The sequence below is a fragment of the Vreelandella sp. 2A-K22 genome, assembly GCF_054065485.1.
This window is the reverse complement of record NZ_JBSUGC010000009.1, coordinates 172,088-262,880: the sequence shown is the minus strand read 5'-3', so window position 1 is coordinate 262,880 and position 90,793 is coordinate 172,088. Positions and strand designations below refer to the sequence as shown.

General features: G+C 54.9%; 69 protein-coding genes (1 of these 69 only partly in view). 42 read left to right on the top strand and 27 right to left on the bottom strand.

Annotation, left to right across the window (positions count from 1 at the left end; all coding sequences use genetic code 11):
• On the bottom strand, positions 1-1,750 hold a 1,750-nt coding region (locus ACW17M_RS14280), incomplete at its 3' end, for a DUF4347 domain-containing protein (RefSeq protein ID WP_457547675.1).
• A 948-nt stretch (positions 1,751-2,698) separates the two neighbouring features.
• Here ACW17M_RS14280 and ACW17M_RS14275 point away from each other — a divergent pair.
• Positions 2,699-3,244, top strand: a complete 546-nt coding sequence (locus tag ACW17M_RS14275; protein ID WP_233974377.1) for a phage tail protein — start codon at positions 2,699-2,701, stop codon at positions 3,242-3,244.
• A gap of 55 nt (positions 3,245-3,299) precedes the next feature.
• Positions 3,300-3,623: a DUF6916 family protein gene (locus tag ACW17M_RS14270; protein ID WP_457547674.1), complete on the top strand. Its 324-nt coding sequence runs from the start codon at positions 3,300-3,302 to the stop codon at positions 3,621-3,623.
• 23 nt (positions 3,624-3,646) lie between these two features.
• Here ACW17M_RS14270 and ACW17M_RS14265 read toward each other — a convergent pair whose 3' ends face one another.
• On the bottom strand, positions 3,647-4,147 hold the full coding sequence (locus ACW17M_RS14265) for a GNAT family N-acetyltransferase (RefSeq protein ID WP_039857261.1): 501 nt from the start codon (positions 4,145-4,147) through the stop codon (positions 3,647-3,649).
• Between the two features lie 462 nt (positions 4,148-4,609).
• Between ACW17M_RS14265 and ACW17M_RS14260 the strand changes: the two genes are divergently transcribed.
• From ACW17M_RS14260 to ACW17M_RS14240, 5 genes are all read left to right on the top strand, one after another.
• Positions 4,610-4,978, top strand: coding sequence for a hypothetical protein (locus ACW17M_RS14260; protein WP_039857262.1), 369 nt, complete (start codon positions 4,610-4,612; stop codon positions 4,976-4,978).
• Between the two features lie 118 nt (positions 4,979-5,096).
• Positions 5,097-5,867 (top strand): hypothetical protein, encoded by a 771-nt coding sequence (locus ACW17M_RS14255; RefSeq protein WP_039857263.1) that lies wholly within the window; start codon positions 5,097-5,099, stop codon positions 5,865-5,867.
• Positions 5,860-9,456 carry a hypothetical protein gene (locus ACW17M_RS14250; RefSeq protein ID WP_009285858.1) on the top strand — a complete coding sequence of 1,199 codons (3,597 nt, stop codon included), beginning with the start codon at positions 5,860-5,862 and terminating at the stop codon, positions 9,454-9,456. Before ACW17M_RS14255 ends, ACW17M_RS14250 begins: the two co-directional genes overlap by 8 nt.
• Complete coding sequence (locus tag ACW17M_RS14245; RefSeq protein WP_039857268.1) at positions 9,453-10,871, top strand: hypothetical protein; 1,419 nt, start codon at positions 9,453-9,455, stop codon at positions 10,869-10,871. The genes ACW17M_RS14250 and ACW17M_RS14245 overlap by 4 nt, the downstream gene beginning before the upstream one ends.
• A 10-nt stretch (positions 10,872-10,881) precedes the next feature.
• A complete protein-coding gene (locus ACW17M_RS14240) occupies positions 10,882-21,642 on the top strand; it encodes a LysM peptidoglycan-binding domain-containing protein (protein ID WP_457547673.1) in 10,761 nt (3,586 codons plus the stop codon).
• Positions 21,643-21,720: 78 nt separating this feature from the next.
• Here the strand turns inward: ACW17M_RS14240 and ACW17M_RS14235 are convergent, their stop codons facing one another.
• The gene (locus ACW17M_RS14235) at positions 21,721-22,404 is read right to left on the bottom strand and encodes a GntR family transcriptional regulator (RefSeq protein ID WP_022521859.1); all 684 of its coding nucleotides are present in this window, start codon (positions 22,402-22,404) and stop codon (positions 21,721-21,723) included.
• A gap of 156 nt (positions 22,405-22,560) precedes the next feature.
• On the opposite strand from ACW17M_RS14235, the gene dctP (ACW17M_RS14230) reads away from it, so the two are divergent.
• The 19 genes from dctP (ACW17M_RS14230) (at position 22,561) to ACW17M_RS14140 (ending at position 42,926) form a co-directional block, all read left to right on the top strand.
• The gene (gene dctP, locus ACW17M_RS14230; protein WP_009285859.1) at positions 22,561-23,556 is read left to right on the top strand and encodes a TRAP transporter substrate-binding protein DctP; all 996 of its coding nucleotides are present in this window, start codon (positions 22,561-22,563) and stop codon (positions 23,554-23,556) included.
• A gap of 100 nt (positions 23,557-23,656) precedes the next feature.
• Complete coding sequence (locus tag ACW17M_RS14225) at positions 23,657-24,178, top strand: TRAP transporter small permease subunit (protein ID WP_027957005.1); 522 nt, start codon at positions 23,657-23,659, stop codon at positions 24,176-24,178.
• Between the two features lie 2 nt (positions 24,179-24,180).
• Complete coding sequence (locus tag ACW17M_RS14220) at positions 24,181-25,515, top strand: TRAP transporter large permease (RefSeq protein WP_009285860.1); 1,335 nt, start codon at positions 24,181-24,183, stop codon at positions 25,513-25,515.
• Positions 25,516-25,526: 11 nt separating this feature from the next.
• Entirely contained in the window at positions 25,527-26,930 is a 1,404-nt protein-coding gene (locus ACW17M_RS14215; RefSeq protein WP_457547672.1) for a malonyl-CoA decarboxylase, read from the top strand.
• Positions 26,927-28,465, top strand: a complete 1,539-nt coding sequence (locus tag ACW17M_RS14210) for a malonate--CoA ligase (protein ID WP_009285862.1) — start codon at positions 26,927-26,929, stop codon at positions 28,463-28,465. Before ACW17M_RS14215 ends, ACW17M_RS14210 begins: the two co-directional genes overlap by 4 nt.
• A gap of 158 nt (positions 28,466-28,623) precedes the next feature.
• Positions 28,624-29,082, top strand: a complete 459-nt coding sequence (locus ACW17M_RS14205) for a DUF2170 family protein (RefSeq protein ID WP_230803468.1) — start codon at positions 28,624-28,626, stop codon at positions 29,080-29,082.
• Positions 29,083-29,189: 107 nt separating this feature from the next.
• Positions 29,190-29,885 carry a PspA/IM30 family protein gene (locus ACW17M_RS14200; protein WP_009285863.1) on the top strand — a complete coding sequence of 232 codons (696 nt, stop codon included), beginning with the start codon at positions 29,190-29,192 and terminating at the stop codon, positions 29,883-29,885.
• A 45-nt stretch (positions 29,886-29,930) separates the two neighbouring features.
• A complete protein-coding gene (locus ACW17M_RS14195) occupies positions 29,931-30,653 on the top strand; it encodes a DUF2491 family protein (RefSeq protein ID WP_141440608.1) in 723 nt (240 codons plus the stop codon).
• Positions 30,654-30,696: 43 nt separating this feature from the next.
• On the top strand, positions 30,697-31,110 hold the full coding sequence (locus tag ACW17M_RS14190; protein ID WP_022521852.1) for a DUF350 domain-containing protein: 414 nt from the start codon (positions 30,697-30,699) through the stop codon (positions 31,108-31,110).
• A gap of 26 nt (positions 31,111-31,136) precedes the next feature.
• The gene (locus ACW17M_RS14185) at positions 31,137-31,760 is read left to right on the top strand and encodes a DUF1190 domain-containing protein (RefSeq protein ID WP_027957008.1); all 624 of its coding nucleotides are present in this window, start codon (positions 31,137-31,139) and stop codon (positions 31,758-31,760) included.
• Between the two features lie 19 nt (positions 31,761-31,779).
• Positions 31,780-32,946 (top strand): glutathionylspermidine synthase family protein, encoded by a 1,167-nt coding sequence (locus ACW17M_RS14180; protein ID WP_039857276.1) that lies wholly within the window; start codon positions 31,780-31,782, stop codon positions 32,944-32,946.
• A 167-nt stretch (positions 32,947-33,113) separates the two neighbouring features.
• The gene (locus tag ACW17M_RS14175; RefSeq protein WP_039857278.1) at positions 33,114-35,156 is read left to right on the top strand and encodes a methyl-accepting chemotaxis protein; all 2,043 of its coding nucleotides are present in this window, start codon (positions 33,114-33,116) and stop codon (positions 35,154-35,156) included.
• A gap of 12 nt (positions 35,157-35,168) precedes the next feature.
• Complete coding sequence (cheB, locus tag ACW17M_RS14170; RefSeq protein ID WP_009285866.1) at positions 35,169-36,236, top strand: chemotaxis-specific protein-glutamate methyltransferase CheB; 1,068 nt, start codon at positions 35,169-35,171, stop codon at positions 36,234-36,236.
• A complete protein-coding gene (locus ACW17M_RS14165) occupies positions 36,233-37,660 on the top strand; it encodes a CheR family methyltransferase (protein WP_027957012.1) in 1,428 nt (475 codons plus the stop codon). Before cheB ends, ACW17M_RS14165 begins: the two co-directional genes overlap by 4 nt.
• A 2-nt stretch (positions 37,661-37,662) precedes the next feature.
• Entirely contained in the window at positions 37,663-39,792 is a 2,130-nt protein-coding gene (locus ACW17M_RS14160; protein WP_457547671.1) for a hybrid sensor histidine kinase/response regulator, read from the top strand.
• A 69-nt stretch (positions 39,793-39,861) separates the two neighbouring features.
• Complete coding sequence (locus ACW17M_RS14155) at positions 39,862-40,218, top strand: response regulator (protein WP_457547670.1); 357 nt, start codon at positions 39,862-39,864, stop codon at positions 40,216-40,218.
• A gap of 69 nt (positions 40,219-40,287) precedes the next feature.
• Complete coding sequence (locus tag ACW17M_RS14150) at positions 40,288-41,967, top strand: diguanylate cyclase (RefSeq protein WP_457547669.1); 1,680 nt, start codon at positions 40,288-40,290, stop codon at positions 41,965-41,967.
• Positions 41,957-42,517: a chemotaxis protein CheW gene (locus ACW17M_RS14145; RefSeq protein ID WP_041159342.1), complete on the top strand. Its 561-nt coding sequence runs from the start codon at positions 41,957-41,959 to the stop codon at positions 42,515-42,517. The genes ACW17M_RS14150 and ACW17M_RS14145 overlap by 11 nt, the downstream gene beginning before the upstream one ends.
• A 1-nt stretch (position 42,518) precedes the next feature.
• Positions 42,519-42,926: a hypothetical protein gene (locus ACW17M_RS14140; protein WP_027957015.1), complete on the top strand. Its 408-nt coding sequence runs from the start codon at positions 42,519-42,521 to the stop codon at positions 42,924-42,926.
• Positions 42,927-42,944: 18 nt separating this feature from the next.
• Here the strand turns inward: ACW17M_RS14140 and ACW17M_RS14135 are convergent, their stop codons facing one another.
• The 5 genes from ACW17M_RS14135 to dctP (ACW17M_RS14115) all read right to left on the bottom strand — a co-directional run bounded on the left by ACW17M_RS14135 (position 42,945) and on the right by dctP (ACW17M_RS14115) (position 48,611).
• The gene (locus ACW17M_RS14135) at positions 42,945-44,150 is read right to left on the bottom strand and encodes a molybdopterin molybdotransferase MoeA (RefSeq protein ID WP_039857282.1); all 1,206 of its coding nucleotides are present in this window, start codon (positions 44,148-44,150) and stop codon (positions 42,945-42,947) included.
• 215 nt (positions 44,151-44,365) lie between these two features.
• Positions 44,366-45,643 carry a hydroxymethylglutaryl-CoA reductase, degradative gene (locus ACW17M_RS14130; RefSeq protein ID WP_258955994.1) on the bottom strand — a complete coding sequence of 426 codons (1,278 nt, stop codon included), beginning with the start codon at positions 45,641-45,643 and terminating at the stop codon, positions 44,366-44,368.
• An 8-nt stretch (positions 45,644-45,651) separates the two neighbouring features.
• Positions 45,652-46,974, bottom strand: coding sequence for a TRAP transporter large permease (locus ACW17M_RS14125; RefSeq protein WP_457547668.1), 1,323 nt, complete (start codon positions 46,972-46,974; stop codon positions 45,652-45,654).
• On the bottom strand, positions 46,971-47,483 hold the full coding sequence (locus ACW17M_RS14120) for a TRAP transporter small permease subunit (RefSeq protein ID WP_027957017.1): 513 nt from the start codon (positions 47,481-47,483) through the stop codon (positions 46,971-46,973). The genes ACW17M_RS14125 and ACW17M_RS14120 overlap by 4 nt, the downstream gene beginning before the upstream one ends.
• Before the next feature lie 72 nt (positions 47,484-47,555).
• Positions 47,556-48,611, bottom strand: a complete 1,056-nt coding sequence (dctP, locus tag ACW17M_RS14115) for a TRAP transporter substrate-binding protein DctP (RefSeq protein ID WP_342584101.1) — start codon at positions 48,609-48,611, stop codon at positions 47,556-47,558.
• A gap of 187 nt (positions 48,612-48,798) precedes the next feature.
• On the opposite strand from dctP (ACW17M_RS14115), the gene ACW17M_RS14110 reads away from it, so the two are divergent.
• On the top strand, positions 48,799-50,181 hold the full coding sequence (locus ACW17M_RS14110; protein ID WP_457547667.1) for an aminotransferase-like domain-containing protein: 1,383 nt from the start codon (positions 48,799-48,801) through the stop codon (positions 50,179-50,181).
• Positions 50,182-50,312: 131 nt separating this feature from the next.
• Here the strand turns inward: ACW17M_RS14110 and moaB are convergent, their stop codons facing one another.
• The 10 genes from moaB to ACW17M_RS14060 all read right to left on the bottom strand — a co-directional run bounded on the left by moaB (position 50,313) and on the right by ACW17M_RS14060 (position 59,826).
• Positions 50,313-50,834, bottom strand: a complete 522-nt coding sequence (gene moaB / locus ACW17M_RS14105; RefSeq protein ID WP_022521835.1) for a molybdenum cofactor biosynthesis protein B — start codon at positions 50,832-50,834, stop codon at positions 50,313-50,315.
• A gap of 5 nt (positions 50,835-50,839) precedes the next feature.
• Complete coding sequence (locus ACW17M_RS14100) at positions 50,840-51,172, bottom strand: DUF1244 domain-containing protein (protein WP_457547666.1); 333 nt, start codon at positions 51,170-51,172, stop codon at positions 50,840-50,842.
• Positions 51,173-51,275: 103 nt separating this feature from the next.
• Positions 51,276-52,376, bottom strand: a complete 1,101-nt coding sequence (locus ACW17M_RS14095) for a formate dehydrogenase subunit gamma (protein WP_009285875.1) — start codon at positions 52,374-52,376, stop codon at positions 51,276-51,278.
• Between the two features lie 11 nt (positions 52,377-52,387).
• Complete coding sequence (fdh3B, locus tag ACW17M_RS14090; RefSeq protein WP_022521832.1) at positions 52,388-53,002, bottom strand: formate dehydrogenase FDH3 subunit beta; 615 nt, start codon at positions 53,000-53,002, stop codon at positions 52,388-52,390.
• Positions 53,003-53,066: 64 nt separating this feature from the next.
• Positions 53,067-55,919 (bottom strand): molybdopterin-dependent oxidoreductase, encoded by a 2,853-nt coding sequence (locus ACW17M_RS14085; protein ID WP_009285876.1) that lies wholly within the window; start codon positions 55,917-55,919, stop codon positions 53,067-53,069.
• Between the two features lie 24 nt (positions 55,920-55,943).
• Entirely contained in the window at positions 55,944-56,144 is a 201-nt protein-coding gene (locus ACW17M_RS14080; protein WP_022521831.1) for a twin-arginine translocation signal domain-containing protein, read from the bottom strand.
• A 66-nt stretch (positions 56,145-56,210) separates the two neighbouring features.
• Positions 56,211-56,825: a TorD/DmsD family molecular chaperone gene (locus tag ACW17M_RS14075; RefSeq protein ID WP_041159346.1), complete on the bottom strand. Its 615-nt coding sequence runs from the start codon at positions 56,823-56,825 to the stop codon at positions 56,211-56,213.
• A 4-nt stretch (positions 56,826-56,829) separates the two neighbouring features.
• Complete coding sequence (locus tag ACW17M_RS14070; protein WP_041159347.1) at positions 56,830-58,557, bottom strand: 4Fe-4S dicluster domain-containing protein; 1,728 nt, start codon at positions 58,555-58,557, stop codon at positions 56,830-56,832.
• Between the two features lie 199 nt (positions 58,558-58,756).
• Complete coding sequence (locus ACW17M_RS14065; protein ID WP_041159348.1) at positions 58,757-59,389, bottom strand: DUF3306 domain-containing protein; 633 nt, start codon at positions 59,387-59,389, stop codon at positions 58,757-58,759.
• Positions 59,386-59,826: a DUF3305 domain-containing protein gene (locus tag ACW17M_RS14060; RefSeq protein WP_022521827.1), complete on the bottom strand. Its 441-nt coding sequence runs from the start codon at positions 59,824-59,826 to the stop codon at positions 59,386-59,388. The genes ACW17M_RS14065 and ACW17M_RS14060 overlap by 4 nt, the downstream gene beginning before the upstream one ends.
• Positions 59,827-60,024: 198 nt before the next feature.
• Between ACW17M_RS14060 and ACW17M_RS14055 the strand changes: the two genes are divergently transcribed.
• The 5 genes from ACW17M_RS14055 to ACW17M_RS14035 are packed head-to-tail and all read left to right on the top strand — an operon-like array spanning position 60,025 to position 64,860.
• Positions 60,025-60,900, top strand: coding sequence for a formate dehydrogenase accessory sulfurtransferase FdhD (locus tag ACW17M_RS14055; RefSeq protein WP_022521826.1), 876 nt, complete (start codon positions 60,025-60,027; stop codon positions 60,898-60,900).
• The gene (gene mobA, locus ACW17M_RS14050; RefSeq protein ID WP_009285880.1) at positions 60,897-61,523 is read left to right on the top strand and encodes a molybdenum cofactor guanylyltransferase MobA; all 627 of its coding nucleotides are present in this window, start codon (positions 60,897-60,899) and stop codon (positions 61,521-61,523) included. Before ACW17M_RS14055 ends, mobA begins: the two co-directional genes overlap by 4 nt.
• Positions 61,520-62,791, top strand: coding sequence for a molybdopterin molybdotransferase MoeA (moeA, locus tag ACW17M_RS14045; protein WP_027957022.1), 1,272 nt, complete (start codon positions 61,520-61,522; stop codon positions 62,789-62,791). Before mobA ends, moeA begins: the two co-directional genes overlap by 4 nt.
• On the top strand, positions 62,788-63,840 hold the full coding sequence (moaA, locus tag ACW17M_RS14040; RefSeq protein ID WP_022521823.1) for a GTP 3',8-cyclase MoaA: 1,053 nt from the start codon (positions 62,788-62,790) through the stop codon (positions 63,838-63,840). Before moeA ends, moaA begins: the two co-directional genes overlap by 4 nt.
• Positions 63,841-63,843: 3 nt before the next feature.
• Positions 63,844-64,860 (top strand): CobW family GTP-binding protein, encoded by a 1,017-nt coding sequence (locus ACW17M_RS14035; protein WP_027957024.1) that lies wholly within the window; start codon positions 63,844-63,846, stop codon positions 64,858-64,860.
• On the opposite strand, the gene ACW17M_RS14030 is transcribed toward ACW17M_RS14035, so the two are convergent.
• Positions 64,857-67,565 (bottom strand): bifunctional diguanylate cyclase/phosphodiesterase, encoded by a 2,709-nt coding sequence (locus ACW17M_RS14030; protein ID WP_027957025.1) that lies wholly within the window; start codon positions 67,563-67,565, stop codon positions 64,857-64,859. The two genes, ACW17M_RS14035 and ACW17M_RS14030, sit on opposite strands and share 4 nt — an antisense overlap.
• 204 nt (positions 67,566-67,769) lie before the next feature.
• Here ACW17M_RS14030 and ACW17M_RS14025 point away from each other — a divergent pair, with 204 nt between their 5' ends.
• Positions 67,770-68,672, top strand: coding sequence for a LysR family transcriptional regulator (locus ACW17M_RS14025; protein WP_022521820.1), 903 nt, complete (start codon positions 67,770-67,772; stop codon positions 68,670-68,672).
• Between the two features lie 14 nt (positions 68,673-68,686).
• Here ACW17M_RS14025 and ACW17M_RS14020 read toward each other — a convergent pair whose 3' ends face one another.
• Positions 68,687-70,204 carry an NCS1 family nucleobase:cation symporter-1 gene (locus ACW17M_RS14020; protein WP_457547665.1) on the bottom strand — a complete coding sequence of 506 codons (1,518 nt, stop codon included), beginning with the start codon at positions 70,202-70,204 and terminating at the stop codon, positions 68,687-68,689.
• 617 nt (positions 70,205-70,821) lie between these two features.
• On the opposite strand from ACW17M_RS14020, the gene ACW17M_RS14015 reads away from it, so the two are divergent.
• From ACW17M_RS14015 to ACW17M_RS13995, 5 genes are all read left to right on the top strand, one after another.
• Entirely contained in the window at positions 70,822-71,688 is an 867-nt protein-coding gene (locus ACW17M_RS14015) for a nitrilase-related carbon-nitrogen hydrolase (protein ID WP_457547664.1), read from the top strand.
• Positions 71,689-71,750: 62 nt separating this feature from the next.
• A complete protein-coding gene (gene hydA / locus ACW17M_RS14010) occupies positions 71,751-73,190 on the top strand; it encodes a dihydropyrimidinase (RefSeq protein WP_009285886.1) in 1,440 nt (479 codons plus the stop codon).
• Positions 73,191-73,224: 34 nt separating this feature from the next.
• The gene (locus ACW17M_RS14005) at positions 73,225-74,604 is read left to right on the top strand and encodes an NAD(P)-dependent oxidoreductase (RefSeq protein WP_039857298.1); all 1,380 of its coding nucleotides are present in this window, start codon (positions 73,225-73,227) and stop codon (positions 74,602-74,604) included.
• Positions 74,601-75,935: an NAD-dependent dihydropyrimidine dehydrogenase subunit PreA gene (gene preA, locus ACW17M_RS14000; RefSeq protein ID WP_035538758.1), complete on the top strand. Its 1,335-nt coding sequence runs from the start codon at positions 74,601-74,603 to the stop codon at positions 75,933-75,935. The genes ACW17M_RS14005 and preA overlap by 4 nt, the downstream gene beginning before the upstream one ends.
• 177 nt (positions 75,936-76,112) lie before the next feature.
• Complete coding sequence (locus ACW17M_RS13995; RefSeq protein ID WP_141440601.1) at positions 76,113-76,976, top strand: ABC transporter substrate-binding protein; 864 nt, start codon at positions 76,113-76,115, stop codon at positions 76,974-76,976.
• 70 nt (positions 76,977-77,046) lie between these two features.
• Here ACW17M_RS13995 and ACW17M_RS13990 read toward each other — a convergent pair whose 3' ends face one another.
• The 3 genes from ACW17M_RS13990 to ACW17M_RS13980 form a co-directional block, all read right to left on the bottom strand.
• A complete protein-coding gene (locus tag ACW17M_RS13990) occupies positions 77,047-78,750 on the bottom strand; it encodes a methyl-accepting chemotaxis protein (RefSeq protein WP_141440600.1) in 1,704 nt (567 codons plus the stop codon).
• Positions 78,751-79,046: 296 nt separating this feature from the next.
• Positions 79,047-82,094, bottom strand: a complete 3,048-nt coding sequence (locus tag ACW17M_RS13985) for an efflux RND transporter permease subunit (RefSeq protein WP_457547663.1) — start codon at positions 82,092-82,094, stop codon at positions 79,047-79,049.
• A 1-nt stretch (position 82,095) separates the two neighbouring features.
• Positions 82,096-83,190, bottom strand: coding sequence for an efflux RND transporter periplasmic adaptor subunit (locus ACW17M_RS13980; protein WP_457547662.1), 1,095 nt, complete (start codon positions 83,188-83,190; stop codon positions 82,096-82,098).
• 180 nt (positions 83,191-83,370) lie between these two features.
• Here ACW17M_RS13980 and ACW17M_RS13975 point away from each other — a divergent pair, with 180 nt between their 5' ends.
• Positions 83,371-83,994, top strand: coding sequence for a TetR family transcriptional regulator (locus ACW17M_RS13975; protein WP_457547661.1), 624 nt, complete (start codon positions 83,371-83,373; stop codon positions 83,992-83,994).
• A gap of 112 nt (positions 83,995-84,106) precedes the next feature.
• On the opposite strand, the gene ACW17M_RS13970 is transcribed toward ACW17M_RS13975, so the two are convergent.
• Genes ACW17M_RS13970 through ACW17M_RS13960 form a run of 3 tightly spaced genes read right to left on the bottom strand, consistent with a single transcriptional unit; the run spans position 84,107 to position 87,356 of the window.
• On the bottom strand, positions 84,107-84,997 hold the full coding sequence (locus ACW17M_RS13970; RefSeq protein ID WP_457547660.1) for an amino acid ABC transporter substrate-binding protein: 891 nt from the start codon (positions 84,995-84,997) through the stop codon (positions 84,107-84,109).
• Between the two features lie 12 nt (positions 84,998-85,009).
• Positions 85,010-85,903 carry an amino acid ABC transporter substrate-binding protein gene (locus ACW17M_RS13965; RefSeq protein ID WP_457547659.1) on the bottom strand — a complete coding sequence of 298 codons (894 nt, stop codon included), beginning with the start codon at positions 85,901-85,903 and terminating at the stop codon, positions 85,010-85,012.
• 4 nt (positions 85,904-85,907) lie between these two features.
• Positions 85,908-87,356, bottom strand: coding sequence for a diguanylate cyclase domain-containing protein (locus ACW17M_RS13960; protein ID WP_457547658.1), 1,449 nt, complete (start codon positions 87,354-87,356; stop codon positions 85,908-85,910).
• Between the two features lie 271 nt (positions 87,357-87,627).
• On the opposite strand from ACW17M_RS13960, the gene codB reads away from it, so the two are divergent.
• From codB to ACW17M_RS13945, 3 genes are all read left to right on the top strand, one after another.
• Complete coding sequence (gene codB, locus ACW17M_RS13955; protein ID WP_457547657.1) at positions 87,628-88,893, top strand: cytosine permease; 1,266 nt, start codon at positions 87,628-87,630, stop codon at positions 88,891-88,893.
• Between the two features lie 16 nt (positions 88,894-88,909).
• Positions 88,910-90,163: a cytosine deaminase gene (gene codA / locus ACW17M_RS13950; protein ID WP_457547656.1), complete on the top strand. Its 1,254-nt coding sequence runs from the start codon at positions 88,910-88,912 to the stop codon at positions 90,161-90,163.
• A gap of 77 nt (positions 90,164-90,240) precedes the next feature.
• Positions 90,241-90,717, top strand: coding sequence for a YbaK/EbsC family protein (locus tag ACW17M_RS13945; protein ID WP_027957037.1), 477 nt, complete (start codon positions 90,241-90,243; stop codon positions 90,715-90,717).
• 21 nt (positions 90,718-90,738) lie between these two features.
• On the opposite strand, the gene ACW17M_RS13940 is transcribed toward ACW17M_RS13945, so the two are convergent.
• Positions 90,739-90,793, bottom strand: the end of a protein-coding gene (locus ACW17M_RS13940) for a GNAT family N-acetyltransferase (protein ID WP_041158680.1). It continues 395 nt past the right edge of the window; the window shows 55 of its 450 coding nt (coding positions 396-450); its start codon lies beyond the right edge, outside the window; its stop codon occupies positions 90,739-90,741.

The window sequence follows — 90,793 nt, the reverse complement described above, 5'->3', positions numbered from 1 at the left end:
AATCATCGGCAGAGACATTGCTGACGCTTTCGCTAAAGGTAACGGTGTAATCGACGGATGCAGCATTGGCATCGGGTGAACCGCTGGGGGCAATACTGGTAACGCTGGGAGCCACATCGTCGGTGACGTTGATGGTGACATCTTGCGTTGATGCGGTATTGCCATCGGTGGCTTGTACGCTGAGCGTATAGCTGCCGGTCGCACTGGCATCGAGCTGGCTGGTATCGCTCAGGGTGATTTCGCCCGTGGCGCCATCGATAGTGAAGGCATTGCCAGTGTTGCCGGACTTGATGGAGTAGCTCACCGAGTTATCGTCACCGGTAGTGGCGACAGTGCCCAGGGAAGTGCTGTTGGTATCGCTCTCGTTAACGCTAAAGGATTGGCCGGTGGTGATGGCCGGGGCGATATCGTTAACTGCTATGGTAACGGTTTCATCGGTAGAACTATTACCATCATTAGCACGTAGAGTGAGGGTGTAACTCTGGTTGTTTTCAAAGTCGAGGGCTGCTTCACCTCCTGCATTTAACGTGACTTCGCCGTTGGAAGCATTGATATCAAAGTAGTCTTCCCCTGTACCACCGACAATCGAATAAGTGACCGAATCAATTCCGCCACCATCGCCATCGTTCGCTTCTACATCGCTATCCGCCAGCACCACTAAGCCACTGATGGAGGTTTCATCGATATTGCCTCCATTAACAGTGGTGAATACTGGCGGATTGTCTGCCACCGCGGTAGTAAAGCTAATCTCGTCGAAGTAAAACTGTACCGGATCAGCTGACGTCATAGTAAAAGAGGTTATGTTGGTAAAGCTATCAAGCCCGACCTTTATAGCATTATCGCCAGCAATAGCGCTGGGGATATCAGCGTTAATATCTTGACCGTTTGCAGTAAAAGTAACTACTGTGGGAGGGGGATAGGCGCTTCCTGTTGTAGTAGTCGTTACAAGCTCAATCTCCCCCATATTGATGGCTTGATCGAAAGTGAACGTATAAACGATATCATTGACAGTACCGTACTCCGTGGAACTTACTACTTGACCGTTTAGGTTGAACCCATCGACGTTATCAAACTCCATGTAGGCAACGCCAGACGCCGAGATCGTCATGGTAACGCCATCAACAGTTTCTCTTACTGCTCGGTCGCTGCCAGTTCCAACTTGGCTGGTGTCGCCTGAATCCCAATTAAATACAGATTCTGCCGCCAGCAGCCCCTGCCAAGTGCTCTGTTGCTCAATACCTATTAAGCTGCTGGTTTCCACTTGACCATACTGCTGCTCTAACACCCAGTTGCCGCCAAGGCTGTTCGCACCGGTTAAGTCATCGGAAGCGGCCACATCCGCCCCAGTTACCCGTGCTAGCGCCTCCACATACCGCAGTCCCTGCTCGCCCGCGCCAACATCACAGCCGTAAATAAGGATGTCGCCGTTTGGCCCCAATGCTTCGCCCCATTGTTCCAGGAAGCTGGCATAACCCGGCAGAGTCTCGCTATCAAGCGTGCTGTTACCAAGCGCTAGGCGCCCTTCACTGCCGTGGGAAACCAGGTGGATGGCGTCAAATTCGCCGCGCTGTGCTAACGCCTGGGCGATTTGTTCAACGCCGCTGGTGTTAGAGTTTAAGAGTATGACCTCGGTATCGTAGGCCACGCCGTTAAGCAGTGTTTGGTAATCGTCAACTCGGGGGTCGACGAAGATGACTTCGTTACGACCAGTCGATTGGCTTGGGGGCGTTTGGCGGGTGGGAGTATTCATAAAGAGCACACTCTTTAAGTTGTGTAGAGATTTGGTTGTATGTTTGTGTATATTTTATCTGTAAGCATTTGTTTATATGTATTTTTTATATGGCTTTTCTTATACGGCATCGACCCGGCAATAGGCAAGTGACAGGCTGGAGCTGTCGCCGTCAAAGATAGCAACCCGAAGCGCTGTAATGTCCATTTTAATGCTCCTAGTGCAGTTCTTTTCTCCAGGATCTTTCGAGAGCACGTCGCTGACAAGGGGTTGTGAGAAGCTGATACTGAAGTGATCCGTTGTGCTGTGGGTGACCGTTCTAGTAATTTCAGTGATACCCAACTGATACTGTGATTCTGCGGCATTTAAGCTGAAATGCTGAGTATGACAGCCGTCACAGAGTAAGCGACACTGTCTGTGATTAATATAAAGACGCTCACAGGGTGAAAGATGCATACATTGGATTTCCCTATTTCAACACTGCTGGATGATCTGGTCGCTCTATTAGGCCCATCTTTCCACGTTCAGAAACACGTGATCGCGCTCTTCGCTACATCAAAGGGCCCCGCTGCTTTGTGAAGTGTCCTGAATCTTTATTTGATTTTTATTGTTTAGATTTTCTTACCACTTACCACTTACCACTTACCACTTACCACTTACCACTTACCACTTACCACTTACCACTTACCACTTATACAATTTTGGGTTTCTTGAACGAAAAACAGTCATTGAAGTTTATTGAGAAAATTGCCAAATAAGTATTAATATTATGGTCGTTGGCCTAAGTGTGTGCAAGATTTTACTGCTAGGTTCAATGAGGCTATGGTGCTAGAGCGCGCAGCAGGGTTGACCACTACTAACGCAAAGCGGTTAGTGGCCTATAGCGAGTGGACAATGTTAGCCAGCGTAAGCATTAAAGTGATGCCTTATTAAAGGCATTTTTATTACAACATTAACAAGGAGTGCTTTATGGATCCATTTGTTGGGGAAATCAAAATGCTAGGTTTTGCATGGGCACCGGTGGACTGGGCTCTGTGCAATGGTGCCCAGCTATCTATTGCACAGTATCAGGCTCTCTTCTCTTTGCTCGGCACCGTTTATGGCGGCAATGGCCAAACCGTTTTTAACCTGCCAGATCTGAGAGGGCGAATGCCCAGAGGGCAAGGTCAGGGAGCGGGCATGCCAAATGTCACTATCGGTGAGCAGGCTGGAGCGGAAAACCGCACACTGACTATCAATCAAATGCCTCAACATACCCATGCCGCAGGGGCAATGACCACACCTGATGCCGCCAATCAAGCCACGCCTGCCACAGGGGATTATCTAGCCAGCGGTAAAGTGGGCCTAAGTGACTCTGTACGTAATTACTTCCGTGGCACCCCCTCTGGCACGGTTGAGTTAGGCAATGGCCAAACGGGCATTACCGGAGGGAGCCAACCGTTTAACGTTATGAACCCTTATCTCGCCCTGAGCTTCAGTATTGCGTTACAGGGTATCTATCCATCCCGTCCATAGGGCAAGTGGCGGTGGCCGAACGCGCGAGGGTTCGGCCTCTTATTGAGGAGTCATGATGTTAGGCACCATTACGGCGGCAGACTTTCAGCCGCTACAAGGAGAAGTGTGTATCTTTGAGACGACGACCCCAACGCTTTCGGTGAGATTAACGGTCGAGCAAGTCACCAGCCGCCCCGACTGCCAAGTGCCGGGGGTAGGCGAGGCGCGGGAGCCTTTTGGTGTTCTTCTATCGGGGCAACAAGACGAGGTTGATTTTACCAGCGCCACCGGGGTCTTGCGCTTAGGCGACGGGGCAACGCTGGAAGGCGTTTACATTAACCGTGTGTTACCCCCAATGGGTGGCGACCCACGGCCCTGGTATCAACTGGTTTTTAACTAATATTTTTACTAACTAATAGTTGACTAGGGCGTTTGCGGATACCAGACCCAGCGCTCTACCGCCCCCATTAGCCTTTCAAAGCGGAAGCCTAGCTGCTGGTAAAGCTGTTTGGCATACACATTAAATGGATCGACGGAGAGGGAAACGGGGCTCATAACTTGAGCCCCTGCTGACTGGACTGCCTTAAGAACGACAGCACCATAGCCTTTATTACGTGCCCCCTTGATCAGAGCGAGGTCGAGAATATGTACTTCATTAGCACCGAAATCCACGGTGACACGGCCGATCCGCTCACCCTGTTTCTCGATGATATAATACAAGGCATTGGGGTAGGCGGTTCCATAACCGATTGCTTGGGCCTTAACCTGCATCTCAAGCAGCGCCTCAATCATATCTTGATCAGCCAGCGCCAGTTGCAGGTCTTGCCGGATATCTCGATAAAGCGCTTCAAGAAAAAGATTATCCGAATCTCTGGAGGGTCGAAGTTGCAACCCATCGTTTAAGTGTCCGCCAATACCTGACATTCCGCTTCACCTTTTTCAGTTTTTGGACGATTGAACTGCCTACTGCAAGTTTGTGTCAAGTTTTTACTGCGCAGCCAAGGGATCTATTCAATAACCCCAACGCTTTAACCAGACGATTACCTAACACGCTAACCACTTATCAGCCTAAAAAGCCTAAGCCATAAAATCAATAACTTAACATTATATACAAAACCTACACAGAAAAATTAAGCCAATAGCTGTAATAACTATAGATTACCAGCATGCTTTATTCACCACACAAAAAACAAGTGCAATCAAAAAGATAACTTCAATTTACAAAAAGAACATTAAAAACTCATACTTTTTAATCAAATTGTCGTTGACACTTGCAACTCCATGAGCCAATACTTACTTAGGTATACTACAAATAAAGTAGTACGCCGCTCTGCATATTAATGCTCTTTAATTTAAGAATTTAAGCCTATCTAGGGAGAATACATTATGAGCGATACTCTTACAGCTGAATTAATGGCAAGCGCGCCGCTTAAATTCAGCTATCCCATCACCCCAGAAGTTTCAATCGACACCACTGTGAGCGGCGATTCCCGCCAGAATGCAACAGTATCGATTATTTATGGATCAATGACGCTATGGTCGGGCACCATGACTCAGTTTGCTCCAGAGATTACAACCCCTTTCGAAATTAAGGCAGGCTCTATCACCATCGAAGAAGGTGGCACCTTTACACTGACAATACCGACATCAATGCAGAACGGATCGGTGGCGGCCGACCTAACGATCACGACGGCCACGAGCAAGGTGCCTTTCAACGCCCTTGTCGCCACTTGGCCACTCTCCTCAGCGAATTAATCCTGACCACAACGCCTACGCTTTGGTTCAAATGCCAGAGCGTAGTCTTTGTGTAGCACCGTCGTCATTCTGGCGCACGGGCTGGGTTTATCATCGACCTATGATCGGATCTGCAGTCATGACGCAAGCCGAACAACTGCTCAATGGACGTCCTCGTGCACTCAGCACAGATGAGGTGATTGAATTTTTCAACGCCCTGCCCCCGCATCAAGCCACCGCGGGGCCTCTCACCATTGAGGCAAAAGTCTCCCCTGGCATGGGCCAGGTCGTTGTTAAGTTAGCACTGGCTGGCAGAGAAATAGGCAGGCATCTGCTCGGTTATACAGAGCAGGTGCTCATTCTGAATCTCGCCAACAATGGAGCCACTGCTACGGGAAAAATCAAGCTTGAGCTTAGAGCCGCGCCACATTTCTCCTCACTGGGAGCCGACGTCAGTGCCAAACAGTCAGGGCAAACTTTTTGCTTCAAGGGTGATATCGCCTCTTGGCAAGCTAACGGTTTGCCGGTAGTCGGCCACTATGTTACCCAGCTCGACGCCACTCTCACCGCCAGTACCACTGTGCGTGGAGTTTCCGCTAATACGGCCAATTTCGAATTCCGCTCTCTAGGGGACGCGGTTGCCGCCATGACAGCAACCCAATTAGCCCCAGTGCAAGTCTACCCAGATGAGATCAGCGTCGGCGACCTGCACATATGCAAGGGTGCGAAGATCACCCTGGCTGTGCCAACCGAGATAGGGCCCGGGATGCTGTTCCTACAATGTTTCTTTAAGACCGCCACCACCCCAGAAACACAGGTCTCAGCCTCGGTAGCTAACATCGCCTGGCCTCAGGTCGCTACCCCAAAAATGGTGTCCGACGAAGCGCGCGAAGGAGATCCGCATGACTGATGAACCACTGTTTACCCAGGACTTCAATAGCGCACTCTATACGCTGAAACCGACTAAAGCGACAGCTGGGTGGGTAGGCTTTATCTACCGCTGTGACAGCAACCCGCCTGCGACATTGAATTTTTCACAAGCCTTCAACGCGGGTTATTTTCTGTTTTCTCCCACCTCGCCAAAGCTAACAAACAACGCTGAAGCCGAGACCTTTATCTCTGCTGTTCAGGACTGGCTGAACGACAAGTTCGGCATCGGTAATCCGCAACGCTTTACCGGATCAGCGGTGTTGTGGATGCCCGACACGGCAATGCCGACATTTGGAGCGCCAGACGAGACCACAATCACATTTTTCCAGGGCCTCAGCACCACTTCCACAGCCAGCAATTACAATTTACATTTCGGCCAACTTACCCTATCGATCCCTCGCCAAGTCACGCTAACGATGCGAGACGAAGGGCTGCTATTCCGGCAATCCGGAGCACAGCAGATTGCTTTCAACACAGACGACGGCATCGGTGCACCGGAGGCCGAAAGCGACCTGGTCATTCCGTTTCAGGGGGATCTCGCTGGCTGCTTAACCGTTCAGGGGTTAATGACGCGCACGAGCAAGTTGAGCCCAATCAGCTATTTCGAGACGGGCTTTCACTATCTCTACACGGATGACAAGGACACGGAACAGCGGCAAATATACCCATTATTTGAGGTAACCAATGGACTGCCTACACTCAGCTTTACAGCTGCGCTAGACCCCCTGGATAAGCTAAATAATGGCGCACTCTCTGCCCCCGGCATTGGCCTTTACCGTAGCCTGTTTGGCTTTGCCGACGGTGCCGATATCGCCAGTCACTTTCGTGATAAGCACGGTAATCCGGTCGGGCTGGTGGCACAAGGTGGCTACGGAGAAGATGGCTTACCCGTGAGAAACTGCGGGGCGCTGGTATTTCAATCTCGGGATAGAGCTGATGGCCCACTTGCGCAGGTCTATTTCGCGCCAGCTGGCGACTACGCCTTCAGTACTGGCGGTACCGGTCTGGTGCTGCCTGGGCTGTTCGGCTCGGAACTGTTTCAAATTGCCCCTTACAAGGCTAACGCCTCCTACGAACGGGTACAATTCCAACCCAATTGCTCAGCTTACGCGCCGGTTTTCCCCTTCCCCAGTGCCAGTCTCGACGATCCAGGTGCGGCCGTTCCCAAGCAGCGGCTCACCACAGACTATACCACCAGCCATGGCGCTATTATCAATGGTCCGAGAGGTGCAGCAGCCTATCTAGCGCAGCCACAAGGCAGCCCGCTATATGCTCCGGGCGTAGGTGCTAAAACGAACGACCTTGCGGTACTTCCACCGCTGCCGACCCCGTCACCAATCGCTCAGCCAGCGAATAAAAAGTTACTGCTGCCCTTCGTACCTTATGCCGGACTATCCAGGGTCGACGACGGTTTTCCTCACGATTTGGTCGGTACTTTCGAAAGCCAAATTCTCAGCGCGGAGCGTAAAGCCCTACTAGGAGTGTCCAGTATCCGCGCCGTGGCCGAGCTTAGAGCGGCGAAGGAAAACAGCGCGATACCTAAAACCCACGATGTGACACATCAATCGACTACCCCCCAGGGGCTTTACGCCGAGATCGCCACAGCTTCAACGGGAGGGGCCGAGGCGCTCTACCAGAAGATATTTTTGGCCAAGTCGAACGCGAAGAAGCCGACAACCGGCGAAGTGGATTTTGGCTTTATCGAGCCCGATGCCGATTTACAGAATCTCTTCCAAACCAACCAACTGCTGGCCGTGATCGTCAATCCAAAGCACCTTGGTGAACCTTCTCCAGCCGATGCCACCGCTATCTTTGAGCGTGAGGTGGTCATCGCAGACTGGGGCATGACAGCAGCGGTTGGCGATAGCCTCAACACCACCGCCTACAGCAATATTCTGATTCTAAAATACTGCGATGGGGCATTGACCGAAAGGGTCAAAAATCCTAATCAGTGGGTCGGAGTGGATGACTTCTCGCTAACTGGCCAGGGGGATGCCGCTACTGCACTGGCTGGGCTTTCGTCCTATCTGCAAACCTATCTAAACGAAGGAATCAAAGAGGCAGAAGAAAGGGGCAACACGCTTTACGCTAACTTCGCCCGGATTGTGCAGGATCCAAACTGGCAAGGCTTTATCGTCCTCAAGGCAAAGGTAGACCCATCAGGCTTTCCCGACCAAATCAAGGGACTAACGGCAGGCATCGATTTTTCTCGCTTCGAAGCGCATCACTTCGGCGCTACTGCCAGCCGGGTGAGCGTCGACGGCACCCAGGTGACCATGCAGGTGCCAAGCAGCCTGTTCGGCCTGATCGATTATCAACTGCCCCAGTACCAAGCTTATGTTGCTGCGGGTGGCAATCCGGAGATGCCCCAGGCGCTGGCTACCCAAGGTGACTTTGGCTTCACCGTGCTGCAGTTACAGACGCTGTTCGAGAATGCCGCGCAGACTGACTTTCGTAGCCGTATTCAGATCACCATGAATCAGTTGTTTATGTCGCCGGTTACCAAAGGTTACGGCTCAATTGGTAAACTGCCTGCGACGGCGGTGGTGCTACGTGGCAGCTACCAGCGCCAAGGGGCAACTCCCGTCTATGTGTTCGAACAAAACAACACCAATGTGTTCGAGCTGAACAACAGCGCATTGCCAAGCCTGGCGCTACAGCGGGTGGTATTCAATACCTTATCGACGGATAAAAGCGGCACTATCCGCAGCCGCTTTATAATGAACGGTATTTTCGAGTTCGCCCAGCTTTCAGTGGCCGACAACGATACCACTCGTCACGTCGACCTCCTCTCCTTCGGCCTGCCTGAGGGTGCCAAGGTCAACGACCCACCGAGCGGCCTCGCCTTCTCGGGCCTGGAAATCGCTATGAGCTCGCCGCTTGATGCGCCCAATGCGGTGACCTTTACCTTTGAGACCGAACGGCTCGGGTTGGATGCGGGTGCTAGCAAGGCGCGCGACCATAGCCTGTTCAAGGATCTTGCCCTCAGCGTCTCAGGCTTTATCGCCGGTGCGGAAGACAAGCGACCAATCGACTTTGGCTACCTTCCCGTGGGCATCGAGCCGAAAGTTCAGGCAATCTCCGGCCCCTGGTACGGCATCAGCTATACGGTGAGCATGGGTACGCCGGGAGCTCTAGTCTCCGCTGCCGGTTTCTCCTCAAAGATGCTACTGGCCTGGGCGCCGAGCTCGGGCAAAGGTGCGGCGGCCCCTGCGGTCTTCGTCGGTCTGCAACTGCCGGGCGCAGCGCCCGGTGCCAAGCTTCTCTCCATTCAGGGAGTCATGAAGCTTTCCATCGATAGCTTACTGCTGCGTCAGGAGGCCATAACCGCTGACCAACGGGCTTTCGTATTGCGGCTCAACAATATCGCACTCTCCTTCCTCGGGTTGGCGAAGTTGCCCTCCAGCCCAATTAACTTCTTCCTATTCGGTGACCCAACAGGCAGCGGTGCCTTGGGGTGGTACGCCGCCTATATCGACAAGGATGCGGCTCAGAAAAAATTGTTGGCTCCAGCAAAGCAAATAGGTCACGCACCTGATCAGCCGCAGGACAAGGAGACATCGTCATGACCCGGGTAATGGTCTGGAATATCGACAAGTTTGATATTCACAAAATCAACCAGTTAAGCTTAAGTGCAAACCCGGCGTTCGGGCTGAGCGAGTGGGAAGTTTCCACGGGGATATTCGGCTACATTATCGACAACCTGTCGCTGACACTTCCCGATGGAAGCCGCATCTTTCCCGACATCTTCGTTGTCATTGAAGTGTCGACTGAGTTCAACGCAAACAACCTGACACCAGGCCTTCTCGACACTGGGCTCGGTGGCGAAGGTTGCCTCTATTTACTGGAGGGCCTGCGCGAAGCCAGTGGCAATCCGAACTGGATGTTGGTACCTCCCCTCCAGACTGGTGCCTTCGATTCCGTCGCTGTGTTCTACGACAGCAGTAATCTCGTCTTCACAGGCCCTAGGGTCTGGCCCGGAGCTCAGGGCCCTGCCGCAGATCCAAACCAAGTGCCGGCTCCAGCCACTGCAGCCTACCCAGGTATGTTTGCTGGTGTGCTACCCAACCGGCAAGTCCCCGCAGGATTGCCAAACGCAGGTACTCAGGAAGACATCTGTGCTGCGAACACTGTCTTTCACATGAAGGTTGGAGCTCCCTATGCAGGGCACGAAATGGATTTCGACAGTCAGCGAACACCCTATCAAGTGACCTTTGGCGAGATAGATGGCAGTGGCGCGGTAGTGCGCATGCTTAACTTCTTCATCGTGCATTCTCCAGCCAATACGAACGATGCCATTCAGTTCATGAGGACTATGGCTGGAACTGAGGAAATTTCTTCCGCTCCCGCTATAAACGAAGTCAAAGCGGTGCTGGGGGACTTCAACCTGAATCTGACCGATTATGATCAGACCAGGGATCCTGCTGTGCTGGTGCAAACCGGCGCCTATGAGCCGTTGACTGATCTAGGCTACGACATGGCGCTCACCTCGCCAACTCCGGTTCCGTTTGGCTCTCTTAATCCGGCAACATTTAACGGCTATACCGGTTATCTGGCGACACACCTCAAACCGGTGAGAAGAGCCACCTATCGCTATGCGGGAACAATCGCTGATTACTACCCCTGCTTCGGTATAACCGGGTCCTCCCAGTCCTCGGTCAAGAACTACAGTCTCGACAATATCCTGGCTCGCTATGGCACCGCTGCTAATGGTCCAATGGCCGAAATCAGCATCATGAACGGTACAGTTCCCCAGCCCTATGATGTGGTTCCGGCACCACCGTACAATCCGCCCAAAGGTTTCTACACCTGGCCGATGCAGATGGCAGCGCCAGAATATCAGGCACCACCGCCGCAAATCACGAATACCAATCGAAATGGAAACGATGCTCCACTGCCAGCATTGGATGTGTTTCGCCAGTGGAACAACTACGGCCGCATCTTCACCACCTCCGACCACATGGCGCTGATCGCGACGATTTAGGAGCTCCCCCATGGCTGACCCAACTCCGATCCAAAAGCTGCGCGACGCCTTCGCCAATGCGCCAGACGGCCCAGTGATTCTCAACGACACCTTCTGGATCAACGCCGGGTTGGTGCCACCGGAGAACTTTACGGCTGACATAAAAGCTGCCTTCCGACTTAGCGACGATACCAACGGGTTGGAGATCACCTACAGCCGCGCCTCGGTCAGCGAAGTAACCAGCGGGAGCTTCTCTATCCCGGAGGTCTCCCTGACCTTCCTTAACGCGCCGACCAGTCAGACTTATATCATAGGCAAGGATAACGACAGCGATACACCGATTCTCGGTATCGATGTCGCGCCACAAGAATGGCAGTTGAAGGATTTCTTCACCGCTATGAGTGGCTACCCCTACAGCGTATTGGAGCAGATCGAACAACGGTTTTTCTATACCACGGCGGAACAGCCCTTAGACTTCAATGGGGCATCTATACCCATGGCCACGGGCCAGAACCTGTATGGCAACTTTGTGGTACCCAGCACGGTCAAGCTTATCCTCGACCTGATCCAGGGCCTGCCGAACCCGTCCGATCTAGTGCTATCGGGACCAATCAGGCTTAGTTCGGCTGATCTTAAAAACACCTTCGTTCCAGAAATGGATGTCTCAGCTGGCATTCCTTCGGCAGGCGACCTCAAGCTGTTTTTCATTGATGTGTCACTGCCCCGCATCGGCTTTGTCGTCAAAACAGTGGAAGGCGAGCTGCCGGCAGAAGAAGGGGAAGCTGCCGAAAAGACCTACAACCAGAATCCGCAATATTTTGTCGAAGCCGTCGTCACGCTGCAGTCCGTCGACGAGGGGACAGAGATTCCGGTGCTGCTGCGTAGCCTGATTCCCAAAGCCGCCGAATCACCGTCAGGAACCAGCGCCCGTTACAGTTACGCCTTCTCGATTGCGGCTGCCGACAGTGACAAGCCGATTACACCGAGCGCAGTTATCGCGCTGATGGCTGGCCAGAGCTATTTCCGCTCGGTGCCGCCGGTACTGCAGGAGTATCTTGCCAGCGTACAGATGCAGGGCTTTCAGATTGCCGGACCAGCCAGCCCGACAATGAGAGTGACAAGCCTCGCCGCCCAGCTTGGCTCGGTGCAGGGCAAACCGATTCCGCTGTTTATTGATCCCACATCCGGCGAGCAGTTCGAGATCCAAGCATTCTCGTTCAACTGGCGTATGCAGATGGCGAATGACAAACCCAGTAAGACCTTCGCCAATTTCTCCGCCAGCTTTACGTTATTTCCCGACATTTTCCGCCAGAAGGATGGCTCGCCGGGTGGTGAATTCCGCATTCAGATCGACCAGGATCTTAATTTTAACGGCAACTTCGATGGCAAGGCGTCCATGAATGACGTCCTGATGGGTGTCACCGGTGGCGCCATCGGTATGCCTCAAGGCGTAGAAGTAGAATTTTCCGACATTATTATCGCCGTACAGACCAGTGAAAAAGCCTACCAGTTGGGCTTTACCGTCGATGCCTCGCTGGACGTGCCTTTTATCCAAACACCGGATGGGCAGAAGCTGATCGAAATCAGCAACATGGCCTTTAAACTCGGCGCCAGCACACCAAGCCGCACGGAGAATCAAAAGGGAGCAACTGTCTACACCGGCGCTATCGACGGCCAAGTCCGGGTTGGGCCGCTCTCTGCTGCTATGCGCGTCGACTACGACGGTACTGCACAACCGCCGGTCTGGAGTCTCGACACTGCTCTTTTGGAGCCGGTCTCAATCAGCGATTTGCTGAGGCAATTTTTTGATGCCTACCAACTGCCAGATTTTATCCCCGGTGATCTGACCGTCGAGGCATTTGCACTGAATGCAGAAATCCCAGTGGTCTCTTCCAAGCCCAAAGACAACAAGGCTAGCACTGCGCTTATTCGTCCCGCCAGGCATGTGGCGGGCCGCCACCTGGGCGCTGGCTGGACAAGCCACGTGCGCCCGGTCGGGGCACTGACCAATGCCCAGTATCGTGCAGCGCTTCCCATACTTGCCGAAAAGCAGCAGCAATCGTCTTACAAAATCTCTGGCAAACTTAGCTGGAACTTCCAACTGACCCCAGACTTCCCGGTGGCAACGCTGGCAGACATCGGCTTGCAATATGACGGCAACCGCCAGGCGGGAGCACAGTTTTCCGGCCAGATTATTGGCACCATCACTCTCGACACCATTGGAGCCACAGTCGAGATCGGCTACCGTTTCGGCCCAGCCAAAAATGATGTCCAGAGCCTTGTGATGCCAATGACGCAGACGATGCGTGCCGCCGTCGCGGCCGAACAGTACAGTCAAGTACTGTGGATGGCTTGGAAGGGCTTTCGCGCCGAGTATTCCTTCACGGAAGAGACCATCACCTTTTCGATGAACGGCTGGACTGTTGGCGGTCTGGTGACAGCGCTGATGGAGATGTTGGGCGACCCCTATTTCACCCTGTCGAGCCCCTGGGATATGCTCAATACGATCTCACTCGATGGGCTATCGATCAGCTTTGATCTGAAGAGTGGCGTCAAGAACCGGATTAGCGCTCATTATAAGCTACCATCATCGATCAACCTGGGCTTCCTTACTGTCCATGGTCTCGTCTTCCGCCAGGTCGACGGCAAGACCACACTGGTGATCGATGGTAAGACGCAGATCCCCGGTCTTGAGAATGAACCGCTGTTTAACAAAGAGAGCGAAGGACAGGACGTCAAGAACATGCCGGATGTTCCCGGGCGCGGCAACAGCTACTTCCATCTTTATATGATGGCACTCGGCCAGCGGGTGGCTATCTATGATCCAGGGGCTTTCGATTCCACCAAAGCCGTGATTGAAGCACTGGCGGATATTCCACCCTCCGACGGCCCTGGAATGCCTTTCGATCCAAGCCAGCAAAAGAGCGGACAGCCCTACTACAATCCCTCTTCCAACTGGTTGGCGGCGCTCCACTTCGGTGTGCTCAAGATTCCGGCCACTAGCATCTATTCGGTTGATATGCAGATCGTCTTTAACGATCCCAATCTTTACGGCCTGCGCATTGCTCTCAACGGGGAAAAGGTCAAGGTCTTAGATGGTCTTGAGATCGACGTTCTCTACAAACGTATCACCGACGATATCGGGCTTTATCAAATTGAGTTCACGCTGCCAGGGGTTCTGCGTAACCTCGATTTTGGCGCCTTTAAGGTCACCCTGCCAGTTATCGGCATCCAGATCTACACCAATGGTGATTTCCTAATCGACTTCGGTTTCCCGAAGAATATGGACTTCAGCCGATCTTTCAGAGTTGAAGCAATCATCTATGGTGTTCCGGTGTTGGGTTCTGCTGGCTTTTATTTCGGCAAGCTGTCCAACGCTACCGCACCGAACCTACCGGTAACGACGAGAGGTACCTTCCACCCGGTCATCGTCTTCGGCTTCGGTGCAGAAATTGGTCTCGGGCGCTCGGTTGAGTACGGCATTCTGAAGGCCGGTTTCTCAATCACTATCTTCGGCATCATTGAGGGCACGCTTGCGGCCTGGCACCCCTATCAACTAACCCAACCCTATCAACTAACCCGCTCCAGCAGCTCAAACGAGGTGCAGGGTGACTATTATTTCAAGCTGACAGGCACCTTCGGATTAATCGGCCGACTCTATGGATCGATCAACTTTGCAATTATCAAGGCTGATTTGGATATCACGGTGAAGGTGTATATCCAGATCACCTACGAAAGCTTCCGTAAGATCCCCTTGATGTTGGCCGCCGAGGTTAACGTCTCGGTCAAAGTTAAAATCGACCTCGGGCTCTTCTCTATCTCTATCAGCCTGTCATTTGCGGCTACGATTCGCGAAGAGCTGACAATTGGCAGTGATAGCCAGGCGCCATGGGACGATCCATCACGCCAACTGCCCGAGGCAGTGTTTATTGGCGTGACTGCAGATGGCGCTTATCAGCGCCAGCGTCGTTTGCCTGTGCCCCGCACGCTATTCGACTACGGCATTTATCACCGAGCTTTCCGCCTCGATGCCACGCAAGGGTTGGCGCGTCTGAAGCGCAAGCAAAGCCTCACCGCGCGCCCGGACACTCTGGAGATCACCCTAGCGACCCAGATGACGGTTCTCGGTGCGGAAAATGCTGGCTACGCTCAGCAAGAAGGTGCCCTTGTTGTACTGTTCTCAATGGATGCACCAGAGCAACCCACTGAGGGTACATCCCCAGCGGGAGATGGCGCCGACACCTCCTTTGGTAAGCTCTGTGCCCAACTATTGCCATGGATCCTGCATAGCGTAACGCATGAGACCGGACTGCCACTGCCGAGCACGGCCACCGGCACCCTGTCACGTGCGGCGGTTGAGGGTATCCTGCAAACCCTGTCGGATCCTGACATTGAACCCTTCACCCCTGCACAGATTGAGGCTTTTCTGGCAGAAAACTTCACCGTGAAGATCAACTTGCCCGACGCCAATCTGAGCGAGGAGCGACGAGCGGCACTCAATGCTGGCGCTACGCTGTTCCCGGCGTTGCCATTTTTGCGCCTCAGCGTGCCGGATCCTACCCAGGACACTGGCGAAGTAACGATCGACCTAAGTGCCTATGTTAGCGCTGACACCGACTATCAGATGTTAGTACGTCAGATTTTTGCCGAAACAGCCGCCAATGTTGATAGCGAGACCGATGGCGATGGCACACAAACACTCGACCAGAGCGCTAGCCCTTCAGTGCCGATGGCAGCCACGATACTCACCGACTACATTGTCTTGCTGGCCAGGCAGCTGGTTCAGCGGGCACTCGACGTCTTCGATGATTACCCCTATCCGCTGACTGACAAGACTTCGATCAATACGATTGTGGACTGGGCGAATGGCCTGCTGGCTGATCAACTCAATGCCGCAGACTTGATCGCGTCCAATATGACCTATCCACTGACGGCGGGGCTGACACTTAAGCTGGCGAGTATCCACTATATGGTGCAGTCGGGTGACACGCTGCAAGCCATTGCTGACCGTTATGGCATTGAGCCGGCGAGCCTGATCACTGAGAACCGGAGCCAAAATAACCTGATCGCCTCCAGAATCACTGTCGAGCTCAACGATAAGGTCTATAGCACTCAGCCCGGCGACGACTTCAATGCTATCGCCGCAGGTGTGGGCCTAACGCTCAAGGCGCTTGCTCAGGAGACGCAGCTTTACACCCAAGCAGGACTGCTCGCCGCAGCCGTACAGACTTGTGTTCCCGATGTTGCCTATACGACCAGGGATGAAGATACCATCGCGACGATCCTGGCACGCTACCATGTGCCGAAGGAAAGCTTCTTGACCGCCAGTACCATGGCCAAAGCGAATCTGTTCCGAACCGACACGGATCTAGCCTTCGCCGTACCGCGGCTCTCTGTGCTCCCCGAGGACAGCCTTTGGCCGTCCATCGTCGCCACCGGCTCACTCGGCCAAACCGCCGGCATGGCTGCGCGCTATATGTTGCACGGTATGCGGCTTCCGGTGGCACCAGAACTCACGTTACCAAAAGATTTTCTCTACGGCGCACCCTATTGGGATACTCAAACCGCTTACAGCCTCTATCAGTTGACCGGCCAGCAGGTACCACTGGCGAACCGCAGTGACGACTATACGATCACCCTTAGCCGCCCCGATACGCCAGATTACGATTGGATCAGTATTGGCAGCAGCACGTCAGCAAGTTTCGATAACATTTCCCAAGCCGGTTTGCTAACCCAGGTAGTCGATACCGCCCGCACCAATGGCTACAAGCCACGCGTCGAGGCGCTGATGATAACACCGGAGACAGAACTGGAACCGCGCAGCTATGGTATGGCGACCTATGTACCATGGAAGACCGCCGATAGCGCGGGGCTTGCAGCGGTTTGTGCGCCTCCGGCGGGACAAAGCAAAGTCGCCGACCAAGCCAGTGCGCCCCAGGCAAGCCCGATCCTTTTCGAACTGTCACCAGCGCTACAACAGATCATTGAGGCAAACCAGGCCGCGCTCGCAGCCCAGGGCTTGTCCTTCAGCGAGATGCAGCCTTATCTGCCGCCGCTGATTCCGGAAGTCGGCACCACAGACCCGGCCACGCAGAAGACCGCCTTCCAACCGATTGATGACTACAGTTTCGCGACACGGATCGACTTCCGCATCAAGGCATTAGCACAAACAGCTGATCAGGCACCGCAGCGGCCTGACGCCAATGACATCGTACCGCCGGGGCCGGGGAATAGCGGCTCGCCAGCACAGGACTTCGCGCCTTATGCCTATGAGATTATTGGCCCCAACCCAGGGGAGTCGGTACTGTTGGAGCGATTGCTGACCTCCATGGCAAGCATCGGCGAAGACCTTGTCAGTGGCTTGTTCCTGACCTATGCCGACATCAACAACGGCGTACCGGGGCTAACCAGCCAGGCGCCGTCTGACTTCCTGTCCTACATCGTACAGTCGAACCTTTCGACCGAGACCAATCCACCGGCAGGAGCATTCCGGGCCAATGCCCTGTTGGCCGAAGAACCACCGACGGGGATCGCTATGGCCCCAGCGGAGTTCATCAAGCTGCTGTGGGAACTAAGTACCGTCAATTCAGGTGGTAGTTTCCTGTTCTATCAAAACCTCGTCACCGGCTCTGGCCTGCCAACGGGCTTATTCGATAACGACGGTACAGCGACGCTGACACTGGTGATCACCTTACGCCGTGATGCTGCGTTGCAATCGGCGACAAGGGTCTTCAACGCAGTGAACGCCCTGGTGACCTCGGCGCCGATCGATCCAAAATCCTCGGTGGTGCAGCTAACCGGTACTTCGGCACCAGCCCCCAGCGGCGATGTCTCCGGCCAGACTCCCGCCGAAATTACTGCAGCCTATGGGCTCGACTTGGCGGGTCTGGCCAAGGCCAACCCCGGCGCGACGCTTACCGCTGGCGCCCATATCCCCGTCTCCGGTCTTATTGCCCAATTGACACCACAACAGGCGGCCACTGCCGACCCGCTACAGACGCTTGCCGACTATTACTCTGCTGGCTGCGTTCCAGGCCAAGGCGTGTCCAAGGCCGACATTATGGCTTGGAATCCAGGCGTTTCGGTGGCTCCCCTGTCGATTTTCCGCCTTCCACCTTTCACTTACCAGATTGGTGGTGCCCCAGGCTCGACGCTCACCGACATAGCACGCTATTTCAACACTTCATTGGTCTCATTGATTTACGGCGCGCGCAATACGGCGGGGCTCTTTGGAGATGTGGTTAACATCGACCCTCTAGCCTTAGCGGCCAAACCCAACCTTGGTCTCGGTAATGCTGGCTTCAGTCTACAACGCGAGCGCGGTGCGATACCGCAGCTCCCGGAAAACCCGACAACAGCAGACCTGAAAACCTATACCCAAGACACGTTACTGCAACTTTATCAGTTGCTCAGTGCACAGATCGTCGCTACGCCCTATTTCGATGCCAGTCAGATGGGCGCCTCCTTCGGTCCGAAGGATCCACCGGCCGAACCGAGTTCTACGCCACGCTCGCGGATTCTAAAGCGACAAGTGTTGGCAGAGGATACGCCTTATCACTACAGCCAGACCCTCGGCTTCACCGGTAAGGCATTGACCAATGCCGTACCGGGCGATACCAGCCTGCTTGATCCTTCTGGCAATCCTTACCTTGGTATCGGAACGCCGCTAACGCTGGCGCTAGACTGGCTAGACCTGTTCGGCAATCGGATCCCCAACCCCTTTAACACGGTTGAGCAGGAAACAACCCCGCCTTATGGCACCCTGGGGACAATGCTAACCTGTTCCGATGCGCTGATTCCTATCGATGCCTGGCCCTCGACTACCCGGGCCTATATGTACTCCGGCGATGCTGGAGCGCCCCAGCTTAGCGTCGAACTGGTGTTCGACCCGACACCCTACGAGCCTGATACCCAACTCAGCCGCGCCAGTGACCTGCATATAGTCCGTGCTGGTGACACACTACCGATATGGCAACGCACCGCGCGTAGTGATCTATCCCAACTGACGCGGGTCTACTTCCAACTCATTCAGGACTATACATCGCTCGGGATGATGGGGCTGGACGGCCCAGTGGTCACCATGGCCTTCGAAAACTCGCTGATGGCCGAGAAGACCCAACCGCTGACGACAGCCGAACGTGAACAGATCCTAACCTATCTGAGCACGGCGATTACCTATCTCAGCGCACGGGCGGATGGCCACACGGCAACGCCACCCAACAAAACGACGATTACCCGCAGCATAGACCTCAATGAGCTCGACACCACGGCAGACATCCATCAGCTTGAGCTCGGCCTCAGCTTTACCCGTCAGGCCGAATGGGTGGCACCTAACCTGCGCGCCGTGCGTGGAGGATTGCGAGCGATCTCCAACATTCCCGCCAATGGGCTCATCGAACTGCCGCAGCCAAACCTCCAGGCAAAGGACGAGACGCAAACCTATCCAGTGGCACTGACCGAGTTCGCGCTGCGTTTTGAAAAGACCTTCCAGACTGAGAACTGGCAGATGCGAGTCGGTATCGGTTCACCTGACCCAAGTGCGTCCAGCACTAGCCGCGGCTCGACCGTCTGGGCGGTGCGCATGGCTAAGCCTGATGCAGCAACGCCGGCAGGTATCGGCTACAAGATTGGTAACACGGCAAGCTATTTTGCACCGTTACCTATCGCGTCGAACTTGGTCACCATCGAGGTCGACTTGCGCCCTTACGAAACAGGCACGCCCTATTCGGCTTCCGATTCTGGTACGCTCACTACTTTCACCAGCGTAGATCCAAATGTTTGGCTGGAAGAGGCGTTAACAGCGGTCGATGATGTACTGGCAGCGTCCTTTTCAACCCCGCTCTATCAACTGGACCGACTGCTCGGGTTGACCGACGCCCCCGAAACTACGCAGGATGGCTTGCCCATCGAGCCCGAAAAAACAGGATATCTGTGGCGCCTGCTTGAGCATAAGAAAACCCTCGCGCATGCCATTTCATCAACCGCCACCTCGGTACTTGTTGGCGGTGACGACAGCTTGCAACCGGCTGCAATTGAGAAACTAAAACAGGCTCTTTTGAACCGGCTCAGCAGCGCAAACTCGCTGACGGCAGTGGCGGTTCTACCAGTAACGGGTACTTCATACGCCCCTCCTCTGGGACGCGCCGATGTGCCACCGCGCTTGTTCGGCCAACCCAGTGCAACACTGACAGGAGCCAGCACAGAGCTACCTAACGACAACTTCTCCCTAACCACCGGCAAGATCCCGCTGACCCAGGGTGAAGACACCAGCACTCTGGCCTTTCTTGCCACCTCCCGGTCGGCCGACTCAGAGAGCTATGTAGAGTTGAAACTCGATTACACGCTCACCCACATTGAGTATGACATCCGTGGTGTACAAGGGATCGAGAACTATGAACAGTCGAGCTGGATCTCTCTGCTTACCGGGCCGATCACCACACCCATTAAACCTGCCAAGGGGGATAGCTTCTCCATTCCGGTAGCGTTACGTGCCTTGCCACAACCCGCTACGGTTGAAGCGCAGACCGGCATTCCAAGTATGGCTACACCGCAGAGCCCAGCCGAACTTAAATCCTGGCGCTACGACTTCACGTATCTGCTACAGCAGGCGGCCCAGGATTCAGTCATGGCCGATGTCATCTTTAACCAAGATGCCAGCATCTCCGGCGATGACCTGGTCAGTGCAAGCAAGGATAAGGCACTTTTCGATGCCCTGGCCCAGTTTGTAGCGATTTATCCAGCGGTAGCGCGCGATCTGGAGTCCTACCTGCGACCAATCAGCGGTGAGACGTCTTCCTCGGATCCATCGGTCACTTTAGCCAAGGACGCCATTGCAGCCTTCGAAGCCGTGACGTCGAATGTCGCCACGGCCTACGATGAGTGGGCCAGGGGCAAACTGACCGCCCAGTTCGCCAAGGCCGCACCGCGCGTTGAATACACCTTCGAGATACTGCTGACACCTTCCGACGAAGGCCACGCCCAGGTCGAGATCATTCCGCAGCGTTTTGAGATCAGCCAGGAGAGCAAAGACAATTTCCTCTCCCTGGCCCAAGTACTTATCAACTCGCAGAGCTACGAGCCACACGAAATCCGCAGCACGCCCGAAACAGGCGCCGTGGTGTGGCAGTACAAGCGACGCGAAGGGGCAAGCCAGGACCTGCCCGAATGGCTTGCTTACGAGACCGCCCGCACCAACTCCGAACGTCAGGTCGGCTTCAGCGACCTCGATCTGTTCGCATTGCAAAGCGGGTGGGCTTCCATTCAGGTTATGCGTAACCGGCATCTGTCACCAGACCTTGGTGTAAAAACCACGCCAGCGTTTGAATTCACCACGGCACCAGCGAAATTCGCCAACCCTCTGGTACCGCTGATCAGTATTCCGAACTACACCCTGGACGGGGATACTCCGCGCACAGTGACCCAATGGCTTGAGCCTTTTTTCAATCAACTGCTCGCGCCGCTACCCCAAGTACCTATTCAGGAGCCGTTACTGGTACGGATTGAGACCACCTACCGCTACAATCTGGTTGGCGAACAACATATCCCAGACACGGTCTTGCCGCTGTCGCTTTTGGCGCCAACCTCGACCGAAGGAAAGACCGACCCGAGTTTCATCGCTACGGTCGGAGACTATGCTCAAAGCTGGTTCAACGACACAAAGCCACTAGTCAACGCAAGCGCTGGTTTCAGCTTCGATATTACCGTTTTCTCAGCGGCCAGCAGCGCTAGCCTGCCATTGTTGAGAATTTCTAACCTATCGCTGGCAGCAAGCCTCGTGAAACCCGACAAATGATTAACGGCACACAGATAAAAGTTGGCTAGCCCTTCCGCAAGCAGGAGAGCTACTGCCGAGGCTGGTTAGCAACCCAAATCAGCCCGTTCTCTCTAACGGTGACTCCATCCTGCGTACACTGGAAACGAAATCGCTAAAGCGCTCGCCTTGAATCAATACATGGTCGCTCAGTGCTTGCTGGGCCGCCACAGAGTCACCCCGCTCAATAGCCTCGACGATGGTTTGGTGCTCGCTGAGGGAATTATTGACCCGCTGGCGCACTTGGAGCTGCAAGCGCCGGTAAGGCTTTAAACGTTGTTTAAGTTGGCGCGCTTCGCTGGCCAAAAAAGTGTTGTGGCTAGCGGTGTAGATACAGTCGTGAAAGCCTTCGTTTTCGTAGTAATACTCGTCGCTGTCGCCGGCCAGGGCCGCTGCTTCGCAGCGCTGATGCGCTTCGCGTAACGCGGCCAGCTCTGATTCGGTAATCCGGCGCGCCGCCAAGCGGCCGCACATGCCTTCAAGCTCCGCCATCACCTCGAACATCTCGATCAGTTGATCAATCCCCACTTTCGCAACGAAGGTGCCCTTCTTCGGGGAAACGGTGACCAAGCCGCTGGCGACCAACTGTTGAAAGGCTTCGCGCACAGGCGTTCGCGAAACCTGAAACTCGCGCCCCAAGGCCTCTGGATCCAGGCGCTCTCCCGGTAAACGGCGGCCATTGATGATGTCATCCTCAAGAGAATCTCTTAATCTCTGAGCATTGGATCGCTTGGTGCCGGTCATCTTTTACCTCCTTGGATCGCGGCTCGTCTTAGCCGTTTTAATGCTGTCATACAGTTGACATTAGCATACATAGCGCCTATTGATATATATATCAGCTCGACTGATAGATACATACAGCCCATCCAAATACACAACAACAACTGTTGGAGACGCCTCATGCAACGCTATTTGATCTCAACTGCTGCCGCCCTCGGCCTCGCCATTGCCGCTTCCCACGCCTCTGCCGATACCGTGCTACGCGCGTCGCATCAATTCCCCGGGGGGCAGGGAGATGTTCGCGACGAAATGGTGCAAATGATGGCCCGCAAAGTAGCCGATGCGGATGTAGGGCTGACCATAGAAGTTTATCCGGGCCAATCGCTGTTCAAAGCGCGTGAACAGTGGGGCGCTATCGCTCGTGGTCGCCTCGATATCACCTCTCTACCGCTGGACTACGCTAGTGGTCGGCATCCAGAGTTTTCGGCTACGCTGATGCCGGGCTTAGTGCGTAATCAGGCCCATGCTCAACGCCTGAATGACTCTGAATATATGGACATGATTAAAGAAGTCATTCGCGAAGGCGGCGCTCGAGTACTTGCAGATGCCTGGTTATCCGGTGGCTTTGCATCTAGCGAACAGTGCGTTACCTCCCCGGATACCGTCGAGGGCCAAAATTTCCGTGCTGCCGGACCTGCATTTGAACAAATGCTTGAGGCCGCTGGCGCCTCCATTGCCTCCATGCCCTCTTCCGAGGTGTATACCGCCATGCAAACAGGTGTGCTGGATGCCGCCAATACCTCGTCGATGTCGTTTATCTCTTTCCGGCTTTATGAACAGGTTGAATGCTTGACCGAGCCGGGTGACTTCGCGCTCTGGTACATGTACGAACCCATTCTTATTTCTGAGCAGGTATGGCAAGAGCTTAACGAGGAACAGCAAGCAGCGCTGATAGAAGCCGGTGAAGCCGCAGAAGCCTTCTTTGCTGAAGAGGCCGCCGCCATTGATCAGGAAATGGTCGATCTTTACGAGGAGAACGGCGTTGAGGTGGTCAGCATGAGCGAAGACGACTACAACGCCTGGCTCGATATCGCCAAGGAAACCTCCTACAAAAACTTTGCCGACAATGTTCCCAATGGCCAGGCCATTATCGATGCAGCGCTGGCCGTCGAGTAAGCAACCCATAAACGCCTAACGGCTCGGCTGCCCTTCGGGGTGGCCGTTTTCAACTGATGCTTGCTTAGCTTGGCGAAATAACCAGCTTGACGAGGGAAATATGGCACCTGCAACGACTCACAATGCCCTGGCGCGTGGGGGCATCATCGGCGGCTACATTCGCGTCATGGATAAGCTTTCGCGGCTTTCCGCCTATTTAGCCTGCGCCATGTTTATCGCTGGCGTATTAGTGATTTGCCAGATGGTATTTATTCGTTACTTGCTTGGAATGAGCACCAGTTGGCAGACCGAATTCACCATCTTTTCAGTAACGGCAGCGATGTTGATGGGTAGCCCTTATGTACTGATGACCGGCGGGCACGTGGCTATCACTATTGTGCCCGATGCGCTGGGTGGTATTACCCGCACCATCATGCGTTTGATCGCTTCGCTGTTTGGATTAGGTTTCTGTGCCGCCCTAGCGTATGCCAGCTGGGTCTATGTTTTTGAGGCACTTCACGGTGAGTGGACGACGGGTTCCGTCTGGAATCCACCGCTGTGGCCCGCCCTGCTGCCCATGGCCGTCGGCGCCACCCTGCTGTCGCTGCAATATGTAGCTGAAATTCTGCGTGGGGAGAGCTAAGCATGGATCCCATTACCTTAGGCATTATTGTCGCCATCGCGCTGATTGCGCTGATGGCCATTGGCACCCCTATCGCTTTCGCCCTGGGCGGTGTATCACTGCTGGCGCTGATCTACGACCGTGGTCTTGCTGAGCTCACCTACTTCGGGGAAACCTTTTTTGACCGCATCGCCGAGTTTGGTTTTGTCGCCATTCCGATGTTTATTCTGATGGGCGCCGCGGTGGCCTCCTCCCCCACCGGGCGCGATCTGTATCGCTCGCTGGATCTATGGATGGGCAAGCTGCCCGGCGGCTTGGCGGTTTCCAATATCGGCGCCTGCTCTATCTTTGCTGCGCTCTCGGGATCGTCACCAGCCACCTGTGCGGCAATTGGTAAAATGGGCATTCCCGAAATGCGCATGCGCGGCTACCCGGATGGCGTGGCGGCGGGCTGTATTGCCGCGGGTGGCACCCTGGGCATCCTGATTCCGCCGTCGGTCACCATGATTATCTACGGCATCTCCACCGAAACCTCTATTGGTCGACTGTTTATTGCCGGGGTGGTGCCAGGCTTTATGCTTGCAGGCCTGTTTATGATCTGGACGATGATCGCCTGTAAGATGGCCGGTGGCTATAACAACCCGATGGCGGAGTCCGTCGAACGGCTAAAGCAGAACGTTAAGCAGAATGTTGATACCAACCTGAAAGCGCTAGTGCGTGTTCTGCCTTTCCTGGGCGTGGTCGCGGGTATCCTGTTTGCCTTGTACGGCGGGGTGGCAACACCGTCAGAGGCGGCGGGAGTGGGTGCATTTCTGTGTTTGGCGCTGGCTATTTTGATCTACCGCATGTGGCAGTTGGGCCCAATAAAACTGATTATGCGCGACTCGCTGCGCGAAAGCGTGATGATCATGCTGGTGATCGCCACCGCCGAAGTGTTCGCCTATGCGCTCTCCTCGATGTTTATCACCCAAACCGTCGCCGCCGCGATTGCTGATCTGGAGATCAACCGCTGGGCGCTGATGGGGGTGATTAACCTCTTCCTGCTGGTGGCCGGTTTCTTCCTACCCCCCGTGGCCGTGATCGTGATGACCGCGCCCATTCTGTTACCTATCATCCTGGCGGCTAATTTCGACCCCTACTGGTTTGCGGTGATTTTGACCATCAACCTGGAGATCGGTCTGATCACACCGCCAGTGGGTCTCAATTTGTTCATTATTAAAGGTATCGCACCGGATATTTCGCTGCGCGACATTCTGATGGGAAGCTTGCCCTACGCGCTATGTATGGTGCTGGGTATCTTGCTGCTGTGTCTCTTCCCAGGCATCGCGCTTTGGCTACCTAACTTGATCATGGGTTAAGGAGTTCGACCATGAACATGCTGTTTTTGCAGGAGCTGTTCAACAACATCACCCAGCGTGATGCGCTGTTGCGGCGGCGCCATCCCGAGACTTTAACGCCCGACCATGGGCAGTTGGTTAACGCCTGCCACAAGCTGTTGGAAAGCGATGGCGAAGCCTCCAGCATCGCGCTGGCAAGCCGCGCCTTGGCGATTTATCAGCGCCTTTCGGCAGCTGAAAAAAGCAGCTTTTTTGCCCGTCTAACGGCTGACTTTGCGGCCGAGCCCGGCCCCATTGACGCGGCCTATCTGGCGTATCAAGAGGTGCGCGACAACCAATCGCTACAGCGCCTGTTTGAAGCCTGCGAGCCCCGGCGCCAAGAGCTTTTTCGGCGTTTAAACCTGGCCAGCGACGGCACCTATGAGCTGGTTAAAATGCGTGAAGACCTGCTGGGGCTACTACGCGAACAGCCGGAATTAGCGCCCATCGACGACGATTTCGCCCATCTGTTCGGCTCCTGGTTCAACCGCGGTTTTTTGATGCTCAAGCGCATTGACTGGAACACTCCCGCTTCGATTCTAGAGAAGATCATCCGCTACGAAGCGGTACACGAAATACAGGATTGGGATGATCTGCGCCGGCGCCTGGATGCCCGCGATCGCCGCTGTTTCGCCTTCTTCCACCCCGCCATTGGCGACGAGCCGCTGATCTTTGTGGAAGTGGCCCTCCACAAGGGCTTGCCAAGCCGTATACAGCCCATCTTGTCGGGGGAAAGTTCTGGAGAGGGTTCTGGAGAGGGTTCTGGAGAGAGTCGTCATACTAAAAAAGCCATCGATGAGCCCGAGGATGCCGATACTGCGGCATTCTTTGGTATCAGCAACTGCCAGACCGGCCTGCGCGGCATCTCCTTCGGTAATTTTTTGATCAAGCAGGTGGTGCAAGAGCTCTCCCAGGAGCTGCCGCAGCTTAAATACTTCGTCACCCTCTCGCCGGTGCCTGGCTTCGCCCAGTGGCTGCAGGAGCAGCGTGAGGATGAGCAGCTTCCCTCGTCGCTGCGTAAATCACTCAAAGGGCTTGAAACCCCAGGATGGCATCAGGACAAAGCGTTTGAAGAGCAGCTTAAAGCCGCGATTCGCCCACTGGCCGCCCGTTACTTGGTCGAAGAGAAGAACCGCCACGGCCTGCCGCTCAACCCGGTGGCCCGCTTTCACCTCGGCAACGGCGCTGAACTCCACCGTATTAATTGGTTGGGCGATATCTCCGAGAAGGGCTTTAAACAAGCCGCAGGACTGATGGTTAACTATCTGTATGTGCTGGACGATATCGAGCGCAATCACGAAAACTATACCGCCAAGGCGACCGTTGCTTGCTCGAATGAGGTGCGCGACCTCGCCAAACGCGCTCGCAAGCTGGCCAAAGGAGAGACCACCAAATGAGCCACAACCTATTTGAAACCTTTGCTGCCAAAATGCGCGAGCGCGCAGAGGCCGATTTTATTACTACCCGCGATGGCCGCCGCTATCGCTACGCCGATGCGCTGACCATCAGTGCGCAGCTTGCCGGCGCACTAACCGAGCTAGGCGTTAAGCAAGGCGACCGCGTTGCCGTGCAGGTGGATAAAAGTCCTGAGGCGATACTGCTTTACCTGGCCTGCCTGCGCATCGGCGGCGTCTATTTGCCCCTCAATACGGGCTATACCGGCGATGAGATTCGCTACTTTTTAAATGACGCCGAGCCCGCGCTGTTCGTTTGTCGCCCCAAGATAGAAGAGCAAGCACTGTCGCTTGCTGCTGAAACCGGCTGTCCGGCGGTGGTCACCCTGGGCGGCGCCGCCGATGGTAGCCTGATGGAAACCGCCCAAGCGGCAGTACCAAGAGAAGACATCGTGGCACTTGGCGAACGCGACCTGGCCGCGATTCTCTATACCTCAGGCACCACTGGGCGCTCCAAAGGCGCCATGCTAACGCACAAAAACCTCGCCTCTAACGCCAAGACCCTGGCCAAAGCGTGGCACTTCAGCGCTGATGACCGGCTGATTCATGCGCTGCCGATCTTCCACACCCACGGCTTATTCGTCGCCTGCAACGTCACTTTGATGGCGGGCGCCAGCATGCTCTTCCTGCCTAAGTTCGATGCCGATGTCATTTTTGAAGAGTTGCCCCGTGGCACTGTGATGATGGGCGTTCCTACCTTCTATACGCGCTTGGTTCAGGACGAACGACTGACCCCAGAAGCTACCGCCAACATGCGGCTGTTCGTTTCCGGCTCCGCTCCGCTCACCGCCGAGACCCACGAGGCATTTGAAGCCAAAACGGGGCATGCGATTCTTGAGCGCTACGGCATGACTGAAACCAATATGAACCTCTCCAACCCCTATGACGGTGCCCGCCGAGCAGGCACTGTGGGCATGCCACTACCCGGTGTGGAGATGCGCATTACCAACCGAGAAACTGGCGCGGAGGTGCCGTTTGGTGAGATTGGCATGCTGCAGATTCGCGGCCCGAATGTCTTTATCGGCTACTGGCGAATGCCCGAAAAGACCCGCGAAGAGCTGTTAGACGACGGCTTTTTTATTACCGGCGATCTCGCCATGGTCGACGAGCAGGGCTATGTGCATATTGTTGGCCGTGACAAGGATCTGGTGATTTCCGGCGGCTACAACGTTTACCCCAAAGAGGTGGAGCAGGTGATCGACGAGCTTGATCAAGTCGCCGAATCCGCAGTGATCGGTCTACCGCACCCTGACTTTGGCGAGGGCGTTACCGCAGTGGTGGTTCGCCAGCAAGGCGCTGATCTTGGAGAAAACCAGCTTGAAGAGGAGAAAGTAATCACCCATTTAGATGGACGGCTCGCTAAGTATAAGCAGCCCAAGCGGGTCTTCTTTGTCGATGAACTGCCGCGCAATACGATGGGCAAAGTACAGAAAAATGAACTGCGCAAACGGTTCAACGACACCTACCAAACGCCTTAGTCGCCATTCCTAAGCGTTACCCACCCCTAAATATTTGCCCCAACTCTTTCACCTGACACGATAAGGGAAAGAGGCGGGGCGTTTTTTTGCGAAAAGGAACCATTTGCTCTACTAAATGTTAAGGTAAGGTCACTTAACGAACGATGGAGCAGATCGCCTTGACTACGCCTACCGTTACCAACGGCATCACCGCCAGCGAGCTATATAAATTAGTCCGCCAGCCGGCATCCAACAACGCTACAGAGGCCCCCCTTGAGTGGCCCGAGGGCACGATCAGCCTGGATGAGACGAATCAGACCCTGATCTGGGAGCTTAACGACTACGGCAACTTGCCGATTACCCTCTCGCGCAGCGAAAATGAGTGGGTCGCCATGGCGCCCATTGTGGCCGTTGATAGCGTCAACAATACCGCTGAACTCAACGAAGTGCTGTTGCGCCAGGGCATTTCGTTACCGCTGGCTTCCGTGGGCATTGTCGAAATCGACGGTCACGACTTTTATGTGGCTTACGGACAGCTGTTTGGCGACTCAAAGCTTGAATCGATTTGTGCCGAGCTACACGCCACGGCCAGCGCGGCCATGGACGTCGCCGAACTGATTCAAACGCACTTTGCCTAAGCCTAACAGGGGTTATCGAAAACAGAGTTAATCGGTCATCGCCACTGACATGCACACTGAAACAGTGGCGCTTTATTTAAAGATATTCTTAAAGAAGAGACACTTATATGTTAAGCAAAATTATGACTGCCCTGCGTGGCAAAGCGAATGAAACCGGTCAAGCCGTGGTGGATTCCCAAGCACTGCGCATTTTAGACCAGGAAATCCGCGACTCGGAAAATCACCTGAGCCAATCTAAAACCGAACTCACCCGCCTGATGGGCCAGCGCCAGCTAAACAGCAATAAAGCTGACGCCCTGGAAAGCAAAATCGCCGAACTGGAAAAAAGCGCTGAGGCCGCGCTGGATAAAGGTGAAGAAGCGCTAGCCGTGGAAGTGGCTGAACGCATGGTGGCGCTGCAGGATGACCTGGAAGCGGAGCGCGCTATTGTCAGCGAGTACGACGCCAGCATCGAAAAACTACGCGGCGCGATTCGCGGCACCGACAATCAGCTTCGCCAACTCAAGCAGCAGGTGAGCGTCGTTAAGGCGACTGAGTCAGCACAAAAAGCCCAATCTGCCGTCGCGGCTCGCCACTCAGGCCAGAACAGCGCCATGAGCAGCGCCATGGAGTCACTGGAGCGCATCAAAGAGCGCCAGCAGCTTAATTCAGCGCAAATGCAAGCCGCTGACGACATGGCCGCAGAAGAGAGCGGCAGCTCGCTTGAAGCACGCCTGAAAGCAGCCGGGGTGGGTGGCCAGAATCGCAAAGCAGACGACGTGTTAGCGCGCCTGAAAGCGAAGAAAAACGCCGCACAGGAATAAGCGTTAAGAGCAAATCAGCGTTTAAATTTATTAGGGAGCCAGGCCATGTTTAACACCCTCAAGGCACTTTTTCGCGCTACTACGGAGAAGCCACCCGAGCCTAACGAAGGCCGCCCGGTGGCCGCTGGCCTGCCTATGAGTATCAGCCAGGAAGACCTTGAGGGCCTACGCCTGGATGGGCGCGTCAATATTAAGCTGATCGGCCTGCGCGCCCACCCCGATGCACTGTTTCGCTGGAACGACGATGCCTACCATCATATAGCTGCCGTGGGGCACGTCGATCTTGGCCAAGGAGCGTACCTGGTGCGCTTCTATCTGGATAACGACACCTGGCTGCAGGCCAATATTGAGAACGGTCAGGTGCTTGAATATAAGCTGTTCGACTTTTACCGTGTTGCCCATCTCTCGGATGTCGAATTTGATCATTTGATAAACGGTGAAGATAAACAGCCCGACAGCATCGGCGCCCAAACCATCGCGCTCACCTCAACCACTGAGGAGGCGCGCAGTTGCACCTATCAGCGAGTGTGGGGGAATGGTGACAGCCTGTGGTCGCCGCCGGTGGTTTTCGAAGAGCAGGTAATGACCACCGAGAGCGTGTCGGCGCGCCATGTGACCCACCATGCCATGCTCTATGAGCGTACCATCGAAGGCGCTGAGCGTATGGAGTACTTACTGCTGAGCGCAGAAAGCGATGGCGAAGGCAGCTTTATGGCGGTGCACAACGTGGGGGTAGATGTGGCCTCCGTCGATATCGACGCTGTTTGACCCGCAAGTCTATTTTTAAGCTACTGAAAAGGAAGCAACCACCATGGTGAATTACCTCTACGGCCTGCCATCATTTATCGCCTATCTAGTCACGGCGATTATCCTGCTCGCCGCCTTTATGTACTGCTACAGCCGGATTACCCCGCACCACGAGTGGACGCTGATTCGCGAAGGTAATGCGGCCGCTGCTTCTGCCTATGGCGGCTCCATTTTAGGCTTCACCATTCCGCTGTACAGTGCGATGGCAAACTCCATTAGCTTCATCGATTTTGTGCTCTGGGGCATTGTCGCCTTTATCGTTCAACTGGCCACCTTCTTTGGCGTTAAGTTGTTTCTGCGCAAGCAGGGTGAAAGCCTGTCCCAGCACATTACCGAAGGCCACCAGGCCTACGGCATTTTGATGGCCAGCGTGGCCGTGGCAGTCGGCTTACTCAACGCCGCTTCGATGACTTGGTAACGACGACGTGGTAAAGGAGAGCCTGCATGTCAAAACACGATAGTACCCCTCATTTGCCGCGCCGCAAGCGCAGCGGGCGCTTGTCACTGGCGATGATGGGCGCCAGCGCCTTTGGTCTTACCGCCTGTGGTCAACCGCCCCAGGAAGAGCAAATCACCGATATAGAATTCGACCAGCCGCGCAGCTTTCAAAGCGTTGAAGATTGCGTTGCGGAGAATGTCTATACCCGTAGCGCCTGCGAAGATGCTTACGAAGCCTCATTAAAAGAGGTGCCGCGCTATAGCACCCTGGAGGAGTGCGAAGCGGAGAATGGTGAAGGCGCTTGTACCGCGCCGACCGAAGAGCAGTCTCAAGCGGCTACGGGTAGCACCGGCGGCAGCTGGTTCATGCCTGCCATGATGGGTTATATGGTCGGCAGCATGATGTCCAACACCAATCGTGGACGCTCCTTCGAGCGGGTGTATCAGGAGCCGGTGTACCGCAATCGCCAGAACCAGGGCAACTGGAACACGGCCTCTAGCCAGGCGACTCAGCGCGTCACTCAGCGTAACGATGCCATGCGTAGCTCAGTGGCTCAGAACCGCCAAGCCGCGTCTCAGCGCCGAGGCTTTGGCTCACGCTCTTCTGCCCGCGGCGGCTGGGGCTCATAACCCCCAGGCAAACATTACTATGCTGCGAATCGATATCCCTGAAAGGAAAGAGTGGAAAGCCCTGGCCCACGAGCTGGGCTTTCATTTTCATACCATCGACGGGGAGCCTTACTGGAAAGAGGATGCCTACTACCAGTTCAGCCTAGAGCAGGTAGAGCGAGATATCGAAGCGCCTACCGAGGAAGTGCATGAGATGTGCATGGAGCTGGTGGACAAGGTTTGCCACTCCAATGCGCTTATGCAGCGTCTGGCGTTGCCTGAACACATGTGGGACAGCATCCATAATTCCTGGAAGTCGGGCCAACCGCACCTCTACGGACGAATGGATTTTGCCTATTCAGGCGATGGCCCGGCGAAACTGCTGGAGCTCAACTACGACACCCCTACCTCGCTCTACGAAGCGGGCTTTTTTCAGTGGGTGTGGCTTGAGCAAGCCATCCAGCAAGGCATCCTGCCGCGCCATGCGGATCAGTACAACTCTATTCAAGAGCGCCTGATCAATGCCATGGCGCACCTTGGCGATCGCATTGAAGCGCGTACACTCTATTTCTCCTGCATCAAAGATAATGCTGAAGAGCGCGCCACCGTGCACTACCTGCAGGATGTGGCGGTGCAGGCGGGGCTCAAGGCGCCTTTTATCTACACCGAGGATATTGGCCTACAAACCGGGGCAGAGCACTTTGTTGACCTTGATGACCAGCCTATCCACGCCCTGTTCAAACTCTACCCCTGGGAAGAGATGGCCGACGATGCGTTTGGCGAATATATCCCACAGCTAAACACCCACTGGTTTGAGCCGCCCTGGAAAGCCATTCTCTCCAACAAGGGGATTCTGCCCCTTTTATGGGAACACTTTAAAGGCCACCCCAATCTACTACCGGCGTTTTTTGAGGATGCCAATAGCCCACCACTGCCTGCGGGCTGGGTGCGTAAACCGTTCTTCTCCCGGGAAGGCAGCAATGTGGAGCTAATCACTCCAACTGGCCAGCGGGAGGCCGTGGACGGCCCCTATACCGACAGCCCATGGATTCGGCAGGCTTACCACCCGATGCCGCGCTTTGGTAATAACCACGCCTTAATTGGCAGTTGGGTAGTGGGCGACCGCGCCTGCGGCATGGGCATTCGTGAAGACGTTGGTCGCATCACCAAAGACTCCTCCTGCTTTGTGCCCCACGCGATCGTGTAAGCGCAAGTACCAAAATACACTTATTACAGGCTAGCCAGTCCTCACAAAAAAAGCTGAAATCGTTGCCACTACCCTAAGTAGAGTGGTAAGTATCACTCTACTTCTAACCCTGAGCGCTATTGAGCAGCGTCGTTAGGGCCACCGTCTACTTTGGAGCAACGGCGAACATGATGGCGCGCTGGAAATCCCTACCTTTACGGCTTCGTCTATTTCTCTCTTTTGGGACAGTCTTAGCATTCGCGATGCTTTTGGCGCTCTATCTTCAAGCGCGTTCACACAGCCAAGCGCGGCTGGATAACCTGCTTAATCAAGAGCTACCGGCACAGGTCAAAGGGCTGGCAGCGCATATAAACCTCAGCCTTAGCCAGGATCTTGCCATTTCCGAAAGCTTGGCCAATAGCTACTTTATTGAGCAGTGGGTTCGCGAAGGCCTACCGGAAGAGCGACAAAACGACATTGCGGCGTATCTAGCGCGTCTTATGGAGCAGTTAGACACCGAGCTGCTGTTTATCGCCGCTCAACACCAGGGTCGGGGCTACTATTTCCAGCTGCGCAACGGTGAATTTCTGCAGCGCATTATCCAGCCCCCCGGCAGCGAAGATGACTGGTACTACCACTTTACTGACAGCGACAACGCTTACGAGCTAAATTTAGATAGCGACACCTTCTCACCCGACGATGCCTTTGTGTACGTCAATTATCGCAGCACGGTAAATGCCGCCAACGGTCGACCGCTGGTCGTGGCCGGTGCGGGGCTTGATCTCTCCCAAATGGCCAGTTTGATTGATGACTTTCGCTTAGGCGGTAGCGGACACGCTTCGCTGCTCAGCGCCGAGGGTGAGCTGCTTGTTCGCAGCGGCGAAGCCAATCGTAGTGATGAATCAGCTCCTACTGTCGCAACAGCCACCGAGGCCTTACCAGAGCAAGCGTCGCAGCGTTTGCTGCAAAACGAGCAGCTACAGGTGCATGAAGCGACCCGTGACGGTCAAGAAGTGTTGGTCAGCACGATCTGGCTCCCCGAGCTGCAGCGCTACCTAATGGTGGAAGTCGATAAAAAGGCGTACCTGGCGTCCACCCACGAGCGCTTCCTGGAGTCCAGCGGTATAGGGCTGCTCATTCTGCTCGTTGGGCTGCTGGTACTCTACCCGCTGACTGGCAGCCTCATCCGCCCGCTGATTGATTTCCAGCGCCAGTTGAAAGACATCACCTACAGCCTGGATCTTTCGCGGCGGGTCAGCACCGATGACAAAGCCGAACTTGGCGACTTAGCCAACCAAACCAACGAGCTCCTTGAGCGCCTCTCCCGCGCTATTGCGGCAGTGGCCAAAAACGCTCAGGCACTAACGCAAGTCGCTGACCGGCTGGCGAAAACCGCCGGGCTTTCCGGTGTGCACGGTAGCGATATCGATCATGAAGCAAGCCAAACCATGGCCGCAGCGGTCGAGGAAATGGCCTCTTCGGTAGCGGAAATAACTTCCACCATGGAAGAACTCTCTACCTCATCAACCCAAATTGCCGATCACTCTCAGTCGGTGGTCGACGTTGCCAATCAGACGCTGGAGCGCAGCCGGAAAGGCAGTTCGGCCATGCAGCTGCTACAGTCAAAAATGCAGGATATCCGTAGCGACAGCGAACAGAGCCTGACAGAGATCATGACACTGGGGGCGAAATCCAAACAGATCAACAAGGTTATGGAGCTGATCAACACCCTGGCCGCTCAGACCAAGCTGATCGCTTTTAATGCCGCCTTGGAAGCTTCAAGCGCAGGGGAATCGGGCCGCCGCTTTTCGGTTGTCGCCAGTGAGATACGCCGCTTGGCTGACAGCGTGACCGACTCAACCCAAGAGATTGAAGCGCATACCGATGATATTCAGACGGCGATTAATCGCTTGGTGGTGGCCTCTGAAAAAGGTGCCTCCTCAATCGAGCAGGGCGTTGAGGCAAGCATGAGTACCGCCCAGGATCTGGAGGCGCTGCTCAAGGCAGCGAGTCAAACCAGCAGCGCGGCCCAGCAGATATCGCTCTCCACACAGCAGCAAAAAACCGCCAGCAGCCAGGTGGTGATGGCCCTACGCGATATCGATACGGCCAGTTCTCGCAACGCACACTCAGTGCGCAGTATTACCGATATTAGCCAGGACATGATCCATATGTCGGCTGAGCTTAACGCGCTGGTGCAGGAGTTCACCCTAACAAATAAAAATCGCTGATAAGGATACCGGATGAGTGTAATTCGGGTAGTCATTGCCGACGACAGCCAAGTAGCCCGCGACGTGCTACGCGATATCCTCAGCCGGGACGATGATATTGAGATCGTGGGGGAAGCCGCGAATGGCCGCGAAGCGGTGGAGCTGGCCAAGCGCCTTGCGCCGCATCTGATCACCATGGATCTCAACATGCCGGTGATGGACGGCTTGACCGCGATCGAAGAGATCATGTACAGCAAAGGGGTGCCCATTCTGGTAGTTAGTGACCGCTCCGATGCGCAAACCGCCTATCAAGCCCTTGAGGTAGGCGCGTTGGAGGTCATGCCTAAACCCACTCTGGAAGGAGCCGATGCCGAACGCTTGCTGGAGCGTGTACGCCTGCTTTCCGGTGTGGCGGTCATCACTCGTCTACGTCGACGCGGCTTAGCACCCACCCCCTCTCCTCCAATAGCGACATTTGCTGTAACGCCACGGGGGGTGCCGCGTAACTTCCAGCACGTGGTCGCGATCGCCTGCTCAACCGGTGGCCCGCAAGCTTTAGTGCGGGTGCTGCGGAGGCTACCCAGCGGGTTTCCAGCCCCCATTGTGATCGCCCAGCACATCAGTCATGGATTTATTGATGGCATGGCACAATGGCTGGCATCCCTTTGCACTATGCCGGTTAGCGTGGGCCAAGAGGGCGAACGGCTACGCCCTGGGCATATTTACCTCTCACCTTCCGAGCGTGACTTATGCGTATCCTCCCGCCACCGCTTCCAGCTTCAACCCAGTCCTGAATGCTCCCTGTACCACCCCTGTTGCGATGTGCTGCTGCACAGTGTCGCGGAGGTCTACGGCAGCGATGCGATTGGTATTATTTTGACCGGCATGGGCCGCGATGGAGTGAATGGTATGCGGGCGATACATCGCGCAGGCGGAACCACCTTCGCGCAAGATGAAGCCAGCTCGGTGATTTATGGCATGAATCAGGAAGCCGTCAAAGCAGGCGTCATACAGTATGAATTACCGCTCGATAGCCTTCCGGATCGGCTGCTACGCGATGTCCATGGCTGCATGGATAGCCGACCGGAGCCTCTGGCATGAGTGCGTTTGCTCCCTTCAAAGCTCTGGTGCATCAACGCTGCGGTTTACACCTAGATGGCTTGGCCGAAGCCCGGCTATTCCGAGCAGTAGCCAGCTTACAGGCCTCCACGGGGCTAACCGACATCACTCAGCTCCTCAAGCAATTAAGCCACGACCCGGCGCTATTCGATCAATTTGTCAGCCAGTTAACGGTCAACGAAACCTATTTTTTTCGCGAACCTGACGCCCTGGACTGGCTGGTCAACACCTATTTACCGCAACGCCTAACGACAGAGCAGCCGCCGCTCTCTATCTTCAGCGCGGGCTGCTCTTCCGGTGAGGAGCCCTATAGCGTAGCGATGATGCTGTTTGAGCGCTTTGGCGAGCGGGCCAAAGCGCTGTTTACTCTTACCGGCGGCGACCTGGATCACCAAGTTCTCGCCAAGGCACGCCAGGCAGTTTATGGCGGCATGGCGTTTCGCGCCCTCTCCCCCGCCTTCAAAAAGCGTTACTTCAGCCCCCACAAGGGGCGCTACAAGCTTCACGAACCGCTGCGCCAATGGGTAACCTTTCGGCCGTTTAACCTGTTAAACGCCAACGAAGACAGCCCCGTCGGCCCCTTTGATGTAATTCTGTTTCGCAATGTCTCGATCTACTTTGACCAGCAGACGCGGCGCCATATCCATCAGCAACTTAGCCAGTTGCTGGCCCCCAATGGCATTTTACTCTGCGGCGTCACCGAAACCCTGGGTAACGATCTCGGCGTGTTTGAATTGACCGAAGCTCAGGGCGTATTTTACTTTCGCCATGCAGAGCAACCCGCGATAGTGCCAGAGACGCCCCTTCAGCCCTCATTACTTGCGATGGACAACATGGCTGAAGACAGTATTAGCGTTGCTGAGAGCGCAAATAAACAGCTAGCGTTAGACAACTGCACTGATGTGACACCCCAGGCGCCACGTCAGCATGCAACGGAAAAAGAGCCAACGGACAGCATTAGCCACCAACTGCACACCGCCCATCGGTTGCTTAACCAAAATGCGTTTGACGACGCCGCTACGCTGCTTGAGGTGCTGCTTAAGCAACAGCCGTGGTCGATCGATGCGCTGGTGCTGGCCGGGTTGGTCGCCCGCTGGCAGCAGCGGCCCCAGCTCGCCTACGAGCATTTTAAGCGGGCCATTTACGTCGCCCCGGAGTGTTGGCCGGCCCATTTCTACTTAGCTGAACTTTATCGCCAAGGCGAACTGGCCGACAAGCCATTACAGCGCAAGCAGCGCTATGCTGCGGTGGTTCGTTTGCTGACCACTGCGCCCACCTCTGATGGAGGGCTAGACACCATCACCCCACCACTACCGCCAGGCGATGCGCGCTTTCTAGCCGAACGTTATTTAGACGCGGTGAACCTAACACTGGCATCAACCAGTACCACCCAGGGAGTGGGTTAATTATGGCGCTGGATATTCGCCGCTTTATACAACGCTTTGTGGAAGAGGCAGCCGACCACCTGCCCCGCTTGCGAGAAGGAATTAGCGCACTGGAGCAGGGCCATGCTGATCGCGAACAGATCAACGACCTGTTCCGCGCAGCGCATACGCTGAAAGGCTCGTCGCGAATGCTTAAACTGGTGCCAATTACGGCGCTGGCACATAGCACTGAAGAGCTGCTCAGCGCTCTGCGCGACGGCACCCTAACCGCAACGCCAACGGTGACCAGCCTGCTCAGCCAGGCGGTTGACGGTCTTGCTGACTTAGTCAGTCGACTCGCCGAAGGAGCGACAGGTGACGACCTACCCGCGGCTGATGAGGCGCTATGTAGCGCCCTGGAAGCGGCTGCCCTCGGTCAGGCCCCACCCCCGCCCATTACTCCCGCTGAGGCGGCGCCATCCTCTGTGCCTGCGCTACCGTCCTCCTCAACACCGCCTTCCTCCGCTGCGCTGGTGGCGGAGAGCGAACTGCGGCTCAGCGATACTGTGCGGGTTCGCCTGGATCGACTGGACGATGTTATTCGTTTGATGGGCGAAGTGCTTTCCGGCCATCATCATTTACATACCCTGGTTGATCAAGCCCGTGAGCTAAGCATCACACCTCCTGCCGAACAGCAGGGGCCTTTTCACGCCTTTCACCGTGAGCTGAAAGATAGCGTGTTAAGCCACGATTCGCTGATGAGCGACCTACACGACCGCGCACTGCAAATGCGCATGCTGCCGTTAAGCGTGGTGTTTGATCCACTCGCGCATATGTCCCGGGAATTGGCCCAGTCACTCGGCAAACAGGTCGACTGCCGGGTGCGAGGCAGCGAAATCGAACTTGATCGCCAGATGATTGATCGCCTGTCGGATCCGCTTATTCACCTGCTGCGCAATGCCTTGGATCACGGCTTAGAGCTGCCTGCCGAGCGCCAGGTAGCGGGTAAACCTCCCCGTGGGCAGTTGGTTATCGAAGCCTGGCAGGATGCTGGCTGGGTGGTGGTAGAGATGCGTGACGACGGCGCGGGTATTTCGCTTGAAGCGGTACGTCAAAAAGCGCTCGCCAAGCAGTTGGTGAGCGAAGAGCAGCTCCATGCACTGAGCGAACAGGAAACGCTAGAGCTTATATTCCTGCCGGGCTTCTCTACCAAGAGCATGATTACCGACTTTTCTGGCCGCGGTGTGGGCATGGATGTGGTCAAGCGCACCGTGGTGGATGAGCTTAACGGCGACCTGCAGCTTGCCAGCGAACGCGGTAACGGCACCCGCTTTACTCTGCGCCTGCCACTCTCGTTGGCGATGATGCAGGTACTGCTGGTCAGCGTCGGCGGCGTCAACCTAGGGGTAACGGCGCCTTACGTATCAGAGTTGGTAGAGTGCTCATCACAATCATTTATTGATGCTGCGGGTCAGCGCACGCTGATTTTACGCAATGAATTTGTGCCGGTGGTATCGCTAGCCCAACTGCTTGAGCTACCAGAGACGGCGTCCGGTACTGATACCACCCTACTGCTGGTCGTCCACCAGCGGCACCAGAAGCTTGCTCTGATTATTGACTCCCTGATTGATGAACGCGATATGATCATCAAGCCACTGCCCGTGCATCTGCGTTATTTACCACTGGTCTCGGGCATGGTTTCCATGGGACGCAATGCGCTGGTAAGCCTACTCCACGTACCCGCTTTACTGGAAGCCACCCGACACGGTGCCCAACGTGCTAACGAAGAGCGTGCATCCTCCGCTCTCGCGAAACGCATTTTGGTGGTCGACGACTCACTGAATACCCGCGAAATAGAGAAAGATGTACTCGAAGCGTGGGGCTACCACGTTACCCTGGCCGAAAATGGTCGCGACGGATTAGCCAAAGCACTGGCAGAGCCGTTTGATGCCGTACTTACCGACGTTGAGATGCCGGTAATGGATGGCTTTGCGCTGACTGCCCGACTGCGCGAAAATGAGGTTTATCGTTATCGGCCAATTATTATTATCACCTCGCGGGAAAAGGAGGCTGATCGGCGACGCGGTATTGAAGTCGGTGCTGACGCTTATATCGTCAAAGGTAGCTTTGACCAAAACAATTTAGTTGAGACACTCCAGGCCCTACTGGGTTAATCACGAGTGATACTGACACGACGGTTAATGACATAGCCATTAAAGACACAACTACCATGAGGTCATGGAATGCCTATCCTGGTCGTAGACGACGATCCGCTTGCCGGGGAAATGACGGCGGCACTGCTTGAGCATCAGGGCCATGAGACGCTGCTGGCCATTGACGCGATGGAAGCCGTTGAGCAGCTAGATAATCGCAGCGATATCAAGCTGATTGTCAGCGATATGCACATGCCCCTCATCAGTGGGGTAGCACTGCTGGCGATGCTGCGCGAGCAGGCTAATCACCTACCGTTTATTTTACTCACCGGAGACACGCCGGACATAACGCTTCAGCAAACACCAGGCCTGGATGCCTGTTTGCGTAAAGATGCCGAGCTGGCATCCAACCTGGAAGCCGCAGTAAAACAGGCGCTTGATGAGTAACCATCGCTAGTGGGAATGGATCACTGATGGAATGGATCGCCGCTTTCGTTCACTTACGTAGGTAGTTTGATGTCTAAGCCCGCCCCTTCGCTGCACGATAAGCTGAACCAGCTGCGTGAGCGTTTTATTGAGCAGCTTCCGTCCCGCTTAGCGCAAACCGCCGAGCTGTGGCAGCAGAGTCGCACGACGAGCGAAGAACAGGCGCGACTCGCGCCAGAGCTGCACCGTTTCTTTCATAGTTTGAAAGGAACCGGGAGGTCGCTGGGATTTGAGCGGCTTGCCCAGCTGGCGGATCAGGCGCAAGAGGCGCTTACTACCTCCCCCGCCCGCGCCGATATCGATACGTTTATCAGTCAATTGCTTCTCCAGATGGGTCACGAGCAGCAGCACCTGCGTTCCCACCACGGTCAACAGCAAGCGCTGGCGGCCGTAAACAGCTTCGAGCTTTCCAGCCAAGTTGAGCCACTGCGCAATAAGCGCCAGCGGTTAATTTATCTGTGCGACGATGAGCCCGAGCAGGTCGATCAATTAATCCATCACCTACGCTGCTTTGGTCACGAAGTCGTTCAGTTTATCGATACAGACACATTCTTTAACGCCGTGCTCACTCGTCGCCCTGACGCAGTCATCATGGATGTGCAGTTCCCCCAAGGGCAGACGGCAGGCACTGAAACCCTGACCAGCTTAAACAAACTGACAGGCCAACCGCTTCCTGCCATCGTTTTGTCGGCCCACAGCGACTTTCATTCGCGCCTGAGTGCCGTTCGTGCAGGCTGCGGCGGCTACTTTACCAAACCGGTAAAACCGCTGGATCTGATGCTGGCAGTGGATGAACTGACCGCTCCGGCGGCAGAAGAGCCACTCAAGGTGCTAGTGGTGGATGATGAGCCCGAAGCAGCCGCTTACCACGCTCTGTTGCTTGAAGAGAGCGGAATGCTGACTCATCAGGTTCACCATCCCGCCGATGCGCTCACGGTAATGGAGCGCTTTAGCCCCGATTTACTGTTGGTCGATGTGTATATGCCGGTGTGTTCTGGGGAAGAGCTGGCATCGATTATTCGCCAGCAGCCGGAACACCTGGGTCTACCGATTATCTATCTCTCCAGTGAAACCGACAGCCAAAAGCAGATATCCGCTATGTCTGCGGGGGTTGAAGCCTTTCTCACCAAACCCGTTCAGCCCGAAGAGCTGGTCTCTGCCGTGCAACTGCGCGCCGAACGCCTGCGTCTGCTGCGCTCATTAATGACCCGCGACAGCATGACCGGGCTGTATAACCACAGCACCACCACTGAACTGATCAATAAAAACCTCGCTCAGGCGCACCGTGATAATAGCCAGCACGCCATGGCGATGATCGACATTGATCACTTCAAGCATGTCAACGACACCCACGGTCATTTGGCGGGTGACCAGGTAATTATCACCCTGGCAAGACTATTAAAGAGTCGCCTGCGTCTCTCCGATATTATCGGCCGCTACGGCGGAGAAGAGTTTGTTGTGCTGCTAAAGGGCATTAATGCCGAGAAAGCCGCCACATTGATCGATAGCCTGCGCGAGGATTTTGCACTGATTGATTTTCACACCGGTGAGGTTCGCTTTCGCTGCACCTTCAGTGCAGGCATTAGCAGCTTCCCCGCACAACCTTCTACCGAGCCGCTGCGTTTAAGCGCCGACCAAGCGCTCTACCGCGCCAAACACCAAGGTCGCAATCAGGTAGTGATATCGCCGGAGCTGGCCGATGACCGCTGAATTTCCCCGCAACGGCGAGGCAAATGACCAGCCGCCCGCTACCCAAACCCTTGACGAGGCATTAGCAGCACACGGCGATGCTGAGGCGGTGGTAGATATTGATGAGCCTACCCAACAGCTAGTGCTCTTCCGGCTCAACGGCCAGCCTTTTGCACTACCCGGCAGCGCGGTGAGTGAAATTCTATCCAGCGACCAACCCGTCTATTACGTGCCGGGACTGCCTTCCTCTACCGAAGGTGTGCTGCACCTGCGGGGCACAATCGAGTCCGTCATTAGCCTGCATCGACTACTCGGTTTACCTGCACCGGAAGGTAACAGTAAGGGGATGATTCTGTTAGTGAGCGCGGCAGGGATTACTAGCGGTGTGCGTATTGAACAGCTTGATGATGTGTGCGAGGTCACTCAAAGTATGCTGCAAGCGCCGCCAGAGACGCTTTCCGGCACGTTGCGCCCTTATGTCAGCGCGCTATGGCAGATAGATGAGCAAGAAGCGCTTGCCCTGCTTGACCCAGAGGCGCTCTTCGACGCCTACCAGCAGGGGCTCGGTTAAAGTGCCCTTGCATCGCGGCCATCATGAACAGGCCCAGGTTGCCTTGGTGCTGTTTTGCGTAGGGCCTTACCGTACCGCCTTGGAAGCGCGCCATGTGCTGGCCATGACCGATCACCCCACGGCACCGCGCACTGCCAATGCTCAAACGTTGCTTTATGAAGGTGGTGACCATGGCTCCCCACCTAACCGCTGGCTTACCCTACGCGACGCTCAAGCAGCCAGCGACAACAACAGCACTTGGCAACTGGGCGTGAGCGGTGACATAACGCTTCAGCAACTGCCGGCCAACACCCTCTACCCGCTGCCTAAACTGCTGCTTTCCCGCCGATTTTCCACGGCGCTATGCGGGTTAACCTTCGTCCAGCAACAGCTAGTACTGCTACTGGATGCCCGCAAGCTTAATCCTTAGCTTTCTCAGCCCCTGCTCTTAGCCAGCCAACCACAAACAGCTAATGGCATCGCCCTCGGCTATGTCGCTATTGGCCGGAATCACTGCAAAAGCATCGGCGTTAATACAGGATGAAAGCACCCCGGAATTCTGATCCTCAAAGGCCGTCGCCGTCACCCCGCTTGGCGTGAACTCAAGCGTTACACGCATATAGTGCTCACGTGGGCCGGTGGAGGTAGCAAACCCCGCTTTCGCGGTCACCGCTGGCAGCGATGTTAGCGCTGGACAACCAAGCATTGCGCCCAGTAAGGGACGCAAAAACAACCAGGCACCAACAAACCCCGAGACCGGATTGCCTGGCAAACCGACAAACCGCACCTGGCTGCCGTCATCGCGAGGCAAACGACCCAGTGCCAGCGGCTTACCGGGGCGGATCGCCAGCTTCCACATATCGAGCTGGCCAATCGCTTCCAGCGCAGCTTTGACATGATCCTCTTCGCCGACGCTGACGCCGCCAGTGGTGACCACCAGGTCTGCCTCAGCAGCGGCGGCCGTTAACAGTGCCACAGTGCGGGCATAGTCATCCGGAACACTAACGGTACTCACCACCTCGGCGCCAAAGTTCTCTAACAGGCGCCTAAGCATCGGCCGGTTTGAGTTGTAAAGCTGCCCCGGCTTTAGTGGCGTACCCGGATCAATAATCTCATCGCCCGTCGAAAGCAGCGCCACACAGGGGCGCCGGCGCACGCTGACCTGAGTAATCCCCTGACCTGCCAAGTGGCCAAGGGCCGCTGCTTCGAGCCGCTCACCAGCGTCTAACAGTACGCTGCCCTGGCGCACGTCACGCCCTTGGCGGCGGACATTATCACCTGCGGGAATATCCGCAGGCATCAGCGCACGATCACCGTCAACTTGTACGCGCTCCTGCATCACCACGCAGTCGGCACCGGGAGGAATCTCACCGCCGGTAAAAATACGTGCGCAGCTTCCTGGCGCAAGCGCTTTCGCCTGTGTGCCGGCGGCAATGCGTTGACTCACCGGCAGCCACTGCCCCGCATCAGCAGCGCGCAAGGCGTAGCCATCCATCGCGCTATTATCGAAGGGTGGTACATCCAGCTGTGCGGTGACGGCTTGGGCCAACACACGCCCGGCAGCGGCTTCCAGCGGAACACTCTCGACGCCTATTACGCTGACGTCTGCCAGTAGCGCCTCAAGCGCGGCTGATATTGGCTGCAAGTCACTCATGCTGACCTCGGCCAGGGATGACCAGGTTGGCGAGCATGAACTGGGTATTATGAAGTGATGGCATAGTCGTCTCTAAAACAGAAAAACCGGAGTCGTTAACCTTAAAGAGTAGATTAGCGCTGTAGATAGAATGCCACGATCAACGTTCAGAAACAGCCCGTAGTGGTTACATCTAGCTAGACGACTAGTCAGTTCTATATAAGCTGGCTAAGGCGTTACTGTCGCACCTCGTTGAGAATTTCTTCTGCTACATCGACCCTTACCTTACCAAGCTTCACCAACGCGTCGGCTACTTTCTCAATCTCGTCACCAACCGCACCTGCCATGACCGCAATATTTTTCGCATGGAGTGCCATATGACCCTTTTGGATGCCCGTCGTCGCTAGTGCTTTGAGTGCAGCGAAGTTCTGAGCCAAACCGACTGCAGCAATAGTGCAGGCAAGCCGTTCGGCAGTCGTTATGTTCATTATATCCAGCGCAATACGCGCTGTAGGGTGAGAGCGCGTGGCTCCACCAATTAAGCCTACCGCCAAAGGCATTTCAATAGTGCCGGTCAGGTTTCCGTCAGCATCGGCTTCCCATCGTGTTAATGAGCTGTACTGCCCTGTACGGGCAGCATAAGCATGGGCTCCCGCCTCTACGGCCCGACAATCATTTCCAGTTGCCAGTACCACAGCACTTACCCCATTCATGATGCCTTTGTTATGCGTGGCTGCGCGATAAGGGTCAATATCGGCGAAGTCATAGGCGGCCAATATGCCATCACGAACCTCTGCACCACCAATTTCGTCCAAAGCCCAAGTAGCCCGTGCTCTCGCTAACCGACGATCCGCCAAGTTGGACAAAATACGCAGATAGGTCTTCCCTCCCGTCCATTTTGCAATATGGGGGGCTACGGCTTCCGCCATGGAATTCACTGCGTTAGCGCCCATTGCATCACGAGTATCGACAATCAGATGGGTGACCACCATTGGCCCAGTGCGTCCTTTCAGAACACGCACCTCCATATCACGGAACCCGCCGCCGTGTTTAAGCAAGACCGGATCTGTTTCATCACATATCAACTGAACGTGCGACTTATGCTCTAGTATCTGCAAACGAGCGAATTCAGGATTCGGAACACCCAGCAACTGAACCTGGGCAATCATGTGAGAATTCGACATGTCTGTCTTAAAACCGCCGGTTGAACGGCACTGACGGGCTGCGTTACAGACAGCAGCTACCACCGAAGACTCCTCTGTCGCCATGGGCACTAGGACATCATGCCCATCTACCAGCATATTGGTCGCCACACCCAAAGGAATGTTCATGGTGCCAATGACATTCTCGATCATGGAGTCGGCTGTGGCTGAATCCAGGTTGCCCGTGTTACCCAGGTGCCTGACAACATCCTCGCTCAACCCAGTGACTTCCACTACCTTTTGTAGCCGCTCTTCAGGTGACATTTTGTGCAACCCTGGAATACGAGAAGTCGTTGTAGTCATTGTTTTTATCTCCTTTTTTAAGAGCGTACTTTCTGTGAAAGTTGTTCAGGCAGCCAAGTAACGATTTCGGGAAAAAGCATAAATAAAATTAATGCAATGAGCTGCAAAATTAAGAAGGGTACGATGGCCCGGTATACAGTTCCCATACCAATATCAGGTGGCAGTGCTCCCTTTATGTAAAAAAGCGTGTAGCCAAAAGGCGGGGTGATATAACCCATCTGAGCAGTAATAAGGAAAAGCACTCCGAACCAGACCGGATCAAATTGAAAGGCGTTTATGATAGGTAAGAAGACAGGCACACATAAAAGGATGATGCCAATTTCATCCAGGAATAACCCAAGGAAGACTAAAACCAGCATCATGGAAAGCAGTACTAACCAGCGATTCATTTCAAGGTCTTGAATGAATTGTAGAAGCGAGTCCGCCCCGCCAGTGCCGGTGAAGATGGATACAAATATCTTCGCCCCAATCGTGATCCACATAATCATAGTGGTCACACGCAAGGTATCCATAGATGCAGCAGATAAGTTTTTAAATGTCAGCTGCTTCTGAAAGGCCGCTGAAATCAACGCCCCAACAACACCCACTGCTGCTGCCTCGGTGGGCGTGGCAATACCTGCATAGATACTACCCAGCACGGATAAAACAATCAGTACTGGTAGTATCAGAGCTTTAAGAGAACTCAACATCTCCCCTAGGTTTGTCTGCTCTCCAGACTGCCGAGGAGCTAGGTTTGGCTGGATAATTGCTCTCAGAATAATATAAAAAATATACAGTCCTGCCAGTATTATTCCTGGAACAATACCGGCAGCAAACATTTTGCCAACTGATATCTGGGCAGTAGAAGCATATACAATCGTAATAATTGAGGGAGGAATCAGAATGCCTAATGTACCTCCTGCACAGATTGTGCCCAGTGCTAATCGCTGGTCATAACCGCGCTGTAGCATAGATGGCAATGCGAGGATGCCCATTGCCGCAACAGCCGCCCCAACAATGCCGGTCATCGCCGCCATCACCGTACAGATCGCCACGGTACCGACGGCCAATCCTCCCGGCAAACGTCGGAACCAGAGCTCCATTGCACGATATAACGCTTCAATAATACCTGAGCGCTGAAGCACGCTTGCCATCAGCACATAGAGTGGGATAGCCAGCAAGATGTCTGATGTCATTGCATCAAAGGTTTGGAGAACGGTCAGCACTAGTGCATCAGCTCCCCACAGTATGACTGTGAATAAAATTGCCAAAAATGCCAGTACAAATGCTAAAGGCATCCCGCTGAGCAACAATACCAACAGTGAGACAAACATCATTGAAAGGACAAGAGTAGAACTCATGCTTTCACCTCTTGACCTTGAATACGCTTAACTGCCCAAATAATTTCAGCCAGCGCTTGCATGAGAAGCAATAAAAAAGCGATCGGAATAAGCGCTTTCACCGGCCAGACGGGGGGATTCCAAGAGGTAAATGAAGTTTCACCACTTGCGTAGGCATTCAGCGCTATAGGTAGGCTCTGATCTATAAAAATCACCGTTACTACAACAATCAGCGCATATGTTAGACAGTCTACTAAGCCTGCCAACTTAAACGGCAGTTTACGGTAAAGTATGTCAACGTTGACGTGTCCAGCAGTATGTAGAATATAAGGGCCAGCCAGTAAGAAGTAAGGGCCAAATAATAGTGTCGCAAGCTCCATAGCCCAGGTAGTGGGTGCATTGAAAAAATAGCGGGACACTACTTCGTAGCTGATGACGGCCACCATAATGAAGACAAAAGCCGATACAACCGTGGCCACCCAACGGTTAAGAGCCGTTATAAGGCGGCAGTAGCCAAGAAGAACAGCCATAATTGAACCTCGATGGGAAGGCAATCCGGCCTATTACCGGATTGCCAGCGCGCGGAACCGTAAGGTAGGAACTCAGTCAATCAAGCCAAGTTCTTGCATGAATTCGATTTGGCTATTGAGAATTTCGTTAGCCAATTCGTCATCTCCAGCCGCTCTCCTCCATGCATTCATCGCGGTCGGGCGCCCTTCTGCAATGAGATCGGGGCTCAAATGGGTGATCTGTACGCCTTGCGCTTCGAACTCTTCGAGAGCAACAGTATCCTGGGCAAGGATGTGCTGCCGTAAAGAAGACGAAATCTCACGGGCAGCCACTTCCAAGGCCGCTTTGTAAGAGTCAGGTAAACTATCGTAAGCCGCTTGGTTCGCTACATAACTGGTAGCTGTCGTGGGTTGGTGAAAGCCAGGTACAGCTATATATCCGGCCACTTCTCCCAAGCCTGCTTCAAAATTAGCGGTCAGGTCGCCGCGATCGGCAAGATCAATGACCCCTTTTTCAAGTGCTTGATACACCTCTGCCGTAGGCAACCCTGTCGTAGACACACCAAATTCGCTCATCACCGTGCTGGCCAAGCCAACGAAACGGCCTTTTTTGCCATCCAGATCATCCAGAGATTCGATAGGAAATTTAGAATGGATGGGTTCTTGCCCATAAACCGTAGGTGCAATGTAGTAGAGACCTGCTGACGCATAGGCCTGACGAGCCAGCTCAATTCCCCCTTTCTCATAGAACCAAGCTTCGTACTGGTCAGACTCAGGAAAACCAAACGGTACTGTGCTGGTGAACGCGAAAGCAGGTATAGAACCTGCTTCATAGCCGTCAAATGTCTTCATCATCTGGAAGGCACCTGCACGTACAGCTTCAAATGCTTGGGCCGATGGCGCTAATTGTCCACCGGCGAACAATCGAATTTCAAATTTCCCATCAGTTAATTCGGATACCCGCTCTACAAATTTTTCTTCGTATTCATAGGGCGTTGTCCCCGCATCCCAAAGCGCCTGCATTCGCCAGTTTACGCTGGGCAGATCCTCGGCAATAGCAACAGAAGGAGCCACACAGGCTGTCACAGTGGACACAGCTGCGATCGTTTTTAAAAAGAACCAGCTTTTATTTATAGTTGTTAAGTTCACGATGCTCTCCATGGTGAATGGCAGTGCTATTAGCGCTAACTAGAGACTGCTGCATCACCGATTATTGTTAGAAATAAAACATACTCTTATCTTAAGTTAGGGTGATAGAGAAAACTGGACAAGGTACAATATTCAAAATTGACCCATGTACTGTACCCTTTCATTAATGGGTACAATTGAGCATTTTATGAAGCAAAAAACACCTCGAGCGCAACAAGTTGCCAATACAGTTATTGAGCGCATTGAGCAGGGGCAGCTAACGGCGGGGACAAGGTTACCCTCCATTCGCAATGCAACCCTGAGCTTTGGGGTTTCAAAAAATACTATAATTGATGCTTACGACCGCTTAGTCGCGACCGGATATATCAGCCCTCGGCGCGGTTCTGGCTTTTATGTGGAAGCAACCAGACCAGCTCACCCAGCTATCAAGCCTGAACATTTTACTGAAGCGGTCGACTTGGTTTCTCTATTAAGAGAACAATTGAATCAGCATTATGAAGTCAGAGCCGGAGATGGACGCCTGCCGGCAAGTTGGATGGAAAGCTCGGACATACGCCGCTATTTCAAACGCAGCAATCAGGATAATGACGCCAGAGATGAGTTCGAATACGGCAACCCTCAGGGATTGATCGGCCTGCGAGAAGATATCGCCAGAACGCTAAACGATCGTGCAATTAGCGTTCATCCAAATCAAATCTTGATGACGTTCGGCGCCAACCATGCACTCGACCTGATTGTTAGGCATTTTGTAGAGCCCGGTGAAGTGGTGCTAGTTGAAAGCCCTGGTTATTACCCAATGTTTGGTAAATTACGCCTACAGCGTGCCAAAACCATCGGCATCACTAGAGGGCCTCAAGGGCTGGATCTCGATATGCTGGAACAGAGTATCCGGGAATACCGGCCAAGGCTTTTGTTTGTTCAGCCTATGGCTCACAACCCTACCGGCACATCCATGTCTCTCCAGAATATGCATGCCTTATTACGTATCGCTGAACAGCATGATTTAACCATCATTGAAGACGACCCTTTTGGTGATATTCTCCCCCGATCAACGCCCCACCTTGCTTCGCTCGATGGCCTTAACCGAGTCATATACGTTGGCACTTTTTCCAAAACGCTATCTGCCAGTATGCGTTGTGGCTACATTGCAGCTAATCAGACGCTGGTTCGGTCACTGATTGATATTAAAATGCTCACGGTGGTTACCAGTTCAAGCATTATTGAAAGGATGATCCATGAAATGATCATTCATGGTCGCTATCGTCGCCAAATGACTCGTTTACGCGAGAGAGTGGCCAAGGCTAGCGCAGCAGCGATCTCCTCGTTGAAAAATATTGGTTTCAAGCAAATTCAGCCACCCACCGGGAGTTACTACATTTGGTGCCCTTTACCAAAAAGCGTAGACGGCCTTGAGCTAGCAAAAAAAGCCTCTGCACAGGGGATTTTCCTAGCACCTGGAAACTTGTTTACTTTAGGCAATGACGAGTCAGGGTCAGCTCTTCGAATCAATATTGCTCTAGCGAATCACCCTTTATTACTAAACTTTCTAAAGGAAGAAGCACTGAGCTAGCCGGTTAAAACCAATGCAGCTATTGCATTGACACTAACTTTCAAGAGCGCGACGACAGCGCAACCCCAATACAAGTCGCCACGCAAACTTGTTGCTACAGCAAGCGGCAGCCTGGAAAATATGCCACTCATTCAACCATGCTGGCCTCGACCTGGGATGACCAGATTAGCGAAGTTGCAGGGTTTGTGGCGGCTATCCAATTGCTCTGCCAGAATGCCGTCCCAGCCGGTGCGGCAGGCGCCGGTTGAGCCAGGCAGGCAGAACACTACCGTGGCGTTGGCTAAGCCGCCGAGGCAGCGGCTCTGGATGGTGGAACTGCCAATTTCCTCACCACTTAGCTGACGAAAGCGTTCTCCAAAGCCTTCGATGCGCTTATCCAGCAGCACCGAGATGGCTTCAGGGGTAGAGTCACGCCCAGTGAAGCCAGTGCCTCCGGTGGTGATGACTACCTGCACATCCGCCTCGGCGATCCAGTTCGCGACCACCGCACGAATACGATAGACATCGTCAGGCACTATGCGCTTTTCAACGAGAGTATGACCGGCGTTGGTTAGCCGCTCGACCAAGGCTTGACCGCTCCGATCCGTCTCTTCCGTGCGGGTATCCGAGACCGTGAGTACGGCTATGTTGAGGGGCACCATTGGCTCACTCATTGACGTCACCCTTGTTTGGCTGCTTTCTTTTTGGCGTGGTGAGCTTCCCAGGCCGCCATTTGCTCAGGCGTAGCGGGCGGCTGGTAAAGCTCCTTCCACTCGCTGTAAGGCATACCGTAAACGTACTCGCGGGCCTCTTCGTAGTTGAGGCTTTCATCCCGCGCTTCAGCAGCGCTAACCAGCCATTTCGATAAGCAGTTGCGGCAAAAGTCCGCCAGAATCATCAGATCGATATTCTGGACATCTTTGTTATCGTCCAGATGCTGTAGCAAACGCCGAAACGCGGCGGCTTCAAGCTCGGTGCGCGTGGTTGGATCTAACTCATCAAACGTTGACATAACCGTTCCTCTCATACATGGCTTGGGTTATTTAATAACTTAAGGTGAAGCATAACAAAAGACACCGCCGAAAGGCGGTGTCTTAGCGACCATTAAATGCTTATTAACTGGTTCGCGTTGCCGACGGTTCACTGCTGCCGCCAGATGACTTGCGGGCCGCCACCTCTTGTTCCGATAGCGTTTGGTCTTTGACCTCTTCGTACCAAAGATTATGGTGCTCTTTGGCCCAGGTCTCATCCACATAGCCCGTGGTCATACCTTCTAGCGCGCCTTCGGTACCCAACGTGCCGATATAGATATGGCCGAGGGAAACCGCCGTAAGCCCCAATGCGCCCACTGCGTGGATAATATTGGCCCACTGCATGGTGTCACGGCCCTGGTCGAAGTTGGGGAAGTCGAGCACGAAGCCACTGGCAACCACTAAGATTCCCACCGTCGCTAACAGCCAGTACCAGGCTTTTTCACCACCGTTGGCAAAACCAGCATCCACATGCTTTTTGCCAATCATACCGCCGCCTTTCTTGAACCATACCCAGTCGTGCTTTTTGGGAATATTGTCTTTGATCAAGCTGACCAGCAGGATCACCAGCAGAATGCCAAAGATCGGCCCCAGGTAGTTATGCAGCACTTTTGTCGCCGCAATCATCCAGGCCCAAATCCCATCGCCAAACAGTGGGCGGAACACGAATTTACCGAACAGCAGCGTCATCCCGGTCAGCGCCAGAATGATAAACAGCGTTGCTACCGTCCAGTGCAGCGCGCGTTTCATCAGCGTCCAACGCAAAAGTAGACGCCCCGTGCGCGGCGCCTCAAGCTCTTTACGCCCGACAATGAAGTAGAACAGCGCGATCAGCGCCGCCATGCCAAATACCGCAATCAAACCAAACGGCGACACCCAGCGGTTGCGAATCTGCCGCCAGGTTTCACCGCTTGCATTGATCAAGCTGTAGTCGCTTTCATAACGCGAGTCACGGTAGTTAGGCCCGGTCTCTCCACTGCGTACCTGACGCCACTGGTCGGCGGTAATGCCGGGGGCAGCGGTGTTCATTTCACGGTCAGGATCCGCTTGAGCCAACGCCACTTGCGTGAAGCCGAGGCTAAGCACCAGAGCAAACGCCACCAACATAAAGCGCCAAATACCCAGGGCGAGCCCTTTACCTGAGCGTGGCACCCCACCGGATGCCTGTGCAGTCAACAGGTTCATGACACGCCTCCTTACCCTTTATGGGCAGCATCATAGGCTAGGTTGTCGGCACTGGCCTGAGGGTTATTAGACCAGGCGCCATCTTTGTGCCCGCGATGGACAACACGCTGACGGAAGATATCGGCCACGTCTTGGGCATCACCGGCAAGCAGCGCTTTGGTGGAGCACATCTCAGCACACAGCGGCAGTTTACCTTCGGCAATACGGTTGGAACCGTACTTCTCGTACTCCTCTTCTTTGCTTTCGGCCGGGCCGCCCGCGCAGAAGGTACATTTGTCCATCTTGCCGCGCTCACCAAAGGCATCCTGCTGGGGAAACTGCGGGGCGCCAAACGGGCAGGCGTAAAGGCAGTAACCACAGCCGATGCAGAGGTCTTTGTCGTGCAGCACGATGCCGTCATCGGTTTTGTAGAAGCAGTCGGTGGGGCACACCGCCATGCAAGGGGCGTCGTCACAGTGCATGCAGGCGACGGAGATGGACATTTCATCCGCTTCACCGTCGTTGAGCGTGACCACGCGACGGCGCTGAATGCCCCACTCGACATCGTTGGCATTTTTACAGGCGGTGACGCAGCCGTTGCACTCAATGCAGCGTTCGGCGTCACACATAAATTTCATTTGAGCCATGGTGTTCTCCTCATGCCGGTGCGGGATGGCTCCCGCACCGCCGTGCTGTCAGGTCGGTCGAAGCTTAAGCCCGCTCAATGCGGCAGATGGTGCACTTGGTCTCTTGCATCAGTGTCACCGGGTCATAGCCGTAGGTGGTGGCGGTATTGGCCGCCTCACCAATGATGTACGGATCAGACCCATCCGGGTAACGGTCACGCAGGCTTTCGCCCTGGAACATGCCGCCAAAGTGGAACGGCATAAACGCTACGTTACGATCGACGCGAGGAGTGACCAGGGCTTTGACCTTCACACGGCCCCCTTCTGCCCCTTCTACCCAAACATCGTCACCATCTTTGATGCTGAGGTCGTTGGCGTCCGCCGGGTTAATTTCGACAAACATCTCCTGCTGCAGCTCGGCAAGCCACGACATGGAGCGCGTCTCTTCACCGCCACCTTCATACTCAACCAGGCGCCCAGAGGTGAGAATCATTGGATACTCGCCAGTGTTGTCGCGATCCTGAATGGTTTTGTACATGGTCGGCAGGCGCATGATGGAGTCGAAGTCGTCCCAAGTAGGGAAGCGTTCAACCAAATCGCGACGCGTGGTGTAGAGCGGCTCACGGTGCTTCGGCACTTGGTCGGGGAAAGTCCAGACCACAGCGCGTGCCTTGGCGTTGCCGTAAGGCGCGCAGCCATGCTCAATGGTGACACGCTGGATACCGCCAGAGAGGTCGGTTTTCCAGTTTTTGCCTTCCGCCGCCTGTTTCTCTTCGGCGGTCAGGTCGTCCCACCAGCCTAGGTCTTTGAGCAGTTGGTCGTTGAACTCTGGATAGCCGTCGTCGATATCGCCACCTACCGGCGCTGAACCTTCCGCCAGAAGGTTGACGCCGTCACGCTCGATACCAAAACGGGCACGGAAGCCCATGCCACCTTCCATCACCGGCACGCTGGTGTCGTAAAGGTTAGGCGAGCCTGGGTGGCCGAACTCTGGCGTGCCCCAGCAGGGCCACGGCAAGCCGTAGTAATCACCGTCCGCCGGGCCGCCCTCTGCGCGCAGATTCTCGAAGCTGAACGTGTGCCAGTTTTTCTGGTGCTCTTTGAGGCGTTCGGGGCTTTGCCCGGTGTAACCGACCGTCCACATACCGCTGTTGATTTCGCGCAGAATGTCATCGATGAGCGGCTCGTCGCCGTTCATCTGGTAGTTCTTGACCAACTCATTACCGAAGCCCAGCTTACGAGCAAACAGGTACATGATTTCGTGGTCGGGCTTGGACTCAAACAGCGGCTCAATCACGCGGTCACGCCACTGAATCGAGCGGTTAGTCGCGGTGACACTGCCTGTGGTTTCGAACTGGGTGGCCGCTGGCAGCAGATACACGCCGTCGCTGCGATCATGCATAACCGAAGCAACGGTAGGATAAGGGTCAACGATGACCATCATCTCAAGCTTCTGCATCGCTTTTTGCATCTCGACGCCGCGAGTCTGGGAGTTAACCGCGTGGCCCCAGTAGAACATTGCTTTCAGCGCGGTACGCTGGGAGATATTCTCGTCCTCTTCGAGCACGCCATCGACCCAGCGCGATACGGTAATACCGGCAGTGTACATGGGCTTACCATCGGCATACTCGGTATCGTCATAGCGGCCTTTAAGCCACTCGTAGTCGAGATCCCACACCTGCGCCCAGTGCTGCCAGGCACCTTCCGCCAAACCGTAGTAACCAGGCAATGAATCGCAGCCAAGGCCCAGGTCGGTCGCCCCCTGTACGTTATCATGGCCACGCAGGATGTTAGCGCCGCCGCCCGCCACACCGATATTCCCCAGCGCCAACTCAAGAATGCAGTAAGCGCGGGTATTGTTGTTGCCGGTGGTGTGCTGGGTGCCGCCCATACACCAGACCACACAGCCAGGCCGGTTGTCGGAGAGGCGTTTAGCGACATCGTACATCTCGGCTTCGGGGACACCGGTGACTTCTTCTACAACGCTGGGCGGGAAGTTGGCGACTTCAGCGCGCACTTCATCCATACCGTAAACGCGCTGATTGATGTACTCGTTGTCTTCCCAGCCATTTTCAAAAATGTGCCATAACAAGCCCCAAATATAGGCGACGTCCGAACCGGGACGTAGACGCACGTATTTGTTGGCCTTGGCGGCAGTACGGGTAAAGCGAGGGTCAGCGACGATAATGTCGCAATTGTTGCGCTCTTTAGCGATCAGGATATGCTGCATCGCCACCGGGTGCGCTTCACTGGGGTTGGAGCCAATGAACAGAATCGCCTTGCTGTTATGCATGTCGTTGAGCGAGTTGGTCATCGCTCCATAACCCCAGGTATTCGCCACGCCGGCCACGGTGGTGGAGTGGCAGATACGCGCCTGGTGGTCGGTATTGTTGGTGCCCCACAGCGAGGCAAGCTTGCGCATTAAATACGCCTGCTCGTTGCTGAACTTAGCCGAGCCCAACCAGTAAACGCTGTCCGGGCCGTGCTCTTCGCGCAGCTCAAGCAGTTTGTCGCCAATCTCGTTAATGGCGTCATCCCAGCTCATACGCTCCCACTCACCCGCGACTAACTTCATTGGGTACTTGAGACGCCGCGTGGAGTGGCCGTGCTGGCGCAGCGAAGCACCTTTCGCACAGTGCGCGCCACGGTTGATAGGGTGATCAAAAGCGGGTTCCTGCTTAGTCCAAATGCCCTCTTGAACTTCGGCATACACGCCACAACCTACTGAACAGTGGGAGCAGATGGTGCGTTTGGTCTCGACCGGCGAGTCCAGCACGGGGGTTTTATCGGCTGCTTCTGAGCGCTGCATCATGGGCGCACTCATAAAGCCAACGGCGGCCATACCGCCAGTGGCTGCACCGCTGCGTTTGAGGAACTGGCGACGGGAAATACCCAGCCCTGAGGCCTTGGGGGTGTCTGTTTTGCGAGTTAAGCGCATGGCAAATCTCCTGGCATTCCGCCGTCAGTCACGCAGCGAGGCGTAATAAGCACGGACGTGATCAGTCTCACGGTAGTTAACCGTTGGTTTTTCGTTTTTCACCGGGGCAGTGTCAGCCTGTGCCAGAGTGACATGACCGACTGCCGCCGCGGCGCCAGCAGCGGCGGTTCCCAACCCAACGGTTTTCATAAACCGACGGCGCTCAGCGTTGTGTGACGGTTGCATGGGTTTCTCCTCTTGCATGCTTTTTTATGCGGGTCTTTTTTTGCTGTTTCTTTTATGAAGCCTGCGTTAAGGCTCAAGAATACGCACTGGCGTATGGCCCGCATCAACCCTCAAGCGAGCCTGTTCGCTCTCCATAAAAGCGCTACCCAACTGCCCCAGCGCTGCATAGAAAGCGGTGTCTACCTGCCCCAGGTCGGCAAAACAGCTGGCCGCCCAGGGGGCTAAATGTTGGCTAAAGAAATAACCCTGCTCAGAGCTTTCGGCGTCGATCAGCATCGCCATCACTTCACACAGGGCAGCCAGATGATCTTCCGGATCCCGGGTATGCTCACTGCGTTCAAAGCCAAGCACTTTTAGGTCTTGGCGCAGCGCCACCAGCGCCGCCTCCATCAATTCGCCGTTGCGGTACCAGGAGGCGTAGGGCACCACCTCACCTTGAATCACACCGACCAAGTGGCGAAAGTGAGCTCGCTGCAGTCTCTCAGCATCCGCACCGTTAGCCGCTACCGCCAACGACTGCCAGCACTCTGCCAGGCGGCTACCATCTTGCTCGATAGTTAGCTCAGCCAACCAGTCGAGTAGTTCTGGATCTGGCGCTTGGCGCAGTAGCGTGGCTAACAGCCGGTAGATATCGGCGCGTAGCGCATCCGCTTCTTTGAGCGTGGGCAGTGCATCCGTCATCGGCTTATACCTTCAGTTGCGCGTCAGGGTCGCGAATCATGGTTTTCCAGACATCTTTTACCCGGCAGTCTTCGCACATTTCCAGGCGGATCATCGCCTCGCCGGCGAAGTAGGGGTGGTTAGCCAATTTCTGTTTAATAGTAGCGACCGTGCTGACAGTGGCAAACGGCTTACCGCAGTTGATGCACTCAAAGGCCGCTTCTTCGTGACAGATGTGGCGCGTTTCGCGGGCATTGGATGCCAGAAAGCCTGGCATCAGAGTAATCGCATTTTCCGGGCAAGCCTGCTCACACAAACCACACTGCACACAGTCCGCTTCAAGGAAGCTCAGCGCGGGCGTTTTGCCGCCTGATTTTAATGCCGGGGTCGGGCAGTTGCTGACACAGGCGTGGCAGAGCGTGCAGGCATCGCTATCGACTTGAATGGCGCCGTAGGCAGCGCCTGCTGGCATAGCAGCCCGCTCGCCGTTGGGGTTGCCCAATTCAGCCAACCGCGCTAGCACACGGTTAAAGCGCGCACGCTTTTCTGGCTCAGGCAGGCTTAGCGGTGACTCTGTCAACGGGGTGAGTGCCGGTAGCGCATCCCTGCCTGCATCATCGGCTATCTCGATCAGCTTTATGCGAGCACGGTCATGGCCTAGGGCGTCCAATAGAGCATGCGCTTGAGTGAGCTGATCGGTCAAAAAGGCGCTTAAGCGGGCGGGCATATTGGGGTGCAGTTGGATACGCACTTCGGCGGCACCGGCGGCCAGAGCGGTTAGCCACTGGTCATGGCCCGCTGCGCCCAGCTCTTCTAGCGGTGCGTCGATGATATGACCTGCGGTGACTACACCCGCTGCGCGCTCAGCATCTTGGGAATCATGGGTAATAAAACGCAGCACCGGGGCTTGGCCACCCGCTTCGCGGTAGGCGCCCAGCCAAGCAGAGAGCGTATCCTGCTGGCGGCGCGTTTCCGGTAGGCGAAATTCGATAGCGCCAGAGGGACAGGCACTGGTGCAACTGCCCACGCCTTGGCAGAGAAAGGGATCAATCTCGATGTGAGATTCAATCCGCCCCTGAATGCTGGAGATGGCATCCGCGGGGCAAACATCCAAACAGCGGGTACAGCCAATGTTGCCGCTGGTAGAGTGGGCACATAAGTCGCTATTGACCTGAAAATAACGCGGCTTGTCGAATTCGCCCACCAGCCCCACAAAGTCGTCGAGGATGTCGTTGCGCTGCTCGACATTCTGCCACTGCATTACCACATAGCCAGGCGGTGGTAATTCCACCGGTAGGCAAGGAGAGGCATTTAAATCCAGGACTAGGTCAAACGCCTCTCGCTCGATCAGCGCACGGGCAAGATCAAGCGGCTCATCGCCATCAAGCAGCGTTTTGAACATGCCCAAATGGCCGCTAATGCGCAGCTTTTCTGCCTGGGCGCGGGTTAGCGCCTGGGTGGTGAGGATCTCGGTGGCAGCGAGCAAGTCACTATCATTAACTCCGTCGTCAACGCCTTCGGCGTTGGGCGCGGTAAAAACCAGCGTCAATGAAGCCAAACCACGCCCTTGCAGAATACGCGCGGCTTGTCGGGTATCGCGCTCACTGCCGAGCAGCAGCGCATGACCACGGCTGTGATAGGTCACATTGGCAGGCGTTAGGTTAGCGGGCCACGAGATACGCTGGCGTACCGTCTCCCGAGCCTCGGCATTGCGCTGGTCGTCTAGCGACGCCAGTTGGATTCGTTGATTCATGCGCTCTCACGGTCAGTGAATAATTCTTATTATAATTTTGAGTTATACTATCTAACTATTGTGGCATAACAATGCATAGAAGCTAAGTTCAGCCTATGGCGAAATACGTATTTTGCCAAATTAATTACCGTCAACGCTGCCAACGCTGGCGACTGTTAACACACCCAATAATTTGATTTTTATAATTTTATCACTAATCTCATGTTTTCGTCTTAGGATCAGATAAATAATCAGACTGGTCGTCTAGTAAGGTGTTTTCTACAGTTTTGACACCATCATCGCGAGGTGTTGAGGAGTCGTCCTCTAGCGCGACCGGTTTCTCACTTGTTTGCTCGTTCTCTGCCAACTCTTTTGGGGACTCGGGCTCGTCTAGCGACTTATCAACCGCCTCTTCCACTTTATGCGTCCAGCGGCGCAGTTTGCTGGCGAGCTCGGAGTCCATGGGCTTTAACAGCTGATTGTAGTCGGCATCATAGTCATCCAGGCCGTCGCGAACGTTGTAGTTGCCGGTGGCCCACAGGCGCTTCAAAGCACGCCGCCGCAGGGCTCCGCTTACTCCTGGCACCATAAAGGCGCTGAAGTCGCTGCCCGCTTCCAGCGTTTCAGGGTCGGGCAAGGTGTGGTCTAAGCTGCCGGGCTTAGGTGCTGGTTCTGAAGGCGATTGTTCTGCAGGAGACTGTTCTAGTGATGTCTGCTCTGGCGCTTCCTGCGCGGCATCAGGTGAAATATCCGATTTGGCCGCCAGTTCCTCAACGGGCTCTGTAACCGGCGGCGCATCTTGCTCTTGGGGAACGTTGCGTTTTAGGCGCGACCAGCGCTCTAGGCGGCTCATTGCGGCTGCTCCTTGGTGGGGGTCTCTTTGGCGCGCCCCGCTCCTTTGCGTTTTTTCTTGCGCATCTCCATCGGCGCTTCGCCGTGGCGTGCGAGGTAGCTCTCAATCCAGACCTGAATGGCCATGGGCATTGGTGCTTCGAGCACCTGCTGCTCACCGTCCATCCAACCGGCTGCCACGTCCTGACTAGCGGTAATCGCATCAGGTTTGGGTGTTTGCCCAGTAAAACCCGCTCGCACAAATAGCCGTGGGGTGGCAGACGTCAGGTTGAAACGGTAGGCAGCACGCTCGGTCATCGACAACTGCAGGTTAAGCACATTGGGGCCCTGATCACTCAGGGTAAGCTCTGCAATACGCCACTGGGTTAGCGTAAAGCTTTTCACCTGCTTAGCCTCGGCGACCAGGGTGATACTCAGTGAACGTAAATTATCAGACATCGCGTTAAACCCCTTAGCGAAGTATCTAAGCACAGCACTTGAGCACAGTACTTAAGCGAAGCACCTAGACTTTGAACGGATAGCAGTCGAACAGGTAGACAAGTAAGCCTCTCCAGCGCCATCATCGTCAACTCTGACCTTTTTACTCAGGTATTTTATCAGGCTCAGATGCTTTCATATCAGCAGCGAGGATTGCGGATGCACGCCCTTCAGTTAAGCCGAGCCCGCTTACCGGCCACTACCGAGATCAGCATCGTTGACGAGTATGGCGATGCACGCCAGCAGGCGATTGCCGCTGAAAGAGCGTTGACGGTCTACCTCAACAAGCGTGAAATTGTCACTTTGATGACCTTGGGTGACGACCCGGAGGCTCTGGTGGTCGGCTATCTGCGCAATCAGGGGCTGCTGAACGCCGCGGCTGATTTAGAGGCCGTGCAAGTCGATTGGGAAGTAGAAGCCGCGGTAGTGATTACTCGCCATCTGCCCGAGGATTTAGAAATACGCTTAAGCACCCGTACGGTCACCACCGGCTGCGGCCAGGGCACGGTATTTGGTAAACTGCTCGACCAAACCGCTCTCACGGCGCTGCCCGATACTCAATTGGCACAATCCACGCTTTATCAGCTGCTGCAAAACCTTAACGCCTACAACGAGACCTACCGCAGCGCTGGCGCCGTTCATGGCTGCGCGCTGTGCCAGCAAACCGACGTACTCGACTTTGTTGAAGACGTAGGACGGCATAACGCGGTGGATACCTTGGCGGGGCGCCAATGGCTACAACAGGCCGACAGCGCCAATGCGGATATTTTCTACACCACCGGGAGACTGACTTCCGAAATGGTACTCAAAGTGGCACAAATGGGCATTAGCGTGCTGGTTTCTCGCTCAGGCGTCACCCAAAAAGGCGTCGAACTGGCCGAACGCTTCGGCGTGATGTTAATTGCCCGCGCCAAAGGGCGCCATTTCCAAGCGATCAACACCCAAAACCGTTTAGCCCTGGACGCTATTCCACCGCGCCCATCCCATGCCCGTTCATCGCAAGAATACCGCTCATCAAAAAAGGCAAGCTCATGATCCCTACTCACGACCTCACTGGCATGGTTCTCGCGGGCGGCGAAGGGCGCCGAATGGGCGGTCGTGACAAAGGGCTGGAGCCTTTTGCGGGCCTGCCACTCGTCGGCCATGTGGTGAAGCGCCTTGAAGGTCAGGTGGCCGAGCTACTGATTAACGCCAACCGCAATGCTGACGCCTATCGCTTTTTCGCCGATCGCGTTATAGCGGATGTTGTAATGGACGGTGCCGAAGGCGGCTTTAAAGGCCCTTTGATGGGGATCTATAGCGGCCTGCAGGCGGCAAAAACGCCGTGGCTACTGGTCGTTCCCTGCGACTCCCCCGCCCTACCTGACGATTTAGTGGCGCGCATGGTACAAGGTATTGGCCAGCATGATATCGCTGTGGCTTTTGATGGCGAACGGCTGCACCCGGTAGTTGCACTACTGCGCACCTCGCTGGCCGATGATTTGGCCGCCACCTTGGCCGAGGGCGAGCGTAAGATCGATCGTTGGTACGCTCGCCATGCTTGGTGCAAGGTTGATATGTCGGACTGCCCTGATGCCTTTGCTAACCTTAATACTGAGGAAGAGAAGCTGCACCTGGAAAAAGTACTCATGGGTTCTTCGAGCAAGGAGGTGAAATGACCCTCTCCTGCTTTGATCTTGGCGAGCAGATGCTCAGCGTGGACGAAGCGCGTCAGGCGCTCGCCACCTTGATTGAACGCCCGCTGGGCAGCGAACGGATTCCGCTGGCGCAGGCTCATGGTCGCCGATTGGCCACAACCGTGAAAGCCCCCATTAACGTGCCGCAAAATACCAATGCGGCCATGGACGGCGTAGCGCTAGCCTTGCCCAGAGAAGGTGTTGGAGCCAAGCAGACCCGCTGGCCGTTGGCTGGAGAGGTGTTGGCCGGTCAGTATCGCCGCGAATTAGTACCTGCCGGTCACTGTGTACGCATCACCACCGGTGCCCCACTGCCGCCGGGCACCGATACCGTGGTGATGAGTGAACAGCTCCGCGAACCGTTAGATGAGCAGCCTGGGCATGTGATCATCGAGTCGCCAGAACTCCTCAAACACGGCCAACATGTTCGCCAGGCCGGTGAGGATATTGGTCTCGGCGACACGGCACTGCCTGCGGGAGCACGGCTCGATGCGGCGGCCCTAGGGCTTTTAGCGTCGTTAGGTTACGCAGATGTTGCCGTATGTCAGCGCCCAAGGGTGGCGATCTTTTCCACTGGCAATGAAGTCGCTGCTCCCGGTGAGCCGCTGCCCAAAGCAGGTATATACGATGCCAATCGCTTCACCCTGATGGGCTTGCTTGCCGAACACGGCGCCGATGTCATTGACCTGGGCATTCTCCCAGACGATTTAAACGCCATTAAAACGGCCCTTGAAGACGCTGCAGAGCAGAGCGATTTGGTAATCACCAGCGGCGGTGTTTCCGTTGGCCAGGCTGACTTTACCCGTGAGGCTCTGGAACAGTTAGGCCGCCTAGCCTTCTGGCGGGTAGCGCTGCGACCTGGGCGCCCCATGGCTTGCGGCTGGCTGGGTGAAAAGCGCACGCCGTTTGTTGGCTTGCCCGGCAATCCGGTGGCGGTCATGGTAACCTTTCTACAGTTTGTCTCGCCGCTGCTGGATCGGCTGTATGGGCAGCCGACATCAACACCCCATCGCCTTACTGCGATTGCCGACACCGCCATAAAAAGTCGCTTGAAGCGCACTGACTTTATCCGTGGCGTTTACCATACTGATAGCGAAGGACGGTTACTCGTGCGTAGTACCGGCGCCCAGGGTTCGGGCATTTTAACCTCGATGGTGGCTGCTAACTGCTTGATTGAGCTTGCCGACGACCAGGCAGGCGCCCAGTCAGGCGAGGTAGTCAGCATACAACCACTAACGGGATGGCTATGACCGAGCAACGACCCGCACAACCACAAGCTAATCAGCAGCGATCTGTCCAGCCAGACGCTGACCAGCAACTGATCGACGACTTTGGTCGGCGCATTAGCTACGTGCGCATCTCGGTCACCGATCGCTGCGATTTCCGCTGCGTGTACTGCATGAGCGAGGAGATGACGTTTCTGCCCCGCGCCCAGGTACTGACGCTGGAAGAGATCGCTATGGTGGCGCGCGCCTTCACCGAGTTGGGGGTCGAGAAAATTCGCCTTACCGGCGGCGAACCGCTGGTACGCCGCGGCATTGAGCAACTGGTCGATGAGATCGGCGCCATGCCAGGCCTTAACGACTTCACCATGACCACTAACGGCGCCAGCCTACGCAAGCACGCCAAGCAGCTTTACTCAAGCGGTCTGCGGCGGCTGAACATTAGTCTGGACTCGCTAAATGCGGAGCGCTTTAAGCAGCTCACCCGCACCGGCGATTTAGCCAAAGTGATCGACGGCATTCATGCCGCCCAGGAAGCGGGCTTTAAACGCATCAAGCTCAACGCGGTGATCTTAAAAGGTCGCAATGACGACGAAGTAATCGACCTGGTCACCTTTGCACGCCAGGAAAACCTCGATATTAGCTTTATCGAAGAGATGCCGCTGGGCGATGTTTCTGACCACTCACGGGCGGAAACCTTCTACTCCAGCGATGACGTTCAAGACTTGATCGAAACGCGCTATCCGCTGATCCCCACGACCGAAACCACACCCGGCCCATCGCGCTACTTCAAGATGGCCGATAGCGACAGCCGGGTTGGGTTTATTTCCCCCCATAGCCACAACTTTTGCGATACCTGTAACCGGGTGCGCGTGACCGTGGAAGGCCGCTTGCTGCTGTGCTTAGGCAACGAACACTCGGTCGATCTTCGCGCCGTGCTACGCCGTCACCCCGGTAATATGCAGGCGCTAAAAGAGGCGATCATCAACGCCCTGCCGCTTAAGCCCGAGCGCCATCACTTCACCACCGATGGCGATGTGCAGGTAGTACGCTTTATGAATATGACAGGGGGCTAGGCGTTGGCAGCGTCAGAACGGTTGGCAAAAGTGCCGGTGCATATCATTACCGGCTTTCTCGGCAGCGGTAAAACAACGCTTATCCACAGCCTCATCGAACAGAAGCCTGTGGATGAAACCTGGGCCATTTTGGTCAACGAGTTTGGCCAAATCGGCATCGACCAGGCGATGTTTGATGCCCGTGATGATGTGGTAGTGAAGGGCCTTCCCGGCGGCTGCCTTTGCTGCCAGCTCGCCTTTGTACTGCAAGCGGCGCTGGTGAATTTACTCGCACGCAGCAAGCCTGATCGCGTCATCATCGAGCCCTCAGGCCTTGGCCACCCGGCAGGTCTGTTGGATCTACTGCGAGGGGAAGCCTTCCAGCAAGTGGTCGAGGTACGCGATATTATTGCTACTCTCGACCCACGCCGATTAGATGACGCCCGCTCCCGAACGCACGACACCTTCCGCGACCAGCTCGATATGGCCGATGCCGTGGCACTCACCATGCTCGACCAGAGCACGCCCGAGCAGCTCGGCGCCGCTCATGCGTTTGTGGCACAGCGCTGGCCACCGCGTAAATGGGTGCAGGAAGCTCCCCAAGGCGAACTCCCCATAGGACTGTTGACCCAGAGCGGACGCGCCGAAGGGAGCGATATCAGCGTACCCGCCAACCATCAACAGTTGGCGGCAACACCCAGCTTAGCCGGGTCTTTTTTTGATTTTCCGCCCCCGCCCGGCAAGCCCCAGCGTGAAACCGGCACTTCGCTGGGCTACACCAGTACGGGGTTACGTTGGCACCCAAGCGAGCGCTTCGACCTGGATAGCTTGGCCACCTGTTTGGGAGAACTCCCCAGAGAGGCACGCATTAAAGGCGTGTTTCATACCGATAGCGGCTGGAAACGCTTTAACCGCGCCGGAGGTACGCTGAGCGTTGAAAGCAGCGCGTGGCGGCAAGACTCCCGGCTGGAAGTTATTCTTCCCGATACGAGCCCCGCTCTCGATATCGAAGGCCAACTCCGCTTACTGACGCTGGGTTAAGCGCCCGTAATCAATCTCTCGATGGCCTCTGCAGTAACCGGCCGCCCAAACAGATAGCCTTGATAAGCGTGACAGTCGTGCGCCAGTAGCCACGCCTGCTGCGCTTTGGTCTCTACGCCTTCTGCAATGACCTCTAGATTGAGGCTCTCTGCCAGGGCAATGGTACTCTCGACAATCGCTGCGTTGGCTTGGCTTTCGAGCACCTGCTGCACAAAGGATTGGTCAATTTTCAGTTGATCCAGCGGCAGTTGCGCTAAATAGGCCAGGGACGAGTAGCCGGTGCCAAAATCATCCAGAGAGAAGCGTACACCGCGCGCTTTAAGGGCAAGCATTTTATCTCTGGCGTCGTCTCGCGCTTCCACAAACAGTGACTCGGTCACCTCCAGTTTTAGCCGCTGAAGCGGCGCCTGAGTGCGCGCAAACACCCCCTCTACACGAGCCAGAAACTGCTCATCGCGAAACTGAAGCGGACTAATATTCACCGATATGGTCAGTTTGCTTAGCCGTGGATGCTGCGCCCAACGCGCTAATTGATAGCAGGCATCTTCCAATACCCATTCGCCTACATCGTTTATCAGCTCATTGCTTTCCAGCAGCGGAATGAAATCGCCTGGTGAAACAATGCCGCGTTCAGGATGATGCCAGCGCAGCAGCGCCTCAACGCCAGTGATCACGCCATGGTGATCCACTTGGGGCTGATAATAGAGCTGCCACTGCTGGCTGGCCTGCGCTTGGCGCAGATCCGCTTCTAATTTCACATGGGCCAGAAGCGCAGCCTGCATCGAGGGGTCAAAAAAGCACACGCCATGGCGGCCGTTGTTCTTAGCCTGAAAGAGCGCCATATCTACCTGCTGCAGGTAGTCATCCACGCCGTACTCATTGCTGGCCATGATCGCAATACCAATACTCCCCGTCACCGTGATGCTCTCTTCGGCCAGAGTGATTGATTCGTTAAGAGTTGCCAGCAGCTTGTGCGCAATACGCTCTGCCAGCCGGGTGGTTTGAGCGTAATTGCTATCCACGCCTTCGATTAATACCGCAAATTCATCGCTTCCCAGCCGCGCCAAGGTATCGGTATCGCGCAACATCTGCCCCATTCGCCGAGCAACGCTCTGCAATACTTGATCCCCCGCATAGTGCCCCAGAGTGTCATTGATTTGCTTAAAGTTATCGATATCGATAAATAGCAGTGCGCCGCAACGCTGATGGCGCTGAAGCTCTTTAAGGGCATTACCTATGCGATCCATAAACAGCCGCCGGTTGGCCAACCCGGTTAAGGTGTCATAAAATGCTAGCTGATGAATCTCTTGTTCAGCGGCTTTACGCTCGCTGATATCGCTCATGGTGGCCACGTAGTGAGTTAAGGTGCCCTCAACGCTGTAGACAGCGCTAATGGTTAGCCACTCGGGAAACAGTTCACCATTCTTACGCTGGTTCCATATCTCGCCTTCCCAGTTGCCGGTTTTGATAACACGCTTCCATAAACGGCGGTAAAAGGCGGCGTTTTGTAGCCCAGAGCTAAACATGCGCGGATTGTTACCCACTATCTCCGCTTCGCTATAGCCGGTAATGCGGCTGAAGGTCTCATTCACCTTAAGAATGATGCCCTGTGGATCGGTAATAAGGATGCCTAAGTGCGTCTGGAAGGCGGCAGCGGCGATTTGGGCCTCGGCACGGGCCTGTTCACGCTCCTCAATACGCTGACGTAGTTGATGCGACAACGCTAAACGATTCAGGTAGTGGCGCGCCCCCCAAGCACCCAGCAGGGCAATCACTGCCGTCACCAACATTAAAATCAAAGCACGCTGCCGCCAGGCCGAGAGCAATTCGTGAAGATCAACGCCAACCACAGCCAGCATCGGATACTCGCCTACTCTCAGCATGCGAAACAGCCGTTTGCGGCCATCAATAGGTGAGTCAATGTTGATTGACCATGTGGACTCACCACGGGTAAGCCACTCGGCCGTTTCTGGGCTCTCAATTTGACTGCCAATCGAAAATGGCTTTTCGGGGGTCGGGTAGCGAGCAATAAATTTTAATCCGGGGTCGACCAGGGCAATGCTCTCGCCGTCATAGACACTCATCTGCTCCAGGGCGTCGGCAAACACTTCAGGTACAATGCTAGAGATGACCACCCCAGCAAACTCGCCGGACGAGGTTTCTAATCGTCGACCATGGTACAAATAGTAGCGTTGGTCACTGATAGACCAGTAAAGCGGGGTAATCAGTTCTTCTTGTCCTGCTTGCTTAAAGGCATTAAACAACGTCGTATCGCTGATATCAGCACCTGCTCTTCGGCTGCTGCGGCCACTCGCCATTACTCGGCCTTCAGCGCTCAACACAGCGATTTCGTCCACCATGGGCACATACAGGGTCAGGTTTTCTAGCGAGCGCTGAAGGGCCTGGGCATTATCGCTATCTGGCATGCCTTGCAGGGTTAGCATCTCAGCAAGCCCAAAAAGCGCTTGCCCGCTTTGTGCAAATACGCCTTTTGCCCACTCAGCAACCACATTAGCGCGGGCGGTAATCCGCGACTCGGCGGCCTCAATTTCTTGCCGATACTGTTCACTCAGCAGCCAGCCGAAAAGCACCATCATGACAAGCAGTGCTAGCAGATATAGCGCAATCACATGGCGGCGCTGTTGGCGATAAGTCTTGGTGGCTTTCAATACATCATCATTTACATCATTGGAGGTAGCGGACATCGCGCAGAAGCCTTATTCAGGTAACCCAGGGGGACACCTGATACAGTGTAAAAAGTAACTAAAAATGATACATAACACGCGCTGACACGTGGCTTTATCCGATAGTGCCGCGGTGCTTTTAGGATGTATATCAGTTTTTATCACCGTTAATGCCCTGAAAAGCGTGACGTTATGCATGGATAGCCAATCTACCAGGAAATTGTTATGGCATCGCTGGGCCAAATGAGCGACTACGAGATACGCCTAATCCGTATTTTTAAGACGGTCGTTGAGTGCGGTGGCTTTACCGCGGCGGAAACCACGCTGGGCATTAGTCGTTCGGCGATTAGCCAACACATGAACGACTTGGAGGGGAGGCTGGGGTTTTCGCTCTGCCAGCGGGGGCGTGGCGGGTTTAGTTTAACCGAAGAGGGTAAAGAGATTTATCAGGCAGGGTTGACGCTACTGACCGCGCTTGAAACGTTTAAAAGCGACGTTAACGCCCTGCACCAAACGATTAAAGGCGAGCTGAATATCGGCATTACCGATAATTTGGTGACACTACCCGCCATGCACGTGACCAATGCACTGGCTGAGCTCAGCGCGCCGGAGCATGAGGTCACGCTGCATATTCATATGGAGCCTTCTGACGCGGTCATTCGAGGGGTGATGGATGGCCACTTGCACGTCGGCGTAGTGCCTGCAGTGAACCTGCCCACCAGTTTAGAAGCGCGGCACCTTTATGATGAGCCATCATATCTTTACTGTGCGGCTGGCCATCCCCTGTTTACGGAGGACGACGACACGCTCAGTGGTGCTGATATCGCCCAACACTCGGCTATTTCGCCCCGCTATCCGCTACCGGTTGAGGCCCGACAGGCGCATGATGCGCTAAGCCTTCGTGCCTCAGCATCCGACCGAGAAGGCGCCGCTTTTTTGATTCTTACCGGGCGATTTATCGGCTTTCTGCCTGAACACGTAGCTGCACAGTGGGTGGCAGCGGGCAAGATGCGAGCGTTGCATGCCAACACGCAGCACTACCGCATCCCCTTTGTGCTGATCACCCGCCACGACCGCCGCCCCAACCGAGTGGTCGATGCGTTTCTACGCTTAATCAAAAGCAGCTAAACCCGGCAGTATGTTTAACGCTGCTCGGTTGCCTCATTGGCCATTATCGGCGCTGGCCCCGCCTGGGGCGATGACACCAACACTTGGCTTGTCACATAGTAAACAATTGCCCCCAGCGCCGAGCCGGTAAACCAGCCGTAGTCGTAGAACCAGTTCATGGTGCCAGTTAACAGCGATAGCAACGTAAGCGCCACCGGCACGCCAAAGGCGATAAAACCCGCGATGTTCACCGCAGGATAAGCATGGTTATCCATATACAGGCTGGGCACATCCAAACGCTGCTTTTTGATCAGGAAGTAGTCCACCGCCATGATGCCCGCGATGGGCCCCAGCAGGCTGGAGTAACCCAGCAGCCAGTTGGAGTACATCTGCTCCAGAGAAACCCCTGGCGGAATAACGCCCGCTTTTTGCAGCAGATCGTAGCCCATCAACAACACGCCCACCGCGCCAGTCATCAGCACGCCGCGCGTCTGGTTAATCAATTTGGGCGCAATGTTCTGAAAATCGTTGGTAGGCGACACGATGTTAGAAGCCGTATTGGTAGAGATCGTGGCGATAATGATCAACAGCATCGCCAGTACCACCCAGAAGGGGCTGTCGATATAGCCAATCAAACGTACCGGGTCGGCAACGGTTTCCCCTACCAGCGTTTCGGAAGCAGCGGTTAACACGACACCGAGTGCGGCGAAGAAAAACATCGTTAGCGGCAGCCCAATCACCTGACCAACGATCTGATCTTTTTGGCTTTTGGCAAAGCGACTGAAATCGGGAATATTCAGCGACAGCGTGGCCCAAAAACCCACCATGGCGGTTAAGCCCGCGAAGAAGTAGCCGTATACCGATGCCCCTTCAGGCCGCGACGGCGGCTGTGCCAGTAGTTCGGACATCGACATATTTGGCCACGCCCATATCATCAGCCCAACACCAACGGCTAACAGCAGCGGTGCGGCGAAGGTTTCCAACCATTTAATCGACTCTGCACCACGAATCACCACATAGAGATTCATCGCACCAAAGACAAAAAAGCCGATGACTTCACCAACACCGCCCATCGCAGCCCAAGCGGGAATCAACTCGGAGAGCAACAGATGAATGGCCAAACCGCCAAACATGGTTTGAATACCAAACCAGCCGCAGCCGACCAGGGCGCGCACCAGACAGGGTACGTTGGAACCTAAAATACCGAACGAAGAGCGTAAAACCACCGGAAAAGGAATACCAAACTTCGTACCGGGAAAGGCGTTTAAGGTAAGAGGAATCAGCACGATCACGTTGGCCAACAAAATGGCAAACAACGCCTCCCCCACGCTCAGCCCGAAGTAGGCGGTTAATACCCCGCCTAGGGTGTAGGTGGGCACGCAGATCGACATGCCTACCCAGAGTGCCGCAATATTCCACTTACTCCAGGTGCGCTCGCTGGCCTGGGTAGGCGCAATATCCTCATTAAAGCGCGAACTACTGCGTACATCGTCCCCTACATCTAGCTCTATCAGCCCACCTCGATCCACCATCTGAGAGGTTGTTTCGGTCATTTTTTATCTCCTCAGCATTGCGTTATTGCGCTGCCTAGCTCCCACGGCCAGTGGAGCTTTTCAAAAAGGCGCTTAGAAATCATGGCTTTTAGAAACCATTGTTTTTCAAAACCATCGTTCTTAGAAACCATAGCTTTTAGAAAACAAGCAATAAGCATGCCTACTTGAAAAAGCAGGTCAATTAACTCATTGATTAAAAAGCTGCCTTCCTGGACAACATTATTATTGTTAGCTTGTTATCTTTATATTTTCCCCACCTAAAACAAAAACCAACTAAACAAAGCTAGATCAAAAAAAATATTTGCACCAATTTCAAACAGAAAAAAACCAAAAACACTCGCTATAAATATACCAAACCAATGATTTTAAAAGAATAAAAAAACCATCCAAAACAGTGCAAGACCTCACCAAAAAAGTGAATATCACAAAATGGAACAATAAAAATAAGCAAACTCAATGAGTTAAAGACGATTTAACAAATCTCCTTTAAAGACTTGCTAAAACCACCTACCCAGCGCTACTTTCAACAAAAGCTGTCTATTTCGTCAGCTTTACAAAACTAGTTTCAAGAACACTACAAACATACGCTACACATCAACAATCAGAGGGAGCGTCTCATGCAGAATATGAAAATCGGGTTGATTCAGATGGGCCTGAAAACCAGCACCGATCTTGAACCAGAAGCTATTCGCGACGCCATGAACGAGGCACATCTGCCAATGATTCAGCAAGCGGCTGACCAGGGCGTGCAGGTGCTTTGCTTCCAGGAAGTGTTTAACCAGCCCTACTTTTGCCCCAGCCAGGACGGCAAGTGGTACGCCGCCGCCGAGCGGGTACCGGAAGGCCCTACCTGCCAGATGATGCAGAAGCTCGCCGCCGAGCACCGCATGGTGATCATCGTGCCGGTGTATGAAGAGACTGAAACCGGTGTTTACTACAACACCGCAGCGGTATTCGACGCTGACGGCAGTTACTTAGGCAAGTACCACAAAACCCATATTCCCCAAGTAGCCGGTTTTTGGGAAAAATTCTTCTTCAAGCCGGGAAAATCCAACTGGCCAGTGTTCAATACTGCCTACGGCAAAATCGGCGTGTATATCTGCTACGACCGTCACTTCCCCGAAGGCTGGCGGGCGCTTGCTCTCAACGGCGCTGAGGTGATTTTCAACCCTTCCGCCACCGTGGCCGGTCTTTCCCAATACCTGTGGGAGTTAGAGCAACCTGCCTCTGCCGCCGCCAATGGCTGCTTTATCGCTGCGATCAACCGAGTTGGAACCGAGGCGCCGTGGAACATCGGCGACTTTTACGGCTCCAGCTATATCGTTAACCCCCGCGGCAAAATCGAAGCTCAGGCCAGCGAAACAGAAGACGAGCTGCTGGTGCACGAGATCGATTTGGACATGGTGCGGGAGGTACGCAACAACTGGCAGTTCTTCCGCGACCGTCGCCCGGAAACCTATACCCGCCTGACCGACGGTGAATGATTCTGCTGGTAAAAAACAGGTTGCTGGTTAAGTTTTCTATTTAAAAACAACAGGAGCGAACGATGAGCTTATTAATCAAGGGCGGCACCGTGGTCACCCACGCCGATACCTACCGCGCAGACGTACTGTGTGTCGACGGTAAAATCCATGCGATTGGCACCGATCTAGATGTCCCTGAAGGGTGTGAAATTGTCGATGCCAGCGATCAACTGGTGATGCCCGGCGGTATCGATCCCCATACGCACATGCAACTGCCGTTCATGGGCACCGTGGCCAGCGAGGATTTCTATACCGGCACCGCCGCGGCCTTGGCCGGGGGCACCACTTCGATCATCGACTTCGTGATCCCACAGCCAGGTCAGTCGCTCCTTGAGGCCTTCGAAACCTGGCAAGGCTGGGCGGAAAAAGCCGCCACCGATTTTGCCTTCCACGTGGCGATTACCTGGTGGGACGATAGCGTGCGAGAGGAAATGGGCACCCTGGTTCATGAACACGGGGTGAACAGCTTCAAACACTTTATGGCCTACAAGGGCGCGATCATGGCCACTGATGACATTCTGGTGGAAAGCTTCTCGCGCTGTCTGGAGCTAGGCGCGGTACCTACGGTTCACGCCGAAAACGGTGAGCTGGTCTACCACATGCAGCAAAAACTGCTCGCCCAGGGCATGACCGGGCCGGAAGCCCATCCGCTTTCGCGCCCACCCCAGGTGGAAGGCGAAGCGGCCAGCCGGGCGATTCGCATTGCCAGCACCCTGGGCGCACCGATCTATCTGGTTCACGTGTCCACCAAAGATGCCGTCGATGAAATTGCCTACGCCCGCCAGCAGGGTCATCCGGTTTATGGCGAATGCTTAGCCGGGCACCTGCTCATCGACGATAGCGTCTACCAGGATACCGACTGGGGCCGCGCCGCTGCCCACGTGATGAGCCCGCCCTTCCGGCCCAAGGGCCACCAGGAAGCGCTCTGGCACGGCTTGCAGTCGGGCAATCTGCAAACCACCGCCACCGACCACTGCTGTTTCTGTGCCGATCAGAAAGCCGCGGGCAAGGATGACTTTACTAAAATCCCCAACGGCACCGCTGGCGTGGAAGACCGCCTCGCCGTGTTGTGGGATGAAGGCGTCAACACCGGCAAGCTGTCGCCCCAGGAGTTTGTCGCGCTGACATCGACCAACACCGCCAAGATTTTCAACCTCTACCCGCGCAAAGGGGCGATTCAAGTAGGTTCCGATGCAGATATCGTGGTGTGGGATCCCAACGGCACCCGGACGATTTCTGCCAAAACCCACCACCAGAACGTCGATTTCAACATTTTCGAGGGCAAAACGGTGCGCGGCATTGCCCGTCACACCATTAGCAAGGGCAAATGGGTGTGGCGGGATGGTGAGCTGCGCGCCGAGCGCGGTGCGGGCCGCTATTTGGAGCGCCCCGCCTACCCCGGTGTCTTCGAATTGCTGGCCAAGCGCGCCGAGCTGAATGCGCCGATGGCCGTAAAAAGATAACAGCTGTGCCCATAACAACAGCGGAGGCTTTACTGTGACTAGCCCACTGAACCACCTACCCAGCGCAAAAGAGGTCGGCACCTACGACCCGGATACGCTGGCAAGCAACTTTAGCGATCTACATCCGCCGCTGACCCATCGCCAGGCGATGATCGAAAGTCAGCGTTGTCTCTATTGCTTTGATGCGCCCTGCGTCGAGGCTTGCCCGTCGGATATTGATATTCCCAGCTTTATTCGCCAGATCAGCGAGAACAATATCAACGGCGCGGCGGAAACCATTCTGGAAGCCAACATTTTAGGCGGCAGCTGCGCCCGGGTGTGCCCCACGGAAATTCTTTGCGAGCGTAGCTGCGTGCGCAACCACGACGCCGAATGCCAGCCGGTGCTGATCGGTTTGCTGCAGCGTCATGCCACCGACCATATGCAGTTCGACGGCCACCCCTTCAAACGCGCCACTTCTACCGGCAGTCATGTGGCCGTGGTCGGCGCCGGACCTGCCGGGCTCTCCTGCGCGCACCGACTGGCGATGCTCGGTCATCAGGTGACCATCTTTGAAGCCGAACAAAAGCCTGGCGGGCTGAACGAGTACGGCATCGCCCGCTACAAAATGACCGACGACTTCGCCCGTAAGGAAGTGGAATTCTTGCTTGAGATCGGTGGCATCGAGATCCAGTACGGCCAACGGCTGGGCGCAAACCTGGAGCTTGCTACGCTCCATAATCAGTACGATAGCGTGTTTCTCAGCTTGGGCCTGGGCGCTAGCCGTGCCCTGGGTTTAACCGGGGAGCAAGCACCCGGTCTGATGCCTGCGGTGGACTACATCAAGGTTCTCCGCCAGACCGACGATCTGGGCAGCCTTGCGGTGGCCAAACGCTGTATCGTGATTGGCGCGGGCAATACCGCTATCGATATGGCCACCCAAATGGCCCGCTTAGGCGCTACGGAGGTAACGCTGGTTTACCGTCGCGGCGTGGAAGCCATGTCCGCCACCGACCACGAGCAGGAAATCGCCAAAGCCAACGGCGTGCGGATGGTGACCTGGGCCCAGCCCGACGAGATTCTGCTGGATGATCAAGTCCGCGTGACGGGCATGCGCTTTGCCAAGACCCATGATCAAGCGGGCCGCTTAACCCCTACTGGAGAAACCTTTGAGATCGCCGCCGATGCTGTCTTCACCGCCATCGGCCAAGGCTTCGAAGGCGCGAGCCTAAGCGATACCACCGCCGCTGAGCTTGCCCGGGACGGCGAGCGCATTCACGTTAATGAGATGTTCCAAACCTCACTGCCCAATGTGTATGCCGGTGGCGACTGTGTGAAGCCCGGTCAAGACCTTACCGTTCAGGCCGTGCAACACGGCAAACTGGCGGCTCACGCCATTCATCAGGCGCTTGTCGCCAAGCAGGAGGCCGCATGAACACACTCACTTTTACACCACCGGGTAAGAAAGACAGCGGTGACAGCGTGCTTAATGGCGTTGATCTATCGGTTAACTTTGCTGGCATTAAAGCCCCCAATCCATTCTGGCTGGCCTCTGCACCGCCCACCGATAAAGCCTACAACGTGGTACGCGCCTATGAAGCTGGCTGGGGCGGCGTGGTATGGAAAACCCTTGGCGAAGAGCCACCTGCGGTGAATGTCTCCTCCCGCTATTCAGCCCACTACGGAAAAAACCGCGAGGTGATCGGCTTTAACAATATCGAGCTGATTACCGACCGCTCGCTGGAGATCAACCTTAAAGAAATCACTCAGGTGAAAAAGGACTGGCCCGATCGTGCGCTGATCGTTTCCATTATGGTGCCCTGTAATGAAGAAGCCTGGGCCTACATTCTGCCGCTAGTGGAAGCCACTGGCGCGGACGGCATCGAGCTCAACCTGGGTTGCCCCCACGGAATGCCGGAGCGCGGCATGGGCGCGGCGGTGGGCCAAAACCCCGACCTGATCGAGAAAGTCACCTACTGGTGCAAGAAGCATTACTCCAAACCGGTAATCGTCAAACTCACACCTAATATCACCGATATTCGCGTCGGTGCCCAAGCAGCACTGCGGGGTGGGGCCGACGCGGTATCGCTGATCAATACCATCAACTCGATTACCAGTATCGACCTGGACAATATGGTCGCCAAGCCCACCGTCGGCCACCAGAGCACTCACGGCGGCTACTGCGGTAGCGCTGTCAAACCCATCGCGATGAACATGGTGGCGGAAATCGCCCGCGACCCGGCCACACCAACTCTGCCCATCTCCGGCATTGGCGGCATTTCCACCTGGCGGGATGCGGCGGAGTTTATCGCCCTAGGTGCCGGCAGCGTGCAGGTGTGTACGGCAGCGATGCTCAACGGCTTTAGGATTGTGGAGGAGATGAAAGACGGCCTCTCTCGCTGGATGGCGGAAAAAGGCTACGACTCCATCGAGGCGTTCTCCCGTAAGGCGATACCGCAAACCACCGACTGGAAACACCTCGACATCAACTTCAAAACCATCGCCAAGATCGATCAGGATTTGTGCATCGAGTGCGGCCGCTGTTATATCGCCTGCGAGGATACCTCCCACCAGTCGATTGCCAAGCTCACCGAGCAGGACGGCGCGCGACGCTATGAAGTGATCGAAGAGGAGTGTGTGGGCTGTAACCTTTGCCAGATCACTTGCCCAGTAGATAACTGCATCACCATGGTGCCCCAGGAGACCGGCCAACCCTTCCTGGCCTGGGATAACGACCCACGCAATCCTTTCCGGGTCGCCTCTTAACCTCTTTACCCTCTTTTTTTTAAACAGCCGTTAGCGCTACCCACCGCCCTCAGTTTGTGAGGGCGGTCGCGTTTTCTGCAACATACTGTTCCATCACCCAGTAGCGACAAAAGTCAGCATCCTTGAGAACATGAGAAAACATCGCATATAAAATTCTTTCTCACAAAAGGAAACCCAATGAAGTTCGCTACCACTACCACCGCTATACTCTTAGCAACTGCCAGCGCCACCGCGAGCGCCGACCAGCGAATCGCCACCTTCGACTTAGGCAGCCTGGATACGCTGGATGCACTAGGTTTAAACGAGCAGGTAGTGGGTGTACCGAAAGCCAGCCTGCCTGGCTATCTTGAGCAGTATGCAGCCGATGACGTCACCGATATTGGCGGCCTGCGCTCACCGGATATGGATGCCCTTGGCGAAAGCGAGCCTAGCCTGATTCTTTACACTGGCCGCCAGGGTGAGTGGGAAGAGGGGCTTGGCGAAATCGCCCCGCTGCTCAACACCAGCCTACAGGGTGACGACTACCTGGCTACTTTTGACGCTAATGTACGCGAACTAGCGAGTCGTTTAGCAGTGGAAAGCAAAGCCGAAGAGGCGCTTGGTACACTGCATGCCGAGATTGAGACCCAGCGCGAAGCGCTAAGCAACGCTCCTCGCACGCTGGTGGTAACCCACAACGGCGGCAATCTGATGCTGAATCAGCACCCGGTCGTTCACGACGTACTGGGCATTGCAGCATTAGAGATGCCCGAAAGTGTCACTTCTGAAACCCGCGGTACCCGTACCTTTACCCCGCTTTCTCCTGAGGCGATTAGCGAAATTGATCCGCAGGTCGTACTGGTGATTGATCGCAGCGCCGCGATTGGCGATGAACCCGCCGACGCGGATGCCTTAGCGCAAACGCTCTTAGATGCGGGAGCTGAGAAAGCGCGGGTCATTATGCTAACGCCCGCGCTGTGGTACCTCTCCGGCGGCGGCCTGCAGAGTCTGGCGCTACAGGTTGAAGAAGTTGCAGTAGCACTAAACTCGTCAGGTAACTAAGCGCTCACTACCCCCCCTCTTACAGCAATGGCGGAGGGGGAACGCAGCCTAAGCGGCGAGAAACGCTGGCTTAAAAAGCTTCCCAATCATCTTCAGCGCTAGCCGCGGTTTTGCTACTGGTTTGGCTACGCGTCGCTGGCCGCATCAGCGCTGGTGTCTGTTGAGATGAGTGTTGTGGCGTGTGCTGGGGCGAGGTAAGCGGGGCGTGTTGCGTACGGCTCTCCCCTTCAGTTAAACGAAAAGCCGAGACAACGCTTTCAAGCCGCGCCGCCTGTTCTTCCAACGAGCTGGCCGCTGACGACGCCTGCTGAACCAGGGCCGCGTTCTGCTGGGTCACTTCATCCATTTGGGCAACCGCTTGGTTGACCTGCTCAATACCCGAACTCTGCTCCTGAGAAGCCGCGGAGATTTCATCCATAATATCGGTCACCCGGCGCACAGAGGAGACCACATCCCGCATCGTAGCACCGGCGCTTTCGACTAATGCTGAGCCCTCTTTCACCTGGGTGGATGACGCCTCAATCAGTGCTTTGATCTCTTTGGCGGCATCGGCACTGCGGCTGGCCAGGTTACGCACTTCACTCGCCACCACGGCAAAACCACGACCCTGTTCGCCTGCCCGCGCTGCTTCCACAGAAGCATTGAGTGCCAAGATATTGGTTTGAAAGGCGATAGAGTCGATAACGGTAATAATATCCGCCACTTTTTGCGAGCTGCTAGAAATACCGTGCATGGTGGTAATCACCTGCTCAACCACTTCACCACCGTTGCTTGCAGTACTTGAGGCATCGTTCGCCAACTGGCTGGCCTGGCGGGCGTTATCGGCATTCTGTTTAACGGTAGCGGTTAACTGCTCCATGCTGGCGGCGGTTTCCTGCAGGGAAGACGCCTGCTGCTCGGTACGCGAGGATAGATCCGAGTTACCACTGGCAATCTCACGCGCCCCGATATGAATCGAACCGCTGCTATCGCGTACCTCAGAAACGGTTTTAACCAAATTACTTTGCATATGCTGCATAGCACTAAACAGCTTGCCGATCTCATTGCTACCACGGTCATCTACTTTACCAGAGAGATCATTTTGGGCAATACGCTCAAAATGCTCCACTGCTTCGTTTAGTGGTTTTACAATAGAGCCCACCATCGCGATGCGAACAAACAGAACGATTAACGCGGCAATCAAAAGTACAGCGATATCAATATAAGTAAGAAACTGCATGCCGCTCTCATAATCGGCAATCATCGACTTGTTTCGTTCAGCCCGATGATCATTGTAAGCACTAACAGCCTCAATTAACTGCTGATTTAAGTCACTCACCATTTCCCTTGCGGTATTAAACTGACTGCTGTTACCCGTATTTAATGCCTCCTCTAAGGGGATAATCCCCCGTTGGATCAAGCTCTCATAGGTGGCAGTCACGGTATCAGAAAGTGCCGACTCAGGCTTGGTGGCTTCAAACTCTGTAAAGTAATCTTGCGCAACTCGCTGAGCATCTTGGGCCCGAGCCAGGTAGTCACGGAATGAACTGGCATCACCTTTCTCAAACGCATCGAAGCTACTAACGTAGAAAAGCTGAGCGTAAGCTATGGATCGTTGACTGCGGCTAAGCGCTAAAGTGCGATCACCTGATAGGTCAAGCTCTTTTAACGAAGTACTGCCCTCTTCGCCTGCCTGATAGCCTAGAAAAGCAATGGTTATTATTAATAATGAAAAGATGGCCAAAACAAGGGTTAAACCCAGTTTGACGGATAGATTACTAAGTACACGATTCATATGCGGAATGCCTCCAGGCCAGATCCATTAGCTTTTGGCAATTTATATAATCTAGCTAGAGCACTTCCAGCGGCTTTAGATTAACTTAAATCGACCAATATCTTTTACGAGGTACTGCTATCGGCCTGGGCAGCATAGACTTTAGTCTAGTTTGAAAATTATTTTCACAAATGAAAATGGAAACGATTTGCAAACAGCAGTGAGCGAAGTGGTAGGCGCATTGAATATCGGTGCAGAGGCTATCTTAGCCGTGGATTGGTCAAGGCCACGGCTAAGATGAAAGAAGTCTGCTCGAGTTATTGATCAGGATGTATGCGAATCCGGTAGAGCACGCAGTAAACTACCGGCAGTACGATTAAGGTTAATAGCGTGGCGACACCCAGGCCACCGATCAGCGCGACCGCCATGCTGGCGAAAAAGGCATCGCTAATTAGCGGGATCATGCCCAACATGGTGGTCAGCGCGGCCATGGCGACCGGACGCACGCGGCTGACCGCAGCTCGCACCACAGCGTGGTAGCGGTCTTGATGCAACGGCAGTTGCACGTTGATCTCCTCTACCAACACGATGGCATTTTTGATTACCATGCCGATCAAGCTCAGCGTACCCAGCAGAGCCATAAACGAGAAAGGTAACCCGGTAACCAACAACGCGCCCACTACGCCAATAATCGTCAGCGGTACCAGCGACCAGATAGCCAACGGCTGGCGGAAGTTATTGAACAGCACCACAGTGAGAATAAACATCATCACTATGCCCAGCGGCAGCGAGGAAAATAACCCACTCTGCGCTTCGCCAGCGGTCTCAAACTCACCACCCCACTCCAACCGGTAACCTGCTGGTAGATCCAAGGCCTCCACCCTTGGTCGAATGTCGGCCAATACGCTGGCTGCGGTCACCCCGCTTAGCGGATCCGGCTCACCGTACACCGCCAGCATGCGTTCGCGATTGCGGCGCATAATCAGCGGATCCGCCACCTGTGTTGTGATATCGCCGATGACTTGATCGGCGGAGATATAGCGGTTTTGCTCTGCGCTCCAGACGTTAAGTGAGCCTAGGTTATCCACATCGTGACGCTGTTCGGGGATTGCCCGCGCCACTATCGGAATCAGGTCGCTGCCGTCGCGGTAAATGCCCACCTGGCTGCCACTGGTACTTAGCGCCAGGGTGCTGGCCAGGTCTTCACGGGTCACACCCAGCCTACGTGCAGTATCTTCAAGAAAAACGGGCTCAATCGCCTGCACGCGGTTACGCCAACTGGTGCGCACGCTGGTCAAATTCGGTGTATCAAGGAACATGGCCTCAACCTGATCGCCCAACTGGCGAAGCACCGCTGGATCGCTGCCGTAGAAGCGCGCCTCTAGCTTGGCTTTGGGAGCGGGGCCGACCTCCAACGGGGCGATTTTGTAGTCGATATCGCTATGATCCCGCTCCAACACTTGCTCTACGTCAGCCATGCGGTCGTGTTGAGTCGCTTTATCGTCGGTTTCGACAATCAACTGCGCATAGCTTGCGTAGCGGTCTTCCGGTGAATAGGTGAGGGTAAAGCGCTGCGCCCCGCCGCCCACTGTGGTGGTCAGGTGGCGAACGCCGTCCATCTCCATCACGCTCTTTTCAAGCTCGCTGACGCGGCGTTGAGTTTCGAGGATATCAGTGCCTTCCGGCGTGCGATAATCGACAAAAAAGATCGGCGTATTAGAGGCCGGAAAGAAGGCATTTTTAACCGAACCAAAGCCGACCACCGCGCCTGCTAATATCACCACCATCAGCGCCAAGGTTAACCAGCGCCAGCGAATACCGGTGATAATGACACGGCCTACAAAACGATAAACCACGCCTTTGTAGGGGTCTTCCTGTCCATCGCCGGGGGCCACATTGCGGAAAAACAGCTTGAAGTAGAACGGCGTTAACGTCAGCGCCGTTATCCAGCTCAGCAGCAGCGAGTAGAGCAGCACGAAAAATAGCGAGCCTATAAACTCACCGGTGGTGTCTGGCGATAAACCGATGGGCGCAAAGGCGGCAATCGCAATCAGCGTTGCGGCCAGCAAGGGCCAAGCGTTTTGGCGGATCACTTGGTGTGCAGAATCGCGAATAGTGCTGCCGCGCTTTAACCCCACCAGCATGCCTTCGGTAACCACAATGGCGTTATCTACCAGCATCCCCAGGGCGATAATCAGCGCTCCCAGCGAGATTTTCTCCAGCTGCAAACCGTGGAAGCGCATCAGCATAAAGGTGCCGATAATGGTGATCAGCAGAATAAAGCCCATTAGCAGACCACTACGCCAGCCCATAAACAGCATCAGCACCACGATGACAATGGCCACTGCCTGGATCAAACTGACCAGGAAGCCGGATACAGCGTCATCAACCACCTGGGGCTGGTTGTAAACGACGTTCAGCTCCATACCCAGTGGTGTGCGGGCTTGCAGTGCATCCAGGCGCTGCTGTAGCCGTTCTCCCACCTCGACAACGTTCACCCCGCTTTCAAAGGAGACGCCCAGCGAGATCGCCGGCCTGCCCATATCGCGGTAAAGCTGCTGGGGCTGCTCCGCCAGCTCGCGGCTCACATCGGCAATATCGCTCAACCGCACCAACTCGCCATCGCCCTCACTGACAATCAGGGCGCGCAGAGCTTCAATATCTGCCGCACTGCCCGTGGGGGTGATACGAAAACGGCGGCCATCCTGTTTAAGATGCCCGGCGTCTGCCACTGCATTTTGGGTATCCAGCAGTTGCTGTAGGCGTGCAAGAGGGATATTGAGCGCACGCAGGCGTTCGCGATCAACTTCGATATAGATGCGCTCTTCGTGCTCACCGCTTAGCGACACCTTGGCGACGCCCTTCACCAAAGCGAGCTCACGCTTGAGAAAATCAGCATGGTCAGCCAGATCCGGCATGCTATAGCCGTCGCCCGTCAAGTTGACCATAAAACCAAATACATCGCCAAAGTCATCATTTACGCGGGATTGACTCGCACCCGGCGGAAGCGCGGCCTGGGCATCCTGTACTTTACGGCGCAGCGAATCCCATAATTGCTCCAACTCCTCGTTCTGCACCGTACTTTCGAGTTCAACGGTGATCTGCGATAGGCCATCGGAGCTTACCGAACTGACCCGCTTAATCGATGACATCCCCTGGATAGACTCTTCGAGTGTCGAAGTGACTTCCTGCTCTACCTCTTCAGGCGTCGCACCTGGGTACTGCGTGGTAATCAGCGCATTGCGGATGGTAAATTCGGGAAACTCCAGTTGCCCCATGCCTAAAAAAGACAGCGCGCCGCCCGCCAGCAGCACCACGGTCATTAAATAGCTGGCCGCTCGATGGCGTAGAAAGTAGTCGACCATATTAAAGCCCCTGCTCTTTTTCCCACGGGGTCACCTTGGTGTCCACGGTTAAACGGTGGGCTCCGGCCGCCACAACACGATCACCAGCCGCCAAGTCTCCGCTGACTTCCAGGCCGTTTGAGGTTAGCCGACCAACCTCAACCGGTACCGCTTCAACGTTTTCTGGCTCGACGAAGCGCCATACCTGAGCCTGGTCGGGATCATCACCGGCATAGCTCACCGCGTCAGCGGGCAGTAGCCATAGCGGGACGCTATTCTCGGTTTGCAGCGAGCTCAAATCGAGCCGTACGTTGGCACTCATGCCGTCTAAAAGGGTGATATCGTCCGGCTGGGGCAGCGTTAGGGTGACTTCATACGCCAAACTCTGCGCGCTGGCTTGGGTAGTGTAGGAGGCTAGCTGGGCGAGATAGGGTTTATCGCTATTGCCAAAGCGCACTTCAAATGCCAACGCATCACCGAAGGGCGTTCCATTACTTCGCGGTATGCGCTGCACGATCTGCTCGGGCAGATGAAACACCACGTCTAACTGCCCTGGCTGTTGGATCACCGCGACCGTTTCCTGAACTTGGACTATCTGGCGGTTATCCACCGGCACTTGGGCAATCACACCATCGTAAGGGGCACGTAGCTTTGTATGCTCGACCTGCTCTTGGGCCTGTTCGAAGGTGGCCCGGGCGGCCCGCCACTCACTTTCCGACTCATCAAACTGGGATTGGCTGACCGCCCCACGCTGCAGGGTATAGCGCATGCGTTCTAGCGTTGCCTCGGCTAGCTCTAAGCGCGAGCGAGCGCTGTCCAGCTCGCTTTGCACATTGCGATCATCAATGCGCGCAATCACCTCGCCTTCGCTCACCCGTTGGCCGGGGCTCACATTGAGCTCCAATAATTCCCCGGCCATACGAAATGATAAATTGCTGCGCGTAGAGGCTTCCACCCGCGCTGGAAACTGACGTAAGGCCGCAGCATTTGCCGACTGCAATGTCATCAATTTTACCGGCCGTGTGGCATCAGTCGACTGCGCCTGGGGTTGCTCACAGCCCATTAGCACGAGTAGAGCCAGTATGACGGGCAGTGATCGGAGAAGAGTAACGGGCACGAGTAGCTCCTTGATGGCGGTCAATGAGAATTTTCAAACCTGCATTCAGAACATACATTGAGTAATATAGTCACTTAACTGACATTCATGAATGTCAGTTAAGTGTATAATAATCACCCACCCGCGACTTTGCTATCCATCACTGCCAAAATACCGCTTATTTTAATAATAGGAGCCGCTATGTCCCGTCGTAAGGCCGACGCCGAACGTACCCGAGAAATCATTCTGGACGCGGCAGAGACCACCTTTTTAGCCCAAGGCGTTTCGCGTACCACCTTGGCGCACATCGCCCAGGCAGCAGGCGTGACACGTGGGGCCATTTATTGGCACTTTGAAGACAAAGCTGCATTGTTCGATGCACTCTTGGAACGCGTGCGTGTCCCTCTGGATGAAATTGTCGATGAGGTGGTGGAACGCCTAGGCTCAGCACCGGCAGACTGCTTACGCGACATTGCTCTACGCTCGCTGGCCGCCATTTCCCACGACCTGCCACTGCAGAGAGCAGCCACCATCGTGCTGCACCGCTGCGAGAAATTAGAAGAGGAGCACCCGCGGATTTGCATGATCACCCGACTCTCAGAGCATGCCGAGGCACGAGTAGAGCAATTGTTCGAACAGGCCCAAGCAGCGGGCACTTTACGCGCTGACCTAACCCCAGCCAGCGCCCGACGCCAATTTCATGGCTTTTTGATTGGCGTCTGTTTCGACTGGCTGCAGGATCCCCAGCAGCATTCTCTGGCGGATGAGAGCAGCAGCATCGTGGAAACGTTAATGCGTGGTTTATTTAACACTCAAACCATATGAGCCTGCACCAAATCTTAACGCACTGATAACTAAAGGCATTCAAAACACTATTTCCAAACCAGTTGCGAGTAGGTATTTCTCCCTGCTGACTCGTAATGCGCTTAATCTGCATTCATCTCGCGAGGGCGCTAAAGTGTTCAGCCAATACGGCGCTCATCGGTACATTAAGCGTAATATCTTTGCCCGGAAGAGGTTGCTGAAACCATCGTTCGTAAAGCAACGGCATTTCCGGACTAGTATAAATATGTTCGAGGGCCTTATTTACCTCTGCGGCAAAGGCGTCGTCGCCCAATTGCATTAAAAAACCGAGTGGCTCTATCGACGTAATGGCTTCTTCGGAAAGCGCGTACGCGTCAGGGTGATCGGACTCAGCAATCATTGTGCTCAGTAACACATCATCCATCGCAAAAGCCGCTACGCGCCCATCAGCGACTAAATCAAACGCTTCTTGCAATGTTTCGACGGGCACGACCGATAAATTCAGTTGGCGTTCTCGATTTACCTGATTGATCTGACTGACATTGACGGTGCCACGCGCCACGCTCACGCTACGCCCGGCCAAATCCTCCAAAGTGGTAAAGCCATTTGCCTTCAGGGCCACATAACGCACCGAGACAAAGAAATGGCTAAGCGCAAACTGCGCACTCTGCCGCCGCTCTTGCGTATTAGTACTGGCATTACACTCAATATCGATATCGCCACTATTGAGCAGTTGCACCCGGTTACTGGGCGTACGATACACATAGGCTATCTCAAGAGAAGGCAGACCTAGTTGCACTTGCAGCTGTTTCGCTAAGCGTTGGCAAATATCGATAGAGTAACCGACGACGTTACCGTGATTATCTAAATAAGAGAATGGCGCTGTATCACCATAGCCTACCCTCAACACGCCGGTTGCTTCTATGCGTTCAAGTGAATCGATAGGCGTCGTTGCATGTACAGCCTCTCCACCAGACATCATTACCAGCAAGCTACACCACCCAAGCAATAAACTTCGGCGCATAACACACCTCCTCTACTCTCTATACTGCTCCGGATTGGCAAAAATAGCGGCAAGCGCTGGCGCTAGCGGCAAGTTCAATACTCGGTTATCGGGAGGGAGCGGCTGCAAAAACCATTTTTCATAAAGAGCGTGAATAGTGTCACTCAGATAAATGTTACGCAGCTGCTTATTTACCAGCTCAACAAAAACAGGATCATCAGGCGGCATCATTAAGCCATAGGGCTCGGCACTACTCAGTGTTGCTTGGGAAATATGAAAAGCGGCAGGATCCGCGGCAGCCGAAACCAAACCAGCTAACAAAATATCATCCATCACAAACGCGGATGCCTGGCCTGAAGCCACCATTTCAAAGGCTTCTTCATGATTGCGGCTTAGCATTACCGATATATTTAGCCCCTCGGTGCGATTGAGTTCGTTAAGCTGGGCAATGTTGACGGTGCCAGTGGTTGATACAACGCTGCGTCCCGCCAAATCCTGCAAACTGTCCATCTGCTGCTCGGTGAGGGATAAATAGCGCGTTGCGGTCAGAAAATGAGGGTACGAAAAAGCGGCTTGACGACGACGTTCAGGGGTATTGGTGGTCACTCCGCATTCGATATCCACGTCGCCATTACGCACTAATATAAATCGATTTGCAGGCGTTACCGGTACATAAGTTACCTTGAGTTCACCTAAGCCCAAGGTTTCCTCCAGACCTTCGATGACATTTAGACACAGGTCGATCGCATAGCCTGTCGGTTGGTCGTTAACCAGATAGGAGAAGGGTACTTCGCTGGTGCGATGGCCGATAGCAATCTCACCAGCCGATTCAATACGCGACAACGTTGGTGAGGAGGCTATCTCCTCACTAGCAGCGGCGCCTTGCCACATCGCACTTGTCACTAATAACGCTACTAGCCTCTTCATAGGCTTACCTTTGTTCGATGATCCCCGAATCCATTGTCATCCCTGATTCATAGAGCATATAGCGGTCACGTCCTTTCGCCTTGGCTGCATAGAGCGCCAGATCTGCGTGACGTAGCAGATCGTGGCTATTGCGGCCATCGGCGGGCGCGGTAGCAATGCCAACACTCACTCCAATATTAATTTCCTGGCTATCAAACTGATACGGTTCACGTAAAGTGGACACAATCGCTTCTGCCAGTACTTTTGCCTCACTGGTGGCACTGCGCACAACGCGTTGAATGATGGCAAACTCATCGCCACCAAGGCGCGCCACCAAATCATTGTTGGTCAGCAGCCCCTGTACCCGCTGACTGACTTCAACTAACAGAGCATCACCCGCCGCGTGCCCCAGGCTATCGTTTACTGCTTTAAAATGGTCAAGATCGAACAGCATGACATTAAAAACGTCGCCTTGAAGCAGTGAGTGCACCGCGGTTGTTAAAGCGTTGTTTAATTGCACGCGGTTGGGCAGTTTGGTCAGCTCATCATGATGAGCTAGATGCTGAAAGCGCAGCGCTTCGTCTTTAACTTCAAGTAGGTGCTCACGTTCAATGACTTTCTTACGAAGCGCGTCTATGGCCTTTGCCATTCGGCCAATCTCATCATTACGGTCGGTATAAGGCGTGCTGTCAGCGGTCTGGTTTTTAGCGATTTCGGTGAGCGACTTAATTAATACCGGCACAGGTGTGAATAACTGACGCATCAAAATAGTGACCAGCAGGGCTGTTGCGACCAATACCACCAGTAGCGCTATAAATGCTTTGCTGATCAGATCATCACGCATCTGATACAGCCCTTCCTTCTGGCCTATAGTGGCTACCAGCACGCCTAATAGTTGACCATCAGGAGTAACAATGGGCAGTGAGCTAATGAAGTGCTCTTCACCGCCAATTCTGGCAAATCCAACATAAAAATCAGCGGCATCCACTTTTGTTTGCCATGTAGCTACCGTCAAGTTGGCAGGTGAGTCTGATGGTGTATTAAGCGCATCTGCCACTACGGTGAGAGAACCCTCCGATGCCTTCGCAAACAGCCATACGTTGTTACGTGTCTGTGCACTTGCCAGCGCCAATACATCAATCGGGCTAAACCCAGTTTCCAGAACCGACTCTTCATCGCCTATCGGGCGCTGGGAAATGATATGCGTGACTTGCCCAGTGCCATCTGTCTTCACTGCCACGGACGTATAAATACGTCTAATAGTCGCGCTCACTATCTGGGCATTCACCTGGGCTTCGCGCGACCACTGCTCCCGAGCCCCCCGTTCAACCATAAAAAATCCTGACAGAGCCCCGGTTAAATACGCAAACAGCACGCCCATCAGCATAAACATCACCACCTTACCCACCAGGGTATGATGCCAAGGAAGTTTAGCCGCAGGCAGTGAAGCATTCCTATGCTGGGGTTCTGGCATCTACTCCGGTTCCTTCATGGCTATAGCTGCAGCGGGCCTATTTAGCTGTAATCGCAATGAGCACTCGTCGCTTGAACAGGTTTTTGATCACTCTCTTCTTCGGCAAGCATATAAAAACAATTAGGCTTTAATGGCTAAAGTAGCATTAAAAAGAGCTGGCATGTCTCATAAAAATTACAAGCGTAATCATTCTTATTAATCTAGGCTTTTTGGCATATCTCTTGCTTTATAAGTAGCTAACAAGTTTGCTGATTTATATTAGGAGAGCGTGATGCATAATTCTGACTATCCACTCAGTGAAGTCCCTACCAGCGCCCGCAAGGGCCTGCTTTCTACCTCGGCAGTACTGCTTGGATTTACGTTTTTCACCGCCACCATGTGGGCGGGCGGCACGTTAGGCCAAGCCTTTCCGATTGGCCAACTGCTATGGATCATAGTGATTGGCAACCTCCTGCTGGGAATGTATGCGGCAGCCCTCGCCTATATTGCTTGTAAAAGCGGGCTCAATTCGGTGCTGATGGGGCGCTTCTGCTTCGGCGAAAAAGGTAGCAAACTTTCTGATTTTATTCTCGGTTTTACCCAGATTGGCTGGTACGCCTGGGGCACCGCCACGATTGCCCTGGTGTTAGTACGCACCACCGGGATGCCTGAATGGCTGGAAATCCCCTTAATGGTGCTCTTTGGGTTTGGTTTCTGCGTCACCGCCATGATCGGCTACAAGGGCATGGACTGGCTGTCGCGCTTTGCTGTACCCGCGATGATGCTGTTTATCTTAATCAGTCTGTTTACCGGGTTGGTCGATGTGCGCGGTTTTGCGGGACTGAGCCAGCAAACGCCCACGGAAAGCATGAGCGTAGCAGCGGCGGTTACCGTCATCATTGGCACCTTTATTAGCGGGGGCACCCAAGCCACCAACTGGAGCCGCTTCGCCAAGACACCAAAAATTGCCGTCATCTCCACCATGGCGGCTTTTTTTGTAGGTAACGGCTTAATGGTACTGACCGGCGCGCTGGGCACCATGATTTACCAGCAGGCGGATATCGTGGATGTATTGATCGCCCAGGGGTTTGTCACCATCGCCGTGCTGATGCTGTTTCTGAATATCTGGACGACCCAGGACAACACCATCTACAACTTCGCCGTGGCGGGCTGCAATTTACTGCGCACCGAAAAGCGCCGTTTGGTCACTGTGGGCGGTGCAGCGATTGGCACCGTGCTGGCGGTGGGCGGCATGTATAACCTACTCATCCCGTTTCTGGTGCTACTCGGCACCTTTATACCGCCCATGGGCGGGGTGATCATGGCGGACTTCTGGCTCAAGCATAAAGGCCGCTACCCGTCGCTTACGTCCGCGGCACTGCCCGATTTCAATCGTCGCGGGTTAGCTGCCTATGCCATCGGTGCAGGCGCGGCTTACTTTTCCCCGTTACTCCCCCCGCTGGTGGGCGTGGCAGTGGCGGCAGGCAGCTACGCCGTGCTGCTTCGTTTAAACCACGCTACGCTGAGCGATACACTTCCCTCTACGGCTAAACAATAAGTGAGCCCTTTTTCATATGCCCATGCAGATCATTAACGCTCGCCTTCGCCAGCGCCCCGAGCTTTACCGACTTGAGATTGAAAACGGCACGTTCACTGCTATTACCGTGCAAGACGCGCCGCAAACAGCGAGCGAAGGGCAGATTGATGCGGGCGCCAAGCTGGTTTGCGCGCCGTTTATTGAGCCCCATATTCATTTGGACGCCGCCCTTACGGCGGGCGAGCCTAGCTGGAACCAGAGCGGCACGCTGTTTGAAGGCATTGAGCGCTGGGGCGAGCGTAAGCCTATGCTCACCGAAGCGGATATACGTGAGCGAGCGCTGAAAACGCTTAATTTATTGATCGGCAATGGCGTGCAGTTTGTGCGCACCCACGCCGACACCAGCGACCCTAGCCTGATTGGGCTTAAAACCCTGTGCGCCTTGCGCGACGAGTTAAAAGATAAAATTGATATTCAGGTAGTCGCCTTCCCGCAAGACGGCCTGCTCTCTTACCCAGGCGGCGATCGGCTGATGGAGGAGGCACTAGAGATCGGCGCCGATGTGGTGGGCGGCATCCCCCACTTCGAATACACCCGTGAGCTGGGCGTGGCCTCCATGAAGCGAGTGATCGAATTGGCGATCAAGTACGACCGCCTGGTGGATGTGCACTGTGACGAGATTGACGACCCCAACTCGCGCTTTCTCGAAGTACTGGCCTGCGAGGCGCTGTTTAATGATTTGGGCAGCCGCGTTACCGCCAGTCACACCACGGCGATGCATTCCTACGACAATGCTTACTGCTCCAAGCTGTTTCTGCTGCTAAAACGCTCGGGTATTAACTTTGTCTCCTGCCCTACCGAAAGCATCCACCTGCAGGGGCGCTTTGACACCTACCCGAAACGGCGCGGAGTGACGCGTGTTAAGGAGCTCAACGCAGCGGGCATTAACGTCTGCTTTGCCGAGGACTCCATATTCGATCCCTGGTACTCCTTGGGGAATGGCAAGCTGTTGCGAACGCTGGATTTTGGCCTGCATATCTGCCAAATGATGGGCTATCAGGACTTCAGCCAGGCACTTTCACTGATTACCGACAACAGCGCCCGCACGCTCAATATTGAAGAGCGTTACGGCATCGAGGTCGGCAAACCCGCCAGCTTCAACCTGTTGGAGGGCGAGGATGACTACAGCGTGCTGCGCACCCAGGGCGAGGTGCTGCTTTCGGTACGCCACGGTGAGATCATCATGCAGCGTGAGCCTGCCAAAATCACCACGCCCCAGTGGCTTGGCTAATCCACCAAAGGCACGTTAGATTAGTCATTGAACCGTCTAATGTTACCGACGAATGTTAATGACCGAGGAAATCCAAGATGGGCATCGAAACCGTTCGCCAGTTTTTTGCCGAGCACGCGCCGGATGTAAACATCGAAGAGCTTGAAACCAGTACTGCCACGGTACAACTTGCCGCTGATGCCCATGGCGTAGCACCAGGTCAAATTGCCAAAACCCTAGCGTTCAAAGTCGGTGACAAACCGCTACTCATTGTGGCCAGTGGCGATGCGCGTATCGACAACCGCAAAATTCGCGATACCTTCGGCGGCAAGGCCAAAATGCTCGACGCCGAAACGGTGATGGAACTGACCAGCCACCCGGTTGGCGGCGTTTGTCCCTTCGGCCTCGCCACCGACCTGCCGGTTTACTGCGATGAATCGCTCCACGCCTATGACGAAGTGCTGCCCGCCGCTGGTTCGCCCACTAGCGCCGTACGCCTAAGCCCCAAGCGTCTGGCCGAACTGGTCAATGCCGAGTGGGTGGATGTGTGTAAGTTGCCGGAGAATGCCACTTAAGCACGCATCTATAACCTTTTATTATTTAACGTCCAGTAAATAACCATAAAACGCCGTATTACGCTGCCAGCCCAAT

Excerpts from the sequence above, each read along its gene's own strand:
- ACW17M_RS14210 (WP_009285862.1), top strand. The coding sequence starts at position 26,927 with ATGAGCCACAACCTATTTGAAACCTTTGCTGCCAAAATGCGCGAGCGC.
- ACW17M_RS13960 (WP_457547658.1), bottom strand. The coding sequence starts at position 87,356 with ATGCCAGAACCCCAGCATAGGAATGCTTCACTGCCTGCGGCTAAACTT.
- ACW17M_RS14015 (WP_457547664.1), top strand. The coding sequence starts at position 70,822 with ATGCAGAATATGAAAATCGGGTTGATTCAGATGGGCCTGAAAACCAGC.
- ACW17M_RS13990 (WP_141440600.1), bottom strand. The coding sequence starts at position 78,750 with ATGAATCGTGTACTTAGTAATCTATCCGTCAAACTGGGTTTAACCCTT.
- ACW17M_RS14180 (WP_039857276.1), top strand. The coding sequence starts at position 31,780 with ATGCTGCGAATCGATATCCCTGAAAGGAAAGAGTGGAAAGCCCTGGCC.
- ACW17M_RS14085 (WP_009285876.1), bottom strand. The coding sequence starts at position 55,919 with ATGCGCTTAACTCGCAAAACAGACACCCCCAAGGCCTCAGGGCTGGGT.
- ACW17M_RS13975 (WP_457547661.1), top strand. The coding sequence starts at position 83,371 with ATGTCCCGTCGTAAGGCCGACGCCGAACGTACCCGAGAAATCATTCTG.
- ACW17M_RS14265 (WP_039857261.1), bottom strand. The coding sequence starts at position 4,147 with ATGTCAGGTATTGGCGGACACTTAAACGATGGGTTGCAACTTCGACCC.
- hydA (WP_009285886.1), top strand. The coding sequence starts at position 71,751 with ATGAGCTTATTAATCAAGGGCGGCACCGTGGTCACCCACGCCGATACC.
- ACW17M_RS14120 (WP_027957017.1), bottom strand. The coding sequence starts at position 47,483 with ATGGCTGTTCTTCTTGGCTACTGCCGCCTTATAACGGCTCTTAACCGT.
- ACW17M_RS14175 (WP_039857278.1), top strand. The coding sequence starts at position 33,114 with ATGATGGCGCGCTGGAAATCCCTACCTTTACGGCTTCGTCTATTTCTC.
- ACW17M_RS14260 (WP_039857262.1), top strand. The coding sequence starts at position 4,610 with ATGAGCGATACTCTTACAGCTGAATTAATGGCAAGCGCGCCGCTTAAA.
- ACW17M_RS14135 (WP_039857282.1), bottom strand. The coding sequence starts at position 44,150 with ATGAGTGACTTGCAGCCAATATCAGCCGCGCTTGAGGCGCTACTGGCA.
- ACW17M_RS14235 (WP_022521859.1), bottom strand. The coding sequence starts at position 22,404 with ATGACCGGCACCAAGCGATCCAATGCTCAGAGATTAAGAGATTCTCTT.
- ACW17M_RS14155 (WP_457547670.1), top strand. The coding sequence starts at position 39,862 with ATGCCTATCCTGGTCGTAGACGACGATCCGCTTGCCGGGGAAATGACG.
- ACW17M_RS13970 (WP_457547660.1), bottom strand. The coding sequence starts at position 84,997 with ATGCGCCGAAGTTTATTGCTTGGGTGGTGTAGCTTGCTGGTAATGATG.
- mobA (WP_009285880.1), top strand. The coding sequence starts at position 60,897 with ATGATCCCTACTCACGACCTCACTGGCATGGTTCTCGCGGGCGGCGAA.
- dctP (WP_009285859.1), top strand. The coding sequence starts at position 22,561 with ATGCAACGCTATTTGATCTCAACTGCTGCCGCCCTCGGCCTCGCCATT.
- ACW17M_RS14200 (WP_009285863.1), top strand. The coding sequence starts at position 29,190 with ATGTTAAGCAAAATTATGACTGCCCTGCGTGGCAAAGCGAATGAAACC.
- ACW17M_RS14185 (WP_027957008.1), top strand. The coding sequence starts at position 31,137 with ATGTCAAAACACGATAGTACCCCTCATTTGCCGCGCCGCAAGCGCAGC.
- ACW17M_RS14195 (WP_141440608.1), top strand. The coding sequence starts at position 29,931 with ATGTTTAACACCCTCAAGGCACTTTTTCGCGCTACTACGGAGAAGCCA.
- ACW17M_RS14270 (WP_457547674.1), top strand. The coding sequence starts at position 3,300 with ATGTTAGGCACCATTACGGCGGCAGACTTTCAGCCGCTACAAGGAGAA.
- codB (WP_457547657.1), top strand. The coding sequence starts at position 87,628 with ATGCATAATTCTGACTATCCACTCAGTGAAGTCCCTACCAGCGCCCGC.
- ACW17M_RS14145 (WP_041159342.1), top strand. The coding sequence starts at position 41,957 with ATGACCGCTGAATTTCCCCGCAACGGCGAGGCAAATGACCAGCCGCCC.
- cheB (WP_009285866.1), top strand. The coding sequence starts at position 35,169 with ATGAGTGTAATTCGGGTAGTCATTGCCGACGACAGCCAAGTAGCCCGC.
- ACW17M_RS14275 (WP_233974377.1), top strand. The coding sequence starts at position 2,699 with ATGGATCCATTTGTTGGGGAAATCAAAATGCTAGGTTTTGCATGGGCA.
- ACW17M_RS14125 (WP_457547668.1), bottom strand. The coding sequence starts at position 46,974 with ATGAGTTCTACTCTTGTCCTTTCAATGATGTTTGTCTCACTGTTGGTA.
- ACW17M_RS14150 (WP_457547669.1), top strand. The coding sequence starts at position 40,288 with ATGTCTAAGCCCGCCCCTTCGCTGCACGATAAGCTGAACCAGCTGCGT.
- ACW17M_RS14020 (WP_457547665.1), bottom strand. The coding sequence starts at position 70,204 with ATGACCGAAACAACCTCTCAGATGGTGGATCGAGGTGGGCTGATAGAG.
- ACW17M_RS14100 (WP_457547666.1), bottom strand. The coding sequence starts at position 51,172 with ATGTCAACGTTTGATGAGTTAGATCCAACCACGCGCACCGAGCTTGAA.
- ACW17M_RS14245 (WP_039857268.1), top strand. The coding sequence starts at position 9,453 with ATGACCCGGGTAATGGTCTGGAATATCGACAAGTTTGATATTCACAAA.
- ACW17M_RS14030 (WP_027957025.1), bottom strand. The coding sequence starts at position 67,565 with ATGTCCGCTACCTCCAATGATGTAAATGATGATGTATTGAAAGCCACC.
- ACW17M_RS14075 (WP_041159346.1), bottom strand. The coding sequence starts at position 56,825 with ATGACGGATGCACTGCCCACGCTCAAAGAAGCGGATGCGCTACGCGCC.
- ACW17M_RS14070 (WP_041159347.1), bottom strand. The coding sequence starts at position 58,557 with ATGAATCAACGAATCCAACTGGCGTCGCTAGACGACCAGCGCAATGCC.
- ACW17M_RS14025 (WP_022521820.1), top strand. The coding sequence starts at position 67,770 with ATGGCATCGCTGGGCCAAATGAGCGACTACGAGATACGCCTAATCCGT.
- ACW17M_RS13995 (WP_141440601.1), top strand. The coding sequence starts at position 76,113 with ATGAAGTTCGCTACCACTACCACCGCTATACTCTTAGCAACTGCCAGC.
- ACW17M_RS14055 (WP_022521826.1), top strand. The coding sequence starts at position 60,025 with ATGCACGCCCTTCAGTTAAGCCGAGCCCGCTTACCGGCCACTACCGAG.
- moeA (WP_027957022.1), top strand. The coding sequence starts at position 61,520 with ATGACCCTCTCCTGCTTTGATCTTGGCGAGCAGATGCTCAGCGTGGAC.
- fdh3B (WP_022521832.1), bottom strand. The coding sequence starts at position 53,002 with ATGGCTCAAATGAAATTTATGTGTGACGCCGAACGCTGCATTGAGTGC.
- ACW17M_RS14160 (WP_457547671.1), top strand. The coding sequence starts at position 37,663 with ATGGCGCTGGATATTCGCCGCTTTATACAACGCTTTGTGGAAGAGGCA.
- moaB (WP_022521835.1), bottom strand. The coding sequence starts at position 50,834 with ATGAGTGAGCCAATGGTGCCCCTCAACATAGCCGTACTCACGGTCTCG.
- codA (WP_457547656.1), top strand. The coding sequence starts at position 88,910 with ATGCCCATGCAGATCATTAACGCTCGCCTTCGCCAGCGCCCCGAGCTT.
- ACW17M_RS13965 (WP_457547659.1), bottom strand. The coding sequence starts at position 85,903 with ATGAAGAGGCTAGTAGCGTTATTAGTGACAAGTGCGATGTGGCAAGGC.
- ACW17M_RS14165 (WP_027957012.1), top strand. The coding sequence starts at position 36,233 with ATGAGTGCGTTTGCTCCCTTCAAAGCTCTGGTGCATCAACGCTGCGGT.
- ACW17M_RS14190 (WP_022521852.1), top strand. The coding sequence starts at position 30,697 with ATGGTGAATTACCTCTACGGCCTGCCATCATTTATCGCCTATCTAGTC.
- ACW17M_RS14255 (WP_039857263.1), top strand. The coding sequence starts at position 5,097 with ATGACGCAAGCCGAACAACTGCTCAATGGACGTCCTCGTGCACTCAGC.
- ACW17M_RS14060 (WP_022521827.1), bottom strand. The coding sequence starts at position 59,826 with ATGTCTGATAATTTACGTTCACTGAGTATCACCCTGGTCGCCGAGGCT.
- ACW17M_RS14240 (WP_457547673.1), top strand. The coding sequence starts at position 10,882 with ATGGCTGACCCAACTCCGATCCAAAAGCTGCGCGACGCCTTCGCCAAT.
- ACW17M_RS14065 (WP_041159348.1), bottom strand. The coding sequence starts at position 59,389 with ATGAGCCGCCTAGAGCGCTGGTCGCGCCTAAAACGCAACGTTCCCCAA.
- ACW17M_RS14220 (WP_009285860.1), top strand. The coding sequence starts at position 24,181 with ATGGATCCCATTACCTTAGGCATTATTGTCGCCATCGCGCTGATTGCG.
- preA (WP_035538758.1), top strand. The coding sequence starts at position 74,601 with ATGAACACACTCACTTTTACACCACCGGGTAAGAAAGACAGCGGTGAC.
- ACW17M_RS14215 (WP_457547672.1), top strand. The coding sequence starts at position 25,527 with ATGAACATGCTGTTTTTGCAGGAGCTGTTCAACAACATCACCCAGCGT.
- ACW17M_RS14095 (WP_009285875.1), bottom strand. The coding sequence starts at position 52,376 with ATGAACCTGTTGACTGCACAGGCATCCGGTGGGGTGCCACGCTCAGGT.
- ACW17M_RS13945 (WP_027957037.1), top strand. The coding sequence starts at position 90,241 with ATGGGCATCGAAACCGTTCGCCAGTTTTTTGCCGAGCACGCGCCGGAT.
- ACW17M_RS14110 (WP_457547667.1), top strand. The coding sequence starts at position 48,799 with ATGAAGCAAAAAACACCTCGAGCGCAACAAGTTGCCAATACAGTTATT.
- moaA (WP_022521823.1), top strand. The coding sequence starts at position 62,788 with ATGACCGAGCAACGACCCGCACAACCACAAGCTAATCAGCAGCGATCT.
- ACW17M_RS14225 (WP_027957005.1), top strand. The coding sequence starts at position 23,657 with ATGGCACCTGCAACGACTCACAATGCCCTGGCGCGTGGGGGCATCATC.
- ACW17M_RS14250 (WP_009285858.1), top strand. The coding sequence starts at position 5,860 with ATGACTGATGAACCACTGTTTACCCAGGACTTCAATAGCGCACTCTAT.
- ACW17M_RS14080 (WP_022521831.1), bottom strand. The coding sequence starts at position 56,144 with ATGCAACCGTCACACAACGCTGAGCGCCGTCGGTTTATGAAAACCGTT.
- ACW17M_RS13985 (WP_457547663.1), bottom strand. The coding sequence starts at position 82,094 with ATGGTCGACTACTTTCTACGCCATCGAGCGGCCAGCTATTTAATGACC.